The 115343-nt window shown below is 45.8% G+C and carries 91 protein-coding genes, 5 pseudogenes and 1 riboswitch (1 of these 97 running past the window's edge); of the genes and pseudogenes, 74 read left to right on the top strand and 22 right to left on the bottom strand.

Annotation, left to right across the window (positions count from 1 at the left end; genetic code table 11):
- From BC351_RS32785 to BC351_RS32770, 4 genes are all read left to right on the top strand, one after another.
- Nucleotides 1-990, top strand: partial view of a cysteine desulfurase family protein gene (locus tag BC351_RS32785; protein ID WP_079418983.1) — the 3' portion only. Its footprint begins 159 nt before the window's first position; only the last 990 of its 1149 coding nucleotides appear in the window; the start codon falls outside the window, past its left edge; it ends in the stop codon at nt 988-990.
- Between the two features lie 28 nt (nt 991-1018).
- Nucleotides 1019-1540, top strand: coding sequence for a PRC-barrel domain-containing protein (locus tag BC351_RS32780; RefSeq protein WP_079418981.1), 522 nt, complete (start codon nt 1019-1021; stop codon nt 1538-1540).
- Between the two features lie 10 nt (nt 1541-1550).
- Nucleotides 1551-1751, top strand: a complete 201-nt coding sequence (locus BC351_RS43645) for a hypothetical protein (RefSeq protein ID WP_079419326.1) — start codon at nt 1551-1553, stop codon at nt 1749-1751.
- A 157-nt stretch (nt 1752-1908) separates the two neighbouring features.
- Complete coding sequence (locus BC351_RS32770; protein ID WP_079418980.1) at nt 1909-2979, top strand: AI-2E family transporter; 1071 nt, start codon at nt 1909-1911, stop codon at nt 2977-2979.
- Between the two features lie 213 nt (nt 2980-3192).
- On the opposite strand, the gene BC351_RS32765 is transcribed toward BC351_RS32770, so the two are convergent.
- Nucleotides 3193-3384: a DUF3951 domain-containing protein gene (locus BC351_RS32765; RefSeq protein WP_279628386.1), complete on the bottom strand. Its 192-nt coding sequence runs from the start codon at nt 3382-3384 to the stop codon at nt 3193-3195.
- Nucleotides 3385-3873: 489 nt separating this feature from the next.
- Here BC351_RS32765 and alaS point away from each other — a divergent pair, with 489 nt between their 5' ends.
- From alaS to BC351_RS32715, 10 genes are all read left to right on the top strand, one after another.
- The gene (gene alaS, locus BC351_RS32760; protein ID WP_079418976.1) at nt 3874-6501 is read left to right on the top strand and encodes an alanine--tRNA ligase; all 2628 of its coding nucleotides are present in this window, start codon (nt 3874-3876) and stop codon (nt 6499-6501) included.
- 111 nt (nt 6502-6612) lie between these two features.
- Nucleotides 6613-6873, top strand: a complete 261-nt coding sequence (locus BC351_RS32755; protein ID WP_028555746.1) for an IreB family regulatory phosphoprotein — start codon at nt 6613-6615, stop codon at nt 6871-6873.
- A gap of 18 nt (nt 6874-6891) precedes the next feature.
- Nucleotides 6892-7308, top strand: a complete 417-nt coding sequence (gene ruvX / locus BC351_RS32750) for a Holliday junction resolvase RuvX (RefSeq protein ID WP_079418975.1) — start codon at nt 6892-6894, stop codon at nt 7306-7308.
- Nucleotides 7309-7314: 6 nt separating this feature from the next.
- Nucleotides 7315-7623 (top strand): DUF1292 domain-containing protein, encoded by a 309-nt coding sequence (locus BC351_RS32745; RefSeq protein ID WP_079418973.1) that lies wholly within the window; start codon nt 7315-7317, stop codon nt 7621-7623.
- Nucleotides 7620-7916, top strand: a complete 297-nt coding sequence (locus BC351_RS32740) for a DUF1292 domain-containing protein (protein WP_079418971.1) — start codon at nt 7620-7622, stop codon at nt 7914-7916. The genes BC351_RS32745 and BC351_RS32740 overlap by 4 nt, the downstream gene beginning before the upstream one ends.
- 101 nt (nt 7917-8017) lie before the next feature.
- Nucleotides 8018-9124, top strand: a complete 1107-nt coding sequence (mltG, locus tag BC351_RS32735; protein WP_341866036.1) for an endolytic transglycosylase MltG — start codon at nt 8018-8020, stop codon at nt 9122-9124.
- Between the two features lie 38 nt (nt 9125-9162).
- Nucleotides 9163-10092: a peptidase U32 family protein gene (locus tag BC351_RS32730; protein WP_244209253.1), complete on the top strand. Its 930-nt coding sequence runs from the start codon at nt 9163-9165 to the stop codon at nt 10090-10092.
- Nucleotides 10093-10121: 29 nt separating this feature from the next.
- The gene (locus tag BC351_RS32725; protein WP_079418969.1) at nt 10122-11408 is read left to right on the top strand and encodes a peptidase U32 family protein; all 1287 of its coding nucleotides are present in this window, start codon (nt 10122-10124) and stop codon (nt 11406-11408) included.
- A gap of 191 nt (nt 11409-11599) precedes the next feature.
- Nucleotides 11600-13786 (top strand): methyl-accepting chemotaxis protein, encoded by a 2187-nt coding sequence (locus BC351_RS32720; RefSeq protein ID WP_244209252.1) that lies wholly within the window; start codon nt 11600-11602, stop codon nt 13784-13786.
- Nucleotides 13787-13955: 169 nt separating this feature from the next.
- Entirely contained in the window at nt 13956-15770 is a 1815-nt protein-coding gene (locus BC351_RS32715) for a peptidoglycan D,D-transpeptidase FtsI family protein (protein ID WP_079418967.1), read from the top strand.
- On the opposite strand, the gene BC351_RS32710 is transcribed toward BC351_RS32715, so the two are convergent.
- Nucleotides 15756-17024 carry an ATP-binding protein gene (locus tag BC351_RS32710; RefSeq protein WP_144028597.1) on the bottom strand — a complete coding sequence of 423 codons (1269 nt, stop codon included), beginning with the start codon at nt 17022-17024 and terminating at the stop codon, nt 15756-15758. The two genes, BC351_RS32715 and BC351_RS32710, sit on opposite strands and share 15 nt — an antisense overlap.
- A 191-nt stretch (nt 17025-17215) precedes the next feature.
- Here BC351_RS32710 and BC351_RS32705 point away from each other — a divergent pair, with 191 nt between their 5' ends.
- The gene (locus tag BC351_RS32705) at nt 17216-18043 is read left to right on the top strand and encodes a lipoate--protein ligase family protein (protein WP_079418963.1); all 828 of its coding nucleotides are present in this window, start codon (nt 17216-17218) and stop codon (nt 18041-18043) included.
- Between the two features lie 357 nt (nt 18044-18400).
- On the opposite strand, the gene BC351_RS32695 is transcribed toward BC351_RS32705, so the two are convergent.
- Entirely contained in the window at nt 18401-19132 is a 732-nt protein-coding gene (locus tag BC351_RS32695) for an alpha/beta hydrolase (RefSeq protein WP_079418959.1), read from the bottom strand.
- A 263-nt stretch (nt 19133-19395) separates the two neighbouring features.
- On the opposite strand from BC351_RS32695, the gene pdhA reads away from it, so the two are divergent.
- The 4 genes from pdhA to lpdA all read left to right on the top strand — a co-directional run bounded on the left by pdhA (nt 19396) and on the right by lpdA (nt 24273).
- A complete protein-coding gene (gene pdhA / locus BC351_RS32690) occupies nt 19396-20478 on the top strand; it encodes a pyruvate dehydrogenase (acetyl-transferring) E1 component subunit alpha (RefSeq protein ID WP_079418957.1) in 1083 nt (360 codons plus the stop codon).
- 61 nt (nt 20479-20539) lie between these two features.
- Entirely contained in the window at nt 20540-21520 is a 981-nt protein-coding gene (locus BC351_RS32685; RefSeq protein WP_079418955.1) for an alpha-ketoacid dehydrogenase subunit beta, read from the top strand.
- A 31-nt stretch (nt 21521-21551) separates the two neighbouring features.
- Entirely contained in the window at nt 21552-22853 is a 1302-nt protein-coding gene (locus tag BC351_RS32680; protein ID WP_079418953.1) for a dihydrolipoamide acetyltransferase family protein, read from the top strand.
- Between the two features lie 4 nt (nt 22854-22857).
- On the top strand, nt 22858-24273 hold the full coding sequence (gene lpdA, locus BC351_RS32675; RefSeq protein WP_079418951.1) for a dihydrolipoyl dehydrogenase: 1416 nt from the start codon (nt 22858-22860) through the stop codon (nt 24271-24273).
- A gap of 98 nt (nt 24274-24371) precedes the next feature.
- Here the strand turns inward: lpdA and serC are convergent, their stop codons facing one another.
- The 4 genes from serC to BC351_RS32655 form a co-directional block, all read right to left on the bottom strand.
- Nucleotides 24372-25463 (bottom strand): 3-phosphoserine/phosphohydroxythreonine transaminase, encoded by a 1092-nt coding sequence (gene serC / locus BC351_RS32670; protein ID WP_079418949.1) that lies wholly within the window; start codon nt 25461-25463, stop codon nt 24372-24374.
- A gap of 311 nt (nt 25464-25774) precedes the next feature.
- The gene (locus BC351_RS32665; RefSeq protein WP_079418947.1) at nt 25775-27166 is read right to left on the bottom strand and encodes an ABC transporter substrate-binding protein; all 1392 of its coding nucleotides are present in this window, start codon (nt 27164-27166) and stop codon (nt 25775-25777) included.
- A gap of 86 nt (nt 27167-27252) precedes the next feature.
- A complete protein-coding gene (locus tag BC351_RS32660; RefSeq protein ID WP_079418945.1) occupies nt 27253-28074 on the bottom strand; it encodes a carbohydrate ABC transporter permease in 822 nt (273 codons plus the stop codon).
- A complete protein-coding gene (locus tag BC351_RS32655; RefSeq protein WP_079418943.1) occupies nt 28071-29030 on the bottom strand; it encodes a carbohydrate ABC transporter permease in 960 nt (319 codons plus the stop codon). The genes BC351_RS32660 and BC351_RS32655 overlap by 4 nt, the downstream gene beginning before the upstream one ends.
- A 204-nt stretch (nt 29031-29234) precedes the next feature.
- Between BC351_RS32655 and BC351_RS32650 the strand changes: the two genes are divergently transcribed.
- The 4 genes from BC351_RS32650 (at nt 29235) to lplT (ending at nt 34084) form a co-directional block, all read left to right on the top strand.
- The gene (locus BC351_RS32650) at nt 29235-29966 is read left to right on the top strand and encodes a glycerophosphodiester phosphodiesterase (RefSeq protein ID WP_079418941.1); all 732 of its coding nucleotides are present in this window, start codon (nt 29235-29237) and stop codon (nt 29964-29966) included.
- A 117-nt stretch (nt 29967-30083) separates the two neighbouring features.
- Entirely contained in the window at nt 30084-30470 is a 387-nt protein-coding gene (locus BC351_RS32645; protein ID WP_079418939.1) for a VOC family protein, read from the top strand.
- A gap of 264 nt (nt 30471-30734) precedes the next feature.
- Nucleotides 30735-32912 (top strand): AMP-binding protein, encoded by a 2178-nt coding sequence (locus tag BC351_RS32640; protein ID WP_144028596.1) that lies wholly within the window; start codon nt 30735-30737, stop codon nt 32910-32912.
- Nucleotides 32909-34084: a lysophospholipid transporter LplT gene (gene lplT / locus BC351_RS32635; RefSeq protein ID WP_079418937.1), complete on the top strand. Its 1176-nt coding sequence runs from the start codon at nt 32909-32911 to the stop codon at nt 34082-34084. Before BC351_RS32640 ends, lplT begins: the two co-directional genes overlap by 4 nt.
- Before the next feature lie 67 nt (nt 34085-34151).
- Here lplT and BC351_RS32630 read toward each other — a convergent pair whose 3' ends face one another.
- Nucleotides 34152-34361, bottom strand: coding sequence for a hypothetical protein (locus BC351_RS32630; RefSeq protein WP_079418935.1), 210 nt, complete (start codon nt 34359-34361; stop codon nt 34152-34154).
- A gap of 207 nt (nt 34362-34568) precedes the next feature.
- Here BC351_RS32630 and BC351_RS32625 point away from each other — a divergent pair, with 207 nt between their 5' ends.
- From BC351_RS32625 to BC351_RS32580, 10 genes are all read left to right on the top strand, one after another.
- Nucleotides 34569-36329: a methyl-accepting chemotaxis protein gene (locus tag BC351_RS32625; protein ID WP_079418933.1), complete on the top strand. Its 1761-nt coding sequence runs from the start codon at nt 34569-34571 to the stop codon at nt 36327-36329.
- A gap of 795 nt (nt 36330-37124) precedes the next feature.
- Complete coding sequence (locus BC351_RS32620) at nt 37125-37562, top strand: OsmC family protein (protein ID WP_079418931.1); 438 nt, start codon at nt 37125-37127, stop codon at nt 37560-37562.
- Nucleotides 37563-37716: 154 nt separating this feature from the next.
- Nucleotides 37717-39531 carry a cache domain-containing sensor histidine kinase gene (locus tag BC351_RS32615; RefSeq protein ID WP_158082311.1) on the top strand — a complete coding sequence of 605 codons (1815 nt, stop codon included), beginning with the start codon at nt 37717-37719 and terminating at the stop codon, nt 39529-39531.
- Nucleotides 39528-41126, top strand: a complete 1599-nt coding sequence (locus tag BC351_RS32610) for a response regulator (RefSeq protein ID WP_079418927.1) — start codon at nt 39528-39530, stop codon at nt 41124-41126. The genes BC351_RS32615 and BC351_RS32610 overlap by 4 nt, the downstream gene beginning before the upstream one ends.
- Nucleotides 41127-41221: 95 nt before the next feature.
- A complete protein-coding gene (locus BC351_RS32605; RefSeq protein ID WP_079418925.1) occupies nt 41222-42577 on the top strand; it encodes an extracellular solute-binding protein in 1356 nt (451 codons plus the stop codon).
- Nucleotides 42578-42588: 11 nt separating this feature from the next.
- Nucleotides 42589-43473, top strand: a complete 885-nt coding sequence (locus tag BC351_RS32600; RefSeq protein WP_079418923.1) for a carbohydrate ABC transporter permease — start codon at nt 42589-42591, stop codon at nt 43471-43473.
- Nucleotides 43470-44285 (top strand): carbohydrate ABC transporter permease, encoded by an 816-nt coding sequence (locus BC351_RS32595; protein WP_079418921.1) that lies wholly within the window; start codon nt 43470-43472, stop codon nt 44283-44285. The genes BC351_RS32600 and BC351_RS32595 overlap by 4 nt, the downstream gene beginning before the upstream one ends.
- 35 nt (nt 44286-44320) lie before the next feature.
- Nucleotides 44321-45955 (top strand): beta-N-acetylhexosaminidase, encoded by a 1635-nt coding sequence (nagZ, locus tag BC351_RS32590; RefSeq protein ID WP_079418919.1) that lies wholly within the window; start codon nt 44321-44323, stop codon nt 45953-45955.
- A gap of 20 nt (nt 45956-45975) precedes the next feature.
- Nucleotides 45976-46983 (top strand): ROK family protein, encoded by a 1008-nt coding sequence (locus BC351_RS32585; protein WP_079418917.1) that lies wholly within the window; start codon nt 45976-45978, stop codon nt 46981-46983.
- Between the two features lie 156 nt (nt 46984-47139).
- Nucleotides 47140-48399, top strand: a complete 1260-nt coding sequence (locus BC351_RS32580; protein ID WP_079418915.1) for an MFS transporter — start codon at nt 47140-47142, stop codon at nt 48397-48399.
- Between the two features lie 685 nt (nt 48400-49084).
- Here the strand turns inward: BC351_RS32580 and BC351_RS32575 are convergent.
- The 3 genes from BC351_RS32575 to BC351_RS32565 form a co-directional block, all read right to left on the bottom strand.
- Entirely contained in the window at nt 49085-49840 is a 756-nt protein-coding gene (locus BC351_RS32575) for a DeoR/GlpR family DNA-binding transcription regulator (RefSeq protein WP_079418913.1), read from the bottom strand.
- Nucleotides 49841-50860: 1020 nt separating this feature from the next.
- On the bottom strand, nt 50861-51799 hold the full coding sequence (locus tag BC351_RS32570) for an aldo/keto reductase (protein ID WP_079418911.1): 939 nt from the start codon (nt 51797-51799) through the stop codon (nt 50861-50863).
- A 31-nt stretch (nt 51800-51830) separates the two neighbouring features.
- The gene (locus tag BC351_RS32565; RefSeq protein ID WP_079418909.1) at nt 51831-52826 is read right to left on the bottom strand and encodes a Gfo/Idh/MocA family protein; all 996 of its coding nucleotides are present in this window, start codon (nt 52824-52826) and stop codon (nt 51831-51833) included.
- A 134-nt stretch (nt 52827-52960) separates the two neighbouring features.
- Here BC351_RS32565 and BC351_RS32560 point away from each other — a divergent pair, with 134 nt between their 5' ends.
- Nucleotides 52961-53806, top strand: a complete 846-nt coding sequence (locus BC351_RS32560; RefSeq protein ID WP_079418907.1) for a helix-turn-helix transcriptional regulator — start codon at nt 52961-52963, stop codon at nt 53804-53806.
- Here the strand turns inward: BC351_RS32560 and BC351_RS32555 are convergent.
- A complete protein-coding gene (locus BC351_RS32555; RefSeq protein ID WP_079418905.1) occupies nt 53795-54610 on the bottom strand; it encodes a glycosyltransferase family 2 protein in 816 nt (271 codons plus the stop codon). The genes BC351_RS32560 and BC351_RS32555 overlap by 12 nt on opposite strands.
- A gap of 86 nt (nt 54611-54696) precedes the next feature.
- On the opposite strand from BC351_RS32555, the gene BC351_RS32550 reads away from it, so the two are divergent.
- From BC351_RS32550 to BC351_RS32520, 8 genes are all read left to right on the top strand, one after another.
- Entirely contained in the window at nt 54697-57135 is a 2439-nt protein-coding gene (locus BC351_RS32550) for an HAD family hydrolase (protein WP_079418903.1), read from the top strand.
- 119 nt (nt 57136-57254) lie between these two features.
- Nucleotides 57255-58049 (top strand): VanW family protein, encoded by a 795-nt coding sequence (locus BC351_RS32545; protein WP_244209251.1) that lies wholly within the window; start codon nt 57255-57257, stop codon nt 58047-58049.
- Nucleotides 58050-58119: 70 nt separating this feature from the next.
- Entirely contained in the window at nt 58120-58779 is a 660-nt protein-coding gene (locus tag BC351_RS32540; RefSeq protein ID WP_244209250.1) for a DUF2238 domain-containing protein, read from the top strand.
- Between the two features lie 65 nt (nt 58780-58844).
- Entirely contained in the window at nt 58845-59930 is a 1086-nt protein-coding gene (locus tag BC351_RS32535) for a lactonase family protein (protein WP_079418899.1), read from the top strand.
- A gap of 82 nt (nt 59931-60012) precedes the next feature.
- Nucleotides 60013-60183: a hypothetical protein gene (locus BC351_RS42520; RefSeq protein WP_158082310.1), complete on the top strand. Its 171-nt coding sequence runs from the start codon at nt 60013-60015 to the stop codon at nt 60181-60183.
- Entirely contained in the window at nt 60180-60629 is a 450-nt protein-coding gene (locus BC351_RS32530; RefSeq protein WP_079418897.1) for a MarR family winged helix-turn-helix transcriptional regulator, read from the top strand. Before BC351_RS42520 ends, BC351_RS32530 begins: the two co-directional genes overlap by 4 nt.
- Nucleotides 60626-61882, top strand: coding sequence for an MFS transporter (locus tag BC351_RS32525; protein ID WP_079418895.1), 1257 nt, complete (start codon nt 60626-60628; stop codon nt 61880-61882). Before BC351_RS32530 ends, BC351_RS32525 begins: the two co-directional genes overlap by 4 nt.
- Before the next feature lie 81 nt (nt 61883-61963).
- The gene (locus tag BC351_RS32520; RefSeq protein ID WP_079418893.1) at nt 61964-62362 is read left to right on the top strand and encodes a hypothetical protein; all 399 of its coding nucleotides are present in this window, start codon (nt 61964-61966) and stop codon (nt 62360-62362) included.
- A gap of 88 nt (nt 62363-62450) precedes the next feature.
- On the opposite strand, the gene BC351_RS32515 is transcribed toward BC351_RS32520, so the two are convergent.
- From BC351_RS32515 to BC351_RS32505, 3 genes are all read right to left on the bottom strand, one after another.
- Nucleotides 62451-62813 (bottom strand): LytTR family transcriptional regulator DNA-binding domain-containing protein, encoded by a 363-nt coding sequence (locus tag BC351_RS32515; RefSeq protein WP_079418891.1) that lies wholly within the window; start codon nt 62811-62813, stop codon nt 62451-62453.
- Nucleotides 62814-63009: 196 nt separating this feature from the next.
- The gene (locus tag BC351_RS32510; protein ID WP_079418889.1) at nt 63010-64446 is read right to left on the bottom strand and encodes an NAD(P)/FAD-dependent oxidoreductase; all 1437 of its coding nucleotides are present in this window, start codon (nt 64444-64446) and stop codon (nt 63010-63012) included.
- Between the two features lie 58 nt (nt 64447-64504).
- A riboswitch (purine riboswitch) is annotated at nt 64505-64603 on the bottom strand.
- Nucleotides 64604-64676: 73 nt separating this feature from the next.
- Nucleotides 64677-66419, bottom strand: coding sequence for a sensor histidine kinase (locus tag BC351_RS32505; protein ID WP_079418887.1), 1743 nt, complete (start codon nt 66417-66419; stop codon nt 64677-64679).
- Between the two features lie 92 nt (nt 66420-66511).
- Between BC351_RS32505 and BC351_RS32500 the strand changes: the two genes are divergently transcribed.
- From BC351_RS32500 to BC351_RS32480, 5 genes are all read left to right on the top strand, one after another.
- Nucleotides 66512-67252 (top strand): MBL fold metallo-hydrolase, encoded by a 741-nt coding sequence (locus BC351_RS32500; RefSeq protein ID WP_079418885.1) that lies wholly within the window; start codon nt 66512-66514, stop codon nt 67250-67252.
- 374 nt (nt 67253-67626) lie between these two features.
- Complete coding sequence (locus tag BC351_RS32495) at nt 67627-68043, top strand: NucA/NucB deoxyribonuclease domain-containing protein (RefSeq protein WP_079418883.1); 417 nt, start codon at nt 67627-67629, stop codon at nt 68041-68043.
- A gap of 157 nt (nt 68044-68200) precedes the next feature.
- On the top strand, nt 68201-68713 hold the full coding sequence (locus BC351_RS32490) for a TetR/AcrR family transcriptional regulator (RefSeq protein WP_079418881.1): 513 nt from the start codon (nt 68201-68203) through the stop codon (nt 68711-68713).
- A 99-nt stretch (nt 68714-68812) separates the two neighbouring features.
- Nucleotides 68813-69256 carry a DUF3995 domain-containing protein gene (locus tag BC351_RS32485; protein WP_079418879.1) on the top strand — a complete coding sequence of 148 codons (444 nt, stop codon included), beginning with the start codon at nt 68813-68815 and terminating at the stop codon, nt 69254-69256.
- Between the two features lie 96 nt (nt 69257-69352).
- Nucleotides 69353-69619 carry a hypothetical protein gene (locus tag BC351_RS32480; protein ID WP_144028595.1) on the top strand — a complete coding sequence of 89 codons (267 nt, stop codon included), beginning with the start codon at nt 69353-69355 and terminating at the stop codon, nt 69617-69619.
- Between the two features lie 640 nt (nt 69620-70259).
- On the opposite strand, the gene BC351_RS32470 is transcribed toward BC351_RS32480, so the two are convergent.
- Nucleotides 70260-72053 carry a helix-turn-helix transcriptional regulator gene (locus BC351_RS32470; RefSeq protein WP_079418873.1) on the bottom strand — a complete coding sequence of 598 codons (1794 nt, stop codon included), beginning with the start codon at nt 72051-72053 and terminating at the stop codon, nt 70260-70262.
- 439 nt (nt 72054-72492) lie between these two features.
- Here BC351_RS32470 and BC351_RS32465 point away from each other — a divergent pair.
- Nucleotides 72493-73533 (top strand): annotated as a pseudogene (locus tag BC351_RS32465) (serine hydrolase domain-containing protein); the annotation flags it as partial.
- An 84-nt stretch (nt 73534-73617) separates the two neighbouring features.
- Here BC351_RS32465 and BC351_RS43640 read toward each other — a convergent pair.
- A pseudogene (locus BC351_RS43640) lies at nt 73618-73842 on the bottom strand (IS3-like element ISBth8 family transposase); the annotation flags it as partial.
- A 26-nt stretch (nt 73843-73868) separates the two neighbouring features.
- Between BC351_RS43640 and BC351_RS41830 the strand changes: the two are divergent.
- The 17 genes from BC351_RS41830 to BC351_RS32380 all read left to right on the top strand — a co-directional run bounded on the left by BC351_RS41830 (nt 73869) and on the right by BC351_RS32380 (nt 101916).
- Complete coding sequence (locus BC351_RS41830) at nt 73869-74339, top strand: hypothetical protein (RefSeq protein WP_144028594.1); 471 nt, start codon at nt 73869-73871, stop codon at nt 74337-74339.
- A gap of 110 nt (nt 74340-74449) precedes the next feature.
- Nucleotides 74450-75151 (top strand): RNA polymerase sporulation sigma factor SigK, encoded by a 702-nt coding sequence (gene sigK, locus BC351_RS32455; RefSeq protein WP_079418869.1) that lies wholly within the window; start codon nt 74450-74452, stop codon nt 75149-75151.
- A gap of 78 nt (nt 75152-75229) precedes the next feature.
- A complete protein-coding gene (locus BC351_RS32450) occupies nt 75230-75901 on the top strand; it encodes an ABC transporter ATP-binding protein (protein WP_079418867.1) in 672 nt (223 codons plus the stop codon).
- Between the two features lie 422 nt (nt 75902-76323).
- Nucleotides 76324-76746, top strand: coding sequence for a hypothetical protein (locus BC351_RS32445; protein WP_079418865.1), 423 nt, complete (start codon nt 76324-76326; stop codon nt 76744-76746).
- Nucleotides 76747-76801: 55 nt separating this feature from the next.
- The gene (locus BC351_RS32440) at nt 76802-79288 is read left to right on the top strand and encodes a glycoside hydrolase family 38 N-terminal domain-containing protein (protein ID WP_079418863.1); all 2487 of its coding nucleotides are present in this window, start codon (nt 76802-76804) and stop codon (nt 79286-79288) included.
- A gap of 516 nt (nt 79289-79804) precedes the next feature.
- A complete protein-coding gene (locus BC351_RS32435; protein ID WP_158082309.1) occupies nt 79805-82153 on the top strand; it encodes an AraC family transcriptional regulator in 2349 nt (782 codons plus the stop codon).
- Between the two features lie 123 nt (nt 82154-82276).
- Nucleotides 82277-83314 (top strand): SGNH/GDSL hydrolase family protein, encoded by a 1038-nt coding sequence (locus tag BC351_RS32430; protein ID WP_079418859.1) that lies wholly within the window; start codon nt 82277-82279, stop codon nt 83312-83314.
- A 363-nt stretch (nt 83315-83677) separates the two neighbouring features.
- A complete protein-coding gene (locus BC351_RS32425; protein WP_079418857.1) occupies nt 83678-84580 on the top strand; it encodes an ABC transporter permease in 903 nt (300 codons plus the stop codon).
- Between the two features lie 12 nt (nt 84581-84592).
- Nucleotides 84593-85501 (top strand): carbohydrate ABC transporter permease, encoded by a 909-nt coding sequence (locus BC351_RS32420; protein WP_079418855.1) that lies wholly within the window; start codon nt 84593-84595, stop codon nt 85499-85501.
- A 73-nt stretch (nt 85502-85574) separates the two neighbouring features.
- Entirely contained in the window at nt 85575-87122 is a 1548-nt protein-coding gene (locus BC351_RS32415; protein WP_079418853.1) for an ABC transporter substrate-binding protein, read from the top strand.
- 90 nt (nt 87123-87212) lie between these two features.
- Nucleotides 87213-93698 carry an OmpL47-type beta-barrel domain-containing protein gene (locus BC351_RS32410; RefSeq protein WP_144028593.1) on the top strand — a complete coding sequence of 2162 codons (6486 nt, stop codon included), beginning with the start codon at nt 87213-87215 and terminating at the stop codon, nt 93696-93698.
- Between the two features lie 45 nt (nt 93699-93743).
- Nucleotides 93744-94814 carry a Gfo/Idh/MocA family protein gene (locus BC351_RS32405; RefSeq protein ID WP_244209249.1) on the top strand — a complete coding sequence of 357 codons (1071 nt, stop codon included), beginning with the start codon at nt 93744-93746 and terminating at the stop codon, nt 94812-94814.
- 185 nt (nt 94815-94999) lie between these two features.
- Nucleotides 95000-96097 carry an SGNH/GDSL hydrolase family protein gene (locus BC351_RS32400; RefSeq protein WP_079418847.1) on the top strand — a complete coding sequence of 366 codons (1098 nt, stop codon included), beginning with the start codon at nt 95000-95002 and terminating at the stop codon, nt 96095-96097.
- A 13-nt stretch (nt 96098-96110) separates the two neighbouring features.
- Nucleotides 96111-98672, top strand: coding sequence for a glycoside hydrolase family 2 protein (locus BC351_RS32395; protein ID WP_079418845.1), 2562 nt, complete (start codon nt 96111-96113; stop codon nt 98670-98672).
- Between the two features lies 1 nt (nt 98673).
- Complete coding sequence (locus BC351_RS32390) at nt 98674-99444, top strand: sugar phosphate isomerase/epimerase family protein (protein ID WP_079418843.1); 771 nt, start codon at nt 98674-98676, stop codon at nt 99442-99444.
- Nucleotides 99445-99910: 466 nt separating this feature from the next.
- Nucleotides 99911-100270: a BlaI/MecI/CopY family transcriptional regulator gene (locus tag BC351_RS32385; RefSeq protein ID WP_079418841.1), complete on the top strand. Its 360-nt coding sequence runs from the start codon at nt 99911-99913 to the stop codon at nt 100268-100270.
- Nucleotides 100267-101916: a M56 family metallopeptidase gene (locus tag BC351_RS32380; RefSeq protein ID WP_079418839.1), complete on the top strand. Its 1650-nt coding sequence runs from the start codon at nt 100267-100269 to the stop codon at nt 101914-101916. The genes BC351_RS32385 and BC351_RS32380 overlap by 4 nt, the downstream gene beginning before the upstream one ends.
- 122 nt (nt 101917-102038) lie before the next feature.
- Here BC351_RS32380 and BC351_RS32375 read toward each other — a convergent pair whose 3' ends face one another.
- The 5 genes from BC351_RS32375 to BC351_RS32355 all read right to left on the bottom strand — a co-directional run bounded on the left by BC351_RS32375 (nt 102039) and on the right by BC351_RS32355 (nt 105811).
- Nucleotides 102039-102416, bottom strand: a complete 378-nt coding sequence (locus BC351_RS32375; RefSeq protein WP_079418837.1) for an aromatic acid exporter family protein — start codon at nt 102414-102416, stop codon at nt 102039-102041.
- A gap of 7 nt (nt 102417-102423) precedes the next feature.
- Nucleotides 102424-103329 (bottom strand): DMT family transporter, encoded by a 906-nt coding sequence (locus tag BC351_RS32370; protein WP_079418835.1) that lies wholly within the window; start codon nt 103327-103329, stop codon nt 102424-102426.
- Between the two features lie 41 nt (nt 103330-103370).
- Nucleotides 103371-103760 (bottom strand): Rid family detoxifying hydrolase, encoded by a 390-nt coding sequence (locus tag BC351_RS32365; RefSeq protein WP_079418833.1) that lies wholly within the window; start codon nt 103758-103760, stop codon nt 103371-103373.
- Between the two features lie 130 nt (nt 103761-103890).
- A complete protein-coding gene (locus BC351_RS32360; protein WP_079418831.1) occupies nt 103891-104892 on the bottom strand; it encodes an alpha/beta hydrolase in 1002 nt (333 codons plus the stop codon).
- A gap of 25 nt (nt 104893-104917) precedes the next feature.
- Nucleotides 104918-105811: an MBL fold metallo-hydrolase gene (locus BC351_RS32355; RefSeq protein WP_079418829.1), complete on the bottom strand. Its 894-nt coding sequence runs from the start codon at nt 105809-105811 to the stop codon at nt 104918-104920.
- Nucleotides 105812-106066: 255 nt separating this feature from the next.
- On the opposite strand from BC351_RS32355, the gene BC351_RS32350 reads away from it, so the two are divergent.
- The 9 genes and pseudogenes from BC351_RS32350 to BC351_RS44480 all read left to right on the top strand — a co-directional run bounded on the left by BC351_RS32350 (nt 106067) and on the right by BC351_RS44480 (nt 115209).
- On the top strand, nt 106067-106612 hold the full coding sequence (locus BC351_RS32350; RefSeq protein ID WP_079418827.1) for a helix-turn-helix domain-containing protein: 546 nt from the start codon (nt 106067-106069) through the stop codon (nt 106610-106612).
- Nucleotides 106613-106730: 118 nt separating this feature from the next.
- A pseudogene (locus tag BC351_RS32345) lies at nt 106731-107217 on the top strand (IS6 family transposase); the annotation flags it as partial.
- Nucleotides 107218-107344: 127 nt separating this feature from the next.
- Nucleotides 107345-107695: pseudogene (locus BC351_RS32340) on the top strand (LytR/AlgR family response regulator transcription factor); the annotation flags it as partial.
- 1 nt (nt 107696) lies between these two features.
- Nucleotides 107697-108983 carry an ATP-binding protein gene (locus BC351_RS32335; protein WP_079418825.1) on the top strand — a complete coding sequence of 429 codons (1287 nt, stop codon included), beginning with the start codon at nt 107697-107699 and terminating at the stop codon, nt 108981-108983.
- 235 nt (nt 108984-109218) lie between these two features.
- Nucleotides 109219-110388, top strand: a complete 1170-nt coding sequence (locus BC351_RS32330) for a serine hydrolase domain-containing protein (RefSeq protein WP_079418824.1) — start codon at nt 109219-109221, stop codon at nt 110386-110388.
- A gap of 281 nt (nt 110389-110669) precedes the next feature.
- Nucleotides 110670-111212, top strand: coding sequence for a DUF1700 domain-containing protein (locus BC351_RS32325; RefSeq protein WP_079418822.1), 543 nt, complete (start codon nt 110670-110672; stop codon nt 111210-111212).
- Between the two features lie 449 nt (nt 111213-111661).
- Complete coding sequence (locus BC351_RS32320; protein ID WP_158082307.1) at nt 111662-113731, top strand: serine hydrolase domain-containing protein; 2070 nt, start codon at nt 111662-111664, stop codon at nt 113729-113731.
- A 297-nt stretch (nt 113732-114028) separates the two neighbouring features.
- A pseudogene (locus BC351_RS43635) lies at nt 114029-114124 on the top strand (GNAT family N-acetyltransferase); the annotation flags it as partial.
- A gap of 749 nt (nt 114125-114873) precedes the next feature.
- Nucleotides 114874-115209, top strand: coding sequence for a CAP domain-containing protein (locus BC351_RS44480; RefSeq protein WP_244209190.1), 336 nt, complete (start codon nt 114874-114876; stop codon nt 115207-115209).
- The last annotated feature ends 134 nt before the right edge of the window (nt 115210-115343 follow it).

Genomic DNA, 115343 nt, shown 5'->3' with positions numbered 1-115343 from the left:
ATGGCGAAGTCTTTAGGCTGTCTCCCTGCCGAGCTGATCTTTACAAGCGGTGGCACGGAAAGCAACAATATGGCGATCTTTGGGGTTCTGCATGCGAGCAAAGACGACAAGAAGCACATCATTACTACTCAAATCGAGCATCATGCTGTTCTGCATCCTTGTGAGCGTTTGGAGGGCCTCGGATATGAGGTGACCTATCTGCCAGTAGGTCCGACTGGTCTTATTCAAATAGAGGATGTCGCTGCAGCTGTTCGTCCAGATACGGCGCTTATTTCGATCATGTATGTGAATAATGAAGTAGGCACGATTCAGCCAATTGAGCAAATAGGTGAGTTAGCTCGTGCGAAGCAGATTCCTTTCCATGTGGACGCTGTGCAAGCTCTGGGCAAATTGCCGCTGAACCTTCATGAGCTTCCAGTTGATATGGTGAGCTTATCGGCACATAAATTGTATGGCCCCAAAGGCGTAGGCGCCTTGTACGTCTCCAAGCATACGAAGCTGACCCCACACGTGTATGGCGGTTCCCAAGAAAGAAAACGCCGCGCGGGGACTGAGAATGTAGCCGCAATCGCCGGTTTTGCCAAAGCGGTTGAAGTGCTGCTGCCGCAAGTGGAGACTCTCCAGGAGAAGGCTTCGGAGCTTCGTCAGACGATGATTCATGTATTGGAGCAACAACTAGGCAGTGAACGTTTTACGATTAATGGCCACAAGGAACAGTCAGTCCCGCATATTTTGAACATCAGCTTTCCAGGTATTTCAACCGAAACACTCCTTATGAATTTAGATTTAGAAAATGTGGCTGCGGCAAGCGGTTCTGCCTGTACCTCAGGCTCCCTTGAAGTGTCCCATGTATTGCAAGCCATGAAGCTCCCAGAAAATGTTACCGCTTCTGCTGTTCGATTTAGCTTTGGAATGGGGAATTCTAAAGAGCAAATCGAAACAGCTGCCCAGAAAATTGCAACCATTGTTCATCGGCTGCGTAATAATTAGTACCGGGCGGTTCTAGGAGGAATTGAGCTTGCGCAAAGCGCACGATTTGATCGGACTTCCCGTTATTACGGTAGATTCCGGCAAACAAATTGGTCAGGTCAAAGATTTGCTGATAGGCCCTGAGTGGAACATACGAGGTATCGTTCTTGAAGTGAAGGTATGGTTCTCTGCCCTACGTTACATACCGTGGGAGGGAATCGTCGCTGCAGGAGAAGATGCCATTACCATACCGAACGAAACGGTCATTCAAGAGTTTGAGCATGTGGAAGAATGCCATGCTTTACTGGATGGAAGCCGCAAGATTAAAGGACTTCCCATCATCACAGTGGGAGGGCACAAATTAGGCGTGGTAGAGGATGTTTATTTAAACCAAGATTGGGGTAAACAAATAGTAGGTTATGAATTGTCCGAAGGGTTTATTTCTGATTTAAAGGAAGGGCGTAGATGGCTTCCCGTGCCGGATTCGGCAACCAAAGGGGAAGACGCCATCATAGTGCCTGTACATTGCGCTCAGGAAATGGAAGAACTCTTCGTATCCAAAGAAGAATAGGGTGAGCGAGATGCGTTGTCCAAACTGTAATTCCAAAGACATTGGAAAGATCGGTTCCCATCAATTTTACTGCTGGGGTTGTTTTATAGAACTCAGCGTTAACGGAGAGAAAATGTCCGTGTATCAGGTTGAGGAAGACGGTACACTGAGTTCTCTGGATGATTTATTTTTTGAGGAAGAAATGCCTCTAATCCAAGAACACGCGAATTAATAATCATGATCATAACGAAACGTCACTTTTTGAGCACGCAGGTGCTTAAGAATGGCGTTTTTTTGTTGTCCAACTGTACAGCCAAGGGTTAATTTGGACAAGTTGTACATATACTGTATGAGCGCAACTTATTTGGAATTGCCGAGGTGAGGTCAACATGGAACGATTTTGGAAAAATAGATGGTTTGTAGGGTTGGTATATACCCTGCTTGCTTTGATGACTTTGTATATGCTTCTGCAAATTAAGCCGATTTTATTTCATGTCATCACGTTTCTCAAAGCAATAGTGACGCCGTTCTTCATCGCCGTGATCATTTCGTACATTTTGAATCCGATTGTAAATGCTCTGAATAAACGCAAAGTTCCAAGAACGATTGCTGTTTTACTTATCTATAGTGTATTTCTTTCATCCCTTACGGTCATCATCATGAATATGACACCGATTTTTATAACACAAATTGCTGAACTGAACGAGCACATGCCGCAGATGGCAATGCGCGCGCAGTCGCTGGTTGATGGGTTTAATCAAAATCAGCTGCTGCCTGACAGTGTACGCTCCGGTTTCAATCATTCGCTAACAAAACTGGAAAACAGTATTTCCACCGCCATCTCGAATTACATGAATCAAATCGGCAATACGATTAATATGCTGTTTATCGCGTTCATTGTCCCTTTTGTAGCTTTCTATATCATGAAGGATTTTCAAATTATCGAGAAAACAGCGCTGGCGATCGTACCGCGAGAACATCGGAAGAAGACGGTCAAATTGCTCATTGATATTGATACAGCGCTAGGCAACTATATTCGCGGACAATTATTGGTATGCTTAATTATCGGGGTTCTTGCTTACCTGGGGTATTGGCTGATTGGTATGGAGTATGCTTTATTGCTTGCCAGTGTGGTAGCTATTTTCAATATCATCCCTTACCTAGGGCCTTTTTTCGGTGCGGCGCCCGCACTGATCATGGCATCAACGATTTCTTTGAAAATGGTGCTGCTTGTTGCGGTGGTGAATTTATTGATTCAAATTTTGGAAGGAAATGTGATATCGCCGCAGGTGGTGGGAAGAACGCTGCATATGCATCCTCTGTTTATCATCTTTGCGCTGCTCGTAGGCGGGGAGGTAGCGGGAATTGTAGGGCTGATCTTGGCTGTGCCGTTTTTCGCAGTCATGAAGGTTATCCTTCAGCATGTTTTCTTGCACTATGTTCACAAGCCGACAACGTAAGAAGATAAGCAGACGCACAGAACCCCTATGTGCCATGACTTGCGGGATCATGGTACATAGGGGTTCTATGCGAGGGTTGAGGATATGAAAGGGTGTGGCCATGCGTAAACCAACGAATGGACTACGGAATAAGTATACGTAATTCTTGTATTTCTTACTCGATAATGAAAATCATTATCAATAAACTTAGTATACTTCCATTGAGAACGATTGTCAACTGCGTATTTTTTGATTTTTCAAATGTTTATCTTTATCGTCTCCTTGATCGTCCGCTTCTTCCTTTTCCTCCTTTTGTTCTTGGAATTCGATGCGGGATTGGCCTGTTATGTAATCGAAGGGATTGTAACGGCTATCCGGGATTTCTTTCTTTATAAGTGTTTTGACCATGATGTAGATGACAATGATAAAAATGGGTGAGATTAAAGCAAGCAGCGTAAGCGATGAAAAGTCCAGTTACAACACCTCCTAATTTTGGTAAAAGCAAGAGAATGAATGTATCTTATATACGTTTCCCCGAGAGCAAAGGTTTCATTTATTGACCTGAATATTGACAGCATTGCGCCATATAGTTATAATTTGCCTTATCTATATCTAACATGAAATCGTTGATGAAACTTTAGTAAGCCATAGTCCATTGTCAGAGAGAAGGTTCCGGGGAGCAGCGATAGCTGCTGTCAACGGCTGAAAGAACCTTTCGATGTTAGGATGGCCCAAAGCTCGTTTCGGAGTGTGGAAGAACTCCACCGGTTGGACCCGTTACAGATCCGCACAAGGAGATTGGGTTTGTTTTCCCCAATAACCAGGGTGGTACCGCGATGATTCGTCCCTGTATGTTGCAGGGGCGTTTTTTGTTTGTTTTTGATGACAATGCATATATATGGAGGCTTGAGACAGATGAAGGCAAGTGAAATTCGTTCCAAGTGGTTGCAATTCTTTGCAAGTAAAGGGCATAAGGTAGAGCCCAGCTCATCGCTCGTTCCGCATAATGACCCATCTCTCTTATGGATTAATGCGGGGATCGCACCGTTAAAGCCGTATCTCGATGGGCGGGAAATTCCGGAAAATCCGCGAATTACGAATGCTCAGAAATGTATTCGTACCAATGATATTGAGAATGTAGGCAAAACACGTCGCCATCATACGTTTTTCGAGATGCTGGGGAATTTCTCGATCGGTGACTACTTTAAGAAGGAAGTTATTCCATGGGCATGGGAATTTCTGACGGATCCACAATGGATTGGCTTCGATCCAACTCGGATCTCGGTTACGGTCCATGAAGATGACGAAGAAGCCTTCCACATTTGGAACAAAGAAATCGGTATACCGGAAGAACGCATCTATAAGCTGAAAGAAGATAATTTCTGGGACATCGGTGAAGGCCCTTGTGGTCCTTGTACGGAGATCTTCTATGACCGTGGGGATAAATACGGTGATTTGTCCGATCCGGAATGCTGGCCTGGCGGGGAAAATGAGCGCTTCCTGGAAGTGTGGAATCTGGTATTCACCCAATTTAACCATAACAAAGATGGCAGCTATACACCGCTTCCGAACAAAAATATTGATACAGGCGCAGGTTTGGAGCGTTTTGCTTCGATTCTTCAAGATGTTGACTCCAACTTCGACACCGATTTGTTCAAACCGATTATTGATAAAACGTGTGAGCTAACAGGTGTGCAGTATCACGTCAATGAGGAGCACGATGTAGCGCTTAAAGTTATTGCCGACCATATTCGTACGGTAGCTTTCTCCGTCGGGGATGGCGTACTTCCTTCTAATGAAGGACGTGGTTATGTAATCCGTCGTTTATTGCGCCGCGCTGTTCGTTATGGGAAAGTATTGGGCTTGGATAAGCCGTTTCTGCATAAACTGGTGCCTACAGTCGGTGAGATCATGGGCGTTTACTATACAGAAGTTGTAGACAAGCGTGAGTTTATCGAGAAGGTTATCCGTACGGAAGAGGAACGCTTCCATGAAACGTTAAGCGATGGATTGATTATTCTTGCTGAAATGGTAGAGAAAACACGCCAAGCCGGCACGAATCAAATCAGCGGACCTGATGCTTTTAAATTATACGATACGTATGGCTTCCCTTTTGACTTAACGGAGGATTTTGCTTCGGAGAAGGGCTTGACAGTTGATCGGGCTGGGTTTGATGCTTCCATGCAGGAGCAGCGTGATCGTGCTAGAGCGGCCAGTCATAAAGAAGGCGGTATGAAAGTACAGGGCGGACCGCTGTCTGAATTGACGATTAAAAGCGAATTTGTTGGATATAATGAATTGGTAGTTACTGCTAATATTACTGCAATTGTGCATGAAAATGAACTCGTTGACATTGTCGGCGTAGGCGAGACTTGCCAAGTTGTTCTAGATCGCACACCGTTTTACGCCGAAAGTGGTGGTCAGGTAAGCGACTATGGTACAATTCGCAATAATCAAGTGGTTTTGAAGGTGGAAGATGTTGTGAAGGCACCTCATGGCCAACACATTCATAAAGTCATAGTCGAGTCCGGCGTTCTGCGTAAAGGAGATTCGGTTGAGGCTATCGTATCGGCTGCACAGCGCGGTGATATTATCAAAAATCATACGGCTACTCACTTGCTGCACAAAGCGTTGAAGGAAGTATTAGGCACTCATGTCAATCAGGCAGGTTCCCTTGTTGAGCCTGACCGTTTGCGCTTCGACTTCTCTCACTTCGGCAGCATCAGCAGTGAAGAATTGCAGGATGTCGAACAGCGTGTAAACCGCCAAATTTGGAACAACATCGACGTTGATATTTCATTGAAAGCTATTGCTGACGCGAAGGCAATGGGCGCTATGGCATTATTCGGCGAGAAGTACGGTGATATCGTACGCGTTGTTCGAGTAGGCGATTACAGCTTAGAGTTGTGCGGAGGCTGTCACGTTCAGAATACAGGACAAATTGGATTGTTCAAAATCGTCAGCGAGTCCGGCATTGGGTCCGGTGTACGCCGGATTGAGGCTGTTTCCGGCCGCAGTGCGTATGAGTATTTAGACCAGCAATTGCAATTGTTGAAAGAATCGGCCAACCTGCTGAAATCGAACGTGCAAGATGTTCCCAAACGCGTGGAAGCTGCGCTTCAGCAAGTGAAGGAACTCTCGCGTGAAAATGAGTCGCTGCGCGGCAAACTGGGACGCATTGAAGCGGGCTCATTGACTGATCAAGTGAAGCAGGCAGCAGGCGTATCGGTGTTAGCCGCACAAGTGAATGCAGCAGATATGGATTCTCTTCGCAACATTGTTGATGAGATGAAGGTTAAGCTGGGCTCCGCGGTTATCGTACTAGGCGCAGTTGCTGACGATAAGGTCAATTTGGTGGCTGCGGTTACGCCTGATTTGGTAGCCAAAGGCTTTCACGCTGGGAAAATCATTAAAGAAGTGGCGTTGGCTGTTGGCGGAAGCGGCGGCGGCCGTCCGGATATGGCGCAAGCAGGCGGGAAAGATGCTTCCAAATTAGCGGCTGCATTGTCCGGTGTCGAAGGACTGCTCTCTCAATTTGAATAATTATTTTTTGATGGGACAGGAATTTTTAAACCCATAGAGAATATAACCAGTATACACGGAACATTTTCAATTTTTGACACAAGGTAACACAAGGAAAGTGGGGTGCTCCTGATGAGTTCCATGGATAAAACGATGAAGTTCAACGTGAAGGCAGAAGAAATTGAGACATCGCCCAAAGATGTATTGCTGGCGGTATACGATGCTCTTCAGGAAAAAGGGTATAATCCGATCAACCAGATTGTCGGGTACTTGCTTTCCGGAGATCCTGCTTACATTCCGCGGCATAATAATGCCCGGAGCCTCATTCGCAAACGGGAACGGGACGAACTGATTGAAGAATTGGTTCGAGCTTATCTGGGTCAACACAAATAGAAGGAATTGAGAACCGGCATGAGATGGATAGGCTTGGATTATGGGGACAAAACGATTGGTGTCGCGATGAGCGATGAGCTTGGCTGGACAGCTCAAGGGCTGGAAGTCATCCATCGCCGCAAGCCTGGGGAAGACATCGAACGGCTTGAGGCTATCGTCAAAGAATATGGCGTGTCGCAGATCGTCGTAGGCTTGCCCAAAAATATGAACAATACGATTGGACCTCGTGGAGAGCTTGCGATCGAGTTCGCGAAAGAACTGGAACGAAAATTAAGTGTACCTGTAAACTTGTGGGATGAGCGATTAACAACCGTAGCTGCGACTCGCACGCTTCTTGAAGCTGATGTGAGTCGGAAGAAACGGAAGCAGGTCATTGATAAGATGGCTGCACAGCTCATTCTGCAAGGATATATGGATGCCAATATGAAGAGGTGAAAGAACATGTCCAAAGAAGAATTGCGTGAAGAAGAACCAGAAATCATTTACATCCCGGACGATGAAGGCAACGAAGAAGAGTTCGAGGTTATCATGAAATTCGAAGTGGACGGTTCAGACAAGAAATACATGATGGTTGTGCCTACTGACGGCGGAGACGAAGAATCCGATGAGGTATACGCATTCCGTTATGAAGAAGATGATGACGGTGAAGATTTGAAATTGTTCACCATCGACGATGAAGAAGAGTGGGATATTGTTGAAGAAACATTCAACACATTAATGGCTGAATTCGAAGAGGAAGACGAAGCATGAGTACGACACCTTCCGACGTATTGCGCAAAGCTTACGGGGATGATATTATTTTGTTTGACGAGCAAAATGAGTCGACGGTGTATCATCTTTTGAAAGAATTCGTATATGGCAATCACACGTATGCCGTTCTGCAATCCGATGAGCTCAAGAAGGAAGACGAAGTTGCTGTTTTCCGAGTTACGACAGATGCAGAAGGACAATACGAATTGGAAACCATCGAAGATGACGACGAGTGGGAAACCGTTTCTGAGCTCTACGATGAAATGGCCTTTCCAGATCAGGACGATTTGTAAGAGTATACAACCCGAGCGGATCACATCCGCTCGTTTTTGTTTGCTTAGGGATGTGAAGGTACGAGGAAAGCTTTCTGACGGAAAGTATTAGGAGGATTATCGTGAACAACTTGCTTGAACAAGAGAATGAACACAATAAGCCCAAACGGAGCAAGGCCAAGCGCACTCTTCTCATCATTGGACTATTGCTGCTCATTGGTATTGGTATAGCCAGCGGTGTTGGTTTATATATTGCTAATGCTCTACAGCCTGTTGCTGCTTCAGGGCAAGAGGTGCGAGTATCCATCCCGCAAGGTTCCGGTTCTGCACAAATTGCCAAGGAACTCGAAACAAAGGGACTTATTAAGAACTCATCCATCTTTATGTATTATTTGAAATGGCATAAACAAGGCTCGAAGTTTCAAGCAGGCGAGTACAGCATGAAGCCGGGCATGACGTTTGAGGAAATGATCGATAAGCTGAATAATGGCGAGATTGTGAAGGAAGATATGATTCGCATCACGATTCCTGAAGGATTTACCATCGACCAGATCGCGGCAAAAATCAGTGAACAAACGCCTTGGAAGAAAGAGGCTTTCCTCCAGATGACCGACGAAGCTAATGCGTTTAAGTCTGAGACAAACTTCACAATTCCCGATAACAAGAACCTGAAGCATCGCCTTGAGGGCTACCTTTTCCCAGAGACTTATGAATTCAAAAAGGGCTCGAGCGAGCAAGAATTTATAGAACGAACCTTGCAGCAGTTGGATAAGAAATTAGCAACGCTCCCTGCTGACTGGAAGGACAAGCTCAAAGATCGTGGTCTAAGCGTGCATCAAATGCTGACGATTGCCTCTTTAATCGAGCGGGAAGTCGTTGTTGATGAAGAACGTGCACTCGTATCTGGCGTCATCCAGAATCGACTGAAGAAAAATATGCCTTTGCAAATTGATGCAACGGTGCAGTATTTATTTGATAAGTCCAAGGATAGGCTTCTGGAAAAGGATCTGCAAATACAAAGTCCTTATAATACGTATTTAAATACGGGTTTGCCGCCAGGCCCCATTGCAAGTCCAAGCCTTGCCTCAATGAAAGCGGCGATTTATCCGGAAGAGACGAAGTATTTGTTTTATGTGACCAAAAAGGACGGGACCAAAGGACATCTGTTCGCAGAGACTTTCGAAGCACATAAGAAAAATATCGCGGAAAGCAAAAAGGCCGGCAATTAACGAGAAGCCGGGAAGCTGATAGAAGGTAGGGAAAGCTAGTGAATAAACCAGAGTTAGTAGTAAGCTGCAGCTCGATAGCAGAGATGCAAGGATTAATAGAGGCGGGCGCGGATGCAGTCATTATAGGCGAAGAGCGTTATGGAATGCGTCTGCCGGGGAATATAGGGCTGGATGAGATACGAGCCGCAGCAGCTTGGGCGCATGAGAAGCAGGCTAAGGTTTATGTGGCTGTAAACAAAATTTTCGACAATGCCTCGTTAGCTGGCCTTTCGGATTATTTGCATACCTTGCAGGAATATGGTGTTGATGCTGTCATTTTTGGAGATCCTTCAGTGCTCATGGCAGCCCGCACCTTGCCTCGTCCGATACCGCTGCATTGGAATGCAGAAATGACTTCCACCAATTATGCGACAGCGAACTATTGGGGAAGACAAGGAGCGACACGAGTCGTGCTCGCCAGAGAACTGAACATGGAGCAGGTACTTGCGTTTAAAGAGCAATCCGAGCTGAGTGTCGAGGTTCAGGTTCATGGGATCACCAATATTTATCATTCTAAACGTGAGTTGGTCAAAAACTATATCGAGCATCAAGGTAATGAGGCTTCCTCGCAAGATCGTTCTATAGAGCGCGGACTATTTTTAATTGAGCATGAACGTCGTGATCAGCGCTACCCCGTCTATGAAGACAGCAACGGGACACACATCATGAGTTCGGAAGATATTTGTATGCTGGAAAATTTGCCTGAGCTGATGGATGGCCAGATTGACAGCTTGAAAATCGAAGGGCTCTTGAAATCTTCGGTGTATAATGAAACGGTAGTGAGAAGCTATCGGGCTGCGATTGATGCTTATGCGGCAGATCCATCGAGCTATGAATTCCAGCAAGAATGGCTGGATGCTATTTTAGCTTTGCAAGACCCGGAACGGGAATTGTCATACGGATTTTTCTATAAAGAACAGGTATATTGATAGATGAATGAAAGAAGGTGCGTTTCCAGATGACGACAGCTTTAGAAGCAAGAGCTAGAGGAAAGCGTGTCAGACTGCAGAAGCCGGAGCTGCTTGCTCCTGCGGGCAGCTTAGAGAAATTGAAATTTGCGATCCATTACGGGGCTGATGCGGTGTATATCGGCGGCCAGAAATATGGATTAAGATCCAATGCGGATAACTTCTCCCTGGAAGAAATGAGGGAAGGAGTCGAATTTGCCAATCAATACGGCGCCAAAGTTTTCGTAGCAACGAATATTTATGCGCATAACGAGGATATCGAGGGTTTGGACGACTATCTCAGAGGACTTCAAGAGGTTGGCATTTCGGCAATTATTGCCGCTGATCCGATTATTATGGAGACTTGTCGGAGAGTTGCCCCTAAGCTTGAAGTGCATGTCAGTACACAGCAATCTGTGATGAACTGGCAGACGGTCAAATTCTGGAAGGATCAGGGCATTGAGCGTGTTGTTCTGGCTCGTGAAGTCAGCATGCAAGAAATCGATGAGATTAAAGCGCATGTTGATGTTGAAATTGAAGCCTTCATTCATGGAGCTATGTGCAGTTCCTATTCGGGACGCTGCGTGTTGTCCAACCATTTCACAGACCGCGATTCCAACCGTGGCGGCTGCTCGCAATCGTGCCGCTGGAAATACGATCTATTTGCCAAGGATCAGCCTCTCTCAGAACCGTTAGCAACAGATTTGCCTATGTTTGGCGAGGAAGACGATGCGTTTACGATGGGTTCCAAAGATTTGAGTATGATCGAGCATATCGCGGAGATGATCGAATCAGGGGTAGATAGCTTTAAAATTGAAGGCCGAATGAAGAGTATCCACTATGTTGCGACGGTTGTGAATGCCTACCGGCAAGCCATTGACGCTTACTTTGCGGATCCTGAGCATTTTGAAGTTAACCCGGAGTGGCAGGATGAAATCCACAAAGCAGCAAACCGCCCGCTCAATGCCGGTTTCTTCTATGAAGCTCCTGGACACGAGGATCATATTTTCGAGCCGGAGGACAAAGTGGTTGGATTTGATTTTGTTGGTTTGGTCATGTCTTATGATGAGGAAGCGGGCATTGCGCTTATTCAACAAAGAAATCACTTCAAGCCAGGGCAGGAAATTGAATTTTTTGGACCCGATGGCACACATTTCAAGCAAAAAGTCAGTGTGATTTGGGATGAACAACAAAGCCAAGAGCTAGATGCAGCGCGGCATCCACTGCAATTAATTAAACTAAAAACCGATCAGCCTGTTAAGCGTTGGGATATGATGCGTAAAAAAACAGGTAAATAGTACCATGGAAGCTTTCTCCAGACTGGGGTATATTGGAGAAAGTTTCTATTTTTTTATTTATTTCTAGATCGAATATTAAAGGAAATTGTTAAAGTATGTCGAAATTATTATGAACTTCTTATGTAAACCTTTTCATATTAGTTCTAAAGTAAGGGCTATTTAAGAAGTAGAAACCAATGGCGGTGAACAGAATGAAAAACAGTCTGCAAAGTATTCTCGCTTTTCTGACCAAAGCAGCTCAATCTCTCTTAAAAGCAATTCAAAATGTTCCATGGGGTCGTATGATGGGTGTAGCTGGTAAAACATCCAAACAAATGGGCACAGTCGCATTTAAGGAATTGAAGCAAGTTAAAATGGAAAATCCCGTGAAGTCCGTTGGGATGAAGTTGTTTTTAATGTTCTTTGTAAGCATTCTCTTTTTCGTGATTATCGTAGGCATGATCTCTTATTCGGTATCCAAAAGCGTCATTAAGAACAAAGTCTCGGAATCGAGTCTTCAAACAGTTACACAGGCAGGACAAAAGCTAGATTTCCTATATCAAACCTTTGATGATGTGTCCTTGCAAATTATGCTGAATAAAGATCTACAGGATTTACTTGAAAAAATCCCTAAGTTGGATGCATCATCGTATGAATCACTGGAAGTCATCCGTCAATTGACGGACAAATTGAATGTCGTGACTTTCTCGAACAAAGCTATTAAAACGCTTCATTTGTACAGACCTGACGGCAAATTGATTGTCATTACCGGATCTGGCGGAAGCAGTCTGTCTGAAAACAGCTCATCTACCGACTGGTTTAAGAAAATTGTTGATTCCGGCGGAAAAGTCGCTTGGTTGGATACCAAAAGCAAAGGGTATTCCAGCAGCTCGGCTAATACGTTTGCGATTGGCCGTATTATGCGTAATACACTGACGAACAGCACGGCAGGTGTTCTGGTGCTGGAGCTGAGTTCGGATATTTTGAACAAGGAATTAAACGGCATTTCTTTGGGTGACGACAGCAAAGTTGTGATCACAAACGCTCAGAACAAAAATATCGCAGCGAAGGATCTGACTCAAATTGAGAAAGATTCAGAGGTTCAATTATCCAAAGAACAGCTGGAGCAAGAAAACGGATCATTTATCACCAAAGATGATCACTTAGTTGCTTATTACAAATCAGCGATATCCGGTTGGAATCTCGTTGGAGATATGCCTGTAAGCGCATTGGTCAAAGATGCGAAGAAAATTTTCAATTATACCCTTTTGATTGCCTTATTCGCAGCGATTGCTGCTGTATTGATTGGATTATTCGTAGCCAGAATGATCGGGCGTCCATTAACCAATCTTCGCAACCTGATGCAGCAAGGTGCCAAAGGTAAGTTGACGGTAAGAGCAAATTACACAACACAAGATGAGATTGGGCAGCTAGGCGCGAGCTTCGACGTCATGATGCAGCAAATTACTACACTTGTTCAGCAAACTAGTTCTTCCGCCCAAGCGGTATTCGAAACAGCGCAAGAGTTGACGAATTCCTCCAAGGTTACAGCCACAGCGGCAAGAGAAATTGCTGTTGCAACGGATGAGATTTCTAATGGTGCCGGTGGATTGGCAACGGAGTCTGAACGAGGCAATGAATTAACGCACCACATCGGCCTTCAGATGAAGCAAGTGATTGAGGCGAACCTTGAGATGGGTACTGCCGCTGCCGATGTCCAAAGCTCCAGTGAGCAGGGCACCAAATATATGTCCGAGTTGATTTCCAAAACGAATCTGACTGAAGAAATGATTCGCTCGATGGTGGACAAGGTTGATAATTTGAAAGACAGCACGCGTTCGATTCGCAAGATTCTGGAACTTCTTAATAATATGACGAAGCAGACGAATATTTTGTCATTGAACGCAACCATTGAGGCAGCGCGTGCCGGAGCAGCAGGTAAAGGCTTCATGGTCGTTGCTGATGAGATTCGGAAGCTAGCCGACCAGTCCAGACAATCGATTGATGTGGTAGGCCAAATTACAGAAACGATTCAAAAAGAAATCGATGAGACGGTGAAAGTGCTTTCCACAGCGACACCGATTTTCCAAGAGCAAATTCTAGCGGTGAAAGAAGCCGATACGATTTTCAAACAAGTAACGAATCACATGGGTGGTTTCATCGAACAGTTGAGCACAGTAAGCGATTCGATTTCAACCTTGGAGCAATCCCAAGTTGTCTTATCGGATGCGATGACCAATGTCAGCGCAGTTGCTGAGGAATCTCTTGCGACTTCAGAAGAAGTGGCATCACTCAGCTCTGAACAGCTTAGCATTAGCGATGGCTTGGTTAAACTTTCGGACAAGCTGGATCTTCTTTCCAAATCACTTACGGATACGCTTTCCAAATTTGAAGTATAAGCAATCCGCTTTTTTCCTGCAAATAGTAAATAGTCTACATAATTGTTAAGTGAAAGCCTGAGAAATCAGGCTTTTTTTGTTGCAATATCGCGGGTATGGCGGTTTGACAACGTAAAGGAATGACGATACTGAGAGCTATACGATCAGCTTGAAGTTCGGAGGTCCTGGCATGAGGGTGAAACAATTATCTCCTTTAGAAAAACGTCGTATTTTTCTTGTTCTATTTGCTATCATTTTGCTGTTTATTGGGATTGTGGGCAAGCTTTTCTGGATACAAATCGCGGCAACCGAAAGCTATTCCTCTCATAATATTAATTTGCTCAGAAACTCGGTTGTACAAAGGCAGAAAGCTCTTGTTCTGGATAGCGGACGAGGGGAGATTCTTGATCGGTACCTGAAGCCGTTGACAGGAAAGATGATCAAATCGTTGATTGTTTTTCCGATAAACAGCAAAACACAAGTTGACCCTCAGCAAGTTAATCAACTTGTCAGTATCTTACAAACGACCAAAGAGCGGTGGCTTGATTTCTCAAGCCACTTGAAAGAGCCGCAGGTCTGGAGCACCGCTCAGGATGGGAAAGTCGCAGCGCTAAGCGCTGCCCAGGAGTCGCAGATTCGAATGTTGAATTTACCGAATGTGAAGGTGGCCGAGATGGAGGATCGCTATCCGACGGGGATGACGGCGCGGCAGCTAATCGGGTTCATCGGCCAGAATCCTGATCGAGTGATGAGCATTTATGGCGCTGATCTGGAGAAAGGAAAACTGGCGATTACCTCCAAAATCGGAGGAGCAGGCCTTGAAAAAACGTTTGACTTGTGGCTGCGGGGTGTTGGTAAAACGTCGATTTCGTATTTTACGGATGCCGGGAAAAGACCGCTGGCTGGCCTTGATGCTCGCATGATTGCTCCGGATAATTCATTCTTTCCAGTCAAATTAGTGACAACACTGGATGGCGGAATTCAGCAGCAAATTGAAGCGTTGATGGATAAGATGCAGATCCGCGATGGTGCGGTGGTTGTTCAGGATGCCGTACAAGGCGATATTGTGGCCATGGCAAGCCGTCCTAACTATGAGCCAACTCAAGTGGACCTTGCGAGCAACAGTTGGAGCAATTATGCGCTTAAGGCGACAGCGCCAGGTTCAATTTTCAAAACGGTCGTAGCCGCGGCAGCCTTGGATGAAGGCGTTGTGAATCCGAAGGAAACTTTTAATTGTGAAGGTGCGCTTGGGAAGTATGGATTCACTTGTTGGTTAAGGGGCGGGCATGGCCCGTTAACACTGGAACAAGGATTTGCGCAGTCCTGCAATATTGTATTTGCCAAGGTGATGCAGCGGCTAACGGCTGCGAAATTGGAGAGTTACGCACATAAGCTAGGTGTGTTGAATGAGGTTGGATGGACAGGGAAGACGGATACGAAACAGATTCTCCATCAATTGGATGCCGAAGAAAGCGGGCAGCTTTTTGGATCGCATACCCCGCATGATGACGAAGGAGTGCTGATGCAAACAGCGATTGGTCAAAGAGATGTGATGCTGACACCGCTGCAGGCTTCCAATATGATCGTCACTCTCCTGCATGGTGGGAAGGGGTATTCGCCCAGAGTCGTTAAGGAAATTCGCTATCAGACCGATCGAGTGATGGAGACCTTTTCTCCAAAAGTGCTGGAGTCCGAGGATGGGCGGGTATCGGCGGCGACAAGCCGAACGCTTCTGAACTGGATGAAGGAGGTCGTAACGGAAGGCACCGGACAAGGGTTAAAGGATGCGAAGTGGCAGCTGGCCGGGAAATCAGGCACCGCACAGATTCAGAACGGCAAGCAAGAGAAAGTGAATCAATGGTTCATCGGATATGGGCCTGTCGCATCGCCCCAATATGCGGTGTCTGTTGTCGTCAAGAATTTGAATCCTTCAGAGAGCAACAAGTCTATTCCGTTATTTAAGGGGATTATGAATATCTTAGCAAGCGGGTCAAGCGACAGGTAGGGAAATCGTAAAGCAGGTGCCCTCATCAGGCTCACTTGTTACATCAATGAAACCTCCGAAGGTTTTGATAATGCGATAAGACACCATTAAACCTAAGCCTGTTCCTTTATTTTTTGTAGAATAAAAGGGAGTTCCGAGACGATTGACTTCTTCTGGCGTCATTCCCATGCCGGTATCTTTGATTTGTAAAATGATTTTTGCATTTCGCTTGAAGCCGGATATTTGCAAAAGCCCGCCGCTTGGCATCGCTTCGATGCCGTTTTTCGTTAAATTGACTAAGCATTGAATCATTTTTTCGTTGTTGGCCTTGATGACCAGCGATGGTTCCATGTGAATAATAATTTCTACACCACGCATGGCGGCGTATGGATTAATTAAATTGTTTAGTTTGTGCGATAAACCTGACACGTCCAGCTCTTCAAGTTTTTCGGCTTGAGGTTTGGCGAATGATAAATAATCGGAAATGATATTCTGTGCGCGATCAATTTCTTCAATAACCATGGAGGTATAGATCTGCTTCTTCTCCTCTGTGACCGTCGATTGGCTGAGGATTTGCATAAATCCACGTGCAACGGTCATCGGATTTCTGATTTCGTGGGCTACCGATGCAGCTAACTCACTTAGGACATTAAGCTTCTCGGAGCGATGGACTTCTTGGCGCATGACGCTATTTTCCCGGATACGGACAATGATATAGGTGATGAGCCACATGATAAGCATGTGTACGATGCAGAACAAGAGGCCATACAGTAAGAAGGTACTATCAACAGAAATAAACGAGCCAATGCGGTAAAGCATAGTAATACAGAAGGTCGCTAGAGCGCTAATGAAGGCAAGCAAGCTGGGAAACATAACTTTAGGGGTAAGGTGCTTCCAATTGCTAAGTGCAATGAAGGCCAAGTAGAAGGGAACAAGAAGAGCCGCTGAAGTAACAGTCCAAATGAAATCGTAACCGTTGATGTAGTAAGAGTAGGCTACAATAAAGGCAGAAACAGTGAGTCCAGAACGTATACCGCCATAAAGGAAAGCAACGAGTACGGGAATAATACGTAGATCAAAAGTGTTTCCTGTTATCGTAAAAAAGGGGTGCGACATACAAAACATCGCAGCAATCGAACAGCTTATTCCGATGAAGGGACGTCCTAATCCAGCGAGTTTCAGGGGGCTTGGCCGATCGAGCCATAAAATATGACAAAGTAAGATCGGAGAAGTTAATACTAGAATATTGAGTAGTAAGTCGTCAATTACATTCAATGATCTCGCCTACTTAATTAAAAATTTGTTTGTTTAGTTTTATTTCGACAGAAAATATGAAAGTCCTTTGAATCCTTCCAAAATTTTGATGTTTTTTGGTACTTCAAACCTAGATTTGGATTGCGGCTAGGACTCAGATCGCTTACAATTCTGTAGATGTACTAAACTTGTAAGCTCAGGAGAAACGATATATGGAGAATGTACCACTTTCCTCTTCCATGGTCATTTTGGATCGATCAGGTGAAAAGGATGTTAAACCTATTTTATATGCCTTCGCGCTGGAAGAGCTGTTGTGCCGTGCTATTGGCAAGGTGACGCCACCGATTTTGCACATCTGGAGACATCCGCGTGCTTTCGTGATGGGTCTGAGAGACAGCCGTCTCCCCGAAGCAGCGAAAGCCAATGATTGGCTGGCAGGCCAAGGCTTTGAAACAGCCGTCAGAAACTCTGGAGGAGCCGCTGTCCCACTGGACTTAGGGGTTGTGAATGTATCCCTGCTGCTGCCAAAAGAAGCGGGCGATATGGAGCATCGCAAGGATTTTGACCTCATGGTTGCTTTGATTCGTGATGTTTTGAGTTCGACTACTGATCGTATTGATCAAGGCGAAATCATGGGATCCTTTTGCCCGGGTGAATTTGATTTGAGTGTTGGGGGACGCAAGTTTTGCGGCATCGCGCAGCGCAGACAGCAAACGGCCTTATCCGTACAAGCCTTTATCATCGTAGAGGGTGCTGGCGAAGAGAAAGCTAAGCTGGCCAGAGGCTTCTATGAACGGGCAGCAGCAGGCTCAGCTTCTGTAACGGACTATCCTTTGGTGGCTACAGGCAGCATGGCAAGTCTGTCTGAGAGTTTGCAGATACCGTTAACTGCTGAACGCTTCACGGCGAACTTACTTGAGGTCATGGCAGCCAAAGGGCTGCCTATTCAGAAGCCAGAGGATATAGCTGGCTATCCGAGCGAGGCCAAGATCCATGAAATGGCGGAGCTTTTGAAGCAGCGTTATGCGATTAAGCGATAGCATGACGCTTGGGCAGGCTCAACTGGCGGAGGAGGCACTATCCGCGCAAAAGCTTGCTGAACCTGCCAAAAAAGCAGGCTCAGCAAGAAAAAAGCACCCACCCCGCTCTGAGCCTGCAAAAAAGGCAGGCTCAACTGGCGGAGGAGGCACTATCCGCGCAAATGCCGACTGAGCCTGCCCAAAAAGCAGGCTCAGCAGGGAAAAAGCACCCATCCTGCCCTGAGCCTGCAAAAAAGGCAGGCTCAACTGGCGGAGGAGGCACTATCGAGCACGAGACATCATTTTAGCGAAGGAAGAAAATGCAAAAAGAACCGCAGGGAGATTCCAATCCTCTGACGGTTCTTTTTATGAGCAAGGTTACCCCAGAAAATAATGCAAAGCCGTATCCAGCTCTCCTTGCCAGAATCCCCATAGATGCTTGCCTGGTTTTTCGATGTAATGAAGTGTGGTGTTTTTGGAATCCAGTTCCTCTTTGGTTAGCCGATTTTCGCGAACAAAATCAAAGGTTCCCCGTTCTGTTTTTACCTCTGTTTCATCCAAGCCAATCAGCATGTACAGCTCCAGCCAGGCCAAGTCGTCCTCTGCTTTGATACGTTCTCTGGTAATGTCGAAAAATGCGCCCGATAAGGATATAACGCGGCAAAAAAGGCTAGGATAATCTAAGGCGAGATGCAGGGAAACGGTCCCTCCCAGAGAGTCGCCCGCGACAATACGCTCAGTCCTTTCTGTGCGAACCGGATACCGGCTTTCGATATAAGGAAGGAGTTCCTCAGCGAAAAAGCGGCAATAAGCGTCATGTCGCTCTCCTTCAGGCGCATATTCCGAGGTGCGATTCACATTGTTCACATCGACACCAACCACAATGGCGGGCTCTAAGTCTTCATCTAAAATACAACGGGTAAGCGTCGTGGCAATTCGGCCGAAATTGAAGAACTGCTCGCCGTCTTGGCAATAAATGACAGGGTAGGAAAGCAGCTCGTTGTAGCCAGGAGGAAGATAAATCCGCAATGACCGAGTTTCTTGAAGCAGGGCAGAGGTGAGTTCATCTTTGATAATGGTTCTTTTGTAAAAGCGCGAGTCATCTGACATGAGATTGCTCCTTTGTTGTCTGCTTGGGAAAAATAGGATTCTTAAGCGTAAGATTTTATGATTAAGGGTAAGGTGTATTATAGCAGTTGTAAATTTTGTGTTAACTGTATTATATATTTTCGGGAACTGTACTATTCACTTCTGCGAAAAAAGGTCATATAACACGAGGATGCTGGTGTACAATTCACAAAAACAGGTTTATAATAATACTATAACAGAAGTGAAGCTAGCAGGCATCAAAATCATATAAGAGGTGAAATGGTATGAGTAAGCCACTTGTCAGCCAAACAAATTATGAAGTGACCACAGAGAAGGTTGAGCCTTTACAAGTTCTGGCTCCAGACGGCACAATTGTCAATCCCGACAAAATGCCTAATCTTAGCGATGACCAATTGAAAGAAATTATGAGAAGAATGGTATTCACACGCGTGTGGGACGAAAGAGCAGTCAATCTCGGTCGTCAAGGACGTCTTGGTTTCTATGCACCGGTATCCGGACAAGAAGCTTCCATGATCGGTAGTGAATTTGCTTTAAATAAAGACGATTTTATTTGCCCAGGTTACCGTGATATGCCGCAGCTTGTATGGCATGGACTCCCGCTTTACCAAGCATTCCTTTATTCCCGTGGACATCAGCATGGCGGACAAATTCCGCAGGATGTACACGTCCTTATGCCGCAAATCATCATCGGCGCACAAATTTTGCATGCAACAGGTGTTGCTATGGCATTCAAAAAACGCAATCAACCGCGCGTAGCGATTACGTATACAGGTGACGGCGGAAGCTCGGAAGGCGATTTCTACGAAGGCATGAACTTCGCAGGCGCGTTCAAGCTGCCGGTTATCTATTTTGTACAAAATAATGGTTATGCGATCACAACTCCTTATTCCAAACAAACAGGAGCCCTTTCGGTTGCGCATAAATCCGTAGCAGCCGGTATCAAAGGTGTTCAAGTTGATGGAATGGACGTTCTAGCTGTCGTTCAAGCTGTGACTGAAGCAGCAGAAAGAGGACGCAGAGGCGAAGGCGCTACATTGATTGAAGCATTAACTTACCGTTACCGTCCGCATTCCTTGGCTGATGATACGACGAAATATCGTACCAAAGACGAAGAATCCGATTGGGAACCAAGAGATCCACTTACGCGCATGCGCTTATTCTTGACCAAAAAAGGTCTATGGAACGAAGAAATAGAAGCACAAGTAAAAGAAGAAGCGAAAGCAACCGTTGCTGAGCACATTAAAAAAGCGGAGGAAACTGAGAAAATGACCGTTTCCGGCTTGATCGATTCCATGTTTGAAGTTACACCTGCACACCTCGAAGAACAGAAGCAAGCGTATAAATAAATAATTAGCTTACGATGCCAGTTTTTTCTGGCGATAAACGCTTAGGAGGCACGGAGAAGTCATGGCACAAATGACGATGATTCAAGCGATAAAAGACGCAATGCGCGTTGAACTGGAAAGAGATCCAAATGTAATTTTGTTCGGGGAAGACGTTGGCCATGTTGGCGGCGTATTCCGTGCGACAGAAGGTTTGCAAAAAGAGTTCGGCGAAGACCGTGTATTTGATACGCCGCTTGCTGAGTCCGCTATCGGCGGGTTGGCAGTTGGTCTTGGCGTTCAAGGCTTCCGTCCAATTGCTGAAATTCAATTCGTAGGCTTTATCTATGAAGCGCTTGACCAAATTTGTGTGCAAGCTGCTCGTATGCGTTACCGTTCCGGCGGACGTTACAACTCGCCAATCGTATTCCGTACACCTTTCGGCGGCGGTGTTAAAGCTGCTGAGCTGCACACGGATGCCTTGGAAGGCTTGCTTGTGCAAACGCCTGGTATCAAAGTTGTTGTTCCTTCCAACCCTTATGATGCGAAGGGACTGCTGATTTCCGCGATTCGCGACAATGATCCTGTCTTCTTCATGGAGCATCTGAATTTATACCGCGCATTCCGCGCAGAAGTACCTGAAGGTGAGTATACGATCGAGCTTGGTAAAGCGAACGTAGTTCGTGAAGGCTCTGACGTTACGGTTATCACGTATGGCGCAATGGTTCATACTTCTGTGAAAGCAGCAGAAGAAATCGAGAAAGCACAAGGCGTGAAAGTGGAAGTAATCGATCTTCGCACGCTGCTTCCGCTGGATATCGATACGATTGTTGCTTCTATCAAGAAAACGAATCGTGCGATTATCGTCCAAGAAGCGCAAAAAACTTCCGGTGTTGCAGCTGAGGTTATTGCACAAATTAATGAAAAAGCCATTTTACACCTGGAAGCTCCGGTTCTGCGTATTTCACCGCCAGATACCGTCTATCCGTTCGCTCAAATCGAAGACGCTTGGTTGCCTAGTCCAGCAAGTGTCATTGCAGGGATCAATCAAGTACTCGAATTCTAATCACAGTCGAAGGTAATAGGAGGTAGTACACGTGGCATTGTTTGAATACAAGTTTCCAGAGCTTGGTGAAGGCATACATGAAGGCGAGATCGTTAAGCTGTTGGTAAAAGCGGGCGATACCGTAACTGACGAAACGATTCTTATGGAAGTACAAAACGATAAAGCGGTTGTTGAAGTGCCTTGTCCAGTTGAAGGAAAAGTCGTTGCTGTTTCCGTAAAAGAAGGACAAGTGTGCAACATCGGCGAGCTTGTGATGACGATTGAAGTAACAGGCGAACTGCCTGCGGAATCCATGCATCACAAGAGCGACAGCGCAGCGCCTGCTGCCCCTGCGGCGGCAGCACCAGCTCCGGCAGCAGCGCCTGCAGCAGCTGCTGCGGCACCAGCGGCCGCGCCAAGCGCGGGCCGCGAAGTGCTTGCGACGCCTAGCATCCGCAAGCTTGCAAGAGAAAAAGGCATCACACTCGCAGAGGTGACGCCTACAGGGAAACACGGCCGCGTAACACGCGAGGACGTGCTTGGCTTCAGCGGAGCGGGCGCAGCCGCGGCTCCGGAAGCTGATACAGCTGCGACAGCAGCAGCTGGTGCAGCGGCACCTGCGGCGGCTCCGCAGCAGGTTGTCGTGGGCGATCGCGTCGAAGAGCGGATTCCGTTCAAAGGAATCCGCAAAATCATCGCGAACGCCATGGTCAAATCCGTGTACACAGCTCCGCATGTGACACTGATGGACGAAATCGACGTGAGCGCATTAGTCGCTTTGCGTGAGCGCACGAAGCCGCTTGCCGAGAAAAAAGGCGTGAAGCTGACGTACCTGCCTTTCATCGTGAAAGCCCTGGTTGCCGCTTGCCGTCAATTCCCGGTCATGAACGCCATGATCGACGAAGAGAAGCAAGAAATCGTCTACAAAAAATACTACAACATCGGTATCGCAACAGATACAGAAAACGGCTTGCTCGTTCCTGTTATCCATGATGCTGACCGCAAAAACGTATGGTCCATCGCCTCTTCCATCAAAGATTTGGCTGTTCGCGGACGCGAAGGCAAATTGGCGCCTACCGAGCTTAAAGGCAGCACAATTTCCATCACGAACATTGGTTCTGTTGGCGGTATGTTCTTTACACCAGTTATCAACTTCCCTGAAGTTGCGATCCTGGGCGCTGGACGTATCACGGAAAAACCTGTTGTGAAAAATGGGCAAATCGTTGCCGCATCGGTTATGGCGCTTTCCTTGAGCTTCGACCACCGTATAGTGGATGGAGCAACAGCACAAAGCTTCTTGAACTACATCAAACAGCTTCTGGCTGATCCAGAGCTTCTTGTCTTGGAGGTGTAACAGCATGGTAGTAGGAGATGCTTCTTTAGATATTGACTTGTTGGTCATCGGTGCTGGTCCTGGTGGTTATGTAGCGGCAATTCGCGCTGCTCAGCTTGGACAAAGCGTTCTGATTGTTGATAAATCGGACTGGGGCGGCGTGTGTTTGAACCGCGGCTGTATCCCATCCAAAGCGTTGATTTCCGCGGCTCATACGTATGAGCATGCCCAGCATGCCGACAGCATCGGTATTTCCGTGGAAAACGTGAAGGTTGACTTCGCGAAAGTACAAGCTTGGAAAAACAGCATTGTAGCTAAGCAAACAGGCGGCGTTAGCGCGCTGCTCAAAGGCAACAAGATCCAAACGTTCCAAGGCGAAGTGATGTTCATCAATGAGCACGAAGCGCGTGTGTTCAATGACGCAGAAGCTCCTCGCTACCGCTTCAAGCATTGCATTATCGCGACGGGTTCCCGTCCGATCGAGCTTAAGGCGTTCCCTTACGGCGGAAGAATTATTTCTTCCACCGAGGCGCTGAACTTGCCAGAAATTCCGAAAAGCATGGTCGTTATCGGCGGCGGCTACATCGGGATCGAGCTTGGCCAAACGTACGCGAAATTCGGTACGAAAGTCACTGTGCTTGAAGGTTCTGACCATGTGCTTCCAGGCTTCGAGAAAGAATTGACGAAGCTTGTTGCCCGCAACCTGGAGAAAGTTGGCGTTGAGGTTCATACTGAAGCGTTGGCGCAATCCTGCACGAAAACAGACAACGACGTAACAGTTACTTTCACTGTAAAAGGTGAAGAGAAGCAAGTTACTGCGGACTATGTGCTCGTAACGGTTGGTCGTCGTCCGAACACGGATGGTGAGCTTGGTCTTGATCTTATCAACTTGAAAATGACGGATCGTGGTTTGATCGAAGTCGACAATCAAGGCAGAACAAGCATCCCGCACATCTTCGCTATCGGTGATGTTGTTCCTGGTCTTTCCTTGGCACACAAAGCTTCTTATGAAGCTAAAGTTGCTGCTGAAGCTATTGCAGGCCACTCCAGCATCGTAGATTACAAAGCTATGCCAGCTGTTGTATTCTCGGACCCGGAAATTGCCGGAGTAGGTCTAAGTGAAACGGAAGCCAAAGCGCAAGGGATCAATGTAACGATTGGTAAATTCCCTTATGCGGCGAACGGTCGTGCAAACTCTTTGAACGCGGGTCAAGGCTTCGTGAAGCTTGTCGGCGACAAAGAAACAGGTCAGCTGCTTGGTGGTCAAATCGTTGGCCCAGAAGCTTCCAACTTAATCGGAGAGCTGGCTCTTGCCGTTGAGATGGGCGCTAATCTGGAAGATATCGCACTTACGATCCATGCACATCCAACATTAACTGAAATGATTATGGATGCAGCGGAAGGTGCGCTTGGACACCCGATTCACCAACTGGGCAAATAACAAACATTTCCCACAGGTTTCTACTACCTTTAGATAAAAAGTCCCGAGAGCTTGGCCTTGGCCGCTCTACGGGACTCTTTTTTTTGTTGCGAGCGCGATCAACCGTATTTCCGGGCAAAAGCTTTCATGAAATCAGCCAGAGCTTGGCAGGCTTCAAGCGGTACCGCATTATAAGCAGAAGCTCGCATGCCTCCGACACTTCGATGTCCCGCCAAGCCTTCAAAACCGTTCTCGCGGGATTCTTGAATAAAAGCTTTTTCAATTTGCTCGCTAGACATGCGCCAAGTGATGTTCATATCGGAGCGGTCCTTATGGGCTATCAAGCCTTGGTAAAAACCGCTGGTTCCGTCAATGATGTCGTAAATCAATTTGGCTTTATGCTTATTCTGCAGCTCCAAAGACGCTGCGCCGCCTTGCTGGAGAGTCCATTTCAAGACAAGATTCATCATATAGATGGCGTGTACTGGCGGTGTATTGTAAAGGGACTGATGCTTGGCGAACGTCTCATATCGCATAATTTCTGGGATTTGTGTGGAAGCTTGCTGAAGCCATGTTTTGCGGACGATGGCGACGGTAACTCCGGCAGGTCCCAGATTTTTTTGTGCGCCGGCATAAATCATCGAAAACCGCTCAAGATCGAGCTGTCTGCTTAAGATATCACTAGTCATATCGGCTACCAGCGGCGTGCTGCCAACCTCTGGAATCTGTTGAAAGCGAGATCCTTCAATGGTGTTGTTCAGGGTGAGATGGAGATAGGCAGCATCAGCTGTCAGCTCGGTTTCATGCAGGTCAGGGATGTACTGCCAGTTCTGGTCCTTGGAGCTTGCGGCAATTTGAGTCTTTCCGAGATAGGCTGCTTCTTTATAGGCTTTTTCGGCAAAGCTGCCAGTTAGAACGTAATGCGCTGTCTGATTGGCAGGCAAAAAATTCATTGGCAGCAGCGCGAACTGTGTGCTTGCCCCTCCGCCCATGAAGAGGACCTCATAGTCGCTTGTTGGCAAATTGAGCAAATGAAGGAGCAGTTGCTGCGTTTCTTGATTGAGCTGTTCGACTCCGCGGCTGCGATGAGACATCTCAAGCAGAGAGATTCCGGTTCCTTGAAAGTCTACGAAGGTTTCTTGGGCTTCTTCAAGCACCTCCAACGGCAGTGCAGCCGGTCCTGGATTAAAATTATACAAGCGTTTCGTCATGTCTTGTTACCTCCCGAATGTGTTTTATTCTGAAAACGACAAAAAACGCCCTCATCCGATTGGGACGAGGAGCGTTTGCTCGCGGTGCCACCCAATTTAAGAAACACTCTGGTGAATGCTTCTCCACTTGGTTCCGCGGTAACGGGCGGTGCCGGTTAACTTAGAAGGACATTGCTTTAGGATGGCAAGGTCCTTCTTGGCGATAACGCCTCCGAGTTGGATTCTCTTCATAGGCACGATCATGTTATGGATATTGATATGAAGTATATGCGGATTGCGACGAAAAATCAATAGGTTAATTAGTGCTCAATTTATTTTACCGTTTTATTATAAGTGGCAATTTTCTCCGTAATACTCTTCGCAGCGCCGTCAAGCGCGTCTTTTGGTGCTTTTTTGCCAGTCAAAGCTTCTTCGATTGCCGTTTCTACGATTTGACGGGCTTCCGGGAACACACCCATGACTGCGCCTTGTGTCGCTTTGTTGGCTTTCGTGTTGTGCAGTTGGTCAATAGCTGTTTGGAATTGCGGGTATTTGGCCAAGTTGTCCTTAACGAGCTGCTCATCATATGCTTTTTTGGTAATTGGGAAGTAGCCTGTGTTTACGTGCCACCATGCTTGCGTTTGAGGATTCGTCAGGAATTTGATGAATTCCCATGCGCCTTTTTGCTCAGCTTCGGATTTGTTGTTCAAGATGTAAAGGCTTGCTCCGCCAACAACTACGCCGCCATCTTTGGCATCTGCTGGTTTCGGCAGAGTGCCTGTGCCCACTTGGAATTTGCCTTCAGCACCGCTCACGATACCGCGAAGGGAAGCTGTGGAGTCCAATGTCATCGCCACTTGACCTGCCAAAAATGCTTTTTTGGTATCATCGGTTTTGCGGCCAAGGTTTGCCGAAGTTTTGTTATCGACCATGTCTTTCCACCATGTCAACGTCTTAACGCCAGCTTCATTATTAACTAATGACTCTGTTGCGGCAGCCGTACGGCCGTTTCCGTTGTTAAGGTATTCTACACCTTGATTCGCAAAGAATTGTTCCATGAACCAGCCGTAAATGGCAAAGGAAGAGCCGGATTTGCCGTCCTTGCTTAACGCTTGAGCGGCTTTGGCAACATCTTCATATGTCGTTGGCGGTTTCTCAGGATCAAGCCCCGCAGCTTTGAACATATCTTTGTTGTAATAAAGGATCGGGTTGGAGGTATTGAAAGGCATCGAATACAGCTTGTCATCAAATTTATAGTAGTTCAAAATGTTATCTTCGAGCTGGGAAAGATCGAATTTATCTGCGTCAACAAACTTTTGTACCGGTGTAATCGCCTTGGAGTCGATCATGAAACGGGAACCGATTTCGTATACTTGAATGAGAGAAGGACCACTTTTGGTATCCATTGAAGCTTTCATTTTATTCAGGCTTTCATCATAAGTGCCTTGAAAAACGGCCTCAACTTGTACATTTTTCTGGGAAGCATTGAAATCGGCGACCAATTTATCGACAGCTTTGCCAAGCTCACCGCTCATGGAATGCCACCAAATGACTTTGACTGGCTCGGTTGATTTTTTTGTATCAGCAGTTGGAGTGCTTGTGGAGTTTTTCGTATCTGCCGTGCTGCTTGTTGTCGTAGTTTCAGCCTTGCCGCATGCGCTAGTCAGCAAGACCATGAGAGCGGTCATGGCGATCGCAGAGGTTCTCAATTTCAATGATTTCATTTTTTTGATTCTCTCCCTTAGTTTTTCTTTATTTATGGAAATCTAGATCAGCAAGAATACTGACTAGAGAAGCCACCAGACATGAACTAGCCTTTCAGTGCTCCTGCCGTAAGTCCGCGAACCAGCTGTTTTAAGCCAAGCACGAGCAAAATGAGGGAAGGAAGCAGGACGATCGTTACACCCGCCAGAACTAAGTTCCAAACGGTTAATTCTTCGAATTGCAGCATGGCAATACCGATTTGGACCGTACGCATGGATTCGCTATTCGTTATGAGCAGCGGCCATAGGTACATGTTCCAGGCATTCAGGAAAGCATACACCGCCAATGTGGCGAGTGCGGGGCGTCCAAGAGGAAGGACGATTCGGATGAACATGCGAAAGTGACCACAGCCATCGATCCGTGCTGCCTCGAACAGCTCTTTGGGCAGCTGCAGGAAGAATTGCCTTAGCAGGAAAGTGCCGAAAGCCGTTGCTAAGAAGGGAACTGTTAAGCCCTGCATGCTATCGAGCCAGTCCCATTTTTTGACCATCAAATAGTTCGGAATGATCGTAACTTCCCACGGAATCATCATGGTGGCCATGAAAAGGGCGAAGATGAAAGCTTTTCCCTTGAACCGAATATTGGCAAAGGCGTAGGCCGCCATGCTGGAGGTTATTAACTGTCCGACCATAATGATGATAGACACGATGAAGCTGTTGCTAATAAACTTGCCGATGGGCACAAGCTTAAAAACGGCGAGAATACTGCCTAAATAGAAGCTGCTTGGCAGGAAACGAGGCGGATAGGCAGACGCTTCTCCGGGAGTCATGAACGCAGCAGAAAACGTATAGAAGATCGGATACAGCACCAGCGCAGCGCATATTATCAACACGAGATAGACGAATGTATTTTGTAAACGAGTGGTCATTGATAATGCACGTTCCTTTCAAAAACTTTAAATTGCACGAAGGTGAAGATGAGGATGATTGTGAACAAGACCAGAGCTTGGGCACTCCCCGTCCCGAACCGGAAATTGATAAATGCATCCTGATACAAGGAATATACGAGCACATCTGTGGAATTTACCGGACCGCCTCGAGTCAAAATGTGAATTTGTCCAAAAGATTGAAAAGCGCCGATGATGGAGACAATGGTCACAAAAAATACGGTAGGCGAGAGCAGGGGCAAAACGATTTGAACAAAGGTGCGAATCGGGCCGGAGCCGTCGATTTTGGCACTGTCATAGATGTCATCCGAGATGCCTTGCAAGCCGCTGAGCAGCACAATATAGGTGAAACCAAGATTCATCCAGACCGTCATCATGGAAACAGAAAGCAGCGCCCATCTTGGATCTGTCAGCCAAGCAACCGGTTCTAGCCCAACAAGGCTGAGCAAGTAATTCAGCATGCCAACACTTGGATGGAACAGCATCATCCAGATGACTGCCGAGGTGCCTACGGATAGTACAACGGGCAATGAAAAGATAAATTGAAAGATACGCATGCCTTTTAAATGATTATGTGTAAAAGCAGCTAATATAAGAGCAAGAATGATGACCGTAGGAACGGTTAGCAAGGTGAACAGGCCGGTTACCCCTAAGCTTTGATAGAAGCGTTCGGATGTGAAAATGGCAGTGAAGTTATCGAATCCGACGAATGAAGCGATCCGTCCCCTTGGATCGGTTTCGTGCAAGCTCAAATAAAAAGTTTGAATTAAGGGGTAGAACAAAAAGACAGCAAACAGCAAAAGGGAAGGAAATAGGAAGACATAGCCAAGGAGCGTTTCTGTCCAATTCCGGTTTATGGCTGTACGGAGAGGCTGCTTTACTTTCGCAGTTGTTTTCGTTGTTGATGCATATGGCAAATCCCTGTCCATCGTATTCATTTGTAACGCCTCCACGAACATTATTCGACTGGTACTACGCTTCTTAGCTTAACCTTGCTTTATTTGACCAATGTTAAATACATGTGGAGGAATTGTAGATTTTTCCTCGAATTTACATAACTTTTACGTATCTCGACTGGGCATGGCAGGTTGTTTCAACTATAATTTGAGCTATATGAGTATATACGTTTAGGAGTGAGGACGATGCAAACACAACATCCGATCATTATTGGACATCGCGGTGCGGCTGGAGAAGCGCCGGAAAATACATTAGCTTCATTCGCATTGGCACTAGAGCAAGGGGCAGAAGGTATCGAACTGGATGTGCACTTAACAAAAGACGGCGAAATTGTCGTCTGCCACGACCCTTCCGTCGATCGCACGACGAACGGATCCGGTTTGATTATGAATCAAAGCTGGGGAGACTTGAAAGCACTGGACGCGGGGCTTTGGTTTTCGGAAGCTTATACCGGAGAACGTATTCCTTTATTGCGTGAAGTTTTTGAACTGGTGCCGCGTGGACTTCTTATTAATGTAGAAGTGAAGCATGCCTATGAAGGTCGCATGGAGAAGGCGCTGCTGGCGTTTTTGCGAGAAAGCGGCAGACTCGAGGATGTCGTTATTTCGTCTTTTGACCACAAAGTGATTCAAAGGTTGAAGCAGCAAGAGCCTGAGGCAAAGGTAGGCCTCTTGTATGCCGCCAATCTGATCAATCATGCCGCTTATGCCAAACAATTGGGTGTGGACGTTCACTCCTTGCACCCCTACCATCACGGTATTGAACATGAGGATGTTGCAGCAGCCACTTCAGCAGGTCTTGCAACCTATCCCTACACAGTAAATGAGATTGCAGATTATAAAAGGTTAATCACGTTTGGCGTTACGGGGATTATTACCGATTATCCTGCACGACTAAAGGCACTGTTGAAAGCGTAGAGATGAAATGACGCGCTGAACGGCGGAAATTGGGAGATTGTTCATAGGAATATATAAGTATGCCAATCTAGCGGATCATGGTAGAATATGGATATATTCGGTTGGAAGGGGATTCCTATGAGTGAGGTTAGCTTAACCCAAATTGCCCAAATTTCTGTCAATGCAGCAGACATTCCAAGAGCAGTAGCCTTTTATCGTGACACATTAGGCATCAAATTGTTGTTTCAAACTGCGCAAATGGCTTTTTTTGATTGCAGCGGAATTCGTTTGATGATAAGTCTGCCGGAAAAGCCAGAGTTTAGCCATCCGGGTTCCGTCATTTACTATAAGGTAACCGATATCCAACAGAGCTATAAGGTGCTGAGCAATAAGGGAGTAGACTTCCTTAGTAAGCCGCATTTCGTGGCGAATATGGGCAGCTTTGATATTTGGATGGCCTTCTTCCGAGATACGGAGGGGAATACGCTAGCTTTGACGAGTGAAGTTCCCAAAGGAAACGAATAAGAAAGTTCATGATTAAAAATGAGGGCTGATCTCAAGTAGATTTTCTACTTAGGGACAGCTTTTTTTTGTGAATGAGCAGAGCTTAGTTAAGTACTACATAAAGTTAGTACTATCCGTTTACTGGCAAATGCATAGAATGTAATTATGACCAGGTATTAAGAGAAGCCCAAAATGCTAGGCGTTACAAATTCATTTTGCCTAATAAAATGTCCAATTAGCTCGCGTATCCGTTATACCATAGCCTAACTCTTAGGAGGAGTCACGATGATCAAATGGTTGGTAGTTACTCTGTTGAAGCTGTTGTTGCCCTTATTGCGTCCGGCCTTGATGATGAGCTTCCGGGTGAAGTTAAAAGGTTTTGAGCAATTGGATATTACTGAGAAAACGGTGCTTATTCCGAATCATGTATCCTTATTAGATGCTGTTCTGCTCGCGTTGATTCTGCCGAAAGAAGTGGCGTTCGTGGTAAACACCAAGATTGCCAAACGATTTGCTTGGCTGCTCCTTTTTCGGGCTCATATTGCGGTTGATCCTCTGAATCCTTATTCCGTAAGGACGATGCTGAAAACGGTGCAAAATGGCACGCCGTTAGTCGTTTTTCCCGAAGGGAGAATTACTACCACGGGCGGTATGATGAAAGTGTACGGTGGAATTGGCTACATTGCCTTAAGATCGCAGGCACGCATGCTGCCGATTGCCATTAACGGACTGGAGCATTCCAAGTTGTCCTATCTCCGCGGAAAGATGAAGCAGCGTTGGTTTCCTGCTGTAAGCATTGCATGTGGCGAAGCTTTTCAAGTGCCTATGCGTGAACAGCGCTCTAGAAGGATTCAGAAGGAGCAAGCTACCGAAACGATTCGTGCTCACATGCAAAATCATTTGTTGGCAAGCCGCCTGAAGCCAGAGCTTAATTTATTCAATGAGCTGCTTGCTGCAGCGAAAAAGCATGGTTCTTCCAGTATCATCTGCGAGGATATCGTGGGAGACACAGCTCTTTCTTATCGCAAGCTGCTGATCACCACCTACACAATGGCCGGACGTTTGAAGCCGCTGCTCCGTCAGCAGAAATATGTAGCTGTGCTGCTGCCCAATGCAGCGGCGAATGTCGTGACTGTGTTCGCTCTATTCCGCTTAGGTCTTGCACCGGCTATGCTGAACTATTCAGCTGGGAAGCAAGCGATGTTGGATGGTTGCGAAACGGTGTCAGCCAAGACGATTATTACATCCAGAGCGTTCATCGAAAAAGCGAATCTGTCCGATTTTATTGTTAGCGCTAGCAAGGCTTTCACGGTTATTTATCTGGAAGATGTTAAACAGAGTATCTCATTGAGCGATAAACTGACGGGTATATTCGATTATGCAAGCAAAGCGCAAGGGCCTGTCGACGCTGATCTAAACGAGGTTGTCCTGTTCACCTCAGGCAGTGAAAGCAAACCGAAGGGTGTTGTGCTGACTCACCGCAATATCATGGCTAATATTCAGCAGGCTAAGGCGGTTATTGCCTTTAATGCTTCAGATATCGTACTTGGCGCTATGCCGATGTTTCATTCTTTTGGCTTGACTGCGGGAACGATGCTGCCGATTCTTTCAGGAATGAAAGTAGTGCTGTATCCGAATCCGCTGCACTATAAAGTGATTCCGGAGCTGGTCTACGATCGTAATATTACGATTCTATTCGGTACCTCGACGTTTCTATCCGCCTATGCGAGGACAGCGCATCCGTACGATTTTGCCCATTCGCTGAAATATGTGATCGCGGGCGCTGAGAAGCTGAAAGAGGAGGTCAGACAGATTTGGGCTGATAAATTCGGCATTCGGGTGCTGGAAGGCTATGGCACTACGGAGACGGCACCTGTCATTTCCCTAAATACACCGATGAATGCCAAAAAAGGAACGGTAGGGCGGTTATTGCCCGGAATGCAGCACCGCTTGGAAAAGGTAGATGGTATTGAGCTTGGAGGTAATTTGCTCGTAAAGGGGCTCAATGTCATGAAAGGCTACCTCATTCACGGTCAGGGCTTCGTTCCTTGTCCTGAGTGGTACAGCTGTGGGGATGTTGTGCAAATGGATGATCAGGGGTACATCACGATTCAGGCAAGAGTGCAGTCTTTTGCCAAAATTGGCGGTGAGAAAGTGTCGCTGCCGATGGTAGAGGAGCTTGTGACAGCCAGCCTGCCGTCGCCTGCAATTTGCGCAGCTATCAGTGTCCCTGATTTGCGCAAAGGGGAGCGGATCGTCATCTATCATAACAGCGTGGGCGTTCAGCTCCAACTCATCAAGGAAGCGATGAAGCAGCAAGGGCATCCGGCCATTATGATGCCATCAGAACTTCGTTATGTGGAGAAGCTGCCGCTTCTGGGCAGTGGGAAGGTTGACTACGTAACAATCAAACGTACGGCATTGCAGGAAATTCCAGAACCTCAAGGGAGAGAAGCGCTATGACATTGATAAAGAGTCCACTTCAGACACTGTATGTGACACAATTTCTTTCCGCTTTTGCCGATAATATGATTCTTTTCATCACGCTGGCGATCATCAAGCAGAATGCTTTCCCTGATTATTATATCGGGGTTGTGCAAGCCTCGTTTCTAGTAGCCTTCGTGCTCTTAGCCCCATTCGTCGGGGCCTATGCAGATAAAAATGCTAAGTCCCGCGTTCTTCTTGTCGGCAATGCAATCAAAGGCATCGGCATTATTGCTTTATTCCTGCATCTGGACCCGGCTGTCAGCTACGGCATAGTTGGCATCGGAGCCGCGGTGTATTCACCGGCCAAATATGGCATCTTGCCTTCGTTAACGCATTCAGAGAATGAACTTCTGAAAGCCAACGCACGGATTGAAGGCTATACGATTATGGCGATACTTCTGGGGTCTGTGTGCGGAGGGATTTTGGCAAAGGCATCACTTACGGGTTCCATTGTTGCTTGTTTTGGTCTTTACTTCATTTCCTTGATTTTGTCTCTGCAAATACCTAGCATCCCAGGCAATCCCAGTATTCGCTATGTCAAAGAAGCCAAGGATTTTGTTTCTGACGTGACGCTCCTGTTGAAAGACAGAACAACTCGCTTCTCGCTCGTTGGAACAGGCTCCTTCTGGATGACTTCTTCGGTTGTACGGCTCGCTATTATCGCTTGGGTGCCCGCACATTTGGGCATACATTCAGTCGATCAAATTTCGATGCTAGTGGCTATAACGGGCATTGGCATTATGATTGGCGCCTTGATGACACCTAAACTTATTCCTGCTCGTAAATATTATAATTCGTTCGTATTTGGGATTGTGATGGTTCTTAGCATATTGTTGTTTCCGCTCATTTCCAACTTGTACGTGACGATTGGTTTATTGCTCCTGGTAGGCTTCAGCGGCGGTGTATTCATCGTCCCCATGAACACGGTGCTTCAAGATAAAGGACAACGAATGGTTGGTGCCGGGAAAACGATTGCGGTACAAAATCTCCTCGAAAATACAATGATGCTTGCAGGCGTTGGGATCTATACGCAGATATCCAAGGACGGTCTCTCACCTGACATCTCCATTACAGGGATTGCTATCGTTCTGGCGATCTTCGTCAGTTATCTAATTTTACAGCGTCAACGGTTAAAAATAGTTCTTTAGGCGTTAACCCGATAGGAACATCGGCTTGAATGACTTTGTGTGAAGTGAAATTGCCCTCTGCTTCGCATCACGACAATATCGACGACGATACGATCGTGATGCGAGGCAGGGCATATTTGGATAGACCCGCCGTAAGAAGGAATATTGGCAATTGCTGTGAGCCACTCGCAAGTTCAGCCAACATTACGAGCATAAGAATGGGCTCAATTTCATTCCAAATGTTAGATCCTCTGCCATCACCCGAAAATGGGTTGACAATGATTCCGATCAACCTCATGCTATTTTCCCTGTCTCTCTTCTAAAAATAAGCAGCAAATTGTCTTGATTTTTCTTTGGTTTTATGGTGTTTTTAGGCGAAATTTGTCTTTACAGAATGACTGCTTATTTGTAAAATAAACCATAGGTAAATTAATTATTTTCATGTTAGATATGATGTCATCGTAGAAACAGAGAGCATGATGATTTGAGAGGGGAACGGGTCATTTTGAAATTTAACATGAGATTTATGAAAAATGCGAAAAATAGGAAAGCCAACCTGTCCATCCTTCGCAATCTTAAAATCCGCTTTAAACTGATGCTCATGAATGCAATTGCTATTTTGTTCCTCATCATCGTAGGTATTACGGGTTACCACTACATGGACAAGATGGCTGACAATTCTACCAGAATGTACGAGGAAAGTTTGCTATCTGTGAAGTGGATTAACCAATTGAAATCGAACTCGAATGAAACAGAAGCGAATTTACTGGAAATGATGCTGTCCGTAGATGTGAAATATAAACAGAAATTAAAGGCCAAATTAGAGCAAAACTTGTTGAGCAATAATGAGTTGGTCACCAAAATCGGCCGAATTGCTTTAAACGAAGAGGAAGCGATTGCATTCCGCAACTTTGAGGGGCTGAATTTGGCCTATATCAAAGGTATAACGTCAGCTCTTGATCTTGCTACACAAAATAATCAAGTTGCTTACCAAATTTATAATAATGAGGTTTCAGCGCAAGGGAATAAAACGGATGAAGCGTTGAACGCTTTGGTGAAGCTCAAAGAATCTGCCGCCGAGAAATTCCAGGAATCCAGCAAGGCAGACGCGGATTCCTCGCATGTGGTCATTATTTTGACGATCATTATCGCTATTATCATTCTGACAGTGAATGCACTAGCATTAAATATGATTATTTCGACACCGATTCGCAGACTTCAAGAGCATATGGAGAAAGCGGCAGAAGGTGATCTTTCTGTCAATGGCAATTATCCTTACGGGGATGAAGTCGGGAAATTAACAGGGTCTTTTAATGTCATGACAGAAAATTTGCGAAGCTTAGTTTCGCAAATCGCTGACAACGCATTGACCTTATCGGCAAGCTCGGAAGAGCTTATGGCAAGTTCGGAACAAAGCTCCTTGGCAGCCAAGCAAGTGGCCAATTCCAGCCAGCAGTTGTCGGAGGATTTCGAGAAGCAATTCGCTGGCGTAAACCAAGCCAATGAGGCTGTTCATCAGCTGCTTACGAGTACGAAGCTGATTGATGAGTCAGCCTCTGAAGTGACTATGCTCGTCGAACAAGCAACCACTGCGGCGCAAAATGGCAAAAAATCAATCGTATCCATTGCAGGCCAGATGACAGAGATCTCCGATTCCGTGAATGAGGTTAATGCCGTTATTGAGGCTTTAGGCAAAAATGCCCACAAAATTGGCGAGATTGTTAGTGTCATGAATGAGATATCTACACAAACGAATCTGCTTTCTTTGAATGCCGCGATCGAAGCGGCACGGGCAGGGGAAGCGGGCCGAGGCTTCGCTGTTGTTGCTGGTGAAGTGCGCAAGCTGGCAGAGCAATCTGCATCGTCGGCGCGGAACATTACGAATCTGGTTTCTACGATCCAAAGACAGATCAATCATGCTGTGAGCTCTATGCACACAGGAGCCGGCAAAGTTGAAGCCGGATTGGCGATTTCCGTTGAAGCCCAGGAATCCTTCATACATATCGAAACATCGGTAGAGAAAGTTAACGCGAAGGTCGAGAATGTGAACTTGAACATTCACCAGCTCGTAGAAGCGAACGAACGCATCGAGCAAGTGATGGGCATCGTAAGTGCCGTCTCGGAAACAGGCATTTCCGTCAGCCAGGAGACCTCAGCTGCCAGCCAGCAGCAGATGTCGACAACCGAGGAAATCGAAAACTCTGCCAAGTCGTTGGCAGGACTAGCAGAAGCACTGCAAATTTCCTTGCAGAAATTTACGGTGTAGCGTTGGGACCGCAGGCATGTGCCTGCGGTTTTTTTTTGTGGGAAGCGCTGAGTTTCAGCGCTGAGGTGGTGGGGATCGCGGCGGGCAAGGGGGGCTCTAAGCCGAGCAGCCCGTCCAGTTAAGAAGCTGAAATTCAGCCTTAAAGTGGGGGGACGCGCGAAAGAGCCTCCATAAGGCTGAGAAACAGCCTATCATACAGGAGGATAATAACAGATGACAAGAACGATTTGGAGATAGCTCATGTTCATGTTTCGGATCTTGGAAAGGTGGCGTGTTTGTTCCTTCGAGCAGTTCATTTTGAGAAAAAGTTTGACTTTAATTGTATTTTCCTGTATATTATATGAATTGATTGAAATGAACCATATAAACACTTAAAACCAAACCTCATTTACCCCACACGAACGATTAGCGAGAAGAAAGTAACCCCCTCTCCTTGTTTGTTTTTCTCCCAATGATGCAGTAAAATCAGCTCATTTATGGTAAACCCGAGGCAACGTAAAGTGTTTCGGCAGCAGGTGTTTGTTAAGCAATTCGCACTGGCGCGGTCATTGGAGCCGCAAGGATGGAAGAGAGGTAGGGCTTTCATTGTTTTGATTCCAACACATGAATTTTGCAACTTCATAGATATCAATGATAGCTATACAAGCATATAGCTCAACCGAATCGTTTTCGTCCTGAATGAAGGAGCGGAAACGATTTTTTGTTTACTGGTGAAACCACACATATTCCTTTACAATTATAGGAAAGCACGTTGAGCTTCTATCCAATTTGAGCAGAATTGAGGAGTAGTCCACTATGAGTGAGCATCGCTTTGAATTACAAGCATCATGGTCCGGCGGCTTAGACGGCAGTGGTCACATCCGATCCGGCCAGTTGGAGACGGCCATTTCGGTTCCCGAACAGCTGGAGGGTCCTGGTATCGGAACGAATCCGGAAGAAATGTTGTTAGGCGCGGCGGCAACTTGCTATCTAATTACGCTAGGCATGCTGCTGAAAAGACTAGGAATTACAACCATTGCACTGACATCGGAAGTTTATGTGCTGAGCAGTCCTTCGATGAAGGTGGAGAGAATTGTTCACCGCCCTCAGATTGCTGTGCCTAAGGAAACTTCCGAGGAGCTAGTGGATAAAATAACGAAAGCGGCTTATCGCGCCGAACAGACCTGTATGATCAGCAAAGCTTTAAAAGGCAATGTCGAGGTAACTGTTGAACCCGATATATCTCTTGGATGAGTTGAAAGGAAGTAGACGATTTTATCCCTGGAGCATCCAAAGCTATCCCTAGAACGATAAATTAAGGCTCATTTATAATCAATAGTAAGGAATGAAAAAGGCGCCAACACTAAGATGGTGCCTCATTCTGCTTGGAAGGAGTCTGCCATCGCGAATGAATTTGAACAAAAAGGTGTTTATCGGATTTTTAATGTTCATTATTATCCCCCTATTTGTCCTCGGATCAGCGGTATACACCGTGTCTCAGCAGCTGATTGAGAAGAAATATGGCGATTTAACCGAAGTCACCTTGCAGGCGATTTCTCGCAATATTTATTACATGTTCAAAGAAGCCAACTATTTTTCGGATTTTTGGATGGTCAAGGACAGCATACAAGGCATTTATCGCACCATCGACGAGGTGAACCAGAAGGATGCTTCGCCTTCTTCTTATGATTTGAATACATTCGATACGCTGCTGCGGGGTTCTATTTTGACGTATTCGCCGATTCAATCCGTCGTTATTTATAATAATGTCGGTAAATCATTTAGCGCTGGACGCACAAGCGGAAGCGCTTTACCTTGGAAAGTGCTGATGAACAGCACAGCTTTTGAGCAAATCAAGGAATTGAATGGGAGCCCACTGTGGATCGGACCATCTGAGTATAAGGAGTTCGGGTCAGGGCGGGGAGACTTCTATCAAGCAAGAATGGTCAAGGATTTCTGGACGATGGACAATCTTGGCTTTATGCTGCTGAAATTCAAGTTTAGCGAGCTGGATCAAATTTTCAAATCGTTCAATACGGATGAGGAAAGCGCCAAACGCTATTTGCTCGTTAACCAAAGCGGACTTATTCTCTACGATAACAAGCAGCAGGTCGAAGGCGCCAATGTCCTTCAGCTGCTGCTGGGGAAATTGGATCTTGGGCAAGCCAATCACAGCTTTCAAGCTAATTTTCAGAATGAGAAAAGCTTAGTTTCCTTGTATCATTTACAAATTAATCAGATGGGTGTGCAGGATTGGAGCGTCGTTTCGATTACGTCATGGAAGTCGGTGGCGGGGGAAATCGAGACGATTATGAAATTGGTTGCGGGCATTACGTTCGTCTGTTTATTTTTCGCTTTGGTTTATAATTTGGTATTTGTACGCCGTATTATCCAGCTGATTTTACGTATGCTTTCTTCGATGAAGAAGGTGGAGCGCGGCGATCTCACGACCCGGATGGAAGAAAGCGGGAAGGATGAGACCTCAGCACTTGCGAGAGGATTCAACAGCTTGGTTGTTCGTGTGGAAGATCTGCTCGAAGAGGTGAAGCGCCAGCAGGACCGCAAGAATAAAGCAGAGCTTATGCTGCTGCAAGCGCAGATTAAACCGCATTTCCTATTTAATACCCTAGAATCCATCAATGTGCTGGCCATTCAGAACCAAGGCAAGAAAGTAAGCCAAATGGTGTATCGGCTCGGAAATTTACTGCGCATCGGGATGGAAAGCAGAGAGGAGATTTCACTCAGGCATGAGCTCGAGCATCTTAGAAGCTATCTGGAAATTCAAGAATTCCGTTTCGAGGATCAATTCCAGTATGAAATTGAAGCGCCTCCAGAGCTGCTGGATTTCTACATTCTCAAGCTTACGCTCCAGCCTTTAGTCGAAAATGCGATTCAGCATGGCTTTGAACCTATCACCTATAAAGGACTGATTTCCATTCAAGTTGTGGATGAAGGGGAGCATATAGGTCTGTATGTGAGGGATAATGGGATTGGGATCAGCGCGGATAAATTAGCGAAATTTCATTACAAAACAGAGCTGGAGACACCTTTTGATGAAATTTTAGGGGCCAATGAAGAGCGTAGAGGACTTGGCGTCAGCAATGTGGCTGACCGCATTAGAATCCAGTATGGCACCGCCTACGGCATGTTTATTTGCAGTCAAGAAGGGCACGGAACGACGATGAAGATCGTGATTCCAAAAAATAAGGGGGAAGGCTTATGAGACTAAAAGCAATTCTGGCTGATGATGAGCCTAATATTCTCCGTAATTTGCAAGCGGTTATCCCTTGGGATGAGCTGGAGATCGATATTGTCGGGACAGCGAGAAATGGTGTAGAGGCCCTGGAGCTTTGCGGCTTGCATGTGCCGGACCTGGTGATGAGCGATATTCGAATGCCGTTGATGGATGGGATAACGTTCGTACAGAAGCTTCGAGAATTGAGTGAAGATTGTACGGTACTGATGGTGACGGGGTATCAGGACTTCGAATATGCGCGCTCGTTGATGCGTGTCGGTGTCAGCGACTATATTTTAAAGCCAATTAATTATGAAGAGTTGGAGAACAGTATTCGCAAATTAGCCAATGAAATTAGAGAGAAGAAGCTGAATCAAAAGGAGGAACAGCAAAAGTGGGGCAAAATGAAAAATTTGGCCTATGAGAAAATTTTGCAGGACGTTCTGATGAATTATACGGAAATAACCACGCATACGCTGCTTCCAATTGATAATTTGGACCTCGAAACGTTATCTTATTTGTTCGCGATGATCGACGTTGATGACTATTCGCAGAAATCGTTGCCTTGGAGCGAGCAGGAGCGGAAGTTGTGGAATTTCGCTGTGCGCAATGTCCTGCAGGACTCCTTAACGGATGAACAACTTAAATTCACAGTCCTTCAGCTGCGTGAAGGCGAGTGGTGCGTACTTATTCAATGGGAAGAGCACGATGAAAGCAATGCGCAAACGAAGGTAGACGACATCGCGCTTCGGCTGCAAAATAATGTGCTGCAATCCGTCAAATTAGGGATAAGTGTCGGTTATTTCCCAGAGGCCGTTGGCTTGCATCAGCTCTCGGCTACATATCGAAAGCTGCAAAGATTTCTCCAGCTTCATCTGGGCAAACAGCAGTCTCTGCTGCGCTATAAGGAACCTAAGGAGCCAGCGGACGCCAACAGTACCTTATGGTTTTTGGTCGAGGAGATTGTGACAGGGCTGAAGCAGCTTAACCGTGCCAAAACCGAGGATGCGCTGAGCCGCATAAAGCTGATGCTGGAAGGGCTGCTGGATTGTTCGTTTGCCAGGGCTTATCAGATGCTGCATTTTCTCATTCTTCATTTGCTGCGGGAACTGCGGGAGATGAATTCGCTCGATATCCAAGAGGAGGAACAGATTTGGAGTCAACTGGACAAAAGTGAGAGCATCCAGCATCTGCTTCAGGTCATGGTGCAGCTTGTAGCCATTGGCTTGGAAGGAGCGAACAAGAAGAAAAATAGCGAGCTGCTCATGGCTGCGGCGAAAGAATATATCCGAACTCACTATGCCAACGACTTCGGAATTGAGGATGTTGCCAGTTCACTGGGCATTAGCTCCAGTTATTTCAGTTTATTATTTAAGCAGCATTTCGGAGAAACCTTCGTTGAATACGTAACCAAGCACCGCATGGAGCTGGCGAAATCAATGCTGCTGCACAGTGACAAAAGTATAACAGATATCGGGAAGTCTTGCGGTTATTTGGAGCGGCGATATTTCACGAAGGTATTTCAGAAATTCACAGGTGAAATTCCTTCCGAATACCGGGATAAACGAAAAGAAGCGAAGTAGAGAAATTTGCCCCTCAATAAGGAATTTGTAGGTCTTCAGGGCAAACATTCGATATTTTATACTTATATGACAAGCCTAAAGGAGTTTAAATCGAGATGCATACAAGAACGTTGGTTTCGATATTAGGTCTAGTATGTGCAACGTTCATCGTGTCTGCCTGCAGCAGCTTAAACTTGAATGCGAATCCAAGCAACCGCAAAGGTGAAATGACGAATCATCCGACGCAAAAAAATGATCCCATTCTGCTCACTATTCGTCATACGCAAGTCAAGGATACGCAGAAAAAACGGCTGGCTATGCTGCAGGAGGTTGTAAAAGCAACCGAAGCCAAGGTGCCCGGCTTGTCCATGACATTAGATGGAGTGGAAGATAAGGTCAACCGATTCGAGAAGCTGAGATCCGAGATGGCTGCTGGCAATCCGCCGGAAATATTCGATTTGTTCGGTGGGACGGATACGAAGGATTACGTCAAAGCCGATCGACTTCTGGATTTGACGCCAATTCTGAATGAGCTCGGATTAATCGATAAATTCTACAGCTTTGAGGAGTTTACGGTTAACGGTAAAATCTATGGCATTCCGATGGCTGGGTATGTCGAAGGCTTGTATTACAACAAGAAGCTGCTGGAACAGCAGCACGTGAAGCCTCCCCAAACCTGGGATGAACTGCTTGCAGCCGCGGCGAAATTTAAAGCGCAGAAAATCACGCCTTTTGCAATGGCAGCCAAAGATTCCTGGGTCATTAACATGATGAGCAACACCATGTGGGTGCGCACAGCGGGCAAGGATTCCATCGAAGGCTTCCTGGATGGCAGCAAGCGATGGACAGATGCAGATATCGTTGATGCTTTTGAAAAGTATGATACGCTGGTCAAAAATGGCTATTTCCAAGAAGGCAGCTTAGCGTTGTCCTATGCGGAGCAGCAAAATAAATTCAGCAGCGGAGAAGCGGCTTTCATGTTCGACGGCAGCTGGGCGAACACCCCGCTGTTAGACCCTGAGAAGTCATCTATCGTAGGTGATGTCGGCTTCATGAGTTTCCCAGCTATGGGGGGACCCGGGGACGGCTATATTAATGGCGGCTGGTCCAATGCCTATGGCTTCTCCAAGAAAGTAACACCAGTTCAGCTTGTGGCGATCAAAGAATTCATTAGGCAGATGTATAACGAAAATATGCAAAAAAGACAGCTTATTGAAGAAGGCATGCCGCCGGCGATGAAGCTGCAAGACACAAGCAACGTAAATCCGCTTATTACCCAAATCTTAACCGTATTTGCGCAAAGCAATGGCGCATTTCCTGCTTTCGATTCTCGCATTCAAACGAAGGTACGGGAGAAATTAGAACGCGGAATGCAGGAGTTAATTGGCGGACGAACGACTCCAGCTGCTCTTATGGCGGATATTCAGAAGCAGCAGGAAGCTTCCAATAAGGAAGAAACCCATTCGAAATAGTAGGATAATTCATGAATAAATTAGGTAGAAACCCTTGGGCTTATGTGCTTTTTACATTGCCGACACTGTTGTTGATCGCGGTTTTTTTCTTGTATCCGATGATCATGTCGCTGCGCTATGGTTTCACCCAGTGGAATGGCATATCGCCAGCGAAATTTAATGGACTAACGAACTTCATTACCGCTTTCCAGGATAAATATTTTTGGATAGCGGTACGCAATAATCTGTCTTTCATCTGTTTCTCGATCGGCGTACAGATCCCGGTTATCTTGGTATTAGCCTTTTTGGTAAGCAAGATTAGGCGGGGAAAAAGCGTCTACCAAACGATGATTTTCTTGCCAACCATTCTTTCGACAGCTGTGGTCGGTGTCTTGTGGAGCTTCATTTATCATCCTCAGGCGGGATTGTTGAATCAACTTCTAGAGGCCATCGGGTTAAAAGCCTGGCAGCATGTTTGGTTAGCCGAAGACGCGACAGCTTTGCTTTCTGTTCTTGTGACGAACGCTTGGCAGTGGATTGGATTCTATGTTGTACTAGTCGTTTCAGCGATTTATGCCATCCCTAAAAACATCCTGGAAGCCGCTGAAATAGATGGAGCGGCAAGCTTTGGACAGGCATGGTGGATTACACTTCCCCTGTTGCGGCCTATCCTTATTGTGATTGTTTTGTTGTCCATTACGGGATCCATGAAAGCTTTGGACATCGTTTTTGTGATGACTGGCGGGAATCCCTATGGCATTACGGAAGTGATGGCAACTTATATGTACAAAAAAGCTTACCGAATAGGCGAGTATGGCTATGCCAGCAGTGTCGCGCTGCTTATTCTGCTATTTACCGGGACGCTGACAGCCGTATTTGGGTGGATCACAACGAAGCAAGGGGAGGTGCGCTATTGAAGCGATTCCCTTTACGTCGTGTTTTGCCTCATACGGTGATTGTGATCTATATAGGGCTTAGTTTATTTCCGTTGATATGGGTATTGAATTCGTCGTTTAAAACGAATAAAGAAATTATCGCCTCGCCGTGGTCCTTTCCAGAGCAACTACTGCTGTCTAATTATTGGAATGCTTGGACTGGCGCTCATGTGAGTCAATATTTTATGAACAGCTTATTGATTTCCCTCGTATCTGCTTTTGCAACCTTATGTCTGGGGACAGCAACGTCCTATGCCCTGACAAGAATGAAGTTCTTCAGGAGCAGTCAACGAATCAAACAACTGCTGATGCTTGCCCTGCTAGTTCCAGTAGGATCCTTGCTGGTCCCGATGTATCTGCTGCTCAGGGATTTGCATTTGTATAATACACCGTTGGCTTTAATAATGCCCTATATCACCATGGGGCTGCCTCTGACGGTGTTTATGGTTAACGCGTTTTTGAAATTGATCCCGAATGAACTGGAGGAAGCTGGGATTATGGATGGGCTATCCATCTACGGGCTTTTGGTGCGCGTGATTGTTCCCATTACCTTGCCTCCGCTGGTACCTGTTTTCATGCTGGATTTTCTTAGCAACTGGAATGAGTTTATGATGGCTAATTTATTTCTGACAAAAGAGAAGTTCCGAACGCTCCCCGTTAGCATGGTAGCTTTCTATGATCAATTGAATATGAACTATGGTTCGCTATGCGCTGCAATCATGTTCAGCCTAATTCCCGTTGTCCTTTTGTATGCGATCCTTCATAAGAGAATCATCGCCAGCGTCAAAGCTTAACCACCTACACCTTACATTCAAGGAGCGTGTCATTCATGTCGTCGTCATCGAGCAATGCTCATCAACCTATGACCTTGCGTCAAAAAGTGGGTCAACTATTTATTTGCGGGTTTGAATCTCTGGAGCCTAATGCATCTATTACCCAACTGATTGAAGCGTACGGGATTGGCGGTGTCATATATTTCCGGCGAAATGTTCAAGATGCGCTGCAGTTGGCGCATTTATCGAATGAGCTGCAAGACATCAGTCTGCGCAGCGGCGGACAACCTTTATTTATTGCCGTGGACCAAGAGGGAGGCATGGTTTCTCGGATTGAGAAAGGAGCCACATTGCTGCCGGGGAACATGGCGCTGGGCGCAGCTTTTGCGCCGGCAGGCGTGTATGCGAGCTCCAAGGTCATGGGGAAGGAATTGCGCCAAATGGGCGTGAATATGAACTTTGCCCCTTGCTTGGACATTAACAATAACCGATTAAATCCCGTCATTGGCGTACGTTCCTATGGCGAAACGGCAGCGATTGTGAGCGATATGGGAACGCATGCTGTGAAGGGCTTGCAGGATATGGGCGTTATCGCTACCGTTAAGCATTTCCCTGGACACGGAGATACTTCTGAGGATTCGCATCATGATTTGCCTGTTGTTCCCCACAGCATGGAGCGATTGATGGAGCTGGAGCTGGCGCCGTTCATCAAAGCGATTGAAGGCGGCGTAGATGCGATTATGACTGCGCATGTGGTGTTTGCGGCTCTTGAGGACAAAGGCGTGCCTTCCACATTGTCCTATCGGATTTTAACCGAATTGTTGCGCGAGCAGCTTGGCTTCAAAGGTCTGATTGTTACAGATTGTTTGGAGATGAAGGCGATCTCTGAAGGAATCGGCGTGGCGGAAGGGGCTGTTCGTGCCATTGAAGCAGGCTCGGATCTTATTCTCGTTAGCCACATGTTGGATCGTCAAGTAGCTGCCATCGAAGCGGTGATTGCTGCTGTAGAGAGCGGACGTATTTCAGAATCACGTATTGATGAGTCCGTGTTGCGTGTTATGATGTATAAGTATAAGCGGGAAATTAGCTTTGAAACGCTTGCGCCTGTTCCGACCGAGCCGATATCTACAGCCGAGCACCAGCTTCTGGCTAAGGAGCTTAGCCGGAAAAGCATCACATTGGTGAAGGATGAAGTCGGGAAAGCATTGGATCTGACGAAACCGACGTTGGTCATTTGGACGGAAGTGCAAACAGGAACAGAAATTGACGAAGTTGTAGATCGTTACGGGACTTTGGGCAGTACGTTATCAGAAATCGGCGGAACGCCGGTCGATGAAATATACTTAGGCTTGTATCCCTCGGATGCCGAGATAGCTGCTGTGCTGGAGGCCTGTGAAGGCAAGCAGCAAGTTGTTATCGTGACCTACAACGCGACGTTCTCTCCTGGACAAACACGTTTGGTCCAAACGCTCGCACAGAAAGAGGACCTTCATTTCATTGTAGCGGCGGGGCGCAATCCGTATGATTTGCTTGAGTTTCCTGAAGTGAAGACTTATTTGGCTTGTTATGAAAATCGTCCATTAGCCATGGTTTCTCTTGCGAATGTACTGCTTGGCAAGGAGAAGGCGGTTGGGCGTCTGCCCGTTACGCTGTCGGAACAGTATCCGATTGGCTGGAGGCAGAATGAATAGCGAGGAAGAGGAGCGAAGTGATGATGGGGGAAGAAAAGCAGGATGTGCTTCTTCGAGACTATTATGTAGGGGTTGATCTAGGCGGCACCAAAATGTTGGCTGCCCTAATCGCTGAGGACGGCAGTATCATCGCGAAGGAAGAGATTCCCACCTTGGCGAAGCAGGGGGCGGAAGCTGTTCTCGATCGGCTGGGCAGCCTGATCGAAAGCGTGCTCGCGGCGGCGCCCGGCGGCCGCGGCGTTGTTCGCGGGATTGGCGTCGCCACCGCGGGCACGCTTGATACGGCGAAGGGCGTCGTTACCCTCGCCTCGAACTTGGGCTGGCGCGACGTTGCCGTCGCCAGCGTGCTGTCGGACCGCTTCGCATGCGCGGTCCGTCTCGAAAACGACGCCACCGCCGCAGCGGTTGGCGAATGGCTGGCCGGCGAGGGCGAAGGCTCGCCGGACTGCATCTTCGTGACGATCTCCACGGGGATCGGCGGGGGCATTATCTCCGGCGGCCGCTTGATCGCCGGTGTGAACCATAACGCAGGCGAGCTTGGCCATATTTCCATTGATGGAAATGGCATGCTCTGCCCCTGCGGCAATGTGGGGTGCCTGGAGCTCTACGCGTCAGGCACCGCAATAGGCCGTCGCGGCGCCGAGCATGTGCGCCGCGCTGCTGAGAGCGCCGGCAGCGGCGGCGCTCTCACGCGGCTCGCGGGAGGCGACCCGAACCGCGTGGACGCGCGGTTGGTCGCGGCCGCAGCCGCGGAAGGGGATGCCGAAGCCAGCGGCATCCTGCGCGAAGCAGGACGAGCCCTCGGCGTTGGGCTCGTCAGCATCCTTCACCTGCTGAATCCGCAGGTGGTTATTCTTGGCGGCGGCGCTTCGCATATCGGCGAGCCGCTGCTTGGACCGATGCGCGAAGTTATCGCAGAGCGCTGTCTGCCTTCCATTCGCGAGCAGGTAAGATTCGTCTCTTCTGCGCTTGGTTCCTCGGCAGGAGCCGTAGGCGCAGCTCTCCTGATGGTCAGAGATCAGAAATAAGTATCATTATGACTGGTCATATGACATATGGCACTGTTCTTTAAACATCTTTTTCGTTAAATTAGAAAAGGTTTATGAAACTTCTTCTTACTGCTCTTATAGAAAAGAGGTCAAGTTTGATAAAACAATCTATTTGCGAAAGGGTGTTTTTTTTCTATGTCTCAAGCTGGTTCATCTACTGCTCCGACCATGCGTACTTTTTTCGCCAATCGTTTCGTACAGTCGATTATGCTATCAGGCCTTTTTCTCCAAGTCGGGATTTGGATTCGCAACTTTGCAATATTACTTTATGTGACGGACATGACCAATAATGATCCCTATTCGGTTTCATTAATTTCAGTTGCCGAGTTTGCGCCGATATTCATTTTCTCTTTTATCGGCGGTGCTTTTGCGGATCGCTGGCGCCCTAAGCTGACCATGGTCTGGTGCGATATTTTAAGCGCGGCTTCCGTCTTTATCATCATGATTACCTTGTATTATGGGTCATGGAAAGCTATCTTTTTTGCCACACTCGTCTCGTCCATCCTATCGCAATTCTCCCAACCTTCCGCTATGAAGCTGTTTAAAGTTCATGTGCCAGAGTCCCAAATGCAAATGGGGATGTCGCTTTTCCAATCGATGATGGCAATCTTTATGATCTTAGGTCCTATCATGGGGACATTCGTTTATTATCATTTTGGAATTGAAACAGCAGTAGCTATTATGGGCGTTTGCTTTGTGCTCTCCGCACTGGTGCTAACGTTCCTGCCCGCTGATCGGAAAGCGGAACCCGGAGCTGAGCCGCGGACAACGCACATTTTTGCAGAAATGGGCCAAGGCTTCCGTTATGTGCTCAAAAATAAGATGCTTGTCACCTTAGGCGGCTGCTTTGCGGTAGCGGGTCTGGCTATCGGCTTAATCAGCCCGCTTGGCATTTATCTGGTTACAGAAAATTTGGGGCTCCCCAAAGAAGATCTGCAATGGTTCATGGCAACCAATGGGATTGCGATGATTATCGGCGGCGGTATAACCATGGGCTTTTCCAAAAAGATGCTGCCGCAAGCATTGTTAACGATTGGACTTGTAGTTAGCGTCGTGACCATTGGCATTATGGGGATGACGAATCTGCTTTGGTTGGCGCTCTCGATGCAATTCCTATCTGGGCTTGTTATGCCTGCTATCCAGATTGGTATTAATACCATGATTTTGGGTAACACAGAGGAAACGTTCGTGGGCCGGGTCAATGGCATTCTGAATCCGCTGTTCATGGGCGCGATGGTCATCACAATGAGTTTGGCAGGAAGTATCAAAGCATCTTTCTCGCTCGAAATGATTTATTTGACCTCTGCGGCGCTGTTCTTAATAGGTGTATTCATTATGCTGCCATCGCTGAAGTATAAACCGGCTGTTGCTGTGCAGCCAAGCAGCGAGACTTAAGGGAGCTTGATGTCTGGAGAGGCTGATGGCCGACCGTGCGTCCGTTGTTGCGTGGTTGCGCGGTTGCACGGTTGCACGGTTGCCGTGCGGAAAACCGGGTGGTCCCTCGAGAAATCCCTTTTAGGTGGACATTCGCGAAGGGGATAGTCTGAGCATGGCAGCTTTCAAATGAAAGGGAACTAGAGTACGCTATTCTCGCTAAAAGGCCTCATTTTAACTGGCAAAGGGAACTGTGATCCGCTATTTGTCTAAATTCACCTGAAAAGTGCGTTTAAATGAGCATTTAGCGTACCATAGTTCCCGTTCAACTCGTTTTGCCTCATTATTTTGTGAATAGCGTACCTGAGTTCCGTTTCGATTCGTTTTCACTCATCTATCTGTAAAAGCTGCTCGCCACAGTTCGCAGTTCCGTTGATCTATGAAAGCACACTACAGTTCGCAGTTCCGTTGATCTATGAAAGCACACTACAGTTCGCAGTTCCGTTGATCTATGAAAGCACACTACAGTTCGCAGTTCCGTTGATCTATGAAAGCACACTACAGTTCACAGTTCCGTTGATCTATAAAAGCACACTACAGTTCTGAGTTCCGTTTCAACTCGCATTCACTCATTGCTTCACCTACGCAAAAGTCCACCCTATTTTCAATTGAAAATGGAGTGGACTTTTTGGTTTTCGTTTGAAGCCTATAGAAAAGGAGCTCCGGCTTCCTTAAAAGCGTGCTTCATTTCTGGGGTGATTTTGGAATCGCTGATAATGCCGATGGTTTCTTGGACTTCACCGATAACGAACAGCGAGCTGCGGCTGAATTTGGAATGATCGGCAACGAGGTATGTCTCCATGGATTGTTTCATCATGCGTCGATTGGTCTCGGCTTCGAGCTCGTTATAAATCATCATGCCGCGAGATAATGAAATGCCGTCTACGCCCATGAAGGTTTTGCGAATACTCAGGTTTTCCAGTGTCGCATTGGCGAGTGGTCCTGAAAGCTCAAAGGTTTGGGTGCGAATCACCCCTCCCGTAAGGATCAGCTGCAGGCCTTGGGTGCCGATTAATTCATAGGCGATATTCACCGCATTGGTGATGACGGTTAGGTTCTTGAACTGATTCAGCTTTTTGGCGATGAAGGTTGTTGTTGTGCCACCGGTCAAACCGATGATATCGCCATCTTCAATGTAGCGCAGCGCTTTGTCAGCGATTTCTTTTTTCTCTTCGGTGAATAGGTCCATTTTGTTAAAAAAGGGAACTTCGACCTTCAAACTCTCTAGGACAGCACCGCCAAAAGTACGAATGCAGCGTTTCTCCTGCTCTAGGATTTCAAGGTCCCTTCGTGCTGTGGCTTCCGATACAGCGAACTGCTGTACAATATCGGTCAAGGCAATGGAGCCCTTATCTTTAATGGCTTGCATGATGGCATCTCGGCGAACATCTGTCTTTCCCATGGGACCTCCTTAACGCTTTCCTTCAGGAAAGCCATTCTTCTATCTGAATAAGCCCATAAGGCTAGGTAGATATCCATTCGTTTAAGGTAACGCTTTCTTCTATCTTATCATGGCGATGGATCAACCGTCTATTAGGCGGTGTCGAAGAAAGAGCGGGATTGTCGGTGCAGGCATATAAGGAGGACTGTCAGTCACATGGGCAGTGGGATATTGAGTTTGGATTCCCTGACTAGATGGCTCTCATATTTAGCGTTTGTCCGATTAAAATATCCATTGAGCGCGAAGCAGGACGAATCCTTGCGAAAGCAAGCTGAGCCAGCGAAAAACGCTGTCTCGGAGGTGGGAAAGCATCGCCCGCGCTCTGAGCCAGCCGAGGCTCAAAGCCGATGAAAGCCATACTCACCGTAAATCCCAAAAAATAAGGGGCTGTCCCCTAAGCCAAATTTAGAAGGTAAGCGTCGATAGATGATGGGATTGATTACTTTATAATTCCATGTGGAATAAAGGCGCTTCCAGATCAGATCAGTTCACCCAAGTGTAAAAGCCTGCAAAAATACAGGAATTTCCTGGCGAATTCGGTTAAAAAGTGGAAATGCCTGCAATTGTGCAGGCATTTTTATCTTTTTCAGCCTCTCATCCAGAAGAAGCCTCAAAAACCTGCACAAACGCAGGAATTTAATAGTTGAGGCTATTCCAAGAGCCAAAAAGATGCATAATTGCAGGTTTAGAGAAGGCAACTGGAGCTAAAGCTCGGAGAAAGAGGAGGCTCATCAAGAAATTATCAGATCCCGTAACAGCTACATAGATCCGGACAGCTATAGTCATACGCATGAAAGAAGATCACGCGCAGAACGGCCAGTTTATGTCAGGTTATATGTACACAAAAAAGGCTGTCCCTCAAGTAGGTTTATCTACTTATGGGACAGCCTCTGAATCTACTTTAGTACACAAGGCGGCCTGCAGTTGCGGCCGGCCTTATTCCAAGCATGCGGCCTCAAGGCGCCGCAGAATGCCAAGCAGCTACACTGTAGCTGCGGTTAGATCAAGCCATGCCAGCTCCTGCGGAGTCAGCACGAGCTCCGCGCCATCGCGGCATGAGCGCATTTCGGCTTCGCTGCGCGGGCCGATGAGCGCGCAGGCCGGGAACGGCTGGCTCAGCACGTAGGCGAGCGCGATCTGGATCGCGCTTACGCCTTTCTCCTGCGCCAGCTGTTCCGCACGGCGCAGCCGCGTCCAGTTCTCGTCGCTGTAGAAGACGCGGACGAGGTCGGCATTGTCGCGGTTCTCCGGCGAGAAACGCCCGGTGAAGAAGCCGCGCGCCTGCGAAGACCAAGAGAGCAGCGGAAGCTGCTTGGCTTCGTACCAGCGCAGCGCTTGCTCGTCGACTGAGACGCAGCCAGCCCAGAAAGGCTCGTTGGCCTTAGCGAGGCTTAGGTTGGGACTGCTGAAGCTGAAGCCGATGAGGCCATGCTTCTCGGCATAGTCGGCTGCTTCCTGCAAGCGCTCATGCGTCCAGTTGGAGCCGCCAAAAGCGCGAATGCGGCCAGCTTCCACATGTTCATTCAAAGCTTCGAGAATTGCGCCGACCGGTATAGCCGGATCATCGCGGTGCAGAGCATACAGGTCAATATAGTCGGTGCGAAGCCGCTCCAGACTCGTGAACAAGTCGCTGCGAATCGCTTCTGCATTCACTCGGGGACCGGTCTCATCATGATGGGCGCCTTTGGTGAAGATATTCATCGTATCCCGATTGCCCATCTCATCGAGCCAAATGCCAATCGCTTGCTCGCTTTGTCCTCCGCAATAAATGAACGCTGAGTCGATCGTATTGCCTCCGATTGCCAGATAGTGTCCAAGGATTTCGCTGACTTCATGCGGATTATCCAAGCGAAAGAAATCTGAACCCATGACTAAAGTAGAGACAGGTTTATCTAAGCCTTTAATTTGAATGTGTTTCATCGCTACATCTCCACGCTTTCTATTATGATTGTTAAAGGACAACCCGCGAACGCTCTCTGGCTGATTTCAGACAAGCGTCAATTACTTTCATATTGCTGATCGCATCGCTTGCAGGGAAACGCGCCGGTTTCTCACCCCAAGCGGCATAAGCCAAGTCATCCGCCTGCAGGGCATATTGATTCAGGAAGGGAACCGTTTCTACCCGGCGTTCATTGCCGACATGCACGATGAAATTCCCGGATTCCTCCGTTGGCGTCACGAAAGCAGAAGGAACTTCAATGCGGCCGACGGCGCCTACGATTTCTAGCGTGTTGCGGAATCCTGCCCACATGCCGCAGTCAAAAGTTAAAGCGACATTGCCGCTGAATTCAACTAAACCGGACATCATCATATCGACATCATCGTGCTCCGGAGAGAAGAAAGCATGAGTCGTTACAGCTTCAGGCTCTCTGCCCAGAATCATTCTGGCTGCGCTAAGCGGGTAGCATCCAACGTCATAGACAGAACCGCCGCCCCATTCGCGAACGTAGCGGACATTTTTGCTGTCGCCGGGATTGCTGAATGTAAAAGCGCCATGAATGCCTCGAATGTCACCAATCTCCCCAGAGGCAATAATTTCTTGGATTCGCTCGTAACGAGGGTGGTGCCGATACATGAAAGCTTCAGCAAACTGGACACCTGCTTGTTCACTAGCGGTTACCATTTCTTGCACTTGTTCGGCAGTCAGGGCAGCCGGTTTCTCGCAAAGCACATGCTTGCCTGCCTGCATCGCGCGAATGGTCCATTCTTTATGCAGATGGTTCGGCAAGGGTATGTAGATGGCATCAATATTCGGATCTTCAATTAATTCTTCGTAACTGCCGTAGGCTGTAGGAATGTCGAGTTCGGCAGCTTTCTCTTGCGACTTCTGCAAACTGCGGCTGGCAATAGCGCTTACAATTCCTGTTTGAGACTGTTTAATTCCAGGGATGCATGCTCTTATTGCAATATTGGCACACCCCAGAATTCCCCAACGAAGCTTTGTCATGACGGCGTATCTCCTTTAGTGAAAATAATTTAATAGCGGTATATTGTTATTATAAAACGAGTTATTTAAAATGAATATGATAATATATTGCTCAGACTATCGGAATATTGTTCTCAGATGAGGAGGCATGAAGGATGCAAAGACAAGTCATGCTGCCCAAATTGCAGCAATCGTCTTACTTTATTTTCCCGGAATCCGTAGGCTGGTATTATGATTTGCAGACGCATACGGTTTATCGACCTGAGGGGCTGTGCGAGTCCTTCAGCATTCATTTTGTTTTGTCAGGCAAAGGTTACGTGGAAATTGACGGTGAACAGCACGTCCTGCAAAAAGGCGATGCCTTTCTGTTTTTTCCGTTTCAGGAACAAAAGTATTACGCATCGAAGGAAGATCCTTGGGCTGTGCGGTTTGTCCACTTTTATGGGAGCTATCTCAAAGAATTTTTATTGGAAAAAGGCTTTTTTCGGGTGCTTTGGTCGTTAAAGAGAATGAATGAGCTTGAGGAGGCGTTCCACGAGCTGCTGCTGGAAGCGGAGACCATGGGGATTCTTCGATCAACGAATTTGTCTACGTTAACCTACAAGATTTTGAGCGAATTCATGAGCTATGCCGCTCCTTTGACCGGGAATCGCGGGGGGGATTCCGTAGATCGCATCCTGGCGATCCTGCCCAGTATGCAGCAAAAAGCCTGCGAACCGTTCACTCTGGAGGAATGGGCGGAGCTCACAGGCGTAAGCACATATTATTTCTGCAAATTGTTTCGCAAAGCGATGTCGATGACGCCGCTCTCCTTCATTACACTATGCCGCATTCAATTCGCGAAGCAGCGTTTGATTGAGAAAGAGCATTTGTCCATCAAAGAAATCGCCAATGAAGCGGGTTATGCGAGTGCAAGCTATTTCAATCAGCGTTTCCAAGAGCATGAAGGCATGACACCCAGCGAGTTTCGCAGCTTGTATGTCAAAGGCTTATTTGGCTAGGCGAGAACGAATCGGTTGGCCGTCCCAAATAAGTTCTGTTGAAGCTTGCCGCGCTTTGACTTCCGGTTCTTCTAGCAGGAGAAAGAAATTTTTGGTTGGCAGCTCACCAAGCTGATGCTTCTCTGACAGCATGTCCAAATAAGGACGCATATTGTCTAATTGACCGGACATATTGCTGTCTCCTTGCTGCGCAAAAGCATAAAGCGCACTGGCAATCGGCGCCCGTTTCACACGGAACTGCTCAGCGGTCCGCAGGAAGAAATCCCAATCCCAGTAATGGAAAACGTCCGTGTCAAAAGGTCCCAAAGCATCGATAACCTCAGGGCGGAATAGACAGCCGGAGGAGAAGAAAGTTGAGAATCTACGCATCGCCGCCACATCATATTCATAGGCAAAGACGAAACGATCCGTGATTAACCGCGTATTATTTTCATAATCATAATGGAAAATTTCGACATCCGGGTAGACAAGATCGAAGCCCTGAATCTCTTGCAGCATACGCTCAATATGAATAGGGAGCAGCAAGTCATCATCATCGCAAAGCATGATATAGTCGCCTTTCACTTCCAGCAGGCCGCGATTACGGGCATGAACATGTTTTAAGTTCTCAGGCATATCAATGATCTGAATGGCCAGTTCAGGATACAAGTCCTGAATGAAATCAACCGAAGGTCCGCAATCGTTCACGACGATGATTTGTAAATTTGTGTAGGTTTGGCGGTATAATGATTCTGCGAGCTCAGCCAGCTCGATCCTACGATTATACGTTGGAATAATGATGGACACCAAGGGTTGGTCTGACATAAATAAGCGCACCTCCGTTTTATCATAGATTAAGCTTACCTCAAGTTAGTCCTATTACTCAAATGAATCCGTGAAGGAGGCACCTGATGCTGCAAGTTCCGTTTGCACCCATTCGCTCGACTGATCTTCAATTATGGAAAAAAGACCGTTGTCTAGGTGGCTCCGCCTTCGATATCGCGGACATTGCGCTGCTCAGCTTGGATATTTTTGATACGCTGTTGTTTCGGACTTGTGCGAATCCGGCGGATGTGTTTGTTCAAGTTGCTGGCAAAGCACACCTTCAAGGATGTTTGCAGGCTTCGATTACAGCTGAAGCTTTTAAAGCAATGCGAATTCTTGCAGAGCACGAAGCTCGCCAAAAGCAGCTTGCACGAACAGGATTCGGCGAAGTTACACTAGAGCTCATTTATGCCCAAATGCCGGAAGGCTCCTGTGACAAGGCGCGGATCGCGCTTATCGAAGTAGAAACGGAAGCCGAAGTCTGCTATGTGAATCCGCATGTGGCATCGTTGTTAACGGCTTGTCAAAACGCGGAAATTCCGGTTGCCTTGTTATCTGATATGTACTTATCGGCAGACCAGCTGCGATACATCCTGAATGCTGCAGGTCTTGATCTCGCCGCTGTGGACACGATACTTGTTTCCTCGGAAGAGAAGGAGGGCAAGTCATCCGGACATTTATTCGCGCGATTGAAAGAGATTTATCCGCACATGGAGAGTCGCCGTATTCTGCATATTGGCGATAACGTGGCGGCGGATATTGATGGAGCTGCGAAGGCGGGGATCAGGGCGATTCATTATAACGTCATTCCAGAGCATTTTGAAAGCTTGCAGCACTGGGAATATGTTCGTCATGGCGACGTTCTTCCAGCATGGAAGTCACTGCGCAAGCTGGCGGAAGCCTCTGATAAGATAGACGCAGCGACGGAGCAGGAGCACCAGTTCTATAGCATCGGAGCAAGTGTAATTGGCCCTTTTTTACAATCTCTATGCGACTGGGTTTTGGATATTTGTGCAGCTGAAGGAATCAATTGTGTCCATCCGCTTATGAGGGAAGCTTATTTGTTAGCCCCGATGCTGGAAAATGCCGCTCAGCTAAGAGGAATTCCGCTGCAAGTGAAGCCGATTTATGTGTCCAGACAAGCGACCCTTTTGGCCGGAATGGCGAGCTTTGGAGAGATTGAGCTGGCTAATTTAGTGGGGATTCATGGATTAGGAGTAGGCGAGTTATTTGAAGTTCTCGGGATTGGTGAGGAAAGCACGCATTTTGCCCCTTTTGTGCAGCAGAAGATTGAGGCTTGCAAGCAGATTAAGGGAGAAAGTGGCGACACGATCTATGATCAGCTTGCTAATTTCTTGCGGAGTGAGCCTATTCAGCGGAAGATTGATTCTTCGATTCAGCGGCATAGAGAGCTTTTGGTCAGCTATCTGAAGCAGGAATTTGGTTCACCAGAACAATTGGTCACGATAGATATAGGCTTTCATGGCACGATACAGACTTCGTTGGAGAAAATCGTCAGACTTGCGGGCATGCAGCCGCAAATGACACATCTACTTGCGGTAGGCGCCGCAAACCGACTGGATGAATTAAGTTTCAAGGGGATGGATATCCGTTATATGCTGCGCGCCGGCAGCGACGGTACTGCTCAGGCCAAGCGGATTGCGAGAACGCCTGCTTTTGTGGAGGAGCTGATGATGGGGGACTTTGGTTCTACCCTTCGTTATGCCAAAGATGAATCCGGGAAGATTCATCCGGTCACGGCTATTTTGAAACGGTCGGAAAATGAGCTGAGGCGGAAAGGTGCTTGTCAACGAGGTGCCATCGCTTTTCAGGGCTACTATGCTTATTTGCTGAATTTGAAAAGAGGCCATCTATTGCGTTCTTCCTTGCAGCCTGAAGAGTGGAGCAAACCGCTTCACCGCGTTCTGGACATGCCAATGCCTCTGGAAGCAAGAATACTCGGCGACTTGACGCACCAGGATAATTTCGGTACCGAATATATAGCGCCGATTTGTGAAGATATGGCTGAAAAATGGTTCCAGCAGGGAGCCGAATCGTTCTTGAACAGCTGCAATTATGCACCTTCAATTTTGAACGTGAACTGGCCTCAGGGCGTAGCAACTCGGAAGTATCCATTTTATTTGTATCATTACTATTTGCGGCTGCAGGACGGATTTGGCAGTCAGGGAATGCTGTTTAGCGCGATTCAAAAGATGAAAGAAGCAGGACACAAGGCCATTTATCTATATGGCACTGGTTCTTTTGCCGAGCAGGCGCTGAAATTGGCATGGTTTCACGGACTCCAGATCCCCTATTGGATTGATCCGGTAGTAGGACGGCATGCTATGCCTTGGGGCCCCTTTCAATATACGTCATTGGAACAGGCAAGAGATAAAGCGTTGGCATCCGAAGAAGCCCCGCATACCTTCTGGCTTGCGACGTTATCTGACATGGATAGTTATCGTCAGAACATTGCGCAAGTCTATGAAGGCAGCGGGATTACACCGATCATCTACACCCTTTAACCGTAGAAAAATAATTGCCTATTCGTTGAACTAAATCTATGGAAGAAGCATCTGAATAGAGGAATCGTTTTATCCCTCCATTTTTGATTGAAAAAGGAAGGTGTCCGAGGATGAGGCAAATGTTATTGCGTAGGTTTCCTGTTCTTTATCGGTTGCGGATTGGGCAATTAAGGCTGCTGCGTCACTTCAAGAATTTGAATCCTTCTCTTACGTACGCCAAGCATAGGGCCGCTCACACGCTTCCCTATTCGTGCAAAAAACACCAATCATTGCTGCGCAGAAAGCTTGGCACTTCCGATCCTATTTTACAAGAAAACAAAATTACGAATTTACGTCTTAGTGTTGCTTGTATGGACGGCATTCTGATTCGGCCGGGAGAGACGTTCTCTTTCTGGAAGCTAGTTGGGAAGGCGACGTCGGCTAAAGGCTACATCGAGGGCCTTCTGCTTTCGCAAGGCGGGGTTAAGCGTGGTGTCGGGGGCGGGATTTGCCAACTTGGCAATTTGCTGTTTTGGATGGCTTTGCATACCCCTTTGCATGTGGTTGAACGGCATCATCATAGCTTTGATCCGTTTCCGGATGATCACAGGGTTCTGCCTTTCGGGAGCGGAGCGAGCGTCTTTTACAACTATGTCGACCTGCGCATCTATAATCCAACCAAGACAACGTTTCAGTTTCGATTATGGCTCACAGATGAGCATTTGAAAGGCTCCGTTCACAGTGATGAATTGCTGCCGTATGCCTATCATATGGAGGAAAGAAATCATCGTTTTCTGGAGAAGGATGGCAAGCAATATCGCGAGAATGAAATTTGGCGCAAGGTTATTGATAAACGGAGCGGGAATACTGCGCTTGAAGAGCAGATGCTTCATAACTTCTCGGAAGTCAAATATGATGTATTCAGTACTACATAAATGTAGTACTTTTGGAAAAAGCGAAGGCGATGTACCCTGAGTGTATAGCTACTACAAGGGGGATAAAGCCATGAGAGCAATGGAAGAAAGTCGTGATATCGAGAAAAGATCATTTACTTCGAATCGGCTTTTGCAGGCAATGATCTTGGCGTATGCGGGGATCTGGATTTGGATGGCGGTTTCTCCATACAGCAGGTTTGATTGGGTTCTGGAAAATTTGCTGATTTGGGCTGCGCTGATTGGATTGGTGAGCACGTACAGGCTGTTTTCCTTTTCGAATTTATCCTACGCCTTTATCGGGATATTTCTGGTCCTGCATACGGTTGGAGCGCATTATTCCTATAATGAGAATGTGGTTGATGTCTGGATGAAGCTCCTTTTTCATACGGAACGAGACTCCTATGATCGTTTGGTTCATTTCAGCTTCGGGCTGCTGATGGCCTATCCGATTCGTGAAGCCATGTCAGTATGGACAAATCTTAGCCGCAGATGGCTTTATGTTATAACCTGTGTTATCGTGTTGGCATTGGGTGCTTTTTATGAGCTTATTGAGATGTGGGTAGCGCTTCTGGTGGCTCCTGAGATCGGAACCTTGTTCCTTGGTACGCAGGGAGATCCATGGGATACGCACCATGATATGGAGATGGCTTTATATGGCTCAATCATTGCCATGGGCTTAATGGCGCTATGGCGCAAGATGACGATACAAAATAAGAAAAATAAGATGTGAAAATGGCAGCAGGACGGCAAGTCACATAAAGAATATAAATGAATATGCATGGAGGCTGGTTGTGAATGGCGGCTTTTGAAACAAAGCAATTATTATGTTACGTGGGTTCTTATACAGATGAGCAAAATCTAGAAGGAATTCGCTTGTATGCGTTTCATCCTGAACAGGGAGAACTGACATTGGCAGCGTCGTATAATGATCTTCCCAATGCTTCCTTCTTGGCGCTGAATGAGGCTCGCACTGTGTTATATGCCGTGAGCGAAACGGAAACGTATAATGGCAGTTTCGGCGGATCAGCCGCGGCGTATGCCATTGAAGCGGGAACAGGCCAATTGACCAAAATCAATCAGCAGCCAACGGACGGTGCAGCCCCTTGCTACATTAGCTTGGACCAGACGAACCGTACGGTTCTGGTAGCTAATTACTCAAGCGGCAATGTGGCCGTATATCCAATTGAAGCGGGGGGCGCACTGGGTGTACATACGCAAGTCTTGAAACATGAGGGCGATCTTGGACCGCAAGCGGATCGCCAAGAGGCACCGCATGCCCACTCGATTGTTCCAGCTCCGAACAATCGGTATGTGATCTCAGCCGATCTTGGCCTCGATCGGCTGGTCGTTAGTCAGCTTGACGCGGAGCGCAGCTTGCTGCTGCCGCATGGCGAAGCGGCGATGAAGCCAGGCGCCGGCCCGCGGCACGTGGTCTACAGCGCGGACAGCCGGTACGTGTACGCGATCAATGAGCTGGACAGCACGGTGACGGTGCTGGGCTTTGACGCAGACGCGGGAACACTGACCGCGCTGCAAAACATCTCGACGCTGCCGGATGACTTCGGCGGCGAGAGCACGTGCGCGGACATCCATCTCTCCGGAGATGGCCGCTTCCTTTATGCCTCAAATCGCGGACACGATAGCATCGCGGTTTATGCCGTGGACCGACTGGGCGGAACGCTGTCGGTCGTGGGCTGGCAGGCGACGCTTGGGCAGACGCCGCGGAACTTCGCCTTGTCGCCGCAGGGGGATTATCTCCTCGCGGCGAATCAGAACTCGAACAGCATTACCGTGTTCGCGATTGACGCAGAAACCGGTATGCTGCGTGAAACCGGACAAACCGCGGCGGTGCCGCGCCCGGTTTGCATCAAGTTCCTATAAGATCTGAAGAGCTTAGACCGATGGCTCCGGCAGCTACTGCTGCTGGGGGGATCGGTCTTTTTGGTTTGCTGTGAGCCTGCGGATGGCTGTCCGCAACGAGAAGAGAAACGGGCCGCCCGAGCAGGCGAAAAAATGGCTATCGCCCTATCAATTATCGGTTGCAAGTGCAACCAATTCCACGTATGATAAATTAGTGGCAAGTGCAACGATTCGGAAGCTGGATGTTATCCAAAAGACAGGAGGAAGAGGATGATAGATACACGAAATTCCATTCCGCGGTGGATTTCACTGCTGTATCGGTATGGGCAGATGTATATCGGTGAGCATTTGAAGGAATATGAGATTGGCCGAGGACAGCATATTTTCTTGAATGCCTTGTACAAGGAAGATGGTCTCACGCAGGAAGAGCTGGCGGATTATTTGAAAATTGACAAAGGGACTACGGCAAAAGCGCTAAAAAAACTAGAAGAGCAGGGCTATATAACGCGCACAGTCAGTGAAAAAGATAAAAGATGCAACGAGGTTCATCTAACGGAGAAAGCTCATTTCATCAAGGAAGACGTTCGCAAGGTACTGACGGATTGGCGAGAGCGCTTGACGTTTGGCTTGTCGGAAGAAGAGAAAACGTTGGCTTTAGTTATTTTGGAGAAAATGGGCAATAATGCAGCCCGTTTCGCAGAGGAGCCGGTGGAGCCATGAATATGAAACTCGCGGGTTCACAGTTTATTGATCGCCATTTCCATGCGTTGACTCATCGCAATTATCGCTACCTTTGGCTGGGGCAGTGCGTGTCGCTGATCGGGACCTGGATGCAAAATATCGGGCAGTCCTGGCTTGTTCTTACGCTCACAGGCTCGCCGTTTAAGCTTGGAATTGTTGCCGCATGCCAGTTTCTTCCGATTCTTTTGTTCTCCTTGTTTGCAGGTATCGTTGTAGATAAGTTTCCGAAGAAGAAGATTCTTCTTGTGACGCAAACAGTTGCGATGATTCTTGCATTTACATTAGCTATTCTGGTGCTTACAGATTCTGTGAAATACAGCTATATCCTAGTGCTGGCGTTATTGCTAGGTTTGAATAATACGCTGGATATGCCGACAAGGCAGGCTTTTAATATAGAAATCGTAGGAAAAGAAGACCTGATGAACGCCATTGCGCTGAATTCGACGACATTCAATATGGCTAGAATTGTGGGGCCTTCGATCGGCGCGGTTATGATGGCTTTGCTTGGAGCGGGCTGGTGTTTTTTACTCAACGGAGTCAGCTTTTTGGCTGTGCTTTATGGCTTATTTCATATCCAAGCTGCACCTTACGTGCGAAAGAAAACCTCGAATGACGGCATCATGAAGGAAATTAAAGACGGCATCGTCTACATTGCCAGAGATCCGCTGCTGGCCCAGACAGTGCTGCTTGTAACTGTAATTGGCACGCTGGCATTCAACTTTAACGTCCTAATTCCTGTCTTTACGAAAAATGTTCTGCACCTGGGGGAAACCACTTATGGGACGCTGATGTCTTGTCTGGGTATCGGTTCATTTGCCGGAGCACTCACGATGTCTTTCCGCAGTAAGCAAGGACCAAGGATTAAGCTGAGCATTATTGCAAGCTTAGTTGTGGCTGTTTGTCTCGTTCTTAATGGACTAAGCACTTCCGTATGGGCTTGCGGCGCGCTGCTTGCACTAACCGGCTTCTTCAACATTATGTTTGCGACGAACAGCAATTCTTCGCTTCAAATGCACGCCAAAGAGGAGTATCGTGCGCGCGTTATGAGCGTTTATTCGCTTGTATTTGCTGGCTCAACACCAATCGGAAGCTTATTTGCCGGCTATGTGGCAGATCGCTATGGAGCTAATGGGGCATTCGTCGGATGTGGGGTTCTAACGGGTGTTTTGTGCTTAATTATCATATGGAAGTATAGGAAGACGGCTGTTAAAAAGTCAATAGAAGTCATATAACCAAAATATGGATTGTCAAATGGGGTATGTATCCGCTACAATATGAGATATATTCATATCGTTTATGAAGGAGGTTATCTTGTGTTGGGCTTTTTGAAAAGATGGATGCGCACACCAAAGCAGGAACCTATGAACGCTGTGGATTATAAAACGATGGAAATCGACGTTGTAATCAAGTGCTTTGTATCAGATAAAGACAAGCCGTTTCGAGTCATTTTTAAAGTGGAGAAACAAGGCTCGTTCTTTTCCAAAGATATTTTCGTGAAAAATGTGGATCATAAGACTCCCTACGAACTGGTTAATAATTTCTCCACACTTGGAATGAATTATGAAGAGCTGAAGAAGTACGAAAGCACAGATCATGCTGAGTACAGCTTCGCGACTTTGGAAGAAGCCAAAAAGGTGAAAGAAACAACAGTCGAGTACATCCGCTTTCTTATCCGCGAACATCAACAAGAAACACTTTCCAAAATTTCATAGTGGTTATACCAAAAAGGAGCTCGCGATTCATTCGCGGGCTCCTTACTCTATGCAGCTTGCAGGCTCCAACCATGCAGCGCAGCAAGTTCTATTTCATGGTATCAGGTGCAGCTGTTTCTTGTTTGTGCTGCTGCATGATTTCTTTCAAGCGGTGCTGACGAAGCTTTGTAATCGAGGCGAATTTGGAGTCTGCGCCTTTCACTTCGAAAAAAACTTTGCCGTCTTGAATCTGAATGATTTTTCTAGTGTTCACATAGCAGTCCGTATTCACTTTGAAAAACGAGCTGTTTGATGTAATTTCATGAATTTGATCGGTGGACATCCGCTTTTTGATATGATAGTTTTTGCCATGAAAAGAAACAAGTCCATGCTCGCCTACGCGGAAGTACATAATATCTTTTTCAAGAACAAAATCTTCATAACTGTTTCTAGTTTCGAGCGCTACATTCATTTTAAAATCCCCCTTTTAAAAATGATAACGCTTACATTTGATAACGGTTTCATTTTATCATATTTAATTGAAGATTAAAAGACTTTTTTCAGGTTGTAAAAATCATAAAACAGACCTGACTCGGGTAAGACAGATCTGTTCTTTTTTTTGAAATTTTTGGTGAAAAACCTCTTATTTCCCCGGAAATATTTGTCTATCAGCTATTTATACGATCACATACATGGCGTGCAACCCATACACCTGCTGCTCCAGCTTGAGCCAGACCTCGTGTAATTCCAGCGCCATCGCCTCCGCAAAATAGTCCTTTAATTTCGGTCTCGAAGCATTCTGTCAGCTTAGGACGAGCCGAATAGAATTTCGCTTCCACACCATAGAAAAGCGTATGTTCTGCGGCGATACCTGGTGTAACTTTCTCCAGCGCATGGATCATTTCAATCAAGCTTTTCATTGTGTTGTAGGGAAGCACAAGCCCAAGATCGCCTGGGACGGCTTCGGACAGAGTAGGCTCAAGGAAGCCTTCGCGGATACGATCTGCCGTAGATCGGCGGCCACGCATGATATCACCGAATTTCTGAACGATGACACCGCCGCTGGATAAATCATTCGCATGTTTGCATATTTCACGCGCATACTCATTTGGTTTATCGAAGGGTTCGGTGAACTTATGAGAAACAAGCAACGCGAAATTCGTGTTGTTCGATCCTAATGCCGGGTCTTTGAAAGAGTGCCCATTGGCAGCCATGACTCCACTGTGATTCTCAACGACCACATGACCCGATGGGTTGCTGCAGAATGTCCGCACGCGCGTTCCCACGGACGTATTATAAATAAATTTACCTTCATAGAGGTGTTCATTAATTTCCCGCATGACGACATCTGAGGTTTCTACGCGGACTCCAACATCGACTTGATTGTTGTACATTTTCAATCGGCGCTTTTTGAGCACTTGTGTCAACCAAGCTGAACCGTCTCGACCTGGGGCCAGCATGACATGATCACTGTGAAGCTCTGTGCCGTCTTTCAGGCGAATCCCTTGAATAAGGTGTTTATCTTCTCGTTTGATGGTGATAATGTCTTCAACTTCCGTTTTGAATTGCATATCGATGCGCGTTTTCAAATATTCATAAATGGATTTAAGAATCATTAGATTCTGCTCGGTTCCCAAATGTCTAACTTGAGCGCGGAGCAGCTTCAGTCCAGCCGCATAAGAACGTTGTTCAATATCTCTTACAGCCTCTGTTGTAGGGTCAGTTATGTTCTCGGTTGCGCCATGCTGGAGATTAATAGCGTCTACGTAACGGATCAGGTCGATAACTTTGCTTGGCGCCAAGTAGTCGGTCATCCAGCCACCGAATTCTGTCGTAATGTTAAATTTACCGTCACTATAGGCGCCAGCACCGCCAAAACCAGCCGTAATTGAACAAGCGGGCAGGCAGCCGGAGAAGTCCTTTTTGCCTGCAGGAGGAGGACATAGTTTGATTTTGCTTTCCAGGATCGGACAACTGCGATGATAAATATCATGGCCCTTGTCTACGAGTAATATCTTAGCGTGAGGGTGAAGCAGCGTCATCTCATAACAAGCAAAAATACCGGCAGGTCCTGCACCAACGACGATAAAATCATAAGCTTTCATGGCGATCTCCTCTGGAACACATAAATTTGGACACAAAAAAACCCAGCCACACAGGTATGCGAAAGCAAGTACCCGTCGTAGCTAGGAAGTTATGGCTCCCTCTAGAGACCCTTAAGCCAATTCTCAAGGATATACGAACGATATTCATATAGGTGGCTGTTTCTTAGCGCCTTGATTATCATAATACGAACATTATATGTTGTCAATTCATTAATGTTCGTTAATTCGCGTTATAAAGGAATGGAAATGGTGAAACAGGTCTCAGTGGGCAGGCTGTTAACGTGAATGCTGCCGCCATATTTATTAACGAGTGTCTGAATGATGCTTAAGCCTAAGCCTGTGTGCTGCCCGGAATCTTTTTTCGTAGAGAAGCCTGGCTCAAATAGACGTTCCAAGCAATCACCCGGAATCGGATCTCCATTGTTAATAACCTGAAACGTCAGGGAACTGCCTTGCGAATAGCCAATGAGACGCACAATCCGCTCTGTATCTTTATGGGAAGCAGCAACGGCATCGAAGGCGTTGTCAATGAGATTACTGATCATTCGAACCATATCTGTCGCTTTCACAGCACCAAGATGAACTTTTTTTAGATTGGCCACCTCATGGATGAAGGTGATTTTACGTTCGACGGCTTGAATCACTTTGGATTGTACGATAGCGGACAAGGCGGGCACATTGATTTGGATAATATCATTTAAGGCCGTTGTTTCTCCAATGATTTCGGAGGTATACCGATCTAATTCTCCATACTCTTTCAAATGAACGAGTGAATGAATCGTGGCGACATGATTGTTAAAATCGTGCCGCTGTTCTTTCATCGAACGAAACAGTGCGTCAATGTGGTCGACGTAGACTTCTTGAACGCTTTCGGCCGTCGCTTCACGCCGCTTGTTCATGAACCGAATGCTCAGTATGACGAACAGGAAAGCAAAGAAAGCCGTTGTTCCAATTAGTAAAAGCAGTCTGATTTGCTGCTGATAAATAGAACTTTGGACTTGCTCGTAGTCCGCTGTCAGACCTATAACAACTGGAGAATCAAATTGGAGTGGAATGAACATTTTCAGATACGTTTTACCGTTGAGCTCCGTAAACATTTGTTGCATGTGCTTGGATTTCATGACTTCTTGCACCATCTCTTGATCCCGGCTGTCTTTCATCGTGTAGGTCCCGAACAAAATCTCCCGATCTGAGAACCAAGTGTAGCCTTCTTTCTTGAACTGCTCCTGCTGCTTTAAGAAAATAGGAGGGTTAAACACGGCAATTTCTTTGGCGCCATGGTCGGTATACCCATGAATCATTTCATTAATAACGGCATTGACGCCGGTTTCTCGCTGATAGCTTTGGAAAAAAGTATCATGGACATAAGGGTCCAGTATGTAATTCGTGCGCCCGTCATAGTAGTAACCCCATTTGTCAACGTACTGGGGATCCGACATGGACGTGTTTATAGGCCCTGACCAATAGTGGGGCAAGGCTTGGCCGCTTTTGACATTCGTCTCTGTCGTATCGAGCAATTGATTAAACGCTTTGAACCAATCTCGGCTCCACGTTTTGGTGCTCATATTAATTTCCTTGGGCTCTGTGGATTTATAGCCGATGATATCATCACCGCTGCGTTTCATCAGTGTGATATGATCAATCATCAAATCCTTGCTGATCTCGGCAAGCTCGTCATTCGTTACTTTCTCGATATCGGGATCGAGACGATATTGTGCCGCAATCGCAGCTGTGCGCAGATTTTGGCCAATCAGATTCTCCACATATTTTTCGCCGGACCTGGAGTGCTTGATAGAGATAGCGACATTATCCGCAATCAGCTGCAGCTTGGTTTCGAGCTCTGAAGTCAACATTCGTTTCGTGTAATAGTAGAATACGCTATCGGTTAGTAGTACAATAATTAACGATATCATGAGGATAAAAAGGGATGATCGCAGGTGAATCTTGGGCTTCGCCTTCTGTGATTTGTTCATGGTGTCCTCCTATAATGGCAGCAATTTACTCTCTTCAACAAATCATAGTATAAATGTGCTAGGATTCACATAAGAAAATTGGAGGCGTTTTTGTGAAGGTAACATTTCTGGGTTGTGGTGATGGATTTAGCTTGGAGCAAGGGCACAACAGTGCGCTTCTGACTTTTGCCGGGACCAATTTATGTATTGATTTCCCAGAGTCCAATCATCTTGGCTTACATCGACTGGGCATGCAGCTTAATCAGATCGAGAACCTTTTTATCACCCACTTGCATGAGGACCATATCAATGGCTTGCAGAAGCTTGCGCTGTTTCACAAAGTGTATCCAGGCCAAACGAAGCCGAAGCTTTATATCCCTACAGGGTTAAAAGCGGATCTGTGGCAATGTTTGCGCCATGGTCTGGAGCTGACAACACGCGGCAAGCGCGAGTTTGAGGACTATTTTGACATCATCTGTGTCGATCATGAATTCGAAATTGCCGGCATACGCTTCGAGCTTGTTCAAACCCTGCATGTGCCGGATATGCTCAGCTATGGTCTGCTGTGCAAGCCTTATTTTTATTTTAGCGGCGATACGAGATTTGACGAAAGCTACATTCTCAGCATAGCGGATGAGGTGCAAACCATTTATTACGAGTGTCATCTGCAGAATGACCAACTGCCTTCACATACTTCGCTAGAAGAGCTGTTAACGCTGCCGGTTGCGATTCAAGCGAAAATGCTGCTGATGCATTATGTGGATGATTATGTCCATGCTGCTGCGCGGGATCAATTCCATGCGGAGTATAAGCTGCGGATTGCGGAGCCCTTGAGGGGATATGACGGGGAGTAAGGGAGGCGGCAGTAAAATGAAACGGAACTATGATCCGCTATTTCCCGCGGAAAGGGCTAAAATCTCCCTGTAGCGGAACTGTGGTACGCTATTTGTTCCCTGAAGTCCCCTTTTGAGCGAAAATGAGAGAAATAGCGTCCTGTAGTTCCGTTTGACAAGCATTTTTGGCCTTTTTAACCAAATAGCGTACTCTAGTTCCGTTTCGACTGCCCAAAATTAAAGAGCTGCTAGAGTTCCGATGGTTTTCTTGTAAACTGGGCCGGAAACGTGCAAATCTATGAAAGAACGATTAAAATAAAAGCACGATTTTAATAAAGGAGGCATGAAGAGGCTTTGAATGCAGTGGAATTATACGATTATTCAAGGTACATAAAATGAAAAAGAAAACTATCTATCTATTCATCGTTGCAGTGCTCGTAATTGCAGGTTTTTACGTCTACCAAACAACACTTTCCCAGAACACGTCAACCCAGGTTACACTCGTTGTCCCATCAGAGCGATTTCCTGAGACTGCGGCACACATCAAGGCAGCGGAAGAACATGGTGAATCCCGAATTTGCACAATTAATCGCAAAGGTGCTGAAGCAAACAGAAAGGAATCTCTCAAGGGTGTCCCGACCAAGAAAGGCTACGACAGAGACGAATTCCCAATGGCCATGTGTGCGGAAGGCGGCAAAGGCGCAGATATCCAGTATGTAACGCCTTCAGATAATCGTGGCGCAGGATCATGGATTGCTAATCAGCTGGAAAAGTATGAAGATGGCACAAAGGTGCTCATTATTGTGAAGTAACATCAGGGGTTATCTTTTGGGCCGATGAAGAAGCGGCTGAAGGATAGCCCTTTTTTGTGATGCAATGAGGAGTACGGTGTCTTCATTCGTAATTGACAAAATAAAAAAAGGGGAGTACTCTGAAGAAAACATACGATACCGTATCTTGGGGTGAAGCATGCAATTAACTAGGGAAGACTGGGTAAAAGCGGGGTTAAATCAACTAGCCGAAGCTGGCATCCATGAAGTTCGTATCGAATTACTTGCTCGTACGCTGACAATAAGCAAAGGGAGCTTCTACCACTACTTTCGGGACCGCAAAGAACTTCTCGATTCGATGTTGGATTATTGGGAAATGTATGCGACTAAACGGATTATTCAGACCATTGAACAAGAAAATTTCTCACTTGAGCAGCTTCTTCACATTAGCTTTAATCGTGATAAGAAAATTGAAATCGGCATTTATGCATGGGCCAAGCACGATCCTATTGTTGCGTCACGTCTATTGGAGATAGAGGAACAAAGAATTAGTTTTATTGCTAAGCTGCATCAACACAATGGACTGGAACTTGCTGAAGCAATAGACAGAGCAAGACTTACGTATTTAACCTATGTAGGGTGGATGACCCGATTCGAGGCTAATCCAAATTTTGATATAGAGAAGATGTTGAAGATTTTATTGCATATCTGATTAGGCATGTCCCTAATGTGGTTGAATGGCCTCTAGGGACATTAAAAATAATTCAACATACGTACGCGTATGTTATTGGCGTGCTAGGAGGTTTCTCAAATGAAATTGGTGATGACATTATCTACTGTAAGTCTTTTGACGCTGATCAGCATCGTACATGTTTATTGGGCGTTCGGGGGGCGCTGGGGTAAACATGCAGCTATACCATCCCAAGCGGGGGAGAATAGGCCTGCATTTGTTCCCGGTAAGATGGCTACCTTATTTGTGGCTGTACTTTTGCTAATTGCGTGCCTTATTCTTCTCGTTCAGAGCGGTTATACACAGTACTTACAAGCGAGTATGATGACAAGAATTGGGTGTGTCGTTTGCGGTTCTGTTTTCTTGCTTCGGGCGATAGGAGACTTCAGATTCGTAGGGTTTTTCAAGAAAATAAATCATAGTGTATTCGCTAAAAATGATACGTGGTTGTATAGTCCGCTTTGCTTGTATTGTGGGGTCACCTTTATGATGGTGGGATTGAGGCAACAACTTTTGGGAATATAATTAAAATATCTCCTAATGGAACAATTAATTCCTACTTAAGAAACAAAGATAAGTCTATTGGGGACCTTATTTTCACCAAAGCAGGAGGCAATTGATTTGATGACAATTGACGAAATTAGAGAACTACTAACTAACAGATATCCACATTGGAATATATATCTAGGTCAATCTGGTGTGGCTATTTGGATAGATATGAATGATGGCGACACGAATTTCTTTATAATACAAGTTACTCCTAAAGACGGGGTGGGAATTTCGCTAAGGAGAGAAGTAGATGGTTTAGATTTTAGTGGTCATGATAGAGCATTTAAGTATCTAGATGAAGCACTAGATTACATGGATAAAGAAATTTATGATAAATAAAATTAGTATATAAATCGGGATTAATCTCAACCGCCTTGCTATTAGCCCTCGCTAGGTGGTTTTCTTTTTATCCGCCGCTGTACCACTAACAACACAAATAACCGCTCAGAGAGTTTGAGCGGCTACAGAATTCACAAATGTAAAATATATGCGGAAATGGCTTGCTGGACGAGCTACTGATATTATAAAGGACATTTATCAAGGGAAGTTTTATGTTCGCGGATTTACGAATCCCATTTGCGTTGATCCGATTGCATTTATGGAGTGGGCGATGTACCGAGATGTAGATAAAATTATTGGCTTCCTCAACAAGGGGGATGAATATAAAGGAGAACATATATTCCTTTCACGGTCTCAACACATGTGGAGTGCGTGGTAAGGATATATCGGGAAGAGTAAAGCTAATCTATGCCAAAATGCTCAGCCCTCTTCATTAGAGAGGGTTATATTTCATGTTCAATATGGGTAGCCACGATGGGCGATAAAGTGGTGCGTTATCAAAAACAACTGGCTGCAGGTACCAATAAAGAACTGCTTATTGCGGTTACCGATGAAGCGGACAGAACGTATCATTATAATTATGAAGTTCTTGCAGGTTCATTCAATCTGCTACCACAACGAGCCCGAAATTCTCCAGCGCCTACACGATATTCTTCGTTCGGGCCATTTCTATAGCTTCTTCGCGGTTGTTGACGCCGAGCTTCGAGTAGAGAATCGAGCAGTAATTACGGATCGTTCCCTCCGATAAAAATAGCTTGGCGGCGATCGATTTGTAACGCAGTCCGTTCGACAGTTGCTTCAGAATCTCCATCTCGCGTTTCGTAAGCCCGTACGGGTGATTTTCCTGACTTGAGCCGATCTTCTCCAATTGCTCACGTTGACGCTTCATCTCTTCGAAAACTCGCGTAGCGACCGATTGGTCGATCCATGTTCCTCCGTTATAAATAAGTTTCAAAGCTTCCTTCATTTCCCGCGGATGAACCGACTTCAGCATGTAGCCTTCCACCCCGCGCTCCAATGCAGTTGCTGCCTGCAAGGAATCCTCAAACGTTGTCATGAGCACAACCTTCATATCAGGCCATCGTTGTTTCATCTCAAGTAAAGCTTCAAGCCCGTCCATTCCCTGCATAAGAATATCCATTAGCACGATATCCGGTTGGGATCGCTCACAGTGTTCTAATGCTTCGTGCCCGTCCCCCGCCTGGCCAACGACGATAAAATCAGGATGCTGATCCAAAATTTGCTTCAAACTGTCGGTAATGATCGCCTGGTCATCAACGATCAGCAGGCGGATCGTGTCATGGACAGGCTCTGTCTGCAGCGGAATATTACATATGACGAAAGTTCCTTGTCCAGACTCGGAATGCACAGACAGCGTGCCGTGAAATAGTTCAAGCCGTTCCTTCATCCCACCCAGCCCAAATCCAAATTGGATTTCTTCCATTCCGATGCCGTTATCTTCGATCTGTAACCGGAGCTGCTGACTATGGAAATGCAACTGAACGGATATCACGCTCGCCTTGCCGTGCCGAACCGCGTTGGTTAGAGACTCTTGAAGGCAACGATATAGGCAAATGTTTATTTTTTGCATAACGAGCGTCTCACTGCCGATCACACGGAAGTTGACCGTTAGACCTGTCGACTTCTTAAAATCTTCGGTTAATTGCTGCAGCAATTCACTTAAGGTATGGCTCAACGGAGAATGAGAGAGCTGGTGCAAATGCTTTCGGATATCAATCAGGCTGTGTTGGGCGATTCCGACAAGCGAATCGATCTTCCCAATCTGCGAATCTGATACGGACGATCGCAGGGATTCGACGCCGACGATGAGCGAGGTAAGCGCATAGCCAATTGTGTCATGCAGCTCATGTGACAGCCGGCTGCGCTCCTCTATCAGCGTAAGTTCCTCAATCCGCTTAATATGCTGCTCCAGCAACAGATTTTGCTCTTGAATAATTCCAGCTTGCTTATGGGACTGAATTAATATATTAAACGCGAAGCCGATGGCAAAACCAAGGCTGCAGCTAACAATAAACTCATACGGGAGACGATCAGCTATCCAACCGTTCAATATCGGGAATACGATTCCGCAAAGGATACCTGTCCACACATAGGTTCTTCGACTGCTCGTCAAGCCGATAGTTATCACGAGTAAAATAAAAGACCAAAGCAATCCCGGGGCTGCATAGGCTAAAAAAAGATGGAATAAGCCCGCTACCGTGACTTCGACTGCAAGATACCGATCTGTATTCCTGCACCAGACGATTAATGGAAAGAGATAAACGACAAAAGCAAGAAAAAGTACAACCCAAAGCGACGCATCGACTAATGATGGATCGATAAAACCAGCGCTTGCGATAATGACCAGCCAAAGCGTTCGTATGGCCACAAGTATCCAGTCATTCCAGAACCATTTTTTCATTATGGAGAACACGAATTATGCACACCTACTTGTATTATTTTATAAAATTAATTTTCGAATGAATCTGACCTATCATGCAACATAACTTCTCGATCCGTCAAGCGAGAGAGGGGGAAACGGTTAGAACTTAGAATAGCAAGCACGTCATATAAGACAATTGACAGTTTGTCATACGGTATATATGACAGGTCCAAATTACGATGTCATCAAAGGTTTGGCGGTTTTATCACTATTTGATTTAATAATTTCGGGGGTAAGGTGAGGGGGTAAAGCAGCACAACATTCAAAAAAATAGGAGCGATGCGTTATGAAATCATTTAACATTCAAAAAGGAGTTGTACTTACTTTAACAGCTATATTGGCGGGTACACTGGCTTTCCCTGCTTATGGAACTGTCCACGCAGAGGGTCAGACGGCAACCTATCAAGCTATCGATAAAGCTGGCAATACCGAGAAAGAAAAGAAAAGAAAGCATCGGGAAGAAGTCAAACGCGTCATGGATCAAGTAGTTACCAACAAAAGAGTCCCAAGTGTCGTAGCTGGCGGGCTACAGGACGGGGAACGCTGGTCTTACGCTACAGGTACGGCCAGTTTCGAAGTACCACGCCCGGTGGAGCCGGATTTTTCATTCCGTATTGGAAGCATCACGAAGACATTCACTGCTGCCGTTGTATTGCAGTTGGCTGAGGAGAAACAGTTGAACCTGGATGATTCGGTGGAAAAATGGCTGCCGGGGGTCATAAAGGGTAATGGGTATGACGGAAACAAAATTACAATTCGTCAATTATTGAACCATACAAGCGGGCTTGCGAGCTATACTGATCTTGATTTTCGAGATATTACCTTGCCTCAAAATCCATTCCGTTACTATTCGTCCGACGAGCTTATCAGCATGGGACTAGCAAAGCCGCCTGTATATGAGCCAGGGAAGGGCTGGAACTATTCGAACATGAATACTGTACTAGCCGGTCAAATTATTCAGAAGATAACAGGAGATACGTATGCGGAGCAGATCAGAAAACGGTTCATCGAACCGCTCGGGATGACAGAGACATTTGTAATGGAAAATAGTCACGATATTCCAGGTAAGCATGCCACAGGATATAATATGGACAGATCGGGTCATTTGTATGATTTAACAGAAATGAGTCAATCATGGGCAAATGCAGCCGGAGATATAGTCTCAACAGCCAAAGATTTGACCACATTCTTCAGTTCGCTGTTGGGTGGAAAGCTTCTAAATCAAGAGATAATGGATCAGATGCTCACGACAGTAGATTCACCTATAGGTAAAGTCGGACTAGGGATTTATGAAATAAAAACTGCGGACGGGCAATCATACTGGGGGCATGCAGGGGGTACTTTCGGATTTGAATCGAGAGCCGTCGGATCTCTAGGCGGGCAGCATATTTTGGTAACGTGCATCAACTCGGTAGCCGAGGAAGTGGTGCAAGCTCACAATAAAATAATCGATAAGGAGTTTGGCCGTTAAGTTTAAAGCCGACATCGCGTCCTTTATTTGAGGGCGGATGTCGGTTGTCTCCCAACAAATGTCCATTCCTGATTTACACTGTTTAAGATACAACTTCTCTGTCTTGAGATGCGAAAAAAAGGATTCGATGCATGCGTTATCTAAGCAGGTTGCTTTGCGAGAGTGGCTGCCTTTAACGCCGAATGCTTCTAATCGCGTGTTGTACGCCTGAGACGTATACTGGAAGCCTTGATCCGAATGGAGAACTGCTTCCGCTACGTCTCTTTTTCTTGTCCACTGTTCAAATGTATCAAGTACAAGTTCTACATCGTACAGACAATATATGGTGGGCTGAAATGGATATTCAGGATCAATTGAGGGTATGGCATGAGTATCATAAAAAATTGGAGAGCTTAACTGCTGAGTGGTATAGACTTAGAAAGCATGCAGGTTCTTCAATAATTCTTCAAAAAGAGAAAAAGGTTATCTCCAATTATGGGACAATCTCTCTCCTAGAGACGAAACCAACTGTTCTAGTTCAACAATTTCTAAGTATCTTTGGAATCAGTGAATTGTTGGATGTGGTGGTTATAGATATTTCTAAGGTAGAGGAACTTGGGGCCAGAGGATTTATTTGTATGTCAGAAATCAATAAGTATAGAGAGTTTAACGACGTTAAATTGAAGTTTTTTCTTATGGAGATCTCAAAAGAGCAGGCGATGTATGAGTTTCTTCAGAGGAGGCAAAAGTTACTTTCTCATTTAAGTGTAACAAGGTGCCCAAAAGTCAATTTAAATGAGCTAGTTCCAGATGACTTCTTCGTCTAAGTTAATCGGTACAGGCACTTCTAGGCTCCCACCCACATACACTAATACTAAGCTCAAAGCGGAGACTTCCGAACAGCTAAGATCCGCTAACACTGAAGGGGGTGGCTGAAATGCCTGGATTGTTTAGCGCAATAGCTGTATTAATTAAGCAGCTAACCTTGCTTGTATCCTATGTGAAGAATAATGCGTTTCCTCAACCTCTTACCGAGGCAGAGGAAGAAAAACATTTAAGACTTATGGCAGAAGGCAATGATCATTCCAGAAACAAACTGATTGAGCATAATTTAAGACTTGTCGCGCATATAGTGAAAAAATTCGATAACACAGGGGAAGATTTGGAGGATTTGATCTCCATCGGGACGATTGGATTGATCAAAGCGATCGAATCGTTCTCGCCGAACAAAGGCACGAAGCTCGCGACTTTCGCGGCTCGTTGTATCGAGAACGAGATCCTGATGCATCTGCGTTCATTGAAGAAAACACGGAAAGATGTGTCCTTGCATGATCCCATTGGAACGGACAAAGAGGGGAATGAAATTACGTTGATTGACATCCTCGGCAGTGAAGCTGACGACGTGGTGGATGCTGTACAGCTGAAAATAGAGAAATCAAAGATATATAAGAATTTGGAGATCTTGGATGAGCGGGAGAAGGAAGTTGTGGTTGGGCGGTTTGGATTGGAGTTAGGCGGGGAAGAGCGGACGCAGCGGGAGATTGCGAAGGAGCTGGGGATTTCGCGTTCGTATGTGTCGCGGATTGAGAAGCGGGCGCTCATGAAGCTTTATCATGAGTTTTATAAGGCGAAGCGGTAAGGTCAACAAGTTGAGGTCGATACGTCGGTGAATCGTATTCTTCATTTATTTGGCATCAAATAATGGGGGGCGAACACAATGACAGCCTTAATCCATATTGAGCATGTTAGCAAATTTTATCACATGGGCGGGGAGACAATCGGCGCCCTAGACGACATTTCCTTAGACATCGCACAAGGTGAGTTTGTCGCCATTATGGGGCCTTCGGGCTCCGGTAAGTCCACGCTGATGAACATCATCGGCTGTTTGGACGTTTCGGACGAAGGCATGTATGTGCTCGATGGGAAGCAGATTCACTCGCTGAAGGATTCACAATTAGCCGAGATTCGGAATCGAAAGATCGGGTTTGTGTTTCAGAATTTTAACCTGCTGCCGAGATTAAGTGCTTATGAGAATGTGGAGTTGCCGTTGATTTACCGGGGACTGTCGAGAAAGCAGCGGGAGCCGCTTGTCCTCCAAGCGTTGGAAGCGGTTGATCTGCTGGGCCGTCGGAAGCATTTTCCGTCGGAGCTGTCAGGTGGGCAGCAGCAGCGTGTTGCTATTGCGCGCACGTTGGCTGGCGATCCGCCGATTATCTTGGCGGATGAGCCGACTGGGGCGCTGGATTCGAAGACAGGCGCGGAGATTATGGATATTTTCAGGCGGCTGAATGAGCAGGGACGGACGATTATTGTGATTACGCATGATCGGCAGGTTGCGGAGCAGGCGAAGCGGATTATTAGGTTTTGGGATGGGCGGCTGGTGCATTAGAATGAAATAGAAAAAATTGCTTAAAGCAGGGCCTTACGAGAAATCGTAAGGCCCTTTGATAACTTAATTATTAAAATGTGCTTACAACGGCAATATCAGACATATTTAGATTGGTTGACACCAGCAGCGCACAGGCATGTCGGTTTCGTATTTCATGCAGCAAAGCGAAGAGAATGAGTGGACGGTTGTGATCGTGCGCATTCCGATTCAGATCAAAGGGGCAGCTGACGAAAGTACCTGAAATCAAACGAAAAGTCCTAGATTATAGTATTAATTCGTAAGCCTGTCCCTTAAGATACAGAGAATGTGCACCTTTTCATTCGATCCGTCATGGAGGGATTGGTTTCTATTTTTTATACTCCATACAATGAGATGGTCGAGAGATCATGGAAGGAGGCCCTGCCTTCGTAGTGAAGCAATAGATGAATGGAACAGAAATTGCGGTCATGTTCGTGGTCGTTGCCGGTTGTACAAAGCAAGATGACGAGCCTCCTACAGGTGAAAATATAGCCCGTCATACGGAGCTTCCGAAAACAACTGCAGTGAAAATTTTTGGCAAACCCTTTGCCTTCAATTTTGAATCGGGCATACAAACGGATGATGTTGCGAAGGAAATGCCTGAGGGTAAGCTAGCCCTCGATTATAAATATGATTCACTAGGATGGAACATCCGCAAATCAAGGAGGGAAGACAAAAATTACAGCGTTCGAACAGGAATAGGAAAATGCAACAATTATCAATCCTACACCAATGGTGCGATAGGTCCGTTGTGTCAGGTGCCTTTCGTGGTGAAGTGCAGCATTTGGGCTATGCAAAGTGCTTGCTTACTATATGGACATGTATAAGAAAAATAAACTGGCGATGGAAGCCGGAGCTCCATCCTGAGTGAGGGGATATGCGATGAAATCATTACACTTATTATGCAATGCGCATTTAGATCCAGTTTGGCAATGGGAATGGGAAGAGGGGGCAGCAGCGGCGGTTTCGACCTTCCGTGCAGCATCTGAATTCTGCGAAGAGTATGGCGGCTTCGTATTTAACCATAATGAGGCTCTGCTTTACTTGTGGATTGAAGAGTATGAACCTGAGCTGTTTGTTCGTATACAGGGGCTCGTTAAACAGGGAAAATGGCATATTATGGGTGGCTGGTATTTGCAGCCGGATTGCAACATGCCTTCTGGCGAATCGTTCGTTAGACAGATGCTGAGCGGCAGAACGTATTTCGCGGAGCAATTCGGTGCACGGCCAACAACGGCAATTAATTTCGATTCTTTTGGACATAGTAAAGGGCTCGTTCAGATTATGCAGCAGGCTGGCTATGATTCTTATGTGTTCATGCGTCCAGATTCATTTCCCGAGCTTCCAGGACAGGATTTTATTTGGGAAGGCTTTAATGGTTCCAAACTAGCTGCCCATAAGGTGAAAGATGGCTACAACACCTTGCTGGGTAAATCAATAGAGAAAATCAAGCAGCATATGGAGCAGCTAGGGGATCAACCGGTTGGTCTTGTTCTATGGGGTGTCGGAAATCATGGCGGGGGCCCTTCTCGGCAAGATTTGGGTCACATTGCGGAGTTGATGAAAGCGAATACGGGCTTTGATATTCGGCATTCCACGCCGGAAGCGTATTTTAAGGAACTCCTTGCGGAGATTGAATTACCTAGCTTTGACGGCGATTTGAATCCCCGATTTGTTGGGTGCTACACATCGATGATCCGTATTAAGCAGAAGCATCGTAAGCTGGAAAGTGAATTATTTATGACGGAAAAAATGTTGTCGGCAGCTGCGCTGAATGGTTTACTTGCTTATCCGCATAAGGAGATGCACGAAGCTTTACGCGATCTGATGACCGCACAATTCCATGACATCTTAACCGGTACATCCGTACAGCCAGCAGAAGAAGCTTCTATTCGAACGCTGGATCATGGATTGGAAATTGTCGCACGGATGAAAGCTAGAGCTTTCTTCGCTTTAGCGAAGGGTCAGCCGAAAGCACAGCTCAAGGAATATCCGATTCTTGTGTTTAATCCGCATCCATTCCCAATGGAGACGACAGTAGAATGTGAATTTATGCTGGAAGATCAGAACTGGAACGAGGAATTCTCGCTCCCTGTGGTCTACCGAGGCGGACAGCAGGTGCCTTCACAACCAGAGAAAGAGCTGAGTAACTTGAACTTGGATTGGAGGAAACGCACTGTGTTCAAAGCAGTACTCGAGCCGATGACCATGAACCGATTCGATTGTCGATTGGAAATGATCCCGGAGCGTCCAGCGGTTGCGCTTCTGCCAGAGGGCGGCAATTGGATTTTCCGTTCTGAGCGACTGGAAGTCATCATCAACGGTTCAACAGGTCTCATCGATTCGTATCGAGTGGATGGCGTTTCTTACTTGAAGCCATCTGCATGCAAGCCGATCGTCGTGACCGATAATGAAGATCCATGGCGGATGGACGTGAATCGTTTTGACAGCGTAGAAGGGGAATTCGAGCTGATGAACCCTCGTAACGGAACAACGTTCAGCGGCGTTAAGCAAGGTGAGTTAGCCTCTGTTCGTGTGGTGGAGGATGGTCCGGTTCGCACCGTTATCGAGACGTTACTCAGCTATGGCGATTCCGTCATCTGTCAAACCTATAAGCTTCCAATGCAAGGAACGGAAGTTGAAATTCATGTGCGTGTATATTGGAACGAGAAGGATAAAATGCTGAAATGGTCCGTACCTACCTTATTGGAGGAAGCGGCGTATGTGGGGCAGACGGCTTACGGCATCAGTGAATTAAAGAGGGATGGCGAAGAAGTTGTTGCCCAACGCTGGGTAGCTGCGCAGGAAAAATCTGCGAATGATCGCACCGCTCGTGCTGTGACGTTAATTAACGATTCCGTCTATGGTTCCGATTATCAAGCGGGTGAGATTCGCTTGTCCTTGCTCCGCGGCGCAGGATATTGTGCCCACCCGATTGGGGAACGAGCGATCTTACCGCAGGATCGATTCCTCCCTCGCATAGACCAAGGGGAACGAGCGTTCTCTTTTTGGTTGAACGCGGGTGCAACAGAGAATCGCTTCGCTGCGATCGAGACGGAAGCGCTGTTCCATCATGAAAAGCCATATGCGCTTTCATTCTTCCCAACCGGCGAAGGCACGCAGCCGCAATCCCCGTTCCAGCTTGAAGCTTCAAGCGTTCAATTGACTGCGTTCAAGAGAGCCGAGAACGGAGATGGTTATATTTTGCGCTTATTTGAATCGTCAGGTAGAGGTGAGACGGCCAAGTTGTATTTCCCGGAAAATAACTTGCATAAGGAAATCAAGTTGAATGGCTTCGAAATTGTTACGCTACGGTATCGTAAAGAAACAGGAGAAGTTGTGCAAGAGTCATTAATGGAAGGTTATTAAGAAGGATGTAAGGGGGGATCGTCAGATATCTCTCCTTTTTCGGTATCATTGACAAGTGGATAGCTCATGCTTACTCGCCTAAAGCTCTTTTTTCTCAATATGAGCATGCAAATGAAGCTGTCGCTCTTTATTCACGGTATTATGATGGGAGCTGTAAAAGAGCAGGTAAACCATGCGAGCACTAGAGTTGGATCTAGGAGCTTGCATTTTTTTATCGCAGAATGGAAAAAGTGATTGAGCAAGCGGTCCGGATGGATGCTGTAGCTGTATGTGTGAACCTGTTGCAATTGCCGAATCAGCCCATGCTTCATTATCAATGTGTGAAAAATGTATCACATCTTAAACAGCATGTGACCAAATTTTAAAGTACCATATTCATAGAAAAAGACTTATATTAAAGTATACATGCGAACTTAAACCAATTACATTGGGATGACACACTACATAATTCTGATGGCACGGTGGGACTGATACATGCCAGTCTCTTTCACTTCGAATAAAGGAGAATATGAAGGCATGAACATAAAATCTTTTTTAGGAGCTAAAGCCTATTTTATAAAAATGGTTCTTTGGATTAGCATGGCTATTTTGATTCTTGTAGTTGTTCTATCTACAGTTGTATATATTAATTCTCAAAATCTTTTGGTCAAAAATGAATATGCAGCCAATCAAAAAATACTTTTTCAAGTCAAGTATAATATGTCGTTTATGGATCAAACGATTACCAATTTATCTAAATTTCTTTACTTAAACAGCGATGTAACCGCTATTATGTATGCAAAGAATGAAGATATGATTGAGGTGTCAAGGCATTTGACTAAAGTCGTTAGCTCTGTTACTTCGGCTATTCCTTATATTCACTCTGTTGGCATTTATAATCGCAATCTGGATCAAACATATAGTTCGGGTTTTCCTTTATTTTTTAAAGATCAGATGCTCTACGAATTTATTAATTCGGATCAAGCGCTTCCTAAGCTTAAACCGATTTTCCGTGATATCAAAAAACTGGTAAACGGAGTAACCGAGCCTGAGTATGTATTCTCCTATTTTATATACGAAACTCTGTCTAGTGGGGCTAAGCCGGATGGCGTTGTAGTAATTAACGTTAAACCGGAGTGGTTGTTAGAAAATATTAAGCAAATCAATATGATAGATAAACAAAAGGGAGATAACGTATTCATTCTGGACCAGGCTGGCGAGTACTTGGATGATGGAACCAATGATCCTGCAATCAAGAATTGGCTGAAAACAGATTTTTTGGCAAATAAAACAGCACATCCACAAGCTGAACGAGATGGTTTTTTTCAAAGCAAACGTGGTGGAACGCAATATTTAGTTACTTACACAAATGTCGACAACACGGGGATGACGCTGCTAAAAACGCAGCCTGTTCTTGAAATCTATAAGTATATCAACAGCTTAAGAACGAGTATTATCATAATTACACTCATTTTCTTGGTCATGGCTTTGGTGATATCCATAAGCATCTCTCGAAAGATATATCGACCCTTTGGGAAGTTGGTGAATTCGATCATGTTAGATCGGATTCGGAGATCGGACAAAGACGATGTCGTTGATGAAATCTCTTATTTGAACACCGTTTACAGACAATCCATGGAAATGCTCGATCATTTTGATAAGGAAAAGGTGCAGTACAAAGATGTTATGAAGCACTATTGGTTAAGCAGATTGATTACGGAGAGTTTATCCATCGGCAGGGCAGAATTGGAAAGCATTTTTAAAGAAATGAGGATTTCTTTAGTCAGGGATGCTTCCTTTGCCATTTGTTTATTGAAAATTGATAACTATAAGGAATTTCAGCATGCGTTCCATGCCAAGGATAAAGATACGATTCGCTTTGCTATGATCAATATTGCATCAGAAATTATGGCAAAAAAGTATCCTAACGAAGGATTGGATATGAAGGATGATCATGTCGTATTGATTGTAAGTATTCCGGAAGAAGATGAACACTTTCAATCACATATCCACGCTCTTATAAAAGAAGCTCAAGAGAATGTCTCCCGTTTTTTTAAAATTTCCTTTACGGCATCGATTAGTGAAAAGACGAGTCACATACAGGAATTGAATAGTATGTATAATCAGGCTCTCGATCAGGCTATGTATCGTTTATTATTAGGGCATTCCTCCGTTATAACATACGAAACGATTAAAAAAAATGTGGAAAGTAAAAAAACGGGCTATTCCAGAAATTATGAGGAGTGGCTTGTGGAAGCAATGAAATTGAGCAAAACCGAAGCGAAAGAGGAGGTTTTGGGGAACATTTTTGAAGAGGTGGGCACGCTAAACTATCACAATGCGTTAGTCTCCATTATAAGACTCGTGGATAAGGTTATAGAGACGTTGGAAGAAATGAAAGTGACTACTGCGCCATCTTTGCATATCTCTTCGATCAGTCGCAATATCTTGGAGATGGAGACGATTGCCGAGATCCATCAGATCATTGTAGGTGCCCTGCAAGACTCGTTCAAAAAAGATTTCCAGGGTCATACCACTAAACTAAACTACTTTTTGGTAGATGCGGTCACGGAATATATTCAAAACCATTATCAAGACCCTTCCTTGAGCTTGACTTCCATTGCTTCGATTATGAAAATATCCACAAGAAATTTAAGCAAAACATATAAGGAAGCAACCCATATCTCGATTCCTGATTATATCAACGAGTTTAGGTTAACAAAAGCGGCAGACCTTCTTATCCAAGATGACCTTAGTGTGTATGAAATTGCTGAGAAAGTCGGGATCTTGAATGAAACCTATTTTTTCAGCATGTTCAAAAAGAAATATAAGGTCACACCGAAGGAATATGCCTTGCGGAGAAATATGATTAATTTGATTCAATAGGAAGAGATGAAAAGCAAAGAAAGGCATTACCGGGGTTAAGCAATGTAACAAGACATCCAAAGGATTTGAAATCAGCCTGGCCTCGGGTGAATATGATTTTACAATTGAAGGAGCTGCGTGCCCATGAATCCAGAGACCAGCCGGCAGACTGCGGAAGCATTCATTTTTGTAAAAGAAGAGAACATGTCTATGCGATACCGTCCATTAGCCAAGCTGGCTATGGTATTGCGGAGTCATGCAGATGAGGATCATTCGGGCAATATCATTTACGCAGAGGGAATAGACTATGTCGTCGATTACGATCGGGGTGTCATTCGCCGGACGAAGCAAAGCCGGATCCCAGATTGGTCCCGTCACGAATTATACGGCCAAGTGGTGTTTGATCATGCAGCGTTCAAAAACTGCAGCAATCGTGAATTTACCGTGTATGGGGATTATGTGTATGATAACGATCAGTTTAAGGACTGCTTCGTTGCCCACGATAGTGGAAATCGAGCCGGGGTGGAGCGCTGGCTTTCCAAATTGCGAACCAGCGAGGAGAGTTCAATCGTTGTTTTTGGTGACAGCATTAGTGCAGGTGGGGATGCGAGCGAAGAAAAGTTTATGTACTTCAACCGGGTTCATCAATTTCTCAATGAATACTATCCGCGCAGCCGAATCAGTCTGTTGAACAAATCAGTCGGCGGTGAAACGAGCAAAGATGGAAAGAATCGCATACAGCGCGATGTCATTCCTTTGCGCCCCGATCTCGTGATCATCGGATTCGGCATGAACGATCAGAACAAATATGGTGAAGGGGTGGGCGTTTCGCCGGCGGATTTTGAAAGCAATCTATGTCAAATGATCGAGGCCGTCAAGAAGTTGGACAACAGCGATCTTGTGCTCGTGACGCCTTGCCTGCCGAATCCGAAATGGTGGTATTCCAGCGGATTGACTGGCAGGTATGCGGAAATCATCCGCCGGCTGGGCCGGGAATACGGTGTCGGCGTAGCTGACGTCACTGCAGTTTGGGAGCAGGAACTGGCAGCCGGCAAATCGGCGGAAAGTCTGCTCCTGAACAACATCAATCATCCGAATGATTATGGGCACTGGCTTTATTTCCAAGCTTTTGTCAAGCTGTTGAGAGATAACCTGGAAATAATTGAAACGAAAGAAGCTTGAGAAATCAAGCTTTTTTGTCATTGGACTACTTCAAAAAAACCGCCGTCCTTTACGCAGCTTGATTCGCTCAGGCACATCGCGAATCGAAGTGTCTAATGTGGCTTGAGAATCCTTCGGAAGCACACGCAGCATATCGACTTAAGCGCGTTCGGTGGAGGATACAACTATGTATCCCGTTGATCATAACCAAGGTAAGCGGAACTCACTTGATTTGCAGTGTTCTATCCCCTTTGGAAGAAGCTTTCCTACACATTTTGAAGGAATATACCTAGATTACAATATACATTTCCTAGGGTAACGCCTACAGTTGGGATATCAACAAAGATGGCCGTCAAAATTTACAAGCTAGGATGTGTTGGATGGATGGTGAGAATATTCAAGAAGAATTTCGGAGTGACGCTGCTGGCACTGCCAGGATTCCTGTTGATTTTACTCTTTAATTATGTACCGCTTTACGGATTGCTGCTTCCTTTTAAGAATTATAAGTACAATCTTGGCATTTGGAACAGCCCTTGGGTCGGGTTAGACAATTTCGGCTTTCTATTTAATGGGGATGTGCTGTATCGCGTTCTACGCAATACGATCCTGTATAACGCTGTTTTCATTACCTTGGGTACTTTTCTCTCCATCGTTATTGCTCTATTGCTATTTGAACTGAGCCGGAGATTCGTTAAGGTGTATCAAACGATCTTGTTCATCCCTTACTTTATATCGTGGGTGGTGGCTGGATTTGCCTTTCGGGCGCTGTTCGATATGGAGCATGGCGTTATCAACAGTATCTTAGTTGCAGTAGGGAAAGCACCGATCCTCTGGTACAGCGAGCCCCAATATTGGCCGTACATCCTAGTGGCTGCCGCTGTTTGGAAGGGACTTGGCTATGGATCTGTAATCTATTACGCTGCTTTGATGGGCATTGATGCCGAGTATTATGATGCAGCCAAAATTGATGGAGCAAGTAAAATTCGGCAAGCGTTTTCGATATCCGTGCCGATGATTAAACCGATGATTATCATGTTGGTGATCCTGCAAATAGGAAGTATCTGCTACAGTGATTTCGGTTTGTTTTACAATGTGACGTTGAATTCATCCTTGATCTATCAGACAACAGATGTCATTGATACATTCGTTTATAGATCTCTTATTGATATAGGTGATATTGGGATGGCTTCAGCAGCAGGTTTTTTCCAATCGATTGTTGGATTCTGCCTAGTATTGATAACCAATTTTATCGTAAGAAGGATAAATCCAGAAAACTCACTTTTCTAAGGAGAATCGACTATGCATCCTCAAAGATCAATACGAATACGGCCTACCATTACAGCGGGAAAATTAGTAATCCATATCCTATTTATCTTGTTATGTGCGGTATGTGTATTTCCTTTTCTTGTCATTATCGGAACCTCCTTTCAAACGGAAAATGACATTATTAAATTTGGGTATTCCATGATTCCCAAAAACTTTACTTTCGATGCCTATAAGGTGATCCTGCACGAGCCTAAAGTTCTGCTCAATTCTTATCTGGTTACGATCGGAACGACGGTCATAGGTTCTTTGATTGGGATGTGGGTAACCACGACCTACGCTTATGCCATTTCGCGTAAAGATTATTCTTACCGTTCGTTCCTTGCCTTTTTCATCTTCTTCACGATGCTCTTTCATGGGGGGATGGTTCCTTCTTATATCCTGATGGTGAAATGGTTGGGACTCCGCAACAACATTTTGGCACTCATTTTGCCATATCTGATTAGCGGCTGGTTCGTGCTGCTGATGAAAGGCTTCTTGCAAACGATACCGGAAGCGATTATCGAGTCAGCGAAAATGGATGGCGCAGGCGAGCTAAGAATTTTTGCTCAAATTGTTCTGCAGATTTCCAAACCAGCACTGGCGACATTAGGTCTGTTCTTTGCACTCCAATACTGGAATGATTGGTGGCTGACCTTACTTTATATGGATCAGGATAATTTAATGAAGCTGCAATATTTACTTATTCGTGTTCTCAAAAATATGGAGTATTTGAATTCGAGTGAGGCCATTCAATATGGACTTGTGAAACCAGGTATGCAAGTACCTTCCTTAAGTGCTCGCATGGCGATGTGCATATTGGCTGCAGGACCGATGCTGCTTGTTTTCCCACTGTTTCAAAAGTATTTCATACAGGGGTTAACGGTAGGTTCGGTAAAGGGTTGATAGTTTCAGATGCAGGAAAACCACGCTGCGTCTGTAAATTATATACAAAGACGATATAAGGGAGGTAATCTACGTGAAAGGTCAAAGGACAAAAGCTTTAAAATGGTTTGGACCAGGAACATCCGTCTTGCTTGCAACAACGATTGTGATTAGCGGCTGCAGCACAACTGAAAAAACGAAAGAAACAGCTAGCCCAGCTGCTAGTACGGTGGCGGGCACTACGAATCCAACGAAAGATTTCGTCGATATTAGCTGGTTCATGCCAAAGCCAATCGACAATTTGAAGGACCAAGAAGCGGTCGAAGCGGTAGCGAACAAACTAATTAAGGAAAAACTAAATGCAAACCTGCACTTTAACATGATTGATAACGCAGGTTGGGAAGACAAGATCAAGTTGAAGTCAGCTGCCGGTGAGCCCTACGATCTCGTATTTACCTCAAACTCATCCAATAATTTAAATGCGAATGTGCAAAAAGGCGCCTTTATGCCACTTGATGATCTACTGCAGAAGTATGGGCAAAATATTTTGAAGAAAGTAGATCCGCGTGCTTGGAAAGCTGTTACTTATAAAGGGAAGATCATGGCGATTCCTGCTCAGACACCTTACAGTCCGGCATCTTCTTATGTATTTAAAAAAGATTTAGTTGAGAAATATAAATTCGATTATAAAAGTGTCAAGAGTCTCAGCGACTTAGAGCCATTCTTGAAAACGATTAAGGAAAATGAGCCGAACATGATTCCAGTCATTGCAACGGCTAATGGAGCGACTTCTGGCGTAGGGTTACCCGACTATACAACCGTCGTAGGTGGTATATCTTTCAGCGAGAAGGAAGGTAAATTCGTCAAAACCCTTGATATCCCGCAAAACTATGAAAATTATAGAGTCATGAATGATTTCTATAAGAAAGGCTATATTGCCAAGGATGCCGCAATCAAAACGGATTATCTGGCTGAAGCGAAATCAGGGAAATATGCCGTGCTTCGTGATTCAGGCGGTTATACCGAGGATGGGTCGAAATCGACAAGCACTTATGGATTCCCAACCGTTGAAACATTCAGCTCACAGCCGACTATTTCAACTGCTTCCATGACTGCTGCTGCGACAGCGATTAGTGCAACTTCGAAGAATCCAGAAAGAGCCATGATGCTGCTTGATTATATTTGGAGTGATAAGTACTTATTGAATACACTTGCTTATGGCGTTGAAGGTAAAAATTACACGGTTAAATCGGGTACGGTTAAAGATCCTAACCCAACAATCGAAGCCAAAAGCGGTGCGGAACAAACATGGGCGATTTGGCATAACTGGCTCGGGCCGCTTTGGGATCAATGGGATTCCAACTGGAATTCAACGAAAGCTTTGGAAGCAATGAGAAAAACGAATGAAAACGGCAAGGCATCTGGTCTGCTCGGATTTGTCTTTAATAACGAGCCGGTCAAAACGGAGATTGCGCAAATCGGTGCTGTCAATAAAGAGGCGAATCCGATCTTTACGACGGGATCCATGCCGGACTACCCGAAATACGTTGAGGATACGAAAAAGAAACTGGTAGACGCTGGCATAGACAAAGTAATGGCAGAGATTCAGAAGCAATATGATGCTTGGAAGGCAGGAAATTAAATAACGACATGATCTTATGAAACAATAACACTGCTGACTGGAGCAGTGTCATTGTTTCCACAAAGCAAATTCATTGGAAAAGGGAGTGTAATGATGGTTAAAAAGCGATTAGGTATTCTCCTTACCTCATTCATTGTGTACGCTTTCATATTTGTTTTTCAGTCAGCGGATGTTAGCGCGGAAGCCACCAGACCTGATGCAGGTTATGTAATCGATGAGGATTTCTCGTTCTTATCAGCCTTGACACCAGGGAATAGCCAGCCGTCCGGCTGGGATGTTCGCGCTGCAGGAGGGGCGCTGCTCTCCCTATATAACACGAATTTCAAAATCAGCGATACGAGCAAAGACCTGCCCGTTTCAATGAGTAAGAAATTTGTTGCGCAAAGTGCAGGTAATCTGACCATGGAATTTCGCATTAGGCCTATGTCAGTCATTGACGGCTTGAAGTGGCAGTTGCTCAGCGATGATGTCGTAGGCGTCAGCTTAATTACACAAAACAATATGCTTAGTCTGGAAACGTCCCCAACCACTGTGCTTCCCTTGCAAACCTATGTGGCGAACGTAGAGGTTGGGATTAAGATCGACATCAATCTGAGCACGCATACCACAGATGTGTACATCAATGGCGTAAAAAAGGCGAACGGGGCTACTTTCAAGAACGCAGTCTCGAACCTGAACCAGTTTCAAGTGCAGACAGGCGCTGCCTCCTTGGGGGACTTCTTCTTTGGTCCTTTGAAAATTTATAGAGGCTACGCCGTGAATGAAAGACTTATTTCCGTCGTGGACGGTGGCGCCATCCCGCAGGATTGGTCTGCGGTTACATCAGGCGGCGCCATCACCGTCGGCAGCATGATGAGTTCCCCGCAGCCGGATATCAACAGCATGAAGCTGAGCGCGGCTAGTAGCACCGGCAGTATGAGTCTGTCCAAAGCGATATCGCCAATGGCGGATAATTTTACCTACGACTTCAAAGTTCTTTACAAGCAGAAGGCGGATGGATTGGAAGCTGAGCTAAAAAGCGGAACGACGAGCGTCATCAAACTAACGACGTCGGGCGATGATTTGGCTTATGTCAACAGTAGCGGGCAACCTGTCTCGCTGAAATACAAGTATTTAGCGAATCTGTGGACGCACATTCAGATCAAAGTGAACTGGGCGACGGCTACAGCGGATATCTATATCAACGATAAGCGCAGCAATCAAGTTGTACCACTGGCTCCGGGCGCGGTTTCCGTCGACACCCTCAAGTTCACGACCTCTTCTTCGTATCGGGGCGAAATGTGGCTGGATGACATTCTCTTGTATAAAACAGTTCCCCTCCCTGCCGATTATGTGCCGGCTCCACAAGCGGTCAGTAAGGGCGAGGACGATCCGGTTGTAGGCGTCCAAAGCTGCCCGATGTGGCGGGAAGGCCATCACCTGGGCTGGGATATGATTCAGCCTTACCCGGATCGGACGCCTCTTCTAGGGTTCTACGACGAAGGCAGCCCGGAAACGGCGGATTGGGAGACGAAATGGCTGATCGAGCACGGCATCAATTTCCAGATGTCCTGCTGGTTCAGGCCACTTGGCGGAGACACCAATCGGGTGCCGATTAAAGATTCGTATTTATCGCATGCTTTGGATAACGGCTATTTTAATAGCCAATATAGAAATCAAATTGATTTCGCGATTATGTTTGAAAACCTCAATTCCAAGGTCAAGGATGCTGAAGATTTCCGAACGAATCTGATTCCGTACTGGATTGAATATTATTTTAAAGATCCGCGTTATTTGAAGATTGATGGTAAACCTGTTTTCACGATCTACAATTATGACGAGTTAGTAAATGCTTTTAAAGGCAGCGAGAACGTGAAGCCGGAGCTGGATAACTTGCGAGTCGAAATGGTAAAAGCGGGGTTTAAGGGTATTATCCTGCTGAACGTGTATAACGGGACGGACTCCCAGCAGTTGGCTAAACGCAAAGCCGCTGGTTTTGATGGGGTGTATGCGTATTCCTGGGGCTCCTTCGGCGGTCATCCGGAGTTTCAGAAGCTGAAGATGACGCAAGAGAAAGACGCAAACGCCATCGATATTATCCCTGGTTTGAGCATGGGCAGAGATGATACGGCTTGGGGCTTGAACTTCGGTTATTATGCGACGCCGTCGGAATTCCAATCCTTGGCGCAGTGGACGAAGGATAGCTTCATGCCTTCGCTGCCGGCAGGCAGTCTAGGCAAGAAGCTGGTTATGCTGGATAACTGGAATGAATTCGGAGAAGGCCACTTCATTATGCCTGCCGGGCTGGCCGGCTTTGGCTACGTGGATGCCATTCGCAATGTATTTGGCGATAGCGCGTCGCATATCGATAGCGTGCCGACGCAAGCCCAGAAGGATCGGATCAATACCCTGTATCCCGCGGGGAGAGTGGTTCCTAATCTGAACCAACCCCAACCCGTGATGACCAATGTCTACGGGAAGATGTGGGAGTTCAATACCCCGGGCGATGCGGAGGGCTGGACCGTCGAGAAACAGATTGTGGGCGTGACTGTGCAAGACGGCACTTTTTCTGGCTTAACGAACAATACCGATCCCGGCATTCGATCCGCAGATCACCTCGGGATTAAGGCGGAGGATATCCCGTATCTGGTCATTCGCATGAAGAACGGTACGAACGATATCGATGGCCGATTCTTCTTTACGACGGAGGCGGATGGGACCTGGAATGAGGCCAAGGCCGTCGGCTTTTATGTGAAACCGCAGGATAATGAATATACGGACTACGTGATTGAGGCGTGGCAAAACAAGAACTGGACGGGGACCATCCGGCAATTACGCATCGATCCGACTTCCTCCGTCGGGCCAATCAGTATCGATTACATTCGAACGATCTACTCGCCGCAGCCCGGTATTCGGACTTACGTCGACGGCGTTTACAAACCGTTCAGCCAACCGGCTCTCCTGCAGGACGGCATCGTGATGCTTCCTATGAAAGAGACCTATCTGCAAATCGGGGCGAAGCCGGAATGGGATCCATCGAATGATACCTTGGTGGCCGTGAAGGATAACGTTGTGTATCGACTGAAGGTTGGCGATAGCGTTGCCTATAAGGGAAGCCAAGCGATTACGTTAGAACATGCGCCCGTCAAGCTTGCCAATGGAACGGTGATGGCACCGCTCAGCTATCTTCGTCAAGCTTTTGGCGCGATTGCCAAATGGGATGCGCCTTCGCAAACCGTCCGTGTGTACCCGACAGCGATCACTTGGGATTTTACGACGAGCAGCGGTTGGACGGCCAACAGTCAGATCGCGAGCCCCGTCGTGGCGAATGGCGTCTTCAGCGGAACTTCAAACGGGACTTCGGGAAATGTCCAGCCAGCGATTCTTTCACCGGATGATTTGCAATTTGCAGCTTCGGATATTAGGCGGATTCGCGTCCGAATGAACAACATGACAAGCGGCAACGAGGCGAAGATTTATTTTACGACGACCGCGGATAGCAATTGGAATGAGGCGAAAATGCTCTCGTCTTATATCCTCCCGACCGATGCTGTCTATCGGGAATATGTCTTTGATACGTCGAGTCTAGCTGCCTGGACGGGGACCATTAAACAGCTTCAAGTGGTGCCGACGACGGCATCTGGAGCCTTCAGCTTGGATTCCGTTCAATTGGAAATTACGCCGACGGTTGCTGTCAAAGGGGATAATCTGATTGATGATCCGGGTTTTGAGGGAAGTAAAGCATCTCAATTCGCGATGTCGGATGCGACGTATGTCAAAGATCCGAGTCAGTTTCATAGCGGTCATCAGTCGGTTAAAATCATCAAAACGACTCGTTACGGAGGCATTAAATTCCCAGTAAGTGTGGAGAAAGGCAAGTCGTATACGTACTCCGCATGGGCGAAGTTGGCAAATGGTGCGTCAACGAGCGAGCCTCTGAGGCTCGGACTCCAATATAATCTGGACGGGGTCACCAAGCAATTCATTATGTTTACAAGCCCTGGCTTGAAGGCGGGAGATTGGACGCAGGTCGAAGGCACTTACACCATTCAGGAATCAGGGGAAGTAACCAATGTCTTGATGTACCTCTACACAGAAGCCAATAATCCAGGCAGTGTTTATTATGTCGATGACGTTGCGGTCAAACCGATTACAAATACGGGAAGTTCAGTTTGGGTTCATCCATTAAGCGTAAGCTTGAATGCAACGTCACTCACGGTAGGTCGGGATAAAACCAAGGCATTGGTTCCTGCGTTCACACCAGCGAATGTCAGCAATAAAGAGCTGATATGGCGTTCGAGCAATCCAAGTGTCGCAACGGTGGATGTAAATGGAATGGTATATGGCGTAAGCTTGGGTACAGCGACCGTCACGGCAACGACAGTAGATGGCGGAAAAACGGCATCCGTGCTTGTCACCGTAGATGCAACGGTTGCGGTTACGGGACTGTCGCTAACGCCAAGCACGCTTAGCTTGACGCTGGGCGATAAGCAAACGCTTGTCCCGACGGTAACACCGGCCAATGCAACCAATAAGCTCATCAAATGGGAATCCGTGATTCCGACTGTGGCGGCCGTCGATGCCGATGGGACGGTGACAGGCGTGGGCACGGGCACAACCCCAATTAAAGCAACCTCGGACGATTCGGGCATCCAGACCGTGGCCACAGTTACAGTAACAGCACCGACGAACGTGGTGAAAAGTACCAACCTTATTGTAGATCCGGGCATGGAAGGCAGTACATTAGCGGCTCCTAACTACGCTTATCAGGCCGTGCCTACGATGACTTCGGCGGAACATCATTCCGGTCAGCAGTCGTTGCTGTTGACGAAGACAGATCGCTACGGAGGCGTTAAATTTCCTGTCCCACTTGTAAAGGGCAAACCCTATTACTATTCGGCCTGGGCGAAACTAGCATCTGGTTCTACCACGACCGAGACGATCAGAATCGGCTTGCAATATAAGGTAGACGGTAAACCTATTCCTACGCAGTATATTATGTTCACCAGTCCACCCCTAAGTGCTACGGAATGGAAGCAAGTTCAAGGGAGTCTCATCATTAATGAAACAGGTGTTGTAACCGAAACGACCATGTTTTTATATACGGAAATTATAGGTACCGGCAACCCGTTTTATGTCGATGATGTGGAGATCCGACCGTTAACGGTGGATAATATCCCTCCCGTTACGGTCAGTGACGCTCCTTCCGGTTGGGTAACGACGGCTCAAGTCGTTCATCTGACGGCCACCGATGGGGAAAGCGGCGTCGCAGGGACGTTCTACAGCTTGGATCATGGGGTCTATACAAGCGGAAATACCGTGTCGATTGCAGGGGAAGGCGTACATACGCTGGACTTCTATAGCAAGGACGTGGCCGGCAATCAGGAAGCGACGCAAACGGTAACGGTGCGCATTGACGGAACGGCTCCCGTCACGACGGCTGCCGTCCAGCCGTCAACGCCTGACGGAGCGAGCGGCGCTTACGTCAGCCCCGTTACGGTTGCATTAACCGCCGCCGATAACGCGTCTAGCGTAGCGGGAATCGTTTACAGCACCGATAACGGAACAACATGGCTGCCTTATACGGCTGCACTTACCTTCGATAAGCAAGGGGCCTATACGCTCTTATACCGAGCGATCGATGCTGCCGGAAATAGCGAGACAGCGAAGAACGTAAGCTTCAATCTGGCTGCTACAACAGTTAAAGTCCAGCTGAAGGATAGCACCGGCAATCCATTAAGCGGCGGTATTGTGAAATATTTGGACGGTACTTGGAAAGAGTTTGGCGTAACCGATGCCTCCGGCTATGTCTCTAAGTCGTTAGGGGAGAAGAGCTATCTCTTCTCAATGACGTATGAAGGGAAAGCGCAAGAACTTACGCAAAATATTGGTATGAGTGCAAGTGTTGTATTTCAAACGCAGTTGGTTCAAGTACAGCTGCAAGATAGCCAAGGGAACCCTTTAGATGGCGGCAGCGTAAAGCTTTTCTCCTCTGGCAGTTGGCGGGCAGTGGGTACTACGGCAGGAGGGAAAATCAGCATGGAAGTGTTCCCTGAAACGTATACGTTTGGGTTGACGTTTGAAGGGAAATACAAGGAGATTGTTCGAAGTACAGCAGCCAGCAGTACCGTTGTTTTTAACACGGTGAAGGTGAATGTGCAGTTGAAGGACAGCCAAGGCAATCCACTTGATGGAGCTGTTGTCGACTATTATTCAGGCGGCAGTTGGAGGCCGATGGGCACAACGGTTAGTGGAGAAATTAGCCGGGAATTACTTGCCGATTCGTATACGTTCGGTTTGACGTATGCAGGCAAACGCAAAGAAACGATCCAAAATGCAGTCACGAATTCAGTCGTCAGCTTTCAAACGGTGAAGGCTATCCTACAAGTGAAAGACAGCTTAGGTAATCTGCTCAGCGGTGGTAGTGCAAAGTTGTACTCCGGGGGGAGCTGGCAGAACCTCGGACCTGCAACGTCGGGAGAAATTAGCAAAGAATTGCTGCCCGGAAGTTATTCGTTCAGCATGACGTATGGCGGTACGACAAAGGAAAGCACGTGGGATATTAGTGTTGATCCGGTCGTTGTTTTTCAATATTGATGTAGGGTAACTGCATAGGGAACTATCAAAAAGGAGCTTATCAAAGTGACCAAGATAAAAGTAGGAATCATCGGATTAGGAGAAGTTGCGCAAATGGTTCATTTGCCGATTCTAGAGTCTCTGTCTGAACTTTATGAGATCGTAGCATTATGTGATATTTCGCCCAAGCTGTTAGCGAAGATCGGCGAGAAATATCGGGTGGAGCATTTATTTCTGAACATGTCTGATATGCTTGAACAATCTGAGCTTGATGCTGTGTTTGTGCTGAATAACATGGAATATCATACCGATTGTACCGTTGCGGCCTTGAAGAGGAATGTTCATGTTTTCGTTGAGAAGCCAATGTGTGTGACACCAGCGGAAGTTCATGAGATCATTCAAGCTCGCGACGCTTCAAGTGCACAGGTCATGGTAGGTTACATGAGACGGTTTGCTCCCGCATACCTTCAGGCTCTTGAAGAGGTAAAGACGCTAGGACCAATTATTTATGCCCGCGTGCGGGATATCATTGGCCCGAATCAATTTTTTACGCGTCAATCCAGCCCTATCTATCGTTTCAATGATATCCCCGTTGAAGCTGTACAAGATCGCAAGGAGCGGAATGCCAGATTGATGAGAGAGGCGATTGGGGAATTGCCAGATGACATGTATGGCGCCTATGGCTTATTACTCGGATTGAATAGTCATGACATTTCGGCGATGAGAGAGTTGATTGGGATGCCGATTGGGGTAAGGGCAGCATCCGCTTGGCTCGGGGGAAGATTCAAGAATGCGATCTTTGAATATGAAGGTTTTAACGTGACCTTTGAGACTGGTATGGATCAACAAGGCAGATTTGATGCTCATATCGAGGTGTACGGCGAGAATAAGTCTATCCTTGTTCAGTACGATACGCCGTATATCAGACAGTTGCCTACGACGCTGCAGATCAGCGAGACGATTGGAGACAGCTTCGATCAATCAACGGTTCGACCGAACTACAAGGACGCTTATGTGGTTGAGCTGGAATATTTCCATGAAGTTGTCTCGAAGGGAACGCTGCCCAAAACGACACCTGAGGATTACTTGCAGGATCTTATCATCTTTCGAATGATAATGGATGCCATTCAGAAGTAACTATGAAAAGACCGAATTCCACCCCATATCAGGTGGTTTCGGTCTTTTATTTAACCCTTTTTAGAAGAATCGACGTAATTCAAAGTATACATTTAGAAGCGTATTAGCTACTTTTAAATAAGGACTTGGGCTGCTGCCCATTTGGTTCACAACATGCTCGAAATTCAAGTGGAGATGAGTGTAACATGGAGACGATTCAGGTTCGAAATGGTTTATCGCAGGTTAGAAATAAGCTGGAAACAGGTCAATTGACATTGGGTTTCATTGGTGGATCTATTACAGAAGATAGCAGCGTGTTGTGGAATTGGCCAGAGCCAGTCGCACGTTGGTTTGTAGAATCGTTCCCCCATGCACGCATTACGGTGGAGAATGCTGCGATTGGTGCGACTGGGAGCGACTTGGCTGTATTTCGTGCAGAGCGAGATTTGATCAGCCGCCAATGTGATCTAATTTTTATTGAATTTGCTGTCAATGACTACCTGACACCATCCGAACAGCGGATGCGGGCAAGAGAGGGATTGATCCGTAAACTGCTGGCAGATGGACGCAGTGAGCTTGTAATTATTTATACTTACAGCCAGAGAATGTACGAGGAGATGTCGCAGGGTAAGGCCCCTGCCAGCATCGCTGAATTCGAACAGTTAGCAGAACATTACGGCATCAGCTCAGTTTGGGTGGGATTGCACGCCTGGCAGGAAGTGAAGAAAGGCCAAATGACCTGGGATGAATGGCTGCCGGATGGGCTGCATCCTCGGCACAGAGGCAGTCTGAGTTATGGACAGTGTGTAATTGCCTATTTGGAAAAGGAATTGATAACGGCTCCAGATCGGGATAGTGAAGTGACCCCTAGATCGCTCGCATCACCGTTAAATGCGCATCATTGGGGGAATGCGAGTACACTCTCCTTCGAAGAGGTCCAATTGGAAGGCCCTTGGCTAATAAGACGAGCAGCGGCTCATATGCCTAGGGTTGATCAGATTTTGACCACAGCAGCAATCGGCGCGAAGCTTTCCTTTTCATTTACAGGGAAGGGATTGGCGTTAGCCTTCGATTTTGGCAAAAAGTCAGCTGAATTCACGTATCAGCTCGACGGAGGCCCTGCCATCACGACTCGTCGGGATCGGCCTAACTGGTGCAATGACGGAGGATGGTTCCACATCTACTGGATTGCGGATGATCTAGAGGAAGGGCTTCATCATATTGAGCTGGAGGTTGTTCACGGCAATAGAGAGGACTGCACGGGGACGAATTTTCATTTGGGACTTATCGGAATCTTAAAGTAAGAGGTGCAGGACGATGAAACTACTTATAAATGAAGACTGGCAGCTAACGTCGGAGCCGCACTATCGTCAGGCTGCCGATCTCTGGTACGTTAAACAGAAAGAGCAGGATTGGCTGCGAACCAATTTACCCTGTGATGTGCATATGCCGCTTATCGAGCAAGGGACTATTGCGGAACCGCTAGACGCTGATCAGTGCTTTGCGAGTGAATGGACGGAGAACCGCTCTTGGTGGTTTAAGAAAACATTTGTGCTGACGGAGGAACAGTTGTGTTCAGAGCAAATGCTCCTTCAATTTGACTCTTTGGATGTAGAAGCAGATATCTGGTTGAATGATTGTCATCTGGGCCATCATCGCAGCGCATTTTATCCGTTTGCTTGTGATGTGAAGGGTAAGGGGCAGCTTGGCGAAAATCAAATCTTTGTGCGGGTGACCTCTGGTTTGGAGCACTATTCGGAAAACGATCTTGCGCTCATTCGCGAGGCCAAAGTGGTGTATGAGAACGAGCAGATCAGGCATAGAGGCGACCATCGCCGTGGCATGCTGAGAAAACCGCAATATGTATGGGGTTGGGATTGGGGACCAAGGGTAGTGACGTGTGGGATCATGGGTGAGGTTAGTATCACATGTATCCACAGTTTCCATATTCGAGATATTCACGTCACAACGACAAGATTGGATGCTGAGGACACAGCTGCATACTTACAGTTTCAATTGGAACTGGAGAACCTGCATCCTTTTCAAACCTTAGAAACGGAGCTGAAGCTGGAACTCCTTTTTATGGGGGACCAGGTACAGATCATTCAAAAAGATTGTTGTCTTCGTTCCGGGCTAAACTATGTGACAATTCCGATGAAGGTGCCTGATGCGAAGCTTTGGTGGCCGAATGGGATGGGGGAGCAGCCGCTGTATGTGGTTCGGGCAACGCTGCAGACATCTACACATGTTGTGGAATATCCAACTTTTTCAGTGGGAATACGCACATTGCAACTAAACATGGATAAAATCCCTGAGAGTCAGGAAGAACGTTCATTCACTTTTGAGATCAACGGTGTTTCCGTTTTCAGCAAAGGTGGCAATTGGATACCTGCTGATGCCATCTATGCGCGGGTCACGGATGCCAAATATAAGGCACTGCTGAGTGAAGCGAAGGAAGCCAACTTCAATATGCTGCGTGTGTGGGGAGGAGGTATCTACGAGAGGGATATTTTCTATGACAAATGTGATGAGTATGGGATTCTCATTTGGCACGACTTCATGTTCACCTGCGCGAAATATCCAGATCACTTGGCTTGGTTTCGGGACGAAGTAGAGCGAGAGATGGACTACCAGACTCGGCGTCTGCGCAATCACTGCGCGCTCGCGCTTTGGTGCGGCAACAATGAGAATCATTGGGGCTTTGAGGAATGGTGGAATGAGACGGAAGCCGCCGACTTCTACGGGGGAGCGGTCTGTTACAATGACATCGCGCCCCGCATTGTGCAGCGGAACAGTCCGACGATTCCTTATTGGAATAGCTCACCATACGGCGGTGCGCACCCGAATGGCACCCAAGCTGGTGATACACATCATTGGAATGATTGCATGATGCATCCCGACATGGAGAGGCGAATTACACCTGAAGAATATGACAAGGTGACCGCTAAATTCGTCTCGGAATATGGTTACATCGGCCCCTGCCGGAAGGCTTCCACAGCTATTTACCATAATGGTCAGAAGCTGGATCGTGAGAGCAAGCTTTGGCAGCTTCATAACAATATTTTCGAAAAAGATACCGTACTTGCTGGCATTAACAAGCACTATGTAGATACCGTACACTTGGAAATCGACGATTACTTGTTGTACGCAGGATTATGTCAGGGCTTCATGCTTGCTTATTCTCTTGAGGCGATTCGTGCCAAATTGTTTTGTTCTGGCGCTTTATTTTGGATGTACAATGACTGCTGGGGGGAAGTGGGCTGGTCAATCATTGATTATTATGCAACGCGGAAGATATCGTATTATTTTGTGAAACGGGCATTAGCACCGGTAAAGCTCCTTATCCGCGAGCAGGATGGGATGATTCAGCTTACGGCAATCAATGAAACTAGCACGGTTATCCGTGAAACCCTAGAATATGGACTTGTCTATTATGATGGAAGCGGAATGGAAGCACATGAGGCAGAAGTTGAACTTTCTCCATTCTCGCGGGAGGTTGTCCTGCAATGGCCTTCACCTTCCTATCCTTCGAGAGAGGCGTGTATCTTCATTAGAGCATTAAGTGAATCCAGCGAGATAATGCCTGCTATCCTGCACAGCGAAGTGTTTCGCAATCTCAACTTACCTGATCCACAATTACAAGTGTCCAACATCCAAGTCATCGAACCTGGGCTAACTCGCTGCACGGTTTCAAACAAAGCCTTTGCGCATGCGGTGTATTTCGGTTTGGATGAGACGATTCAGTTGAGTGACGAATATTTCGACTTGCTCCCAGGTGAGAAGCGGGACATTACAATACGGCACGGGGAGATTGCCCTCATACCCGATCAGATTGTACCACGCTCGATCATACTAAATCATAGCGAAGGCGGCCTATAACATGAAACAGAAATTTGCTGTACAGCTGTATACCCTGCGTAACGAATGCGAACAAGATTTCCCAGGCGTACTAAGAGAACTGAAGCAAATGGGCTGGGCAGGGGTTGAACTGGCGGGACTGCACAGTTATTCAGCTGAAGAGATTGCCGAAGTGCTGCAAGAAACAGGCTTACAAACGGCCGGTATGCATGTTTCGTTTCTGCGTTTAAGCAGTGAACTGGAGAGTGTGCTTTCGGAGGCACGACGATTGAATACGACAACTTTGATCTGTCCTTCAGTCCCTCATGAGCTTCGAAACGAAGAAGGTTACCAGCAATTTCGCAACCAATTAAATGATATTGCGAAGGACATACAGCCAGATGGTTTTACACTTAGCTTCCATAACCATGCATTTGAGTTTGAAACAAACGTTAATGGAATGAATGCGTTGGAGTATATACTTGAGCCTTCTGCGGATAATGCTGTTTTGGCCGAAGTTGATGTGTATTGGGTGAAACATGCAGGGCAAGATCCGGCGGCATTTATTCGTCCGTACAGCCATCGGATGCCGACTATGCATGTGAAGGATATGAGCAACGATGAGAGGCGAACGTACGCCGAAATTGGCACGGGAGTAATCAATTTCGATCCTATTTTGATATGGGGAGAGCAGAATGCTGTTGCATGGTATGTTGTGGAGCAGGATGTGTGCCAAGGGAATCCAATGGACTGCGTGAAGCTTAGCTTAACGAACTTACACCGAATAGCGGAAAGACTTGCCACAAATATATAGTCTTGAAGAGGCTTTCCCATAACGATAAGGGAGAGCTTTCGTAGAAAAATGGTGCTCAGCAGGTCCCCCTGATTGAGAAAATTCAATAAAATAAAAGGATCTACATTTTATTCATAACTAATATGTAGATCCTTTTATTTTCTGGTCTGAGGAAAAAAGTATTAATCGAGGAGTGCTCGTTACAAACGTGCAATTATGCGCGGCAATACGCGTTTAATTTTCTTCGGCTGATATGCATTTCTTAATAGTTACGTGCTAAAAGCCCATTGGAGTACAAACATCCTTAATAATCTGCAGCAGACCTGGAACACATAGTAGACGGATTATAAGGCAGGGAAATGAGAACAGCGAGGTGGGGTATGTTTCAGTACGTTACGGAGAACTCCCTCGACAAAAACGTTCTACTGCAGTAGAATATATATTAATTCTACTGCAGTAGAATTAAGGGAATATGAGGTGCTTTCATATGAATATTAAGCTGTTTGACAGCGAGCTTAACATTATGGAGATTTTGTGGCGAGAAGGAGATACGACTGCTAAGAGAATTGCAGAAGTAACAAAGGAAAGAATAGGATGGAGCAAGACAACAACCTATACCATCATCAAGAAGTGCCTCGATAAAGGAGCGATTGAGCGGCAAGAGCCAAATTTCGTTTGCCGTGCGCTTGTGACGCGAGAGCAGGTGCAAGAGCATGAAACAACAGAGCTTATCAATAAGATGTATGATGGTGCCCCTGACAGGCTGATTGCTTCGCTTTTAGGGCAGAGAAAGTTGACGACAGAGGAAATTTACCACTTAAAACTACTGATTGAGAGCTTAGAATGATTTGGGGGATGTCTTTGCTTGAAATGAGTGTATCGGCTTCCCTCATAATTCTTGCGGTTGTATGCTTTCGCTCCCTGCTCCTGCATAAGGTTCCTAAAATGACTTTTATCGTTCTTTGGGGAATTGTGTTATTCCGGCTGCTTGTTCCTATTTCTGTCCAATCGCAATTTAATATTTATACGGCGGTTAATGATTTAGGCAGGATGTTCACAGTACAAGAGAGCAATTCCCTAATGCAAAACTCACCGATTTCAGATGGCGGCACAGTTACCATGCCTCCCATAACAGATGGTATGATTACTTCAGCCGTACCATTGGAGTTGGCTTCACCGATACCTTTTTTCGTGCTGGTATGGCTTATTGGTTTTACGTTATGTGCTATGTTTTTCATCATCCCGCATTTACGGTGTCGAAATATTTACAGAATGTCGTTACCGATTGAAAATGATTTCATCCAAAAATGGCAGAAGTCTAATCCTGTATGGCGAAAGGTGCAAATCCGACAGTTAGATAGAATTTTGACTCCGCTCACCTATGGTATTTTTCAACCTGTGGTACTCTTGCCGAAACATATCGATTATACCGATCCAAAACAACTCGAGCTTATCCTTACCCACGAATACATTCACATTAAACGATTTGACACGCTCAAAAAGTGGTTACTTGTAGCTGGTGTGTGTGTCCATTGGTTTAACCCTTTCGTGTGGGTCATGTACATCCTTGCCAACCGTGACATCGAGCTGTCTTGCGATGAGATGGTCATAAGGACATTTGGGGAAAGCATGAAGCCTTCTTATGCTATGGCACTTGTCCGTTTGGAAGAAAAGAAAAGCGGGCTGTCTTCAATAGTTAGTCATTTTTCCAAAAACTCAATCGAAGAACGGATCATATCCATTATGAAAACCAAGAAAATCTCTAGAGCGGCGATGCTGCTCGCTATTGTGGTTGTGGTCGGAACCGTTACGGTCTTTGCGACTTCGGCACTGGACAAAACGGAAACGGCTTCGGGTGTCGAGAACCCTGTGGCTGAAAGTACGCCCGCCTTGTATCAAGGCGAATCGTCGACAGCGTTAATGCCGATTGATTTAACCTTTACCAAATCGGACGTGCCGCAGTTGATTGATCAGCTTAACGCTTCAAAGTATAGGGCGCTTTATTTGGACAACGAGATTGTTCTGCGCGTATTGAATGATAATTCCATACAGATTAGCAAGGACAAAGGGGCATCTTGGAAAAAATATGATACTGACAGAGTCTACGCAACAGATTTTGCCGTCTGGCTTCTGAAAAATGATCCGAATCCTGGCTACTCAATGAAAGAAATGCAGAGTCGCTTAGCAAACGGAGCAGAAGTAGAGCATATTAGGTTTGAAAACGGAAAGGAAATGTATGTTGTCGTAGACAAAAGTGGCGTCCAGATTGAGCTTGTTCAGCCTGAAAAAATAACTTCAGTCCTGTTAGACGGTCAAAGAATGATGATTACTTCCGATAGAATCCCCATGCTGATATCAGCACAGGAACTGAAATCGTTTTATGACTTATTAGTTTACAATAATATACTGACAGAAACTCAAGCAGAACAAAATTATTCGGAAAGAGTAAAACATCTTAAAGAAAATGATTCGATCTTTACGGTAACAAATTAAAGGGCCAATCAAGGATCAACATTACGCTAACTGCGAACGTTAGTTTAACTATTACGGCGGCAACCTAAGACTATAATTTCCAGTCTAAGTGTGCCGCTGTGACTCTTAGTGAATCAGTTTAATCATTCCCCATAGAATGTCACCATCCAAAACATAAATGATGGTGATTGGTAACCGATTAAATGGAAGATAACGACAGTACCTGTAACGATTCCCTCGCGGTTTCTGATGTGATGAAGAACTGTAAATACGAGAAGCACAAACAGACCAACAGCCCAAGGATAGAAGCCACAAAGCCAGAAGATTGCTGATCCAGCACCCAGAGCGAACACGGACGCCGTTATCCGATTAACGGCACTGCGTATTCCTCTGCGCCTTGTTACTTCTACTCCAAGAATGGGCAACAATCCGGTATTGGCTAGTGAATGAATCCCTAGTAGCTCTGCTGCGTACATGGCAACAATCGCTGCAATCGCCGATTTGATAATACGAAGGCTCATGATAAAATTACCACTTTGCCGTAGTGAGTGAAATCGGATCGTTATGTGATTTCTTTCTCGGTAGCAAAGTAGAAAGGACTACGCCGCACACAATGAGAATGGAACCGCCGATTTGTGTGAAGGTTACCGGAGTTCCGAGCATGAAGTAGCCAAGCACCATGGCTACGAATGGCTGGAGATTCAGAAATACGGATGCTTTGGCAGCACCTACCTTCTGAATTTGGTTGTTCCAGATGATTGCACATAGGCCTTGAATGAGCAGAGCCGAGCCGATTAAGAGTACCCACCAACCTAAGGAATGACTACTCTGTTCATGAGGTTCGCGCCATACGGCTACCGGAAATACAAGCATGCAGCCGAGTAAAGTTGAATATGCGGTCGCTTTGAGCGCATCCATTCTTTCTGTCAGCTTTCTCATTAGGACGGTAGCTCCGGAGAAGGCGAACATGCAAATAAACATGATTCCCATACCCGTTGTAAGTGATATATGCAATCCTCTGCCTTGGCCGACTACGAAGAAGACGCCGGCAAGCGCGACCAAGGATCCTACGGCCATACGCAGAGTGAAGGATTCTCTCAAGAAGATCCGCGCCAGCAAGGCGGTGAATATTGGAGAAAGTGACAAAATGAGCGAAGCTGTCGTCGCGTCTATCGTCTGCAATCCTGTAAAGAAAGAGACTTGGTGCAGTAACATCCCAATTAAAGCGAGCGGAATTAAGTAGACGACATCTCGTGTTGTCAGTCGAATCATACGCTTGGCTATGATCAAATAGCTAAGCAGGAACACCGAGGAGACAGCAAGTCGGTATGCGGATAGGTGCATTGCGGGAAATTCTCTCAGCAAGAGTGAGCCGAATACGAAATTGCTTCCATAGAGAGTCGCGCAGAGTAAGAGAAGCAGATAAGTTCGCAAGCAAACGCGCCTTCTTTCAAAATATGGCTAGTACAGTAGCCTTATTGGTTTAACTGTCGTTTGATGGCAACCAGTTCGATCTCGATCTCGGCGCTACGCGGCAGTTTGGCTACCTGCACGGTAGTTCTAGCGGGATGATGGTTACCGAAATAATGGCTGTAGACGTCATTCATTTGCCCAAAGTGATCCAGATTAGTCATAAAGACTGAGGTTTTCACAACGTCTTCTAGCGTATAGCCAGCTTCCGATAATACGTTCTGAAGGTTCGATAAGATCTGTTGAGTTTGTGCAACGATGCCTTCCTTCAACTGGCCCTCCGTATCTATTGGGAGCATTCCTGATGTGTAAATAACAGCTCCTGCAGCTATGGCTTGTGAATAAGGCCCGATTGCAGCCGGCGCTTGAGCAGATGTTATAGCTGTATGATTCATGGTGCATATGCCTCCTTCAATGTATTCAGGTTTTGTCGTATAGCATTCGGTTATTAAAGAGCCCGCAGCAACAAGCTGCGGGTCTCAGAATAGCTAGGAGATAGTATTGAAATCCGCTGATGTTGCGTCGTTATTGGCCCGCTGGCGTATAAGCTTCGTCTAGGAATGATTGAACCGCTTGGAACGCCTGAAGTCTATTTTTCTCGAGTAGTACCATATGAGTGCCTTCTCCGATCTCAACCCAACGGCGATAAGCAGCACCTGTTAGGGAGGTAAAGAAGTTTTGTGCCAATTCTAAGGGCACATCTATATCCCACTCTGCGTGGACGAGGAGCACAGGTACGGTAATAGCTTTAGGCTCATAGAAGGCTTTCCCAACCGTCCAATATTCGCGTATATCTAGAATAGGCCCGTTGGTAGCACGAATATGTTCTGGGTGTACTGTCTTGTTATTAGGATCGGTTGCCAGAGTTGCTTCAACCCATTTCTCGAACCAACCCTCAGGGATTAGGCCGTCACGCTTCCCTTCGGGAGCTGCACTTAACCAGCGTTCTTTAGTGGTGCCTGCTGGCACAAGTCGGTAAGAGCCAAGCGGACCACCTGTATCGATGGGTATTGGCTTGGTGCTTAGCCACTGAGGAGCGATGAGGGATAGCTTGTTTACTTTGTCGTTGTTAAGGCTTGTGTATGCCCCGGCCACCGTACCGCCCCAAGACATCCCAAGTACATTGACCTTTGTTAGATTGCGATGCTTGAGGACGAAGTCTACGGCCGAGCCAAAGTCACGAACCCCGGTTTCTGTACGAACAAGCGGAGGATTTTGATCCGCTGGCTGCTCCATCTCTGGAGGTCTAGTGGATCCGCCGTAGCCGCGAACGTCTACCGCATAGACGTCATAGCCGTGGCTGGCTAGGTAATCAAGGAAGGTGAATCCGTCTAGCTCCACGTCATACAGGCTGCCAACTGGATAAGTAGCACCATGAACCATGACGATCGTTTTCTCGTTAGAGAAGACAGTCATAGATGCAGGGCGTTTATTGCGGATCGATAGCTCGATACCAGGTGTGTCGCTGGCTATGTTAAAGTTCTCGGATACGATGTTAATAGATTTTTTGAATGTATTGTTAGACATAAATGTTTCGCCTCTTTTCGTTATATTAGATAAAGCGCCAGTTGAAGCCGTCGTCGCTTCTGGTTACATAACCTGCTGAACTCTCTGGAAAGTGCGTACTGAAATAAATAATTGGGCGATCGGCGAGGTATTCCAAAGCCCACCTGCGGGAGATTCGAGCTTGATCACCAAATTCACAGTACATAGAGTTCCATTCAGGTTTCATGACTTGGAATGGATGATGCATGATGTCGGCGCCGAACAAAGCTTCTTCTCCACCTGATGAAAGACGAATGGACATTTGTCCGATACTGTGACCTGGAGTCGGAATGAATGTAAATATATCTAGAAACTTCCCGCCTTCTGGACCGATTGTTTCCGTTAAGCCAGCCTCTACAACAGGGAGTACACTCTCTTCATAAACATTGAAGTTTGCTTCGTTTTCTTTGTTATGGCTTGCTTCACTGGAGTAATATTCTTGTTCTTTAATAGGGAAAACATACTTAGCATTCGTGAATGTCGGTACCCATTTGCCGTCGACAAGCTTCGTATTCCAACCGACATGATCGACATGCAAATGCGTTAATAACACGTAATCAACTTCCTCTGGAGTAACGCCAGCCTCTTTAAGCCGCTCGAGATAAGGCATCTGTAGATTGGCGAGATCCGGATTAAGTGGCAGGTTTTTATCATTTCCTGTAGCTGTATCAATAAGAATCGTATGCTTCGGCGTTCTCACGAGCCAGGTGCCGATGCTAACGATGAGCTGCGAATTGTCATCTATTAATCCTTCTGGGAAGGATTGTTTGTTCTCTTCCAAAAAAGTGGGATCCCACGTGCCTGAGAAATATATTTCTGGTGGAACGCCACTGATTACCATTTCCGTAACGCGGGTAACAGTGGTATCGCCTACGGTGTAAATCTTGGGTAGCTTTGTCATTTGGCTCATCGCCCTCCTCGAAAATTTCGCTGAAACTGAAATATTATATTAAAACTAATTATGTGCAAATGTCCCGGGATCGTATTTACACATCAGCCTTGTTAAAATCTTAATCCAATAATGACGTCAAATCAACGTTTTTACACCGGAATTGAGACCTCGCGAGAGGGCTTGCTATTGCTCGTTATTTTGATTAAGATCATAATATTAATTTCGCTGACAGCGAAAAAAATGTATCGATAGGAGAAATGGCAGATGGATTCTATTGGAGAGGCTATAAGAAATACTCGCAAAAAACAGAAATTAACGCTCAAAGAGGTGGCAAACGCAGCATCCATCTCATTATCGTTTCTCAGCGAAATCGAACGCAACAAAGCGAACCCATCCATAAGCGTCCTGAAGCGAATCGCCAATGCGTTAAATGTTAACTTCACCAATTTATTCGGAAATAAAGAACAAAGCATTGTCGTGAGAAAAAATGAGCGCAAAACGTTGGTACATTCTGAAGGCTCTCGTATTACGTGGTATTCCCTTAGCGAGGGAAGTAGAAATAAGATGGGGCCAATCTTGGGTGTGCTTGAAGAAGGTGCAACCTCCGGTGATGTAGGTGTAGGGCACAGCGAAGGAGAAGAATTTCTGCATGTCCAATCTGGGTGTATAGAGTTCATGCTAGGGAATGATAGATACACTCTGGAGGAGGGAGACAGTATTTATTACGACGCTAGAACACCGCACCGTTATAAGAACGTATGGAAAGGTGAGACTTTGGTGCTTGCCGTATCGACGCCTCCATATTTTTAAGTTGAAGAATGATGCTCTTGAAAATTAAATCGACACATCGTGAATTATGGTTGTGGTGCAAAGCTCTAATTCGTGATAACGTAATTGATAATGAAGTCATGAGAAGGAGCAACTTGCTTTGGGAACGAAATTGGATTTATTTAAATGGAAGCAATATGAATCAGCAATCATTTTACAACAGTACGATGGTATTTAAAATATAGTTTAAGCTACCGAGAAAACGAATCCGCCCCTTTTTGAAACCTACCAACGACTCGTGGAGGACTGACGAAACCTACATCAAAGTTAAAGGTCAGTGGAAGTATTTATACAGAGCCGTTGATTCTATGGGGAAAACTATTGATTTCATGTTATCTGAAAATCGGGATATGCCGGCAGCTAAGCGCTTCTTTACAAAGGCTTTGACCTCTCCACATACTCAAATCCCACGTGTAATCACCTTGGATAAAAATCCAGCATATCCACCAGCCATACAAGAATTAATAACTGAGAAATCCCTGCCAAAAGAAACCTTGATTAGACAGACAAAGTATCTAAACAACATTGTGGAGCAAGATCACCGGTTCATAAAAAAAATCACAAAACCAAATCTCGGTTTCAAATCGTTAAGTATACAAAGAAACTCCGAAAAAGAAGCTCGTTCATTTGGTGTTGAGGGATTTTAATTTGCATTTCATCCAAAAGCTATCTATACAAAGTCAAAAGGTTGTATCATGCTTATATAGAGTTATAGAAAAAAAGTTTATGGTTATCAAGTCAACCTATGAAGAAATCGTTTTAAAATATGATGACCTCATTAGTATTCAAGCTGCCAAAAGCTTAACTATAAAAAACAAACTACATTTTACGACCACTAATCAAACCTATGAAAGCAAAGGCATCATTTCAGATTATGCTTTTGCCTTAAAAGACTGTAACTTCTTGCAAATCCATCGTTCCATTATTATTAACCTGCTTCATGTAAGAAAGTTTGCTAGCGGAGTTGTTCTAATGTCCAATGGGTTGGATTTACCCATAGGCCGTTCTAAAATTAAAGAGGTTAAAGATACTTACACCAAATTTATGATTATGAAGGTCGATTGATATGATTCAAAACAATTTTCCTATTGTCTTTAGCATTGTACTTGTGATGGGTGTTCAAATTAATTTTTTCTTCAACTCGGTTTTTGATAAATCAGCTAAAAAACATAACCGATTCATTTATTTCATTATGTTTGGGTTGCTTGATTACCTGTATCTGGTTATTCCCATCTCTCCTATTTTATCTTTGATTCTACCTTTGCTCATGATATTTAGTTTTGCACAATCTTATCAAGTAGAAATTAAAGACAAGATCATTTTTTCTATGTTTTACGGTGTTTTAATATCTCTTGTTAATTTTATATCCCTTTATATTTTTTATACCTTATATTCAGTTGAGTTTAGCTTTGACCCTGTAAATGAACATGATCAAATAGCCTACACAAAAGCTATTTTACTCAGTTGCATGATTATGTTTGCTATCATTCAGATCATACGACTACTTGCAAAACGTAGAAGTTACTCTTTGCATTATCGTTACTACATATTTTTTTCGGTTATTCCTATCGTAAGTATAAACCAACTGAATATTCTAACTTATAAGGACGCCTATTCTTTCATATCCGTCATTGTATTACTATTCTTAAACGTTATGATTTTCTATGTTTTTGATATGATCATTGATAAATTTCAATTCATGCATGAGAATGCTCAGCTGCAACAGCAGATGGACCATCAGGATGCGAATTACGAAAAAGCCGTTCACAGCTTCAAATCCATTAAAAGAATCATTCATGATACGAATCAGCAGTTTTTGTATATTGAAGAGTGTATTAAGCGAAATGAGTTAACAACTGCACTGGAACATATTAAGACGACATTAAATAAAGTCGAAGGAGCTTATCAACGGGTTAATACGGGGAACCTGGTTATTGATGCCCTTGTCACAAACATTCTTAATATAGGACAAGCCAATGGCATAAGAATAGATACAAAGATTAACTTATGTTCACAAGTAGTCCCTATTGACCGTTATGACTTATGTGTTGTCATTGGAAATATGCTAGATAACGCAATAGAGGCTTCTAAAAAGTTAAAAGTCGCAGAAGATAGGTACATTCTTATAAAAATACATTCTACCGAGTCTACCCTTCTCATTCACATCATGAATCATATGGAGAATGAAGTTGCCCACTTAAACACCCAAAAATCAAACCCGGAATTTCATGGTATTGGATTAACGAACATAGCTAGAATCTGCGACAAGTACGGTGGTCATATGACCATTGAAACGACACATAAAGTATTTAATAATATGGCGCTAATACCATTATATACCAACAATCCTTAGACAACCTGTTGTTTAGGGATTGTTTTTTGCGTTTCAGGGCGCTTTTCATTCTAACAGCGTTCTTTCTTTTATGATGAATTCAGTAAGTCACATCTAGAAGGAATACGAGGAGGGATTAATAATGAAGAAGATTGTTTCCGTAGTAATGACCGCTTTACTTATTGCAATACCGGTAAAACAACAATTATGAAGATGATTACAAACTTATAATATTAATAGAGAAGAGGAACGCTTTATGAAAGTAAGTAGTCAAATTACATTTGCAAGTCTGGCCCTTTTAATAACTGGAAGTTCCCTGCTATACACATCGCCAACCTCAATTGTAAAAGCAGAGCCCACTCAAAATGAATCTAGTTCTTTACAAACAAGCACTCAACAAGACCATAATTCCGTCAAGCAAGCTATGCGGGATACATTGCAACTTGGATTCCCGGGGATACTTGCTAAAACTTCTGAGGGTGGAAAAAAGTGGGGTTATGCCACTGGGGTAGCGAATCTGAGCACCAAGAAACCAATGGAAACAGATTATCGCTTTCGCATTGGCAGCGTGACGAAGACGTTCACCGCAACGGTTGTACTTCAATTAGCTGGAGAGAACCGCTTGAATCTAGACGACTCCATCGAAAAATGGCTGCCTGGTGTCATTCAAGGAAACGGATATAATGGTAATCAGATTACCATCCGGCAGATATTGAACCATACAAGTGGTATCGCTGAATACTCAAGGTCCAAAGACGTAAATTTTATGGATACAAAAAAATCGTTTACGGCTGAAGAATTAGTGAAGTTGGGAATTTCTCTGCCCCCAGACTTTGTCCCAGGAAAGGGCTGGTCTTATTCAAACACAGGATACGTATTACTGGGTATTCTTATTGAAAAAGTAACTGGAAACAGCTACGCGGAAGAGATTGAAAATCGGATTATTGAACCGCTTGAATTGTTGGATACATTCCTACCTGGTAATTCAAGCGTTATTCCAGGCACCAAGCATGCACGGGGATATTCCCAACCAGACGAAGCAAGTGAGATAAAAGACGTTACTTATTATAATCCAAGCGCAGGTAGCTCGGCTGGAGATATGATTTCTGATGCTGACGACTTAAATAAATTCTTCTCTTCCTTGCTCGGTGGCAAATTACTGAAGGAAGAGCAACTAAAACAAATGCTTACTACAGTTCCTGTAGGAAGAAGTGGAATCGAAGGATATGGTCTTGGAATCTCTGAAATTAAGCTTTCAAATGGTGTCTCGATATGGGGACACACAGGTGGCATTCTTGGGTTTTCTACGATTGCTGGAGGTACACTTGGAGGCAATCATACGTTGGTCGTCAGTTTGAACAGTTTGGGTAGAGATAACAGTCCTAATCCTTTTAAAAGTATTTTACTTTCTGAATTTAACAAGTAGGGAAAACGGAAAAAGAGAAAAAATGTCGATGGCATTTTTATGAATCTAACGATTCAAGATGAGTTTTATTTGTTCGCTGAAATACTACTGCGATATCTATCTCCACATATTCTTCAAAAACTTGCGCAAGAGACAGGCAGTATATACCTCACTTGTTTCATGGGAGGCTGACGGAGCTATTATTCTATAACAAAAAAAATGAAACGAATACCTAAACACTATGTCCTTAGAATGGGATATTTTATTAATTTATATAGCAGAAATTAAAGGAGTATAAAATTATGCATAGCTATCTTGAAAAAATTGAAAAGTATTTAAAAGCTTTGTCCTCTTCCGAGCGTATTGACATTATAAAAGAAATCAAAAGTGCAATGCTTGAGTTGCAAAATACTGGTCTTACTACTGAGCGAATCATCGAAAGGTTAGGAAACCCAAAAGAATTAGCGAAAGCATACTTAGGTGATGCCATTTCAAAAAACAGTAAATTCAGTTGGCGTAAATTCGCCGCTGTATTTGCTTTTTGTAGCAGCTTTGCAGGGGCCATTGGTATGTTTGTTTTGCCGATTATCAGTACTCTTTCCATTGCTTTAATGATAAGTGGAGTTATTACGCCATTAGGCGGAATTATTAAATTTGTCGGGAATTTTATGGGAGATGATATTACCGGAATAACAATCCAAATTGGAGCATTTACACCAAGCCCAATGCAGTTCTTACCAGCTTCTATTGTGATTGGTGTGTTGATGTTTTTGTTGGGGAAAGTGTTATGGAGACTTACAATTAAATATATACACGCAATTAGTCAAAACAAGAAAACACTCTGAATGTGAGCCCTAGCGTTGAGTGACTTACCTACCATATTTTTTCCTCCTAATTTATAAATCTTTTTTTTGTTAAAATTCCAATAAATTTTAATTTTACTATTTATAACAATCTATTAAATGGGATAAAACAGGAGTCGAGCAAACACTTTAACATTAATACTTCGGCTGTACCCGTTTTTGACACCAGGCTTTTCAGCCTGCGATCTATCCACTATTACCATTTGTTTTCGATGCGTTTACGGTCTATGACAGCTACTCTGGTACTACCCCTACAGTCATTGAAAACAGTAGTGCAAAGGACCAGGTCGTTGCTGCGGTCAGATCCTATTTTGCTTGACCTTAGGCTAGGTAATGAACTAGACGGAAGACTGTGTGGGGAAATAATCCATCATGCTACACTGAGTGGGTACTTCCAGCCTATACTAATTTTATTGAAGGAGAATTTTCTAATGCGCAAAAAAAGAGTTTCAAAAGTGCTCGCTGTAACGCTAAGCACGTCTCTAGCTGCGACTTACTTGATTGCTTTGGTCGGAGGGCATAGTGTCAGTGCGGAACAGCTCCCTCTTAAGGGGCAAACAATCACTGCGATTCAGCCTGCAGCTGTTCCTGCTGCTCCAAGCGGTCCGATTGACCCCAAAGAAGTGGAGGCCTTCGCGGACAATTACTTTGGGGAAAGCCTGAAGAAGTTCAATGTTCCGGGTGCCATGTTCGTCGTCGTTCAGGACGGACAAGTTGTTTTATCTAAAGGATACGGGTATGCAAACAAAGAAAGCAAAATCCCAGTTGATTCCAATACCGTTTTTCGCATCGGTTCCATTTCAAAGACGCTTACAGCTGCGGCTGTGCTGCAGCTTGCTGACCAAGGGAAGATCAAGCTGGATCAGGACATCCAATCCTATCTCGGAGGTATCACAATACCCAATTCGACAAGTAAACCGCTAACTATGGAAAATATGCTGACCCATATGACTGGGTTCGATTTCCCATATGAAAAAGACGATGACGCCTCGCCCGATCTTCTCAATCAAGAGAATTCTCTTCGAGATTTCTTAATGGATCGAATGCCAACTATCGTCCGGACGCCGGGGGAAGCCTACCAGTATGACGATTATGCTTTTGCTTTGGCCGGATATGCCGTGGAACAAGTTACCGGACTCCCTTTTCATGAATACATGGATAAAAACATCTTTCAGCCGCTCGGTATGAATTCTTCCCATGATCTTGTAACCCCAGAGCTTAAAGCCCGAATGGCTGCAGCTTACGATCCGGAAGGCACGCCATATCCGGAGTATGGCCTTTATCCTACGGACATGCCTCAGGGCGGAATGTTGTCCACCGGAAGCGATATGGCTAAATTCATGATCATGCTTCTGCAAAAAGGAAAGGCTGGGGATCGGCAAATGTTAAGCGAACAAAGTGTTCAGCGAATGAGTGAGTTTTCCGTTTTCGCTCATCCTGCCATACCTATTACAAGCTATGGATTTGAAAGCATTTTCAATGAACTGTCGAATGGTCAGTATGTCGTCAGCAAAGGTGGGAACATCCCCGGACATGCCTCATTTACATGGCTACTGCCTGAGCGCAAAACAGGAATGTTCGTCATTTATAATAATGATTCCGAATTGCGCTCGGATTTGTATGCAGCCTTTATGGACCATTATTATCCGAAGAGCACCCAGACGCCTGAATCTGTATCATCTCTGACAGAACAGCAAGCCGCGCGTTACGTCGGATTATACAAAGATCTGCATACCCCGTCATTTGTGACTAGAATTACGTACAATAACGGACAACTTGTAGCGGAAGACAGATACAAATTGGGGAATGGCAAGACTACTTTGAAAAAGATAGATCCCTTGTTGTTTATGGATGACTACGGGAAGAAAATAGCATTTCTTGAACAAAAGGATGGCGGTATTGCTAATATGTACAGACCTGCCAAGTCACCGATAGCTTATTCGCCCAAAATACAGGAAAAAGCGCTGTTTTCCGATGTCTCGAAAGAAAGCCCCTACCAACTGTCTATTGAAAAGCTCCATTCGCTGGATATCATCAATGGAAGAGATGGGCGCAGCTTTGACCCCAAAGCGTCCATGACCCGTGCGGAATTCATCACAATGTTGCTGCATGCTGTCGGCTATCCGCCCTCCAAATCGAAATCCGGTTATACGGATATCGAACACCATTATGCGGTCAAAGAGATTCAGGCAGCGGTCGAGAATCATTGGTTGGGGGAGGAGCCTGAAGGCCGGTTTGAACCGGATCGCACGATAACTCGGGAAGAAATGGCCGTCATCTTAACGCGCATTCCTCTTCCTTGGCCACTTAGCGATGAGGTGCGATTGGCAGGGCAAACCGATGAATCGGCTATCAAGGCCGTAAGCAAGCTTATTGCTGCCGGAGTTACGGATCCAGTCACAATAGCCAATTCTGACGGTTCAGTCGATTTCCGCTCCAAAGCACCTTTGCTTCGCCAAGAAGCCTCCTATTTCATTGACAAGATTCTATTTGTTCCTTAAACTCTTATCGGGCCGATACAGCCGCATTCGCACCGTGACGGAATCATGTGATCGCGCATGAACTGGCCCACTACAACGAAAGGATAAGATCTGGAATATGGTCGGCAGTCTTTCAAACGGAAGGAAGCAGTAGACAAAGTCTGTTTAGAGACGGTGAATGGCATGACATCATTCATATGGGTTTTTGAAAATGAATACTTTGAGAAACAAGTAAAAAAGGGATAACATGGTTCTACCGCAGAAGAGAGGAACAGCTATTGAATGGCAGCAACTAAATATGATAGTTTGGGTAATTAAAGTTCGAAGAGAATAGATGCACATAATTTTTTCGAGAAGCTGGGATTCAATGGAACAATTAGTAAAGGATTTAAGAAATATATAAGAATACATTGACAACAGGTATTTAAACTAACGAGAAACTTTAGCACAACAACAGGAACAATTGTACGGTGAAAATAAAGTATTAGACTAACGCGACTGCGTTGAACTAACGGGGGAGTTAAGCGTGACAAGAACACGCATATTTAAAGACTAGCCACCATAAATGGTGGTTTTTTGTTGTTTTAGGTTATTTCAAATTGTATCTCGGAACAACTTATCATGTATCTAAATGCAGAAAACAAAGAATTTTTTCATGGTGCTTGGAATTTAAAAAATCAATCAGTAAGGGAGATATTTATGTGTCGCACGTAGTTGGGAGTGCAATCTTTGCAATTATAGGATTTTTGTGCGATGGAACTTTACAAAACCTTTATTTGATAACATTACTACTTTGACGGTTCAGGAGGGATTGTTATAAAACCATTGGTCATAATAGCAGCATTACTACTCGTTACAGGTTGTTCAAGTAATAATTCGACTAACAATCAAATGAATGCTAAACAAATGAAGCTTGAAACTCATGCTCCTAATGCTGCTTCAACGTCATAACTCAAGCATCATCCATTTCTACTGCGGGTGCAGGGAAATCACCGATTACGATTAAACAAGCACCCAATGACGCTTCGAATTGGCTGGATTGGTTCCAAGGCAACTATGCACCGGCAGAAAGCCCAGCGAATCAAGCCGTAAATCCGCAACAGTCCGCCAATCCTCAACAGTCCGTAAATCCATCCCAATCTGCTCAGCAAGTCTTGGATCTGGTGAATCAAGAAAGAACGAAAGCAGGCTTGAATTCCATTAGCTTGAACAGCAGTCTCTCGAAAGTAGCGATGGCTAAGGCTCAGGATATGTACAACAATAATTATTTTGATCATCAGTCTCCGACTTATGGATCCCCGTTTGATATGATGACTGCATTCGGTGTCACATATAACTCTGCAGGGGAAAACATCGCCAAAGGCCAGACGAGCCCGACGGAAGTGATGAACCAATGGATGAGCAGTCCTGGCCATCGTGCCAACATCCTGAATAGCAGCTACACCCAAATCGGGATAGCTTACTATAATGGTGAGTGGGTTCAGGAATTTATAGGATAGTAGGTCAAGGACTTCAAAAAAGAGTATCAAATCCCACAAAAGGTGTCTGCAGAAGTTTTGGAGGATATTACGGAGTGGATATTGACCAAATAATAAAAAGATACCCGTTTATCTCATCGTCTGTCGGTTCCGGT

It is taken from the genome of Paenibacillus ferrarius, assembly GCF_002027705.1.
In the GTDB taxonomy this organism is placed as follows: Bacteria; Bacillota; Bacilli; order Paenibacillales; family NBRC-103111; genus Paenibacillus_E; species Paenibacillus_E ferrarius.
Note: the sequence above shows the minus strand (reverse complement) of the source record. Positions and strands in the feature narration are given on the sequence as shown.

Excerpts from the sequence above, each read along its gene's own strand:
- BC351_RS43645 (WP_079419326.1), top strand. The coding sequence starts at position 1,551 with ATGCGTTGTCCAAACTGTAATTCCAAAGACATTGGAAAGATCGGTTCC.
- BC351_RS32770 (WP_079418980.1), top strand. The coding sequence starts at position 1,909 with ATGGAACGATTTTGGAAAAATAGATGGTTTGTAGGGTTGGTATATACC.
- alaS (WP_079418976.1), top strand. The coding sequence starts at position 3,874 with ATGAAGGCAAGTGAAATTCGTTCCAAGTGGTTGCAATTCTTTGCAAGT.
- BC351_RS32755 (WP_028555746.1), top strand. The coding sequence starts at position 6,613 with ATGAGTTCCATGGATAAAACGATGAAGTTCAACGTGAAGGCAGAAGAA.
- ruvX (WP_079418975.1), top strand. The coding sequence starts at position 6,892 with ATGAGATGGATAGGCTTGGATTATGGGGACAAAACGATTGGTGTCGCG.
- BC351_RS32745 (WP_079418973.1), top strand. The coding sequence starts at position 7,315 with ATGTCCAAAGAAGAATTGCGTGAAGAAGAACCAGAAATCATTTACATC.
- BC351_RS32740 (WP_079418971.1), top strand. The coding sequence starts at position 7,620 with ATGAGTACGACACCTTCCGACGTATTGCGCAAAGCTTACGGGGATGAT.
- BC351_RS32725 (WP_079418969.1), top strand. The coding sequence starts at position 10,122 with ATGACGACAGCTTTAGAAGCAAGAGCTAGAGGAAAGCGTGTCAGACTG.
- BC351_RS32720 (WP_244209252.1), top strand. The coding sequence starts at position 11,600 with ATGAAAAACAGTCTGCAAAGTATTCTCGCTTTTCTGACCAAAGCAGCT.
- BC351_RS32715 (WP_079418967.1), top strand. The coding sequence starts at position 13,956 with ATGAGGGTGAAACAATTATCTCCTTTAGAAAAACGTCGTATTTTTCTT.
- BC351_RS32705 (WP_079418963.1), top strand. The coding sequence starts at position 17,216 with ATGGAGAATGTACCACTTTCCTCTTCCATGGTCATTTTGGATCGATCA.
- BC351_RS32695 (WP_079418959.1), bottom strand. The coding sequence starts at position 19,132 with ATGTCAGATGACTCGCGCTTTTACAAAAGAACCATTATCAAAGATGAA.
- pdhA (WP_079418957.1), top strand. The coding sequence starts at position 19,396 with ATGAGTAAGCCACTTGTCAGCCAAACAAATTATGAAGTGACCACAGAG.
- BC351_RS32685 (WP_079418955.1), top strand. The coding sequence starts at position 20,540 with ATGGCACAAATGACGATGATTCAAGCGATAAAAGACGCAATGCGCGTT.
- lpdA (WP_079418951.1), top strand. The coding sequence starts at position 22,858 with ATGGTAGTAGGAGATGCTTCTTTAGATATTGACTTGTTGGTCATCGGT.
- serC (WP_079418949.1), bottom strand. The coding sequence starts at position 25,463 with ATGACGAAACGCTTGTATAATTTTAATCCAGGACCGGCTGCACTGCCG.
- BC351_RS32665 (WP_079418947.1), bottom strand. The coding sequence starts at position 27,166 with ATGAAATCATTGAAATTGAGAACCTCTGCGATCGCCATGACCGCTCTC.
- BC351_RS32660 (WP_079418945.1), bottom strand. The coding sequence starts at position 28,074 with ATGACCACTCGTTTACAAAATACATTCGTCTATCTCGTGTTGATAATA.
- BC351_RS32655 (WP_079418943.1), bottom strand. The coding sequence starts at position 29,030 with ATGAATACGATGGACAGGGATTTGCCATATGCATCAACAACGAAAACA.
- BC351_RS32650 (WP_079418941.1), top strand. The coding sequence starts at position 29,235 with ATGCAAACACAACATCCGATCATTATTGGACATCGCGGTGCGGCTGGA.
- BC351_RS32645 (WP_079418939.1), top strand. The coding sequence starts at position 30,084 with ATGAGTGAGGTTAGCTTAACCCAAATTGCCCAAATTTCTGTCAATGCA.
- BC351_RS32640 (WP_144028596.1), top strand. The coding sequence starts at position 30,735 with ATGATCAAATGGTTGGTAGTTACTCTGTTGAAGCTGTTGTTGCCCTTA.
- lplT (WP_079418937.1), top strand. The coding sequence starts at position 32,909 with ATGACATTGATAAAGAGTCCACTTCAGACACTGTATGTGACACAATTT.
- BC351_RS32630 (WP_079418935.1), bottom strand. The coding sequence starts at position 34,361 with ATGAGGTTGATCGGAATCATTGTCAACCCATTTTCGGGTGATGGCAGA.
- BC351_RS32620 (WP_079418931.1), top strand. The coding sequence starts at position 37,125 with ATGAGTGAGCATCGCTTTGAATTACAAGCATCATGGTCCGGCGGCTTA.
- BC351_RS32615 (WP_158082311.1), top strand. The coding sequence starts at position 37,717 with ATGAATTTGAACAAAAAGGTGTTTATCGGATTTTTAATGTTCATTATT.
- BC351_RS32610 (WP_079418927.1), top strand. The coding sequence starts at position 39,528 with ATGAGACTAAAAGCAATTCTGGCTGATGATGAGCCTAATATTCTCCGT.
- BC351_RS32605 (WP_079418925.1), top strand. The coding sequence starts at position 41,222 with ATGCATACAAGAACGTTGGTTTCGATATTAGGTCTAGTATGTGCAACG.
- BC351_RS32600 (WP_079418923.1), top strand. The coding sequence starts at position 42,589 with ATGAATAAATTAGGTAGAAACCCTTGGGCTTATGTGCTTTTTACATTG.
- nagZ (WP_079418919.1), top strand. The coding sequence starts at position 44,321 with ATGTCGTCGTCATCGAGCAATGCTCATCAACCTATGACCTTGCGTCAA.
- BC351_RS32585 (WP_079418917.1), top strand. The coding sequence starts at position 45,976 with ATGATGGGGGAAGAAAAGCAGGATGTGCTTCTTCGAGACTATTATGTA.
- BC351_RS32580 (WP_079418915.1), top strand. The coding sequence starts at position 47,140 with ATGTCTCAAGCTGGTTCATCTACTGCTCCGACCATGCGTACTTTTTTC.
- BC351_RS32575 (WP_079418913.1), bottom strand. The coding sequence starts at position 49,840 with ATGGGAAAGACAGATGTTCGCCGAGATGCCATCATGCAAGCCATTAAA.
- BC351_RS32570 (WP_079418911.1), bottom strand. The coding sequence starts at position 51,799 with ATGAAACACATTCAAATTAAAGGCTTAGATAAACCTGTCTCTACTTTA.
- BC351_RS32565 (WP_079418909.1), bottom strand. The coding sequence starts at position 52,826 with ATGACAAAGCTTCGTTGGGGAATTCTGGGGTGTGCCAATATTGCAATA.
- BC351_RS32560 (WP_079418907.1), top strand. The coding sequence starts at position 52,961 with ATGCAAAGACAAGTCATGCTGCCCAAATTGCAGCAATCGTCTTACTTT.
- BC351_RS32555 (WP_079418905.1), bottom strand. The coding sequence starts at position 54,610 with ATGTCAGACCAACCCTTGGTGTCCATCATTATTCCAACGTATAATCGT.
- BC351_RS32550 (WP_079418903.1), top strand. The coding sequence starts at position 54,697 with ATGCTGCAAGTTCCGTTTGCACCCATTCGCTCGACTGATCTTCAATTA.
- BC351_RS32545 (WP_244209251.1), top strand. The coding sequence starts at position 57,255 with ATGTTATTGCGTAGGTTTCCTGTTCTTTATCGGTTGCGGATTGGGCAA.
- BC351_RS32540 (WP_244209250.1), top strand. The coding sequence starts at position 58,120 with ATGAGAGCAATGGAAGAAAGTCGTGATATCGAGAAAAGATCATTTACT.
- BC351_RS32535 (WP_079418899.1), top strand. The coding sequence starts at position 58,845 with ATGGCGGCTTTTGAAACAAAGCAATTATTATGTTACGTGGGTTCTTAT.
- BC351_RS42520 (WP_158082310.1), top strand. The coding sequence starts at position 60,013 with ATGGCTGTCCGCAACGAGAAGAGAAACGGGCCGCCCGAGCAGGCGAAA.
- BC351_RS32530 (WP_079418897.1), top strand. The coding sequence starts at position 60,180 with ATGATAGATACACGAAATTCCATTCCGCGGTGGATTTCACTGCTGTAT.
- BC351_RS32525 (WP_079418895.1), top strand. The coding sequence starts at position 60,626 with ATGAATATGAAACTCGCGGGTTCACAGTTTATTGATCGCCATTTCCAT.
- BC351_RS32515 (WP_079418891.1), bottom strand. The coding sequence starts at position 62,813 with ATGAATGTAGCGCTCGAAACTAGAAACAGTTATGAAGATTTTGTTCTT.
- BC351_RS32510 (WP_079418889.1), bottom strand. The coding sequence starts at position 64,446 with ATGAAAGCTTATGATTTTATCGTCGTTGGTGCAGGACCTGCCGGTATT.
- BC351_RS32505 (WP_079418887.1), bottom strand. The coding sequence starts at position 66,419 with ATGAACAAATCACAGAAGGCGAAGCCCAAGATTCACCTGCGATCATCC.
- BC351_RS32495 (WP_079418883.1), top strand. The coding sequence starts at position 67,627 with ATGAAAAAGAAAACTATCTATCTATTCATCGTTGCAGTGCTCGTAATT.
- BC351_RS32490 (WP_079418881.1), top strand. The coding sequence starts at position 68,201 with ATGCAATTAACTAGGGAAGACTGGGTAAAAGCGGGGTTAAATCAACTA.
- BC351_RS32485 (WP_079418879.1), top strand. The coding sequence starts at position 68,813 with ATGAAATTGGTGATGACATTATCTACTGTAAGTCTTTTGACGCTGATC.
- BC351_RS41830 (WP_144028594.1), top strand. The coding sequence starts at position 73,869 with ATGGATATTCAGGATCAATTGAGGGTATGGCATGAGTATCATAAAAAA.
- sigK (WP_079418869.1), top strand. The coding sequence starts at position 74,450 with ATGCCTGGATTGTTTAGCGCAATAGCTGTATTAATTAAGCAGCTAACC.
- BC351_RS32450 (WP_079418867.1), top strand. The coding sequence starts at position 75,230 with ATGACAGCCTTAATCCATATTGAGCATGTTAGCAAATTTTATCACATG.
- BC351_RS32445 (WP_079418865.1), top strand. The coding sequence starts at position 76,324 with ATGAATGGAACAGAAATTGCGGTCATGTTCGTGGTCGTTGCCGGTTGT.
- BC351_RS32440 (WP_079418863.1), top strand. The coding sequence starts at position 76,802 with ATGAAATCATTACACTTATTATGCAATGCGCATTTAGATCCAGTTTGG.
- BC351_RS32435 (WP_158082309.1), top strand. The coding sequence starts at position 79,805 with ATGAACATAAAATCTTTTTTAGGAGCTAAAGCCTATTTTATAAAAATG.
- BC351_RS32430 (WP_079418859.1), top strand. The coding sequence starts at position 82,277 with ATGAATCCAGAGACCAGCCGGCAGACTGCGGAAGCATTCATTTTTGTA.
- BC351_RS32425 (WP_079418857.1), top strand. The coding sequence starts at position 83,678 with ATGGTGAGAATATTCAAGAAGAATTTCGGAGTGACGCTGCTGGCACTG.
- BC351_RS32420 (WP_079418855.1), top strand. The coding sequence starts at position 84,593 with ATGCATCCTCAAAGATCAATACGAATACGGCCTACCATTACAGCGGGA.
- BC351_RS32410 (WP_144028593.1), top strand. The coding sequence starts at position 87,213 with ATGATGGTTAAAAAGCGATTAGGTATTCTCCTTACCTCATTCATTGTG.
- BC351_RS32400 (WP_079418847.1), top strand. The coding sequence starts at position 95,000 with ATGGAGACGATTCAGGTTCGAAATGGTTTATCGCAGGTTAGAAATAAG.
- BC351_RS32395 (WP_079418845.1), top strand. The coding sequence starts at position 96,111 with ATGAAACTACTTATAAATGAAGACTGGCAGCTAACGTCGGAGCCGCAC.
- BC351_RS32390 (WP_079418843.1), top strand. The coding sequence starts at position 98,674 with ATGAAACAGAAATTTGCTGTACAGCTGTATACCCTGCGTAACGAATGC.
- BC351_RS32385 (WP_079418841.1), top strand. The coding sequence starts at position 99,911 with ATGAATATTAAGCTGTTTGACAGCGAGCTTAACATTATGGAGATTTTG.
- BC351_RS32380 (WP_079418839.1), top strand. The coding sequence starts at position 100,267 with ATGATTTGGGGGATGTCTTTGCTTGAAATGAGTGTATCGGCTTCCCTC.
- BC351_RS32375 (WP_079418837.1), bottom strand. The coding sequence starts at position 102,416 with ATGAGCCTTCGTATTATCAAATCGGCGATTGCAGCGATTGTTGCCATG.
- BC351_RS32365 (WP_079418833.1), bottom strand. The coding sequence starts at position 103,760 with ATGAATCATACAGCTATAACATCTGCTCAAGCGCCGGCTGCAATCGGG.
- BC351_RS32360 (WP_079418831.1), bottom strand. The coding sequence starts at position 104,892 with ATGTCTAACAATACATTCAAAAAATCTATTAACATCGTATCCGAGAAC.
- BC351_RS32355 (WP_079418829.1), bottom strand. The coding sequence starts at position 105,811 with ATGACAAAGCTACCCAAGATTTACACCGTAGGCGATACCACTGTTACC.
- BC351_RS32350 (WP_079418827.1), top strand. The coding sequence starts at position 106,067 with ATGGATTCTATTGGAGAGGCTATAAGAAATACTCGCAAAAAACAGAAA.
- BC351_RS32335 (WP_079418825.1), top strand. The coding sequence starts at position 107,697 with ATGATTCAAAACAATTTTCCTATTGTCTTTAGCATTGTACTTGTGATG.
- BC351_RS32330 (WP_079418824.1), top strand. The coding sequence starts at position 109,219 with ATGAAAGTAAGTAGTCAAATTACATTTGCAAGTCTGGCCCTTTTAATA.
- BC351_RS32325 (WP_079418822.1), top strand. The coding sequence starts at position 110,670 with ATGCATAGCTATCTTGAAAAAATTGAAAAGTATTTAAAAGCTTTGTCC.
- BC351_RS32320 (WP_158082307.1), top strand. The coding sequence starts at position 111,662 with ATGCGCAAAAAAAGAGTTTCAAAAGTGCTCGCTGTAACGCTAAGCACG.